This is a genomic window from Cryobacterium levicorallinum (assembly GCF_004402405.1).
Taxonomy (GTDB): Bacteria; Actinomycetota; Actinomycetes; order Actinomycetales; family Microbacteriaceae; genus Cryobacterium; species Cryobacterium levicorallinum.
In genome coordinates, this window is sequence record NZ_SOFE01000023.1 from 230,687 (window position 1) to 346,029 (window position 115,343).

Annotated in this window: 103 protein-coding genes, 1 tRNA gene, 1 other RNA gene and 8 pseudogenes (2 of these 113 running past the window's edge); 67 read left to right on the plus strand and 46 right to left on the minus strand. The window is 62.9% G+C overall.

Translation table 11 applies throughout. From position 1 onward, the window contains the following. The 10 genes and pseudogenes from E3O11_RS13130 to E3O11_RS18815 all read left to right on the plus strand — a co-directional run. On the plus strand, positions 1-169 hold the final stretch of the coding sequence (locus E3O11_RS13130; protein WP_134495572.1) for a hypothetical protein. Its footprint begins 458 nt before the window's first position; the window shows 169 of its 627 coding nt (coding positions 459-627); its start codon lies off the left edge, out of view; it ends in the stop codon at positions 167-169. Next, positions 169-465 carry a transcriptional regulator gene (locus E3O11_RS13135; RefSeq protein ID WP_092448998.1) on the plus strand — a complete coding sequence of 99 codons (297 nt, stop codon included), beginning with the start codon at positions 169-171 and terminating at the stop codon, positions 463-465. Before E3O11_RS13130 ends, E3O11_RS13135 begins: the two co-directional genes overlap by 1 nt. Before the next feature lie 311 nt (positions 466-776). Next, complete coding sequence (locus tag E3O11_RS13140) at positions 777-1,142, plus strand: SdpI family protein (RefSeq protein WP_092448997.1); 366 nt, start codon at positions 777-779, stop codon at positions 1,140-1,142. 905 nt (positions 1,143-2,047) lie between these two features. Beyond that, on the plus strand, positions 2,048-3,259 hold the full coding sequence (locus tag E3O11_RS13150; protein ID WP_092448995.1) for an FAD-binding domain-containing protein: 1,212 nt from the start codon (positions 2,048-2,050) through the stop codon (positions 3,257-3,259). A gap of 511 nt (positions 3,260-3,770) precedes the next feature. Further along, positions 3,771-3,983 carry a hypothetical protein gene (locus E3O11_RS18265; RefSeq protein ID WP_134469815.1) on the plus strand — a complete coding sequence of 71 codons (213 nt, stop codon included), beginning with the start codon at positions 3,771-3,773 and terminating at the stop codon, positions 3,981-3,983. 2 nt (positions 3,984-3,985) lie between these two features. Further along, positions 3,986-5,077 (plus strand): DDE-type integrase/transposase/recombinase, encoded by a 1,092-nt coding sequence (locus tag E3O11_RS13160; RefSeq protein ID WP_092448993.1) that lies wholly within the window; start codon positions 3,986-3,988, stop codon positions 5,075-5,077. Positions 5,078-5,190: 113 nt separating this feature from the next. After that, positions 5,191-5,394: pseudogene (locus E3O11_RS18270) on the plus strand (hypothetical protein); the annotation flags it as partial. Positions 5,395-5,648: 254 nt separating this feature from the next. After that, positions 5,649-6,715 (plus strand): annotated as a pseudogene (locus E3O11_RS13170) (IS110 family RNA-guided transposase); the annotation flags it as partial. 190 nt (positions 6,716-6,905) lie between these two features. Continuing rightward, positions 6,906-7,001: pseudogene (locus E3O11_RS18810) on the plus strand (IS3 family transposase); the annotation flags it as partial. Between the two features lie 42 nt (positions 7,002-7,043). Beyond that, positions 7,044-7,238: pseudogene (locus E3O11_RS18815) on the plus strand (DDE-type integrase/transposase/recombinase); the annotation flags it as partial. A gap of 99 nt (positions 7,239-7,337) precedes the next feature. Here the strand turns inward: E3O11_RS18815 and E3O11_RS13180 are convergent. From E3O11_RS13180 to E3O11_RS13200, 5 genes and pseudogenes are all read right to left on the minus strand, one after another. Further along, positions 7,338-8,086: pseudogene (locus tag E3O11_RS13180) on the minus strand (IS256 family transposase); the annotation flags it as partial. A gap of 10 nt (positions 8,087-8,096) precedes the next feature. Further along, positions 8,097-9,137, minus strand: coding sequence for an IS30 family transposase (locus E3O11_RS13185; RefSeq protein ID WP_198415599.1), 1,041 nt, complete (start codon positions 9,135-9,137; stop codon positions 8,097-8,099). A 109-nt stretch (positions 9,138-9,246) separates the two neighbouring features. Beyond that, positions 9,247-9,870 carry a transposase gene (locus E3O11_RS13190; RefSeq protein ID WP_277871282.1) on the minus strand — a complete coding sequence of 208 codons (624 nt, stop codon included), beginning with the start codon at positions 9,868-9,870 and terminating at the stop codon, positions 9,247-9,249. 166 nt (positions 9,871-10,036) lie between these two features. Beyond that, complete coding sequence (locus E3O11_RS13195) at positions 10,037-10,429, minus strand: DUF6262 family protein (protein WP_092453215.1); 393 nt, start codon at positions 10,427-10,429, stop codon at positions 10,037-10,039. Continuing rightward, positions 10,422-12,962, minus strand: a complete 2,541-nt coding sequence (locus E3O11_RS13200) for a tyrosine-type recombinase/integrase (RefSeq protein WP_092453218.1) — start codon at positions 12,960-12,962, stop codon at positions 10,422-10,424. Before E3O11_RS13200 ends, E3O11_RS13195 begins: the two co-directional genes overlap by 8 nt. Before the next feature lie 261 nt (positions 12,963-13,223). Here E3O11_RS13200 and E3O11_RS13205 point away from each other — a divergent pair. The 5 genes and pseudogenes from E3O11_RS13205 to E3O11_RS13225 all read left to right on the plus strand — a co-directional run. Next, positions 13,224-13,535: pseudogene (locus tag E3O11_RS13205) on the plus strand (integrase core domain-containing protein); the annotation flags it as partial. Positions 13,536-13,972: 437 nt separating this feature from the next. Beyond that, on the plus strand, positions 13,973-15,142 hold the full coding sequence (locus tag E3O11_RS13210; protein ID WP_166787586.1) for a hypothetical protein: 1,170 nt from the start codon (positions 13,973-13,975) through the stop codon (positions 15,140-15,142). An 823-nt stretch (positions 15,143-15,965) separates the two neighbouring features. After that, positions 15,966-17,354, plus strand: coding sequence for an SCO6745 family protein (locus E3O11_RS13215; RefSeq protein WP_139226628.1), 1,389 nt, complete (start codon positions 15,966-15,968; stop codon positions 17,352-17,354). A gap of 416 nt (positions 17,355-17,770) precedes the next feature. Further along, entirely contained in the window at positions 17,771-18,040 is a 270-nt protein-coding gene (locus tag E3O11_RS13220) for a helix-turn-helix domain-containing protein (RefSeq protein WP_092448714.1), read from the plus strand. Beyond that, positions 18,033-19,277 carry a type II toxin-antitoxin system HipA family toxin gene (locus E3O11_RS13225; RefSeq protein ID WP_092448713.1) on the plus strand — a complete coding sequence of 415 codons (1,245 nt, stop codon included), beginning with the start codon at positions 18,033-18,035 and terminating at the stop codon, positions 19,275-19,277. Before E3O11_RS13220 ends, E3O11_RS13225 begins: the two co-directional genes overlap by 8 nt. 685 nt (positions 19,278-19,962) lie before the next feature. Here the strand turns inward: E3O11_RS13225 and E3O11_RS13230 are convergent. After that, positions 19,963-20,367, minus strand: coding sequence for a nuclear transport factor 2 family protein (locus E3O11_RS13230; RefSeq protein WP_092448712.1), 405 nt, complete (start codon positions 20,365-20,367; stop codon positions 19,963-19,965). A 2-nt stretch (positions 20,368-20,369) separates the two neighbouring features. Continuing rightward, positions 20,370-21,944, minus strand: a complete 1,575-nt coding sequence (locus E3O11_RS13235) for a purine-cytosine permease family protein (RefSeq protein WP_092448711.1) — start codon at positions 21,942-21,944, stop codon at positions 20,370-20,372. Between the two features lie 95 nt (positions 21,945-22,039). Here E3O11_RS13235 and E3O11_RS13240 point away from each other — a divergent pair, with 95 nt between their 5' ends. The 5 genes from E3O11_RS13240 to E3O11_RS13255 all read left to right on the plus strand — a co-directional run bounded on the left by E3O11_RS13240 (position 22,040) and on the right by E3O11_RS13255 (position 25,398). Then, a complete protein-coding gene (locus E3O11_RS13240; RefSeq protein ID WP_092448710.1) occupies positions 22,040-22,708 on the plus strand; it encodes a cyclase family protein in 669 nt (222 codons plus the stop codon). A 70-nt stretch (positions 22,709-22,778) separates the two neighbouring features. After that, entirely contained in the window at positions 22,779-23,717 is a 939-nt protein-coding gene (speB, locus tag E3O11_RS13245) for an agmatinase (RefSeq protein WP_092448709.1), read from the plus strand. Between the two features lie 113 nt (positions 23,718-23,830). Further along, on the plus strand, positions 23,831-24,415 hold the full coding sequence (locus E3O11_RS13250; RefSeq protein ID WP_092448708.1) for a cupin domain-containing protein: 585 nt from the start codon (positions 23,831-23,833) through the stop codon (positions 24,413-24,415). Positions 24,416-24,620: 205 nt separating this feature from the next. After that, positions 24,621-24,764 (plus strand): hypothetical protein, encoded by a 144-nt coding sequence (locus E3O11_RS17700; RefSeq protein WP_158251635.1) that lies wholly within the window; start codon positions 24,621-24,623, stop codon positions 24,762-24,764. Between the two features lie 172 nt (positions 24,765-24,936). After that, positions 24,937-25,398, plus strand: a complete 462-nt coding sequence (locus tag E3O11_RS13255; RefSeq protein WP_241991034.1) for an SRPBCC domain-containing protein — start codon at positions 24,937-24,939, stop codon at positions 25,396-25,398. Between the two features lie 219 nt (positions 25,399-25,617). Here the strand turns inward: E3O11_RS13255 and E3O11_RS18275 are convergent. From E3O11_RS18275 to E3O11_RS13270, 4 genes and pseudogenes are all read right to left on the minus strand, one after another. Beyond that, positions 25,618-26,082: pseudogene (locus E3O11_RS18275) on the minus strand (aminotransferase class I/II-fold pyridoxal phosphate-dependent enzyme); the annotation flags it as partial. Positions 26,083-26,097: 15 nt separating this feature from the next. Then, positions 26,098-26,259, minus strand: a complete 162-nt coding sequence (locus E3O11_RS18280) for a hypothetical protein (RefSeq protein WP_166791268.1) — start codon at positions 26,257-26,259, stop codon at positions 26,098-26,100. A gap of 255 nt (positions 26,260-26,514) precedes the next feature. Then, complete coding sequence (locus tag E3O11_RS18580; RefSeq protein ID WP_307725664.1) at positions 26,515-26,919, minus strand: B3/B4 domain-containing protein; 405 nt, start codon at positions 26,917-26,919, stop codon at positions 26,515-26,517. A gap of 103 nt (positions 26,920-27,022) precedes the next feature. Beyond that, positions 27,023-27,631, minus strand: coding sequence for a helix-turn-helix domain-containing protein (locus E3O11_RS13270; RefSeq protein ID WP_233195269.1), 609 nt, complete (start codon positions 27,629-27,631; stop codon positions 27,023-27,025). Between the two features lie 66 nt (positions 27,632-27,697). Between E3O11_RS13270 and E3O11_RS13275 the strand changes: the two genes are divergently transcribed. The 10 genes from E3O11_RS13275 to E3O11_RS18820 all read left to right on the plus strand — a co-directional run bounded on the left by E3O11_RS13275 (position 27,698) and on the right by E3O11_RS18820 (position 36,039). Then, on the plus strand, positions 27,698-28,603 hold the full coding sequence (locus E3O11_RS13275; RefSeq protein ID WP_092448706.1) for a dihydrodipicolinate synthase family protein: 906 nt from the start codon (positions 27,698-27,700) through the stop codon (positions 28,601-28,603). A gap of 422 nt (positions 28,604-29,025) precedes the next feature. Beyond that, a complete protein-coding gene (locus tag E3O11_RS13280) occupies positions 29,026-29,562 on the plus strand; it encodes a phosphatase PAP2 family protein (protein WP_166787587.1) in 537 nt (178 codons plus the stop codon). Continuing rightward, positions 29,552-30,226, plus strand: a complete 675-nt coding sequence (locus E3O11_RS13285) for a response regulator transcription factor (RefSeq protein ID WP_092448704.1) — start codon at positions 29,552-29,554, stop codon at positions 30,224-30,226. Before E3O11_RS13280 ends, E3O11_RS13285 begins: the two co-directional genes overlap by 11 nt. Then, positions 30,223-31,236, plus strand: coding sequence for a sensor histidine kinase (locus E3O11_RS13290; RefSeq protein WP_092448703.1), 1,014 nt, complete (start codon positions 30,223-30,225; stop codon positions 31,234-31,236). The genes E3O11_RS13285 and E3O11_RS13290 overlap by 4 nt, the downstream gene beginning before the upstream one ends. A gap of 129 nt (positions 31,237-31,365) precedes the next feature. Then, positions 31,366-32,184 (plus strand): COG4705 family protein, encoded by an 819-nt coding sequence (locus E3O11_RS13295; protein ID WP_092448702.1) that lies wholly within the window; start codon positions 31,366-31,368, stop codon positions 32,182-32,184. 63 nt (positions 32,185-32,247) lie between these two features. Next, positions 32,248-32,910 (plus strand): DedA family protein, encoded by a 663-nt coding sequence (locus E3O11_RS13300; protein WP_092448701.1) that lies wholly within the window; start codon positions 32,248-32,250, stop codon positions 32,908-32,910. A 222-nt stretch (positions 32,911-33,132) separates the two neighbouring features. Further along, positions 33,133-33,738 (plus strand): response regulator transcription factor, encoded by a 606-nt coding sequence (locus tag E3O11_RS13305; protein WP_241994727.1) that lies wholly within the window; start codon positions 33,133-33,135, stop codon positions 33,736-33,738. 190 nt (positions 33,739-33,928) lie between these two features. Beyond that, a complete protein-coding gene (locus E3O11_RS13310) occupies positions 33,929-34,684 on the plus strand; it encodes a sensor histidine kinase (protein ID WP_092448700.1) in 756 nt (251 codons plus the stop codon). Between the two features lie 103 nt (positions 34,685-34,787). After that, the gene (locus E3O11_RS13315; RefSeq protein ID WP_092448699.1) at positions 34,788-35,102 is read left to right on the plus strand and encodes a hypothetical protein; all 315 of its coding nucleotides are present in this window, start codon (positions 34,788-34,790) and stop codon (positions 35,100-35,102) included. A 427-nt stretch (positions 35,103-35,529) separates the two neighbouring features. Next, positions 35,530-36,039 carry a type IV toxin-antitoxin system AbiEi family antitoxin domain-containing protein gene (locus E3O11_RS18820; protein WP_134477546.1) on the plus strand — a complete coding sequence of 170 codons (510 nt, stop codon included), beginning with the start codon at positions 35,530-35,532 and terminating at the stop codon, positions 36,037-36,039. Positions 36,040-36,185: 146 nt separating this feature from the next. On the opposite strand, the gene E3O11_RS13325 is transcribed toward E3O11_RS18820, so the two are convergent. Further along, positions 36,186-37,013: an SDR family NAD(P)-dependent oxidoreductase gene (locus tag E3O11_RS13325; RefSeq protein WP_198415602.1), complete on the minus strand. Its 828-nt coding sequence runs from the start codon at positions 37,011-37,013 to the stop codon at positions 36,186-36,188. 359 nt (positions 37,014-37,372) lie between these two features. On the opposite strand from E3O11_RS13325, the gene E3O11_RS13330 reads away from it, so the two are divergent. Then, positions 37,373-38,047 (plus strand): haloacid dehalogenase type II, encoded by a 675-nt coding sequence (locus tag E3O11_RS13330; protein WP_092448697.1) that lies wholly within the window; start codon positions 37,373-37,375, stop codon positions 38,045-38,047. Between the two features lie 45 nt (positions 38,048-38,092). Then, positions 38,093-38,506 (plus strand): HipA N-terminal domain-containing protein, encoded by a 414-nt coding sequence (locus E3O11_RS18285; RefSeq protein ID WP_241994745.1) that lies wholly within the window; start codon positions 38,093-38,095, stop codon positions 38,504-38,506. Here E3O11_RS18285 and fdhA read toward each other — a convergent pair. The 3 genes from fdhA to E3O11_RS13350 all read right to left on the minus strand — a co-directional run bounded on the left by fdhA (position 38,414) and on the right by E3O11_RS13350 (position 42,490). Then, a complete protein-coding gene (gene fdhA / locus E3O11_RS13340; RefSeq protein WP_092448695.1) occupies positions 38,414-39,634 on the minus strand; it encodes a formaldehyde dehydrogenase, glutathione-independent in 1,221 nt (406 codons plus the stop codon). The genes E3O11_RS18285 and fdhA overlap by 93 nt on opposite strands. 139 nt (positions 39,635-39,773) lie before the next feature. Then, a complete protein-coding gene (locus tag E3O11_RS13345) occupies positions 39,774-41,189 on the minus strand; it encodes a ferredoxin reductase (RefSeq protein WP_092448694.1) in 1,416 nt (471 codons plus the stop codon). After that, entirely contained in the window at positions 41,186-42,490 is a 1,305-nt protein-coding gene (locus E3O11_RS13350; protein ID WP_092448693.1) for an aromatic ring-hydroxylating oxygenase subunit alpha, read from the minus strand. The genes E3O11_RS13345 and E3O11_RS13350 overlap by 4 nt, the downstream gene beginning before the upstream one ends. Before the next feature lie 155 nt (positions 42,491-42,645). Here E3O11_RS13350 and E3O11_RS13355 point away from each other — a divergent pair, with 155 nt between their 5' ends. Further along, positions 42,646-43,578, plus strand: coding sequence for a LysR family transcriptional regulator (locus E3O11_RS13355; protein ID WP_092448692.1), 933 nt, complete (start codon positions 42,646-42,648; stop codon positions 43,576-43,578). A gap of 202 nt (positions 43,579-43,780) precedes the next feature. On the opposite strand, the gene E3O11_RS13360 is transcribed toward E3O11_RS13355, so the two are convergent. The 8 genes from E3O11_RS13360 to purU all read right to left on the minus strand — a co-directional run bounded on the left by E3O11_RS13360 (position 43,781) and on the right by purU (position 57,475). After that, positions 43,781-44,761, minus strand: coding sequence for an ABC transporter substrate-binding protein (locus E3O11_RS13360; protein WP_198415603.1), 981 nt, complete (start codon positions 44,759-44,761; stop codon positions 43,781-43,783). Between the two features lie 65 nt (positions 44,762-44,826). Continuing rightward, entirely contained in the window at positions 44,827-46,872 is a 2,046-nt protein-coding gene (locus tag E3O11_RS13365; protein WP_092448691.1) for an ABC transporter permease, read from the minus strand. Then, on the minus strand, positions 46,872-47,906 hold the full coding sequence (locus E3O11_RS13370) for a quaternary amine ABC transporter ATP-binding protein (protein WP_092448690.1): 1,035 nt from the start codon (positions 47,904-47,906) through the stop codon (positions 46,872-46,874). The genes E3O11_RS13365 and E3O11_RS13370 overlap by 1 nt, the downstream gene beginning before the upstream one ends. After that, the gene (locus E3O11_RS13375; protein WP_092448689.1) at positions 47,903-49,459 is read right to left on the minus strand and encodes an aldehyde dehydrogenase family protein; all 1,557 of its coding nucleotides are present in this window, start codon (positions 49,457-49,459) and stop codon (positions 47,903-47,905) included. Before E3O11_RS13375 ends, E3O11_RS13370 begins: the two co-directional genes overlap by 4 nt. Continuing rightward, a complete protein-coding gene (betA, locus tag E3O11_RS13380) occupies positions 49,456-51,153 on the minus strand; it encodes a choline dehydrogenase (protein ID WP_092448688.1) in 1,698 nt (565 codons plus the stop codon). The genes E3O11_RS13375 and betA overlap by 4 nt, the downstream gene beginning before the upstream one ends. Before the next feature lie 506 nt (positions 51,154-51,659). Continuing rightward, complete coding sequence (locus tag E3O11_RS13385; RefSeq protein ID WP_373866145.1) at positions 51,660-53,756, minus strand: BCCT family transporter; 2,097 nt, start codon at positions 53,754-53,756, stop codon at positions 51,660-51,662. A gap of 255 nt (positions 53,757-54,011) precedes the next feature. After that, entirely contained in the window at positions 54,012-56,504 is a 2,493-nt protein-coding gene (locus tag E3O11_RS13390; protein ID WP_092448685.1) for a GcvT family protein, read from the minus strand. 56 nt (positions 56,505-56,560) lie between these two features. Next, on the minus strand, positions 56,561-57,475 hold the full coding sequence (gene purU / locus E3O11_RS13395; RefSeq protein WP_092448684.1) for a formyltetrahydrofolate deformylase: 915 nt from the start codon (positions 57,473-57,475) through the stop codon (positions 56,561-56,563). A 120-nt stretch (positions 57,476-57,595) separates the two neighbouring features. On the opposite strand from purU, the gene E3O11_RS13400 reads away from it, so the two are divergent. After that, the gene (locus E3O11_RS13400) at positions 57,596-58,291 is read left to right on the plus strand and encodes a GntR family transcriptional regulator (protein WP_092448683.1); all 696 of its coding nucleotides are present in this window, start codon (positions 57,596-57,598) and stop codon (positions 58,289-58,291) included. 26 nt (positions 58,292-58,317) lie between these two features. Here the strand turns inward: E3O11_RS13400 and E3O11_RS13405 are convergent, their stop codons facing one another. Beyond that, positions 58,318-58,980 carry a GntR family transcriptional regulator gene (locus tag E3O11_RS13405; protein WP_092448682.1) on the minus strand — a complete coding sequence of 221 codons (663 nt, stop codon included), beginning with the start codon at positions 58,978-58,980 and terminating at the stop codon, positions 58,318-58,320. 133 nt (positions 58,981-59,113) lie between these two features. Between E3O11_RS13405 and glyA the strand changes: the two genes are divergently transcribed. From glyA to E3O11_RS13435, 6 genes are read left to right on the plus strand one after another with little or no spacing between them, the layout of a single operon-like run. After that, the gene (gene glyA / locus E3O11_RS13410) at positions 59,114-60,442 is read left to right on the plus strand and encodes a serine hydroxymethyltransferase (RefSeq protein WP_092448681.1); all 1,329 of its coding nucleotides are present in this window, start codon (positions 59,114-59,116) and stop codon (positions 60,440-60,442) included. Then, the gene (locus E3O11_RS13415; protein WP_092448680.1) at positions 60,439-61,659 is read left to right on the plus strand and encodes a sarcosine oxidase subunit beta family protein; all 1,221 of its coding nucleotides are present in this window, start codon (positions 60,439-60,441) and stop codon (positions 61,657-61,659) included. Before glyA ends, E3O11_RS13415 begins: the two co-directional genes overlap by 4 nt. Positions 61,660-61,691: 32 nt before the next feature. After that, the gene (locus tag E3O11_RS13420) at positions 61,692-62,039 is read left to right on the plus strand and encodes a sarcosine oxidase subunit delta (protein ID WP_092448679.1); all 348 of its coding nucleotides are present in this window, start codon (positions 61,692-61,694) and stop codon (positions 62,037-62,039) included. After that, positions 62,036-64,984, plus strand: coding sequence for a 2Fe-2S iron-sulfur cluster-binding protein (locus tag E3O11_RS13425; RefSeq protein ID WP_092448678.1), 2,949 nt, complete (start codon positions 62,036-62,038; stop codon positions 64,982-64,984). Before E3O11_RS13420 ends, E3O11_RS13425 begins: the two co-directional genes overlap by 4 nt. Further along, positions 64,977-65,639, plus strand: a complete 663-nt coding sequence (locus E3O11_RS13430; protein ID WP_092448677.1) for a sarcosine oxidase subunit gamma — start codon at positions 64,977-64,979, stop codon at positions 65,637-65,639. Before E3O11_RS13425 ends, E3O11_RS13430 begins: the two co-directional genes overlap by 8 nt. After that, the gene (locus E3O11_RS13435; protein ID WP_092448676.1) at positions 65,630-67,003 is read left to right on the plus strand and encodes an L-serine ammonia-lyase; all 1,374 of its coding nucleotides are present in this window, start codon (positions 65,630-65,632) and stop codon (positions 67,001-67,003) included. The genes E3O11_RS13430 and E3O11_RS13435 overlap by 10 nt, the downstream gene beginning before the upstream one ends. Before the next feature lie 952 nt (positions 67,004-67,955). Here the strand turns inward: E3O11_RS13435 and E3O11_RS13440 are convergent. The 3 genes from E3O11_RS13440 to E3O11_RS13450 are packed head-to-tail and all read right to left on the minus strand — an operon-like array spanning position 67,956 to position 69,114. Next, entirely contained in the window at positions 67,956-68,216 is a 261-nt protein-coding gene (locus E3O11_RS13440) for a Txe/YoeB family addiction module toxin (protein WP_092448674.1), read from the minus strand. Further along, positions 68,213-68,473, minus strand: a complete 261-nt coding sequence (locus E3O11_RS13445) for a type II toxin-antitoxin system Phd/YefM family antitoxin (RefSeq protein ID WP_092448673.1) — start codon at positions 68,471-68,473, stop codon at positions 68,213-68,215. Before E3O11_RS13445 ends, E3O11_RS13440 begins: the two co-directional genes overlap by 4 nt. A 17-nt stretch (positions 68,474-68,490) precedes the next feature. Continuing rightward, the gene (locus tag E3O11_RS13450; RefSeq protein ID WP_241991032.1) at positions 68,491-69,114 is read right to left on the minus strand and encodes a GNAT family N-acetyltransferase; all 624 of its coding nucleotides are present in this window, start codon (positions 69,112-69,114) and stop codon (positions 68,491-68,493) included. Positions 69,115-69,298: 184 nt separating this feature from the next. Between E3O11_RS13450 and E3O11_RS13455 the strand changes: the two genes are divergently transcribed. Beyond that, a complete protein-coding gene (locus E3O11_RS13455) occupies positions 69,299-69,664 on the plus strand; it encodes a hypothetical protein (protein WP_134477528.1) in 366 nt (121 codons plus the stop codon). Here E3O11_RS13455 and E3O11_RS17705 read toward each other — a convergent pair. Continuing rightward, entirely contained in the window at positions 69,661-70,002 is a 342-nt protein-coding gene (locus E3O11_RS17705) for a hypothetical protein (protein ID WP_092448671.1), read from the minus strand. The two genes, E3O11_RS13455 and E3O11_RS17705, sit on opposite strands and share 4 nt — an antisense overlap. A gap of 366 nt (positions 70,003-70,368) precedes the next feature. Further along, a complete protein-coding gene (locus E3O11_RS13460) occupies positions 70,369-70,773 on the minus strand; it encodes a heavy metal-responsive transcriptional regulator (protein ID WP_092448670.1) in 405 nt (134 codons plus the stop codon). Between the two features lie 54 nt (positions 70,774-70,827). Between E3O11_RS13460 and E3O11_RS13465 the strand changes: the two genes are divergently transcribed. Then, positions 70,828-71,127 carry a thioredoxin family protein gene (locus E3O11_RS13465; protein ID WP_092448669.1) on the plus strand — a complete coding sequence of 100 codons (300 nt, stop codon included), beginning with the start codon at positions 70,828-70,830 and terminating at the stop codon, positions 71,125-71,127. After that, positions 71,124-72,485, plus strand: coding sequence for a dihydrolipoyl dehydrogenase family protein (locus tag E3O11_RS13470; RefSeq protein WP_092448668.1), 1,362 nt, complete (start codon positions 71,124-71,126; stop codon positions 72,483-72,485). Before E3O11_RS13465 ends, E3O11_RS13470 begins: the two co-directional genes overlap by 4 nt. A gap of 212 nt (positions 72,486-72,697) precedes the next feature. On the opposite strand, the gene E3O11_RS18490 is transcribed toward E3O11_RS13470, so the two are convergent. Then, entirely contained in the window at positions 72,698-73,252 is a 555-nt protein-coding gene (locus tag E3O11_RS18490; RefSeq protein ID WP_092448667.1) for a TetR/AcrR family transcriptional regulator, read from the minus strand. Between the two features lie 71 nt (positions 73,253-73,323). Between E3O11_RS18490 and E3O11_RS13480 the strand changes: the two genes are divergently transcribed. The 8 genes and pseudogenes from E3O11_RS13480 to E3O11_RS13510 all read left to right on the plus strand — a co-directional run bounded on the left by E3O11_RS13480 (position 73,324) and on the right by E3O11_RS13510 (position 81,012). Continuing rightward, the gene (locus E3O11_RS13480; RefSeq protein ID WP_092448666.1) at positions 73,324-73,680 is read left to right on the plus strand and encodes a DsrE family protein; all 357 of its coding nucleotides are present in this window, start codon (positions 73,324-73,326) and stop codon (positions 73,678-73,680) included. Positions 73,681-73,713: 33 nt separating this feature from the next. After that, positions 73,714-74,007 carry a putative quinol monooxygenase gene (locus E3O11_RS13485; protein ID WP_092448665.1) on the plus strand — a complete coding sequence of 98 codons (294 nt, stop codon included), beginning with the start codon at positions 73,714-73,716 and terminating at the stop codon, positions 74,005-74,007. Between the two features lie 535 nt (positions 74,008-74,542). Next, a pseudogene (locus tag E3O11_RS13490) lies at positions 74,543-75,022 on the plus strand (recombinase family protein); the annotation flags it as partial. Positions 75,023-75,659: 637 nt separating this feature from the next. Beyond that, positions 75,660-76,232 carry an exonuclease/endonuclease/phosphatase family protein gene (locus tag E3O11_RS17845; RefSeq protein WP_174775750.1) on the plus strand — a complete coding sequence of 191 codons (573 nt, stop codon included), beginning with the start codon at positions 75,660-75,662 and terminating at the stop codon, positions 76,230-76,232. A 48-nt stretch (positions 76,233-76,280) separates the two neighbouring features. Next, positions 76,281-76,673, plus strand: coding sequence for an exonuclease/endonuclease/phosphatase family protein (locus E3O11_RS17850; protein WP_174775749.1), 393 nt, complete (start codon positions 76,281-76,283; stop codon positions 76,671-76,673). A gap of 725 nt (positions 76,674-77,398) precedes the next feature. Beyond that, complete coding sequence (locus E3O11_RS13500) at positions 77,399-77,896, plus strand: COG4315 family predicted lipoprotein (RefSeq protein ID WP_092448664.1); 498 nt, start codon at positions 77,399-77,401, stop codon at positions 77,894-77,896. 111 nt (positions 77,897-78,007) lie between these two features. Beyond that, complete coding sequence (locus E3O11_RS13505) at positions 78,008-79,873, plus strand: bifunctional 3'-5' exonuclease/DNA polymerase (protein WP_241994728.1); 1,866 nt, start codon at positions 78,008-78,010, stop codon at positions 79,871-79,873. Between the two features lie 617 nt (positions 79,874-80,490). Beyond that, on the plus strand, positions 80,491-81,012 hold the full coding sequence (locus E3O11_RS13510) for a DUF3145 domain-containing protein (RefSeq protein WP_092448663.1): 522 nt from the start codon (positions 80,491-80,493) through the stop codon (positions 81,010-81,012). Between the two features lie 151 nt (positions 81,013-81,163). Here E3O11_RS13510 and E3O11_RS13515 read toward each other — a convergent pair whose 3' ends face one another. The 6 genes from E3O11_RS13515 to aceE form a co-directional block, all read right to left on the minus strand. Next, positions 81,164-82,399: a beta-ketoacyl-[acyl-carrier-protein] synthase family protein gene (locus E3O11_RS13515; protein WP_092448662.1), complete on the minus strand. Its 1,236-nt coding sequence runs from the start codon at positions 82,397-82,399 to the stop codon at positions 81,164-81,166. 104 nt (positions 82,400-82,503) lie between these two features. Beyond that, positions 82,504-82,752, minus strand: a complete 249-nt coding sequence (locus E3O11_RS13520; protein WP_092108059.1) for an acyl carrier protein — start codon at positions 82,750-82,752, stop codon at positions 82,504-82,506. Positions 82,753-82,811: 59 nt separating this feature from the next. After that, positions 82,812-83,816, minus strand: coding sequence for a beta-ketoacyl-ACP synthase III (locus E3O11_RS13525; protein ID WP_092448661.1), 1,005 nt, complete (start codon positions 83,814-83,816; stop codon positions 82,812-82,814). A gap of 17 nt (positions 83,817-83,833) precedes the next feature. Then, positions 83,834-84,754 (minus strand): ACP S-malonyltransferase, encoded by a 921-nt coding sequence (locus E3O11_RS13530; protein ID WP_092448660.1) that lies wholly within the window; start codon positions 84,752-84,754, stop codon positions 83,834-83,836. Positions 84,755-84,862: 108 nt separating this feature from the next. After that, the gene (locus tag E3O11_RS13535) at positions 84,863-86,065 is read right to left on the minus strand and encodes a PucR family transcriptional regulator (protein ID WP_092448659.1); all 1,203 of its coding nucleotides are present in this window, start codon (positions 86,063-86,065) and stop codon (positions 84,863-84,865) included. Positions 86,066-86,070: 5 nt separating this feature from the next. Next, on the minus strand, positions 86,071-88,797 hold the full coding sequence (aceE, locus tag E3O11_RS13540) for a pyruvate dehydrogenase (acetyl-transferring), homodimeric type (RefSeq protein ID WP_092448658.1): 2,727 nt from the start codon (positions 88,795-88,797) through the stop codon (positions 86,071-86,073). A 265-nt stretch (positions 88,798-89,062) separates the two neighbouring features. Between aceE and E3O11_RS13545 the strand changes: the two genes are divergently transcribed. From E3O11_RS13545 to E3O11_RS13555, 3 genes are all read left to right on the plus strand, one after another. Further along, complete coding sequence (locus tag E3O11_RS13545) at positions 89,063-89,533, plus strand: peroxiredoxin (protein WP_092448732.1); 471 nt, start codon at positions 89,063-89,065, stop codon at positions 89,531-89,533. Between the two features lie 39 nt (positions 89,534-89,572). Further along, positions 89,573-89,645 (plus strand) — tRNA-Val (locus E3O11_RS13550). Positions 89,646-89,742: 97 nt separating this feature from the next. Continuing rightward, a complete protein-coding gene (locus tag E3O11_RS13555) occupies positions 89,743-89,967 on the plus strand; it encodes a hypothetical protein (protein WP_092448657.1) in 225 nt (74 codons plus the stop codon). 114 nt (positions 89,968-90,081) lie between these two features. Here E3O11_RS13555 and E3O11_RS13560 read toward each other — a convergent pair whose 3' ends face one another. Beyond that, positions 90,082-91,953, minus strand: coding sequence for a PA domain-containing protein (locus tag E3O11_RS13560; protein WP_092448656.1), 1,872 nt, complete (start codon positions 91,951-91,953; stop codon positions 90,082-90,084). Positions 91,954-92,703: 750 nt separating this feature from the next. On the opposite strand from E3O11_RS13560, the gene E3O11_RS18295 reads away from it, so the two are divergent. The 5 genes from E3O11_RS18295 (at position 92,704) to rnpB (ending at position 96,624) form a co-directional block, all read left to right on the plus strand. After that, positions 92,704-94,044: an ANTAR domain-containing protein gene (locus E3O11_RS18295; protein WP_241994729.1), complete on the plus strand. Its 1,341-nt coding sequence runs from the start codon at positions 92,704-92,706 to the stop codon at positions 94,042-94,044. 127 nt (positions 94,045-94,171) lie between these two features. Continuing rightward, a complete protein-coding gene (locus E3O11_RS13575) occupies positions 94,172-94,507 on the plus strand; it encodes a hypothetical protein (RefSeq protein WP_134477518.1) in 336 nt (111 codons plus the stop codon). 80 nt (positions 94,508-94,587) lie between these two features. After that, positions 94,588-95,406 carry a Nif3-like dinuclear metal center hexameric protein gene (locus E3O11_RS13580; protein WP_092448654.1) on the plus strand — a complete coding sequence of 273 codons (819 nt, stop codon included), beginning with the start codon at positions 94,588-94,590 and terminating at the stop codon, positions 95,404-95,406. 52 nt (positions 95,407-95,458) lie between these two features. Beyond that, positions 95,459-96,196, plus strand: a complete 738-nt coding sequence (locus tag E3O11_RS13585) for a zinc ribbon domain-containing protein (protein ID WP_092448653.1) — start codon at positions 95,459-95,461, stop codon at positions 96,194-96,196. Between the two features lie 48 nt (positions 96,197-96,244). Next, positions 96,245-96,624, plus strand: an RNA gene (gene rnpB / locus E3O11_RS13590) — RNase P RNA component class A. Positions 96,625-96,631: 7 nt separating this feature from the next. On the opposite strand, the gene E3O11_RS13595 is transcribed toward rnpB, so the two are convergent. Together E3O11_RS13595 and E3O11_RS13600 are read right to left on the minus strand one after the other, a co-directional pair. Continuing rightward, positions 96,632-97,384 (minus strand): response regulator, encoded by a 753-nt coding sequence (locus E3O11_RS13595; protein WP_092448652.1) that lies wholly within the window; start codon positions 97,382-97,384, stop codon positions 96,632-96,634. After that, a complete protein-coding gene (locus tag E3O11_RS13600; RefSeq protein ID WP_241994730.1) occupies positions 97,381-98,958 on the minus strand; it encodes an ATP-binding protein in 1,578 nt (525 codons plus the stop codon). Before E3O11_RS13600 ends, E3O11_RS13595 begins: the two co-directional genes overlap by 4 nt. 175 nt (positions 98,959-99,133) lie before the next feature. Here E3O11_RS13600 and E3O11_RS13605 point away from each other — a divergent pair, with 175 nt between their 5' ends. Genes E3O11_RS13605 through E3O11_RS13615 form a run of 3 tightly spaced genes read left to right on the plus strand, consistent with a single transcriptional unit; the run spans position 99,134 to position 102,240 of the window. Further along, complete coding sequence (locus E3O11_RS13605; protein WP_092448650.1) at positions 99,134-100,141, plus strand: Bug family tripartite tricarboxylate transporter substrate binding protein; 1,008 nt, start codon at positions 99,134-99,136, stop codon at positions 100,139-100,141. A gap of 4 nt (positions 100,142-100,145) precedes the next feature. Beyond that, positions 100,146-100,697: a tripartite tricarboxylate transporter TctB family protein gene (locus E3O11_RS13610; RefSeq protein ID WP_092448649.1), complete on the plus strand. Its 552-nt coding sequence runs from the start codon at positions 100,146-100,148 to the stop codon at positions 100,695-100,697. Next, entirely contained in the window at positions 100,690-102,240 is a 1,551-nt protein-coding gene (locus tag E3O11_RS13615) for a tripartite tricarboxylate transporter permease (protein WP_092448648.1), read from the plus strand. The genes E3O11_RS13610 and E3O11_RS13615 overlap by 8 nt, the downstream gene beginning before the upstream one ends. 91 nt (positions 102,241-102,331) lie before the next feature. On the opposite strand, the gene ppgK is transcribed toward E3O11_RS13615, so the two are convergent. Both ppgK and map read right to left on the minus strand, forming a co-directional pair. After that, complete coding sequence (gene ppgK / locus E3O11_RS13620) at positions 102,332-103,090, minus strand: polyphosphate--glucose phosphotransferase (RefSeq protein WP_092448647.1); 759 nt, start codon at positions 103,088-103,090, stop codon at positions 102,332-102,334. 29 nt (positions 103,091-103,119) lie between these two features. After that, positions 103,120-103,983 (minus strand): type I methionyl aminopeptidase, encoded by an 864-nt coding sequence (gene map / locus E3O11_RS13625; RefSeq protein WP_092448730.1) that lies wholly within the window; start codon positions 103,981-103,983, stop codon positions 103,120-103,122. Between the two features lie 12 nt (positions 103,984-103,995). Between map and E3O11_RS13630 the strand changes: the two genes are divergently transcribed. Then, positions 103,996-104,184, plus strand: coding sequence for an SPOR domain-containing protein (locus E3O11_RS13630; protein ID WP_092448646.1), 189 nt, complete (start codon positions 103,996-103,998; stop codon positions 104,182-104,184). A 15-nt stretch (positions 104,185-104,199) separates the two neighbouring features. Here E3O11_RS13630 and panB read toward each other — a convergent pair whose 3' ends face one another. Beyond that, positions 104,200-105,081 carry a 3-methyl-2-oxobutanoate hydroxymethyltransferase gene (panB, locus tag E3O11_RS13635; RefSeq protein WP_092448645.1) on the minus strand — a complete coding sequence of 294 codons (882 nt, stop codon included), beginning with the start codon at positions 105,079-105,081 and terminating at the stop codon, positions 104,200-104,202. A gap of 89 nt (positions 105,082-105,170) precedes the next feature. On the opposite strand from panB, the gene E3O11_RS13640 reads away from it, so the two are divergent. Further along, positions 105,171-106,508: a glutamine synthetase family protein gene (locus tag E3O11_RS13640; RefSeq protein WP_092108031.1), complete on the plus strand. Its 1,338-nt coding sequence runs from the start codon at positions 105,171-105,173 to the stop codon at positions 106,506-106,508. Positions 106,509-106,545: 37 nt separating this feature from the next. After that, positions 106,546-109,629 (plus strand): bifunctional [glutamine synthetase] adenylyltransferase/[glutamine synthetase]-adenylyl-L-tyrosine phosphorylase, encoded by a 3,084-nt coding sequence (locus E3O11_RS13645; RefSeq protein ID WP_092448644.1) that lies wholly within the window; start codon positions 106,546-106,548, stop codon positions 109,627-109,629. A gap of 72 nt (positions 109,630-109,701) precedes the next feature. Here the strand turns inward: E3O11_RS13645 and glnA are convergent, their stop codons facing one another. Then, positions 109,702-111,126, minus strand: coding sequence for a type I glutamate--ammonia ligase (gene glnA / locus E3O11_RS13650; protein WP_092448643.1), 1,425 nt, complete (start codon positions 111,124-111,126; stop codon positions 109,702-109,704). Between the two features lie 144 nt (positions 111,127-111,270). Here glnA and E3O11_RS13655 point away from each other — a divergent pair, with 144 nt between their 5' ends. Continuing rightward, positions 111,271-111,699, plus strand: a complete 429-nt coding sequence (locus tag E3O11_RS13655; protein WP_092448642.1) for an RDD family protein — start codon at positions 111,271-111,273, stop codon at positions 111,697-111,699. 103 nt (positions 111,700-111,802) lie between these two features. Here the strand turns inward: E3O11_RS13655 and E3O11_RS13660 are convergent, their stop codons facing one another. Genes E3O11_RS13660 through lipB form a run of 3 tightly spaced genes read right to left on the minus strand, consistent with a single transcriptional unit; the run spans position 111,803 to position 114,236 of the window. Continuing rightward, positions 111,803-112,510 carry a DUF4191 domain-containing protein gene (locus tag E3O11_RS13660; protein ID WP_092448641.1) on the minus strand — a complete coding sequence of 236 codons (708 nt, stop codon included), beginning with the start codon at positions 112,508-112,510 and terminating at the stop codon, positions 111,803-111,805. A 59-nt stretch (positions 112,511-112,569) separates the two neighbouring features. Next, positions 112,570-113,559, minus strand: coding sequence for a lipoyl synthase (gene lipA, locus E3O11_RS13665; protein ID WP_092448640.1), 990 nt, complete (start codon positions 113,557-113,559; stop codon positions 112,570-112,572). Next, positions 113,556-114,236 (minus strand): lipoyl(octanoyl) transferase LipB, encoded by a 681-nt coding sequence (gene lipB / locus E3O11_RS13670; protein ID WP_092448639.1) that lies wholly within the window; start codon positions 114,234-114,236, stop codon positions 113,556-113,558. The genes lipA and lipB overlap by 4 nt, the downstream gene beginning before the upstream one ends. Before the next feature lie 166 nt (positions 114,237-114,402). Between lipB and E3O11_RS13675 the strand changes: the two genes are divergently transcribed. Beyond that, positions 114,403-115,343 carry the 5' portion of a protein kinase domain-containing protein gene (locus E3O11_RS13675; protein ID WP_166787588.1) on the plus strand. 961 nt of this gene lie beyond the right edge of the window, so only the first 941 of its 1,902 coding nucleotides appear in the window; it begins with the start codon at positions 114,403-114,405; the stop codon falls past the right edge of the window.

A 115,343-nucleotide genomic window follows, 5' to 3' on the forward strand; every position in this document is an offset into this window, starting at 1 on the left:
CCTTGACCGGTCCATCTTCTTCCAAGGCATCGCTCTACTTGTGGCGAACGTGGGAACGCTGCTGATCGGCCCTGGCCCGTTTGTCCTCGTCGGGTGGCTCGCTGCCTGCGCTGTTCTCTTCATCGGAGCGGTCATCGCGGCCCGTCGAACCACAAACAGGCTGAACTGATGATGAAGACGTCTCTTGATCCCGTTATTCACGCGGACGCCCGCCTGCGCATTATGACTGTGCTGAACGCCATCGGCGAAGGAGATTCGGTAACTTTCCCAAAGCTTCGCTCGATTCTCGATATCACCGCCGGCAACCTGTCGGTGCATTTGCGCAAGCTTGAGGACGCTGGCTATATCACTCAAGAGAAGACCATCCAGGGGCGCACCACGGCCACCTATCTTGGAATCACCCCGCGAGGTCGAACCGCCTTCCTCGAGTATCGAGGAACTTTGCTTGCACTTCTCGATGAGTGAGTAAATGGACAATGGAAAAACCCTAGACACAGCGCGTAACACCACTCATTTTTGGCTTGCCGGATCATCGGGCAGCCCGTCGACTTCAACCGGCCTTCCATTTGGGTATCTCGTCTCTAGGAAATGGGCACTCGGATGGATACAAAAACTGCGCTACGGCTCGAAGCCTGGCCGCGCGTGGCGCTGATCCGACCCGTGAACAAATTCAGCACACCAGAAGTCGACGTTCACGAATAATCGCCCGCACAGCGTTCCGCTAACGGGTATGCACTCGCTTGGTCGGCGGATGACGCAGACCGTAGGGTGAAGGTATGGGCGAAGAGACAATAGCGAGGTTGGTGCTGTTCGTGGTCTCGGTGGGCTCTGGCGTGCTGGTGCTCTGGATGGCGCAGGCTGCAGCCAGCGGACGACTTAGACGCAATCCGGTTGCCGGCATTCGTCTTCCCGTGACCATGGCGAGCGATAGTGCGTGGCTCACCGCACATCAAGCAGCTAAACGGCCGACCCAGTGGGCCGGCTGGTGCGCGATTGCCTTTGCTTTTCCGTGTGTAGTTCCTCTTTCTTTGCCGTTCGCGCTCACATCCATTTTCATTGGGGCCGTTGGACTGCTCGTCTTCGTGCTTTATGGCGCCGCCGTGGGAAGCCGTGCTGCACGCGCCCTAGCCGACGGGGATTAGAACGCGTTCAACCACAGACGGTGATGAAGACTGCGAGCGCCACGACCAATGGCTCCGCTACCCTCAGTGGTAGGGAGCGAACGGGGGCGACATGGCCAATACAGGACTGGCCACGGCGGGAAAGCGTCTAGTCAGTCTTGGCGCTGCGTTCATCGCAAGCGCAGTACTGGTGGGATGCTCGGGTCCGATGATGAATGCGTGCCCGGCGATAGGGTGGGCCAACACGCTCACCGTGACGCTCAACGGCGAAACGGATGACGTCAGCCTCGTGCAGCTGTGCATAGACGGTGAGTGTTCCACCCCTGCTCCAAGCCAGTCGCATTCCGACGAGTCGGCTCCGGGCGAGGTGCTGGGACCGGAGGATCTTGCGACGTACACGCCCGATCCTCGTGCAGTGGAGCTCCCGTATTTTGCTTCCAAGATCAGTGACCACTCGTGGGAGATCGCCCTCAGCATGTCGTCCCCGAGAAATGTGACACTCCGTGCGTTCTCAGCGAGTGGGATTGTCCTCGCCGACGAGGACGTGACGCTCAATTGGGTCCGAGTCGGCGGTACCGAGCGTTGTGGAGGCCCTGAGGAATCTGCCCCGGTCATCCTCGTAATTTCATCCTGAAGCCTTCAAGCTTTCTCGAGATGGGGTGTGTCCCGCAAGAGGTTCCCGTGTGACACAGCGTCGGCGCACTCAGCCACCGGGTGCTTTGGCCCAAAAAACTGTGTCGCTCGACGTCCCCGAGTGACACGGCATCAGCAGGCGCGGCCGCCGGGCGGTTTGGCCCCAGATCTGTCGCGCAGTCTGGCGGCGAATTCAACAATTCGTTGCGACGACCGGTTGAGTTCGCCGTTCTGGGTTGCCCCAGGGGGCCGACCGGGACCTTCTCAAATTCACATGGTGCATGATGAGAGGGATGTTCACTCCTACCCGAGCTGTCGGCCTCGAAACCCTCGGCCTGTTCGTCCCTCATGCGGGGTTAGATTACACGCGAGACCGCAATCACGACACTGGACCCTCCCGTGAAAACGTCTCCGGTCTCTCTCCGTACCTCCGCCACAGACTCCTGACCGAGCGTGAAGTGGTTTCGGCTGTGCTTGAACGGCATCGGTTCGGTGCATGCGAGAAATTTGTGCAGGAAGTCTTCTGGCGGACGTATTGGAAGGGATGGCTCGAACAGAATCCCGAGGTGTGGCGACGGTATCGCCGCGATGTGGCCGAGCTCGGGCTCGCGAGTGACACACGCTCCGGAGGTTACCGCGAAGCCATCGCTGGGCACACCGGCATTGATGCGATGGATGCGTGGGTGCGTGAGCTTGTGGACACCGGATACCTGCACAACCACACCCGCATGTGGTTTGCGAGCATCTGGATCTTCACGCTCGGCCTGCCGTGGCAACTCGGTGCGGACTTCTTCTATCGACACCTTCTTGATGGCGATGCCGCCTCCAACACGCTCTCCTGGCGGTGGGTTGCCGGGCTCCAGACAGCCGGAAAGACCTACCTCGCGACGGCATCGAACATTTCTCGCTACACCGAGGGCCGGTTCTCGCCATCGGGACTCGCCACGTCGGCACGAGCGATCATCGAAGAGCCACTGCCAACGCGGGCACCGATTGCTCCCGCCGAGTCCACCCCATTAGGCGCCCGAGTGGGGCTGTTGCTGCACGAAGAGGATCTGGACGCGGCAAGCCTGCGCGCCGAGTTTTCCTGGTTGGATTCGAACAGCCGACTCGTGGCTATCGCCGGATCCACCGATCCCGACGAGCGCTCGCCCTCCGGCGCCTCGGATGCAGTGCGGCGATTCACGGCATCAGCCCTCGATGACGCTGCCAAGCGGGCCTTAGACGCCCTCGGGCGACCGGCGAGAGTGCTTCCCGACGCGCTCCCCTCCACGGTTCTGAAGTGGGCGGAGTCCGAACGCCTCGATACGGTGGTTATGCCGAACGCACCGGTAGGCCCGGTGCAGCAACGGATGCTGACGCTCGGCGCCGCTCTCGCCTCGGAGGGAATAACGGTCACGATCGTCAGGCGGCGCTGGGACACGCTCGCTTGGCCCTACGCCGCGCGCGGGTTCTTCCCTTTCCGCGAGCGTATTCCTGAACTGCTGCGCCAGCAGGGCTTGTAGACCCGGGACCCTGACACAGGGCGACACGATCAGCAGAGTCGAGCATCCGCCGGACACATCACGCGGCACAATGCCTAGAGCGTCGGTAACTGCTAACTAGTCGGTTTGGGAAATCGCAAAAGCTCAAAACCCCCACTTCGGAGGTCAACGGGACACCGGCGGTGTTCAGTCAATACTGCGATGTATTTCACAACGCCGTGCCCACATTGGAGGAGCACGCGGAGAGTATCGTTGTAACCTCACATCGTGGAGGAAATGCCCTGTCCCCTCTGCGTCAAGCTGGTTGTGAGTCAGTTCACGATCAGCTGGAAGCAGAGAAATGTCAATCAGCCCAGGGTTCACGACGGCAGAGATTCGCGAGTTTGTTTATGAGTACCACGCGATCGTGCACGGAGGAAAGACTGCCTGGCGCGTGGAGCGCGGGGTCTCGTCGCACACGTTGAGACGGTGGAGCGACGCGGTTTTCGCTGGCGATCTCGACCGCGGGCTCATTCCGCGAGAGGCTAGTCAGATGACTATTCCATCGGAGAAACGCACGGCGCTGGCGAAATTGCGTGCTGCGGAGCGCGAAGCGCAGGCGGCTGAGGTCGCACGTTTGAGTGGTCGTGTGCGCGAGTTGGAGGAGGCCAATACCGCGTTGGGAAAAGCTATCGGGCTCTTGCACGCGATGAGCGAGGAAGAGCCCGCAGCCACCCCGACGACACCCGATCCATCCAGTTCCTGACGTTGGAGAACGACCTCGTTGCGGAGCTGACGCGCGCGACGGGGTCGCAACGTCAAGCGTTGACGATCACGGGCGTGGCCCGCTCCACTTGGCAGTACCGGCAGGCGCCCCGCGCGCGGGTGCTCAAACCGATACCGCAGAAGGAACGCGCGTATCTATCGCGTATCGACTCGGCCGATCGGGCCGTGATCGAGACGAAGATCACGGCGGGTTGGAAAAAGGGAAACGCGGTCGATCACACGTTCGCGTCCACCTGGGACGCGGGCGTCATGCTGGCCGGACGGCGGTCGTGGTGGCGGATCGCGGCCGATATCGAGGACCAGAGCGCCCACCCCATCGTGCCCACCCGGCGGGGATCTAAAACACCCTGCGCCAAGCCGGTACTGATCGCGACGGGACCCATGCACGTGTGGTCGTGGGACATTACCGACCTGCACTCTCCGTGGCGGGGGAAGGCGTTCAAGGCGTACTCGATCATCGACATTTGGTCGCGCAAAATCGTCGGCTTCCGGGCCGAGGACCGCGAGAGCGACCATCTCGCGGTGGACATGTTCGAGACCGCTTTCCGTGAGCAAGGCACTCCGAAGTTCGTCCACGCCGACTCCGGCCCGTCGATGCGCTCGGATGCGCTGGCCGTTCTCCTCAGCGGGCTCGACGTTGCCAAGACCCACAATCGGCCCTATGTTTCCAATGACAATCCGTACTCAGAATCTGAGTTCCGCACGATGAAATACCGCCCCAATTACCCCGGAATATTCGACAGCCTTGAGTCCGCTCGCGACCACTTGAACGACTACGTGCCTTGGTATAACACCAGCCACAAACACTCCGGCATCGCGTTGTTCTCGCCGCTGGAAGTCCACGATGGCTCGTGGCGACGGGCCCATTTCAAGCGCGACCTCGCCCTGCAGAGATACCACCGCACAAGCATCCAGAACGGTTCCGTGCACGACCCACAACCCCAGCCCCAGCCGGCACCGTCGGGATCAATCATCGTCCCGACAAAATCGTCAAAAACTAAGCCAAGTGACTCCACACAGCTTGACGTTGATACTGGAAACAGCCGTTCAGGGCATGACCCTCAACTTGACTGACGGCCCCGCGAGGGGTCTGTCTTTGCTTTGATCTGTCTGGCCTGGGCGGTGTCACAGTGTCGGCCGGGCGGGCATGACCTCATAGGAGCTTGACCTCTTCGACCCGGTCTCNGAACACCCCAGCCGACGTCCACTACGGCCTCGCCGACGCGAAGGCCGTCGAACGGGCAGCGACGTTGGACGCGGCACGCGCACGCTTCCCAGAGCGATTCAGCACGACCAAGGCACCGCAGATCCTGTCCATTCCCGCGACGGCATGGATCAACAAACCAGCCGCCAAACCCACCGAGAACGACGGGCTCGAACTAGCCGCCTAAACTCCCACTGGTCTCATTCGACTTGACGTTGATACTGGAAACAGCCGTTCAGGGCATGACCCTCAACTTGACTGATGGCCCCGCGAGGGGTCTGTCTTTGCTTTGATCTGTCTGGCCTGGGCGGTGTCACAGTGTCGGCCGGGCGGGCATGACCTCATAGGAGCTTGACCTCTTCGACCCGGTCTCGTCAACGTCTTGTCTGCTCGCCCGGCCGCCACTTCCCATTCTGAAACACGAACGAAGGGAAGTGCACCATGAACGATCAGTCTCTGATCGTCGCGGGGGTGGACACGCACAAGGACACGCACTACGCGGCCGTGATCTCCGTCACCGGGGAACACCTCAGCGCCGCCCAGTTCCCCACCACCGACGCCGGCTACCGCGCGCTTGAGGGCTTCATCACCTGCCACGGGGCTCTGCTGCGCGCCGGTGTGGAGGGCACGAACTCGTACGGGGCGGGCTTGACCCGGCACTTGCATGAGGCGGGCATCGAGGTCGTCGAGGTGATCCGCCCGGCACGGCAGACACGGCGGATGCGCGGCAAATCCGACGAGATCGATGCCTACGCCGCCGCGCACATCGCGTTGGCGAACAACAACACCGTGGCCGCGAAGACCGGCACCGGCATCGTGGAAGCGATCCGGGTCACCAACGCGGCCCGGCGCAGCGCAGCGCGATGAAAGCACGAACCGAGGTGATCGTGCAACTCAAATCGCTGATCGTGACTGCTCCTGAGAGCATCCGAACCGAGTTCCGTGACCTGACCACGACCCGCTTGATCACACGTCTGACAGGCTCCCGTGCACGTGTCGGTGACGACGAGGTCGCGTCCAGGACCCGCACGGCACTCAAGCGCCTCGCCGCCCGCTATCAGCAGCTCGATGTTGAGATCGCCGGTCACGACACCGACCTCGCACAACTCGTCGACACAGTGAACCCGGCTCTCGTGCAAGCCCGAGGGATCGCGACTGTGACCGCCGCGCAGCTGCTGATCACCGCAGGCGACAACCCCGACCGGCTCCGCTCCGAGGCAGCTTTCGCGATGCTCTGCGGTGCCTCGCCCTTGCCTGCCTCCTCGGGGAAAACGACACGTCACCGACTCAACCGCGGCGGCGACCGGGCCGCGAACTCCGCACTCCACAAGATCGCGATCGTGCGCCTGGCCACAGACCCCGAAACCCGCGCCTACGCGACCCGCCGCACCGCCGAAGGCAAGACGAAGAAAGACATCCTCCGCTGCCTCAAGCGCGCCATCGCCCGCGAGGTATTCCACCTCATCACTACCCCGCAGCCAGCCGCGGACAGCAGCGATCTGCGCCCCGCACGCAAACGCCTCGGGCTCAGCCTCACCGAGGTCGCCGACGCCCTCGACTGCGCGATCAGCAAGATCTCACTCATCGAACGCGGCACCATTCGCGACACCCGATTCCTGCACCGCTACCGGGCCTGGCTCAACGAAAACCAACCCCACCAAATCGCAGCTTGACAACTATAGGAGCATCAAATTCCGGGTGCGGAAGGTCCACGCCCAACTCAAACGCGATGGCCACCCGGTCGCCCGCTGCACGGTTGAGCGCCTCATGCGCCGCGAGGGCTTGCGCGGCATTACCCGGACTCCGCGGACCACGATTCCGGGACCGCTCAGCGACCGCCCCGACGACCTGGTGCGGCGGGCGTTCACCGCACCAGCGCCGAACTGTCTCTGGGTGGCGGATATCACCTACATCCGCACGTTCTCGGGCTGGGTCTACGCGGCGTTCGTCACCGATGTGTTCTCCCGCCGCGTTGTCGGCTGGCAGTTGTCCACCAGCATGCACACGCGCCTCGCGCTCGACGCGCTCGATGGGGATCTGGACCCGGCAGCGTGAAGGCCGCGACCTCTCCCAGCTCGTCCATCACTCAGATTGGGTGTGTCTCGTTAACGGTGTTTCCGGCGTTTTTCATTAGTAGGATTCTGCGTTCGGCCAGCGGTCGTGGAAGGTGATGGCGAAGGCGTTGAGAGCTGGCTTCCAGCGCATCGTCCAACGAGCTCGGCCCTCACCGGTGGGATCGAGACTTCGCGTGACCAGATACAAGCATTTTAGAGCGGCCTGCTCCGTGGGGAAATGCCCTCGAGCACGCACCGCCCGCCGGTACCGGGCATTGAGTGACTCGATCGCATTCGTGGAGCAGATCACCTGGCGGATCTCGGGATCGTAGGACAGGAAAGGGGTGAACTCTTCCCACGCCGACTCCCACAACCGGATGATCGCACCGTATTTCTTCCCCCAGACCTCGGTCAGATCGTCCAATGCTGCCCGTGCGGCGTCAACGGTCGGAGCGGTGTAGATCGGTTTCACCGCTCGTTTCATCGCATCCCAATCCTTCTTCGAGGACAGCTTGAACGTGTTCCGAATGAGGTGAATGATGCACGTCTGCACCGTGTCAACGGCCACACGTTCCCGACAACTTCGGGCAGCCCCTTCAACCCGTCACAGACCAGGAAGAACGTGTCGGTCACACCACGGTTCTTGATGTCCGTCAGCACAGACATCCAGAACTTAGCGCCCTCACCGCCAGTGCCGGCCCACAACCCGAGAATGTCTTTCTCGCCGTCCAGGGTCACGCCGATGGCCGCGTAGATGGGCCGGTTGGCGACCTGCCCATCCCGAATCTTCACGACGATCGCATCAATGAAGATCGCCGCGTAGACGCGGCAGTTTCTAGGGGTCGTTGCGAATCGTGTGTGCCTTAGTTCTGTGTCCTAATCGTCTCATGGCCTGGTGGGGTGTGCGGTCTTTGAGGCAGGCTCTGGGTCGACCGTTAAGTTCGTCGGCCACAGCGTTGAGGTGATCGTGGTCCCACTGGCTGAGGTCAGTCCCCTTCGGGAAGTATTGGCGCAGGAGCCCATTGGTGTTTTCATTAGTCCCTCGCTGCCACGGCGAGTGCGGGTCGGCAAAGTAAATACGAAGCCCAGTCTTCGTCTCGATGCGCTTGTGATGGAACATTTCGTTGCCTTGATCCCATGTCAGCGTGCGCCGGAGCGACGACGGCAGGCTCGAGAACGCACCGATGAGTGCGTCACCGACGGTTTGTGCGCTGTGGTCGCTTTGGAGGAAGACGAGGATCGTCATGCGGGTCTTGCGTTCCACGAGCGTGGCAATTGCTGGGCCGTTACTGGTGCCCAAGATGAGGTCTCCTTCCCAATGCCCGGCTTGGAGCCGGGATTCGACGTGTGCTGGGCGTTCGTGGATGGAGCACATTTTGGTGGACTGCTTCAGTGAACCGTCTTTGGATCTGCCGCGCCCGCGACGGTGCCGGTACGTGCGTCCCGTGCGCAGGCTCGCCGGCGTCGCTACGCTGATCAGCCCGCGATACACACCGTCGTAGATAGTCTCAGGACAGACGTGCCAGGTTAGTTTGTTCGGATAGCGTCGTCTCAGCCATCTACTGATCTGACCCGGCGACCATCGTTTCGCAAGTTTCACCGCGACGATGCTTCGAAGAGCTGGGACCTCCTCGAAGACGCGGATCTTCGGCCGCTTGCGCTGCAAATGGGCTTGGTTATGGGCGAACCACGGCTGGTAGGTGCCGTCGGCCTTGCGGTTGCGTGCAATCTCTCGATAGACGCTCTGAAAACTTTTCCCAATCCGGACAGCGATCCCTTTCACGGCTTCGCCTGCGGCGAGGCCGTCTCCGATTTCGATTCGATCGTCCTGAGAGAAATAGCGAGAACTAATGGGGACGCGTTCGACGACAGTCATACTGCCAGCATCGATGAACCACAACGATCCGCAACTGAGCGACACTCCGACCTGTCGGGCCGCCTCAGACCCCGACAGGCCCTGTCGAATCAATACGAAGTAACGACGCTTAACCGCTGCCGGCATCTTGTTCGGTGCAAATCTGACCATTGGTTTCTCCCTGCTCGGGATTCGCAACGACCAGTAGAAACTGCCCGCCGTTCAAGGGGCGGGACTGCCACGTTTGCATCTCCTCGATCACCTTGTCCGTGATGCGAGAGATCGTCTCTTTGGAGACCTGCGCACCGTAGATCTGATTGAAGTGCGCGCTGATCTCCCCGGTCGTGAGGCCGCGGGCATACAACGACAGCACAATCTCATCGACCCCGGTCAAACGGCGTTGTCGTTTCGGCACGATCACCGGAGTGAACGTGGCGTCCCGGTCACGAGGCACCTGGATGGTCACCGGCCCCGTCGAGGGGCTGATCACCGTTTTGGGCCGGGTCCCGTTGCGCACGTTGGATTCGTCACGCTCGTCCGGGGCACGGTTCTTCTCATGACCAAGATGCTCAGTCATTTCCTCGTTCAGAGCCGTCTCCAGGAACGTTTTCGTGAACTGGCCCAGCAGCCCTTCAGGCCCGTCCAGAGCCAGGCACTGCTCCTTGGCCAGGCGCACCCATTCCCTCGCCGCCACCGCCTCACGGGTGGGCTCATTTTTCGTCTTCTTCGTCACAGCATCAAGTGTCGTCATCACGGCACCTTTCCCGCCAGACCCACGACCAGCGCGTCAGGCCGGAAACACCGTTTAAGAGACAGCCCCTCCTCGGCATAATCGGAGTTCTTTTGATCGGTTTCGTTGTCTTACTGGTGTTTGTGGGGTTGTGACGTCGTGGACATGTCCTCGATGGACGAGCTGGAGCTCATGATCGGCTGGTGATTGCGGCGGTCCGTTCGACACCGAGGCGGCGCGCGAGCTGCTCGCGCAGCTCGTGGTTCTCGGCGCGCAGCCGGGTGACCTCTTCGTGGTAAGTGTGGAGCTGTTGGCGCAGCGAGTCGGCGGTAGCCCGCTCGGCGGACGGCACTGCTGCTGACACCGTGGTCGCAGGCCGGCTGCGTAGTTCGTCGATCTGTTGGCGGAGCTTGTCTTGGCGGTAGAGCCAGGAGCGGGACACTCCTGCGGCCTCGGCGACGTGACGGTAGGTGACTGGCGCGCCGCGGCGAGTGAGACGTTCCACCACGTGCTCGGCCCTGTGCAAGGTCGCGTTGTGGCGGGCCTGCGCCGCATCGCGTAGCCGTTGCACACGGTCAGACATGGCCGTCGTTCTGCGGACGTAGGGCTTCCAGCGAGGCGATGATCTTGTCGAGGCTGAACAGGACCTTGCCGTGGTTGTCGGCTTGGCGCTGCCGGCCGGAGTCTTCGGCGACGGTGAGTAGTTCGCGAGTGCGGTCGGCCTGCTGCTGGTGGATGGGCAGGAACTCGACGGTGGTCTGGAAGTCAGGGCAGGTCAGGCATGCGTTGGGGTGCGGGCACTCCTGTTGCGGCGGCCGGCCGCAGTACCCGTTGGGCAGGGTGTCGGTCGCCCGGGCGAGGCGGTGTTTGACCCACTCGGCGTCTGCTGTCACCGCGCTCGGGTCGAAGCCGAGCCGTCGGCCCTCGACGTCGACGCGGGTCAGGCAGTAGCGTTCGAACTCGGCCCGAATGGTGCTGTCGTGCATGTGGGCATAAACGGCGGTCATTTCCGGGCTGGCGTGGGTGAGGAGGCGTTGGATGACGTGCTGCGGCACTCCGGCGTTAATCAGTCGGGTGCCGAGCGAGTGTCTGAGCTGGTGGATGGTGACGTGGACGGCGCGGCCGGCCTCGTCGTGCAGGCCGATGCGTTGCTGCCAGATGGTGAACGCCCGTCGTAGCGTGTCGTAGGGCACCGGCAGATCCGGGGCGAAGCGGGAGGGGAAGAGCCATTCCGATCCGTCCGGGTGGGTTTCGGTGACCGTGCGCTGCTGGGCGCGGATCGCTTCGGCGGCCCGTTTCGACAGCGGCAGCAGATGTTCGGCGCGCATCTTGGAGGCGGTGAAGCGCAGGCATGGCCAGCCCGCGCTGTCGACCAATAGCGGGTTGGATCCCAGGGTGCACGCATCGGTGGCGCGGAGCCCGGTTTCGGTGATCAGCACAACAAGGTTCTGGTAGCGCGCCTCCAGCTGGGCGAGGTTATCGGTGTTCTCCAGCTGACTCATCACGAACTCGGGAATGAAGCGAGGCAGGCTGTGCCGGCGGCTGGACAGCTCATCCGGATAGATCACCGCGGTGGTGGGGATGGCAGGCGCCCAGCCGTGGCGGCGGTTCTCTTCGAGGAAGCCCCGCAGGAACACCCGCGACAGCGCCTTGGTCGAGTCGGCCAGCGGCTGTGCGGCGAGCCAGGCCAGGTAACGTTCCAGCAGCGGCCGGTCGATCTGCTGCGGCTGCACGGCCGCCGGGGCGCAGCCGGCGATGAAGTCCGAGAAACGTTTGAGCGCGGCCGCGCCGGCACGGATCGTATTGAACGCGTGCCGGTCGAAAGTCGCTGCCGAGCCCAGCGTTTCGCGGCCTGTCGCAGCCATGCCTGCTCGATGCCGGCGAAAGCGACCGAGTCCCGGCCGCGGGCAGCGGGCACTCCCAGCGCTCCGGCATGCCAGACGTCGGCGGCGTAACGCTCGTCCAATTCCTGCCCCGCACCCGGCACCCGCTGCAGCGCGCTGGCGGGCATCATGTCGCTCACGAGGGGTCAGCTTTCGTCCACGCGTTGCAGCGTTGCAGCGTTCCAGCTCGGCGCGAAGATCCCCGACGTCCAGGTGAATGTAGGTCTGCGAGGTCGTCGTCGAGGAGCGGTGGGTCAGTAGCCGGGCCACGACCTCCACCCCGACCCCGTGACGCAGCAAGTCGGTTGACCGGGTGTGACGCAGCATGTGCAAGGTGAAGTCAATCCCGGTGCGCGCACGCAGCTTACGGACCAGTTGATACACCGCCTGGTACCGCAGCGGGCGGCCGCACGGTTCGGCGAAGAGGTTCACGAACACGTAGTCCGACTCGCACTCGCCATACTCCTCGAACATGTAGGCGGTGTAGAGGCGAGCCAACCCCGCAGACATCGGGAGCGTATGCACGTCCAGGGTTTTCGCCCGGGCACCATTGGCGTTGTCTGGGCGAGGAACGATGCGCACCTCGCGGCGATGCGAAACGAAATCGGCGTGTCGCAGACCGAGAGCCTGGCCCACCCTCATGCCCGTCTCTGCGAGAAGAACCAGCAAGAATCGGTCACGCAGATGCTCGCACGCCTCGATCAGAGTAAGGACCTGCTCGTCCGTCAGCGTGCGGGGCAACCGACGCTCCTGTCTCAACCGCAGCGGCCTGGTGGCCACCGGCTTCCCCGCGGTGACGTGATGAAGGAACGGGCGGTAGCCGCCGCGGTTCGAGGACCGCCACGCCACCAACACCTGAGCCAGCTCCACCCCGTTACGAGCCCGATAGTCGTAGAAAGCGAACAACGCCGCCAGATGCTTGTTCACCGTCGCCGGGCAGCAGCGGCCCATGCCACCGGCCAGCACCGTCACGTTCTCCGCCGGGGCACGCAACCAAGCCACGAAACGTGAGACGTGATCGATCGTGGCCGCATCAGCCACAACGCCGATCCGGCTCAAGAACACCAGCCACATCTTCAGGCTCGTCGCGTACGTGCGCACCGTCGTCGGTGACCGGTCCAACGCCTGCAAGTGCGCCAAAAACGCCTCCACCGTCGGCACCGGCTCACCATCGTCGTCGAGCACCGTCCACGACTGCGAACCATCCGGCATCACCACCAGCTGAACTCGCATCTCGACCTCCTCGTCCTGATAGCCCCACCGTAGGACGAGCCACCGACACTCCCGAACGCTCGCGCCACCGCGGTCGCCACAGCCCCGGTCGGGGGTGAAGAACGCCCCAACTGACCCCGCTCGGACACGCTCGGACACGCTCGGACACGCTCGGACACGCTCAAGAGAACATGTCCACCACGGTCGAACAAGGGCAGAAACGCTACGTCGTAGACACTGCCAGGCCGCTAAAGAGAATCGCTGTTAAGCCGAATTCGGCTTAACAGCGACAGAGGCTCGCAATACACCTCGGGCGACTTCCAAAAGTGGTGCGCCGCGAACGGCATCACCCAGTCGAGGGGCGCCGTCGGCGTGTGTTGGGACAACGCTGTTGCCGAGAGCTTTTTCTCACATATGAAGACGGAGATGTACTACCAGCAGGACTTCGACAACCACCTCGCCGCGAGGACCGCGGTGATGGAATACATCGAATCTTGGTACAACCGGCGTCGACCTCATTCGCACAACGGAGGGTTGCAACCCGCGGCCGCGCTGGCCGCACATCGCGACCGCCGCCAGATGGCTGCGGCGTAGAAGAAAAACACATCAGATTGTCTCAATAACTTGACGGGCGCAACCATTCCTGGAGGTCGGCCAAGGTGTATTGCGAGCCTCGGTCGCGGTTAAGCCGAGTTCGGCTTATTTCAGAGTGCGGCACCCAAGACGCCTCGGCCTAGATCACCGAGCTCGCGGGGATCTACACCACTCGAGGGGACGCAACCCTCCTGTATGGTTTCCCTGAGGGTCTTTTAGCTGCAGCAGGTTGCAGACGTCCGGAATCCTAAGAGTTGCTAATCCAGAAATTATAGAACCAAATGGCACACACATTAGTAGAGCTCGGCATTTTCGGGCTTTCTCTCCTTGTGATTGTTCGTCTTGTTCCCGAGATCGTGGGATTTTTACGAAATAGATCCACTCGTTGGACCGCGTTTGGGCTGCTAATTTTTTGCATAGGTGCATTCCTTGGGGACATGGAATTCCTAGCCGATGTGACCGTATATAAGCTGGTTTACACACTCCCACTGATCCTTGGCTTTCTCTCCCCACTCGTGAGCAAGTGCGTCGCCCCGGTACATGCCATCTCAGTGTCATCAGTGGTCTTCGTATTGATGTTGTGGTTATGGCTAGTCGGGGTCAACATTGTGCAGAACACCACTGCTGTGGATGAAGGTGCGCTCTTGATTCGGCTCGCGCCCGGATTGATCTGGATTGCGTTGCTCCTTACTCAGGGGCGTTCACCGCTCAATAGGCGGATGCTTTCTGTGATGATCACCTTCGCCCTTGCTGTTCCTGGACTAATGGTTCCTTTCGCAGACGAGGTGTGGCGAGCTTGCGACCTAACGAAGTGTGGTGTTTTTGACGGCATGCTTACGGGGCTCTATTCCTCAGAGAACTTCATGGGGCTGCAAGTAGCGTTCGTCACAGTTCTGCACCTTGTCACATTTGGCCTTAGACGATCCTTATACCTACTTCCACTCTCAATTCTTTGGCTACTTGCGACTGAGTCACGCACTGCGCAATATGCCTTGCTGGCAGCCTTAACTGCCGCGATGGTCCTGTGGCTTGGTAAGAGAGTGGTGAAAACTGGTTCGGGACGCGTTGACAGCCTGGTTAAACGCATGTTTCTCACCGTATTCCCCATTGTCTTTGTCTTCATCGCGGCATGCTTTGCATTTACAAGCAAACCTAGCGATTTCACTGGACGAGCATGGGTTTGGGGGAGAGCGCTTGAAGTCCTCACTGGTAACGAAGTAGTTGGCCTTGGGGTGGACGGCTGGGTGATCAACCAGCAGACCGGACTCCTGCCGTCTAACCTAGGCGCACACAGCCTCTATATATTTCTGTTTTTCTCCGGTGGCGCCATCGCTCTGGTCGTCTTTGTGCTTTTCATCAGGCAAGCGATGATCTCGTCACTGCGCCATGACGGTGACCTCGCTCCGGGAGTTGTCCTTGGCTCAGTCTTTCTCGTGTTGGGACTGCTTGAGGTGGTTTGGAACCCTGCAGCTATCGATGGATTGTCATGGATTCCGCTGTCACTTGTCATCATGAATGGCCACAAGGCCCCTAGTCCCGGGCGGGTGGGGGACTCGGCTGAGAAGCGAGATAAACTGCAGGGTCAAAAGGAGAGAAGCGCACCATGACGCCGAGTTACCCGGGAGTTTCCGTTATTGTCCCAACGGTCGGGAGGCAGGAGTTGTACCTTGCCATCGCCTCGGTCTGGGCACAGGACTACCCTTGGTCCGATTGAACTCATTGTCGTTGGTGACCTACCGGATGGAGTCCTTGACAAAACTTTGATCGCGGGTGTGGATGTGACGCTCTACACAGGGGTGGCAAGCGCGGTGGGCCGCTCGAAACCGCGGAGGTGCCACATGCGCATGGGAATGCGTAGCTCTTCTCGATGATGATGAATGGCTGCCTTGGAAACTCTCAAATCAAATCCCGGCTTTCAAAGACCAAGATTCCGATGTTGTCGGCACTCAAGTTGTCTACCGAAACCCTCTCTGTCAACCTTGGATAAGGCACCGGGATCGTCCCGAATAGTGTCGTAGAGGGCGGGGAAGGAGTTCCCCTTGACGAACGCAGGAATGACAGGACTCAGCTCGACNTCGCGCGCTCTAGACCGAAGAGCTCCTCGTCAGGTCGAGACTACTCGAGGTTTTGGCGCGTGCCTTGAAGACTCAATAAGGAGCAGGGCGCAAACCGTCGGTCCCGGGTTCAAGTCCCGGCCGCTCTACTGTAAATTTCATCTGATCAGGGCTTCTTGTCTGTACCGAAAGGGCAAGACTTGACTCACCCATAGTTTATCCATTGCTGATTCCAAAATTTCCGTCCTTCTGGGGTTCCCATAGAGAAGGTGCACGACCCGGTTCGAGTCATCTGGGATGACCTCGATCCATTCGGCCGCGGCGTCGTGGGCGCTGGGGATGTTTCAGTCTGCCATCGCTGTTTCACCACCCTGGCGTGAGCCACTTCCGTCTCGTGCACGATTGCAGTCTGCGTCGACGCAGCATCCTGTTCGCTGCCCGGAAGCGCGCGATGGGCTCGGTCGACCTGATAGTTGGTACGCGCGAGGTCGTGGCCGACCTTCTTGGCGACGAACTCTTCGCATTGGATGGCTGCGCCGTCGCGGTCGACCTGGAAGATGTGCGCTTAGCCTTCGGCGACGACGATGTGGCCTTTGGTAAAACGGGATGCCCGGTCCGCGGTGGCGCGGTAGGCGACGAGATTGTAAAGCGTCTGCTCGATGGCGGTAGTGCGATACACGCTGCGGAATCTGTCGGGCCTGTTTCGTCTTCGATTCGAATGAAAATCAACTGTTTGCGCGCACGCGCCTTTCCCGCCTGTCCTGGACGGCTACGTCCGCGACGGGCCAGCGGTGGGCGGCGCTTCGAGGCCGGTGTTGCCGCGCGCAATAGACTTGGGAAGATGCGGCGACAAGGGAGACGAATGAGCGAGCTGGAGCATCACGTTCGGGCACTGTGGACGTTGTTTGAGCCGATCCACGCGGTGACGTATTTCTCCCCGGAGGCGAGGGAGGCGTTCGCGGGTATCGGACTCACCCGTTATTGGGACGGATACTTCGCCGGTCGCGCAGCCCCGCTCGGGGCGGTGACGGCTGCTCCGGTGGTGGCGATTTTCAGTGGGTTCGCTCCGTTCTTGGTCGAGCGGGTGCTGCCGGCTGTGTGGTCGACGGTGACCGTCGACCGGGTCCTCGACGCGCGGTCGCGGGGTGCAGCAGCGACGTTGCGAAACCTCGTGCCCGACGAACGATCTGTCGCCGAAGCGGCTGACGTACTTGCCAAGATAGCGGCTCGTGTCGACACCATTGGTCGACCTCTCGCGGCGGCGAACAGCGCGCTGGCGGTGGAGGCGGATCCGTATCGCCGGCTCTGGCAGGCCGCTGCCACGCTTCGCGAGCATCGCGGTGACGGTCATGTTATGGCACTGGTGGAGGGCGGGATCGCGGGCATCAGTACTATCGTGTTGCGCAGCGCGGTGGATATCGACGCGACGAGTGTGCGGAAGGCGCGTGGCTGGACAGAGGAAGAGTGGGCTGTCGAAGTCGAAGAGCTCATGGCTCGTGGGCTGCTGACCGGCCAGGGCGAGATCAGCGAGAATGGCAGGGTGGCAGTGGAGCGCGCCGAGAACATGACCAACCAGCTGGCGGTCGGTCCGTGGCGCGGATTGAACGACGCTGAGATCGCACGTATCGCCCGCACGCTCGCGCCCATCGCGAGAGTGTGCCAAACGGTTTTTCCGTTTCCAAACCCGATCGGGATGCCCCGGCCCTGGGATCCGAATCTCGACCCGAACGCATCCGCCGTCCCGGTGTCGCCGCGGGCGAGTTGACTGATTCCCCTGTGATATCGAGCAAGCCAACTGCGGCTCAGTAATTTGCCTGAAAGTGCGACGTCGGAGGTCCCGCTTGCGGGCCTGGATTGTGCTCGTTGACAACGGAATACATCTGACGTATGACTACACCAGCCGGCGGGACGTGACCTCGCTGATTGGATAGGTGGTTGTCCGAGCCGCGGTACGTCACGCCATCATACCGACGCCGATGCATCCCCACTCATCCGGTCGGCAGGCCACTCCCTCGCAAATTTTCAGAGATCATGCAGTCACCAACCGCCAGGTCGTGCGCTCCGCAAGTGGGGCCAGTTCAGTATTCGTCCCTACGACGGTAATAAAGCCTTCGCCCCAATTGACGGCGATATTGCCATCAGCTAGTCTGAAGGGAATAAGACCTTCGCGAGGAGAATGTCATGGCAGCACGTGGAGAAGTGAAGGGTCCTGAGGGTCTCGGTCGAATGCTGCAGCAGGGCCGTCTCGTGCGCGGCTTGACGCAGCGTGATCTCGCGGACAGGTTGGAGACCGACCAGAAGTACATCTGGGGTTTGGAATCCGGAAAGAACACCATCGTGCTCGAGCGCATCTTTGCGATCATGCGGGAGACCGGTATCCGCATGTATATGGAGGTCGATCCAGGCACCGACGGGCCCCAAGACGACGTTGTGGATGAGCCCCGTGGGTGACTTACGCGTCGAGCTATACGGCGAACTGGTTGGGCATCTGGTCGGTGCGGACCGTCGCACGTTTGATTTCGTAACCGCGAAGAACGCCATCGAGACCTTTGGGCTCGGTAGCACAATTCTCTCCGCATCGGTGCCGTTCGACCTGGTCAGCAACCGCAGCCGGGCAGCGCGAAGACGCAACTTCTTCGCCGAACTCTTACCCGAGGGCACCGCTCTGGACAACCTCGCCGCGGGGATCAGAGTCTCCACCGACGACACCATTGCGCTGTTGGCACGGTTTGGCCGCGACGTCGCCGGCGCTATTCAGATTTACGATCCAGAGGGGCCGGGGGAGCCGCGCACGCCGGCCGTCGCGCTGGTTGACGGGGTCGAAGTGGGCCGGATGCTCACCAATACTCAAACCGCTCCTCTCGGAAACCGGCCGCAGTCTGGGCGCACGTCCTTGGCCGGCGTCCAAGACAAGATCGTGCTCGCACGACAGGATGACCACTGGTTTCAAGTCCTCGAGGGGTACCCGTCGACCCATATCATCAAGCCATCGTCCGTGCGCTACCCGACCATCACCTTCGACGAAGAATACGGCTTCCGAGCCGCCAAAGCGGCCGGCCTCACCATGCTCCACACCTGGATCGAAGACTTCGGCGGAGTCCCCGGTCTGGTCATCGAGCGCTATGACCGATCACCGCACGCACCCCAGGGACGCCTTCACCAAGAAGACATGAACCAAGCTCTCGGCGCATCAAAGAACGAGAAATATCAAGAGTACGGCGGCAAGGTCTCCCTCAAGCGCATAGCGGATGTCCTCGGTCGCGACGGCGACCGAGCGTCCGTCGAGCAGCTCCTCCGGCTCCTGACCGTCTCGCAGGCCGTGGGTAACCTTGATATGCACGCCAAGAACGTCAGCATGCTCCACCTCCCGGACGGCGGCACGAGAATCACCCCGGCCTACGATGTCGTTCCGCAAACGCACCTCGACAGCGACGGCAAGATGGCTCTGGCCGTCAACCGAAAATACAGTCATGCCGCCATCATGATCGATGACCTTGTGGCCGAAGGCGAGGCGTGGAAAGTGCGCACTCCCCGGTTGATCATCACGTCCGTGCTGGAGACCGTGGAATCCTTTGCCCGTTCAGAGACTCCGGCCACGCAGGCTTATGCCGAGCTCCAGGACGACATTATGCGGTTCACCAAGAACCTCCTCAGCGGACGTCCCACGGGTAGCAACGTCGGCGCGTGAGAACTTGACGCACACATGTTTATTCAACGTTTATCGCTCCGAAACCCGCCGAGACGGCCCGAGGTGTTGAGATAATGACGACGACATCTCACGCAAGAAGCTCCAGATCAGATCGAGAAAAAGCGAGACTAACCGAGGTTTGAATGCGAGCCGAGTATCAGCCTAAATGGCCTCGGTGCAAACCGTCGGTCCCGGGTTCAAGTCCCGGCCGCCCTCCTGTAATTTGCATCTGATCTGGGATTTTATCCGGCAAAAATCGTCGAGATTTGACTATAAGAACATCTGTCTCGGGTTCAATTCCGAGAGCGTCGTCAAAACGACACCTGATCAGGTCTTCTCTTCACTGGCGAACGTGTCACATTCGGAATATTTCCATTAGTTCTGGGTTCAAGTCTCACCACCGCGATTGGAATTCGCTTTGATCAAGAGTTTTCAGTCCGCACAGATGCAACGACACCCGATGTGATTGACGTATATTCCTCAAAGCTGCCTATTGTTGGCGCTGGCGCAGAAGACGCTCAAATCATCTTAGAGTTACTAAGAGCGACCGCGATCGCCGATGGGTGAGGGGTGCCGAATGCCTCCTGAGTTTCAGCCTTGATTCACATTTAACCACGAGGGACCTGGCCAAGTATTTCGACGTGTCCGCTCCATTGAAACGAAGCCCGCTATCGGCGCCGGGGAGTTAGTCCGCGGCGTTGTTGGTGCGCATAGACAGGTGCTCGTGGATACCGAGCCAGGTTCCGCCTGTGAGTGAAAGCACGATGGTCTCAGATTCTTGACTTGTCGACCGTTCGCCCGCAACTTCGGAGACTGTCTCGACATCGTGGGTGAACACGGCGACGGAGCCAACCAGCTGAATGCGGCGGTTCGTAGACGTGCATGAGATGACCGTGAATCCGTCTGATTCCCATTCCAGCCAGAGCTGCTCATACTCTTCCCGCGACTCCAGGCGCCGCCCGACGTTGTGGAACATGAAGGTTGCCTGCGGGCTGAACCGGGCGAAATAGGCGTCGCGGTGGTGATGGCCGAAGTCCTCGATGATCTGGTCGGCTGCGGCCAACGCATCCGCTGTCACTGCTTCGGACATGCTCACGTTGCGGCTCCGACTCGGCGTGCTGCGACCTTGGCGGCGGTGGACGAATGGTCGGTTTCGATGGCAGGGATAGTCGATTCTCTGGTTGGTACGCCGCGTGCGCCTTGATCACCAAACACGAATCGGGGCTCGGGAAAGATCCAAAGCGCTCCAAGATAGAGTACGGCCGCCGAGATCACGGCGATCGCGAGGCTGAGATCGACGCCGCCGCCCAGATTGATGAAGGGTCCAACGATGATGGGCGGGTAGTTCGCAAAGAGCAGTCCGAGGGTAGCGGCTCCGATCCAGGCGACCATTCCGCGCCAGTTGACTCCGTTGTTGAACCAGTAAGCGCCGCCGATTTCACCGCGGTTGAAAACCTGGAGATCGCGCGGGCGAAAGTTGCCTCGGCGCACGATGTAGCCAATGGCCATGATGACCATCCATGGGGTGGTCGTGACGATGATGGCGCCGACGAAAGCGTTCACGGCGCCGAGCAGGTCGAAGAAGATGCGGCCGGTCAGGATGAAGAGGAAGGCGACGATGCCGATACCGATGGTGGCCTGGGCGCGGGTGAACCGAGGAAAGACCGAAGAGAAGTCGAGGCCCGTGCCGTAGAGGGAGGTCGTGCCCGTCGACAGTCCGCCGATGAAGGCCACTCCCATGAGGAGTACCGCGTACCAGATGGGCGATGCCTGGATGAGGGCGACGACGTAGTCGCTCTCGCCAGCGACGATCGTTGCGGTCGCCACACCGAAGAGGAAGGGAATGAGGGTGAGGGACTGGCCGATCAGTGTTGCGCCGAGGATCTTGCGAGTCGGGGTGGTGCGGGGGATGTAGCGGGACCAATCTCCGAGGAACGCCCCGAACGAGATGGGGTTGGAGGCCACGATGAGCGCGGCGGCGACGAATGTCGGCCAGAAGGAGCCGAGCGCGAAGGCCGCGGGTCCGGGATTGTAGGAGCTGTCAAACACACCGTTGAACGCGACTATAGCCAGAAGGATGAGGATCGTGTTGGCGATGACCGCGGTCTTGTTCACCAGCAGCATGAACTGATAGCCGTACACCACCACGACGATGACGATCACTCCGATCACTCCGTAGACCAGGGTGCGAAGTCCGATTGAGTCCGTTATGCCTCCAAGCCGGGTGAGCGCGCCCACGAGTGCGTCGCCACTGACCCACACCGAGATGGAGTAGAAGGCGATGGCGGTGAGAAGGGAGAGGAACGAGCCGACCACTCGCCCGCGCACGCCGAAGAATGCAGCGGATGACACCGCGTTGTTGGTGCCTGTTTTCGGGCCGAATAGTCCCATCGGCATCAGGAAGAACGTGCCGACGAGCACTCCGCAGATCGTTGCGAGGGCGGCTTGCCAGAAGGAAAGGCCAAGGACGATCGGGAAGGTACCGAGCAGCACGGTGGCAAACGTGTTCGCGCCGCCAAACTGGATGCGGAGGAGGTCGAGCCAGGTCGAGGTACGGTCGGCGTCGGGAATGGTGTCGACGCCGAGGGTTTCAACCTCGGTGATTTTTGGCCGCGCGTTTAGCTCGACGGCGGGCGCGGTGTGATGAACGCCATTGTTGTCACTCATGGGTTTGCCTTTGACTCGTGGAGGGGGGCCGGCGGAGGCGGCAGGTTTTGATCGACACTAGCGGGATGTTGTCTCCTGTGCAATAGTTTTTGACTATGAAGACAAACAAGGTCGTGGATCTCTCCCTCCTGGTGAACGCAGACACCCAGGTCTATCCGGGAGATCCTGTGCCACGGTTTGACCCGCACAGCACGATCGATCGCGACGGCTTTAACCTTCTCTCGGTGTCCATAGGGTCACAAACGGGCACCCACGTTGACGCTCCGTACCACTTTGATGATGCGGCCAAGAAACTCGATGAGTTGCCGCTGGACCGGTTCGTCGGCACAGGTGTACTCGTCGACGCCCGTGCCGCGGGCGCGCGCGGTCGCATCACGTGGTCGTACTTCAAGCCCGTCGAGGCGCAACTTCTGCCGGGAGCTATCGTGCTTCTCCACACGGGATGGAGCGCGCACTGCGGCTCACCGACGTACTTCGACAATCCATTCCTCGACGCCGATGCCTGCGCCAAACTCATTTCCCTGGGCATTCGCACCTTCGGGATCGACGCGATCAACATCGATGAGACACCGGACTCCACCCATCACGGTGAGGGCTTTCCCGTGCATCACCTTATTGCAGACGTTGACGGAGTGATCTGCGAGAACCTCACGAATCTTGCGTCGGTCGACTTCGATGAGCCCTTCATCTCTCTGCTGCCCATCGCCTTCGAGGCGGCGGATGGAGCGCCCGTGCGGGCTGTCGCGCTGCAACTTACGCCATAGGCAGGCCGCACTCCCTGTCACCACCGGCTCGCAGATCACTCTTCCACCGACTCCCTCCAAGAAAGCTCCCATGAACAATCCGATCGGTCCATCCGACGCCAGCATTTCACCCCGTTATGCCGGCATCGCCACCTTCGCCCGACTTCCCCGCATCGAAGACGTGCCCAACGCAGACATAGCCGTTGTGGGTGTGCCGTTTGACAGCGGGGTCAGCTACCGTCCCGGAGCCCGCTTCGGCCCGGCCCACGTGCGCGAGGCCTCCCGGCTGCTGCGGCCCTACAACCCCGTGCAGGATGTAGAGCCGTTCGCCACTCAGCAGGTCGTCGACGCAGGAGACATTGCGGCGAACCCCTTCAATATCGACGAGGCAGTCGCTCAGATTGAGGCAGAGGCAACCCGTCTCGGCGCTGGCGGAACACGACTGCTGACGATTGGGGGGGACCACACCATCGCCCTTCCCCTGCTGCGGGCGGTCACCAAGGTGACGGGCCCGGTCGCGGTGCTGCACTTCGACGCTCACCTCGACACGTGGGACACCTACTTCGGCGCACCTGTGACCCACGGCACGCCCTTTCGCCGCGCATCCGAGGAGGGTTTAATTGACCTCGAAGCCAGCCTGCACATCGGTATTCGTGGCCCGCTCTACGGCCGCAAGGACCTCACCGATGACGCCCGCCTGGGCTTCGCCGTCATTGCCGCCCACGAAGTCGAGACCGAGGGCGTTGCCGGAGTCGTAAAGCGGATGCTGGCCCGCCTCGGCAACCGCCCGGTATACGTGTCCGTCGATATCGATGTTCTCGACCCCGCTCACGCTCCCGGAACCGGCACCCCGGAAGCGGGCGGGCTGACGAGCAGGGAATTGCTGGCCATCATCCGTGCGCTGAGCGCCGTGCGGATCGTCGGAGCCGACGTCGTCGAAGTCGCCCCCGCCTACGACCATGCGCAGATTACGGCCGTTGCCGCCTCCCATGTCGCCTACGAAATCCTTTCGGCCATGACACCGCGCTAAGCCCGGCCCGCGGCGACACCGGCCGTGCGCATGGCGGGGAGCGGCGAGAGATCGCGAGATACTGGGAAACAGTCCCATGTCAGGTCGAAACGCGTTAAGAAAGGCAAGGCACTGTGCGAGCTCTCAACCCGGCACCATCGGGCGCACCGCTCGCGATCGGAGCGAAACTCCGGGCAACGCGGCTAGCCCAGGCCTTGACGATCGCGGACGTAGCCGCGGCAAGTAACCTCAGCACCGGCTTCATCAGCAGAGTGGAGCGAGACGAGACCTCGCCCAGCGTGTCTTCGCTCGTGGCACTGTGCCAGGTGCTTTCCCTTCAGCTCGGCTCGCTCTTCGAGGCGCCCGATAACGAGGTCATAGCCCTCGCCGATGCGGCACTCATCAACATGGGTGGGAAGGGCGCGATCGAAAAGCTGCTCACCCCACGGGGCGAGTCACGGGTGCAAGTACTCCGCTCGACCCTCGCCCCCGGAGCCTCAGGGGGAGACGAGCTCTACACGATCAACTGCGATGTCGAGGTGTTGCACGTGTTATCCGGGAGCCTCGTCCTTCGGCTGGTAGGAGGCGAAGTTGAGCTATCGGAGGGGGACACGATGACCGTCGCGGGGCGCCAACCCCACTCTTGGGACAACCGCAGTGGGGGACAGACCGAGCTTCTCTGGACCATCGTTCCGGCCGCATGGAGCGGCTCGTCCTGACGGTTCCCACAGTTCGGGGCAACGGTTTGAGCGCGATCCGGTGCAGGAAGATTCCTCTGGGAAATGCTACGCGCGATACTTTCGCCTGCCGACATCCGGTTCTAAAATAATCTTAGGCAGCCTCTTTTATGCGCCGTCGCGCGTTGCGATGGCATGACTCTCCGTCTTTCAGGTTCTTGTTGCCGAGCATCTGAAAGGCCGCGCCATGTTCGAACTTATTCTGGCCGCCACCGCCAGCACCTATTCTTTCTTGCGCCGGTTCATGCCGACCGCCATCGTGATCGACGCGATTAACACGCGGCGCGGGCTGAAGTGGGGCGTGCTGGCGATGCTGTTCGCCGTTCCGTAGGCGCTTGCAGCTATCTATTGCCGAGCACACATCCGCGTTCACCGCGCTCACCCGGCCGTGAGCAGATAGGCAATCATGGGTAGGCTCGATGAGGTGCGTTTGCTGAACTTGTTGACGTGCCGCTCGGCGGGCAATGTCCCGTCGCGCTCGGCTTGAACGTGAAGGAAACACCGTGTCTGATCACGCAAGAATCAAGGGGCACACAGTAACCCGCACCGTGCACATCGAGGCCTCGCGCGCGCGCGTCTGGAAGGCGCTGACCGACCCCGAGGTGATGGTCAAGTGGTTTGGCGACGGTGCGGGGTTCGCCGCGCTCGAACCCGGTGCTACTGGCAGCATCGACTGGGATGACTACGGCAGCTTCCCGATCGAAATCACCGAGGTCGTGCCCGACGGCTCGTTCGGCTTCCGTTGGTCGGGCATCCCCGCCGAACAGCTCGACGAGTACTCGACGCACGTGCGCTTCACCATCGCCGATGCTGGTACCGGGACGGATGTCACGGTGATCGAATCGGGCTTCGATACACTTCCCGGCGGCACCCGCTACCGTCGCGAACGTCTTGAGCAGAACCGGGAGGGCTGGGACGTCGAACTCGACGAGCTCGCGCTCCTCTTCGAGGGTGTCTCGGAGTAGCTCACGATGTCGGGAGTTGCTCGACGAGTTAGCCACGTTGCGCGGCCGGTAGAGGACTATGTGGCGGAGCGCAGAGGATGTGCGTGAAAGCTCCCAAAATCTGCCCAGAGCGCGGTTCGTAACCCCGCCGACGTCGACCAAGGCGTCATGGCGGATTCGGTCGATCAGGGCGGCGTTGCCGGTGACGACGCCGTCCATCGCGTCACCGTGACCGTTGATGTACTTCGTTAGGGAGTGCACGGCGAGATCGGCGCCGTGTTCGAGAGTGCGGAAGAACGGTGGGTGTGTGAAGGTTGCGTCCACGCTCAACAGGAGCCCCTTGTAGTGGGTGATAGCCGCGAGGGAGCTGATGTCGGCGACCTTGGTGGTGGGGTTCGCGATTGTCGCGACGTGGATCAGCTTCGTGCTGGGCCGGATTGCTTCCCGGACCGCGTCGTCGTCGGCGACGAAGGACGCTTCGATCCCGTACCGTTCCGGCGGCAGCTCAGAGAACAGTCGCCAGACAGCCTCGTAGGTGACGTCGGAGACGATCACGTGATCGCCAGTGCGCAGCAGGGTGAAGAATACCCCGTGTAGGGCCGCGACACCGGTCGCGAACGCTACCGTCACCTCCCCGCCTTCGAGCGCTGCGATCTTTCTTTCAAGGGCTTCCTGGTTGGCGGAACCATTCCGCCCGTAGACCAGCTGCTCGGTCGCTGATCAGTTCATCGATGCCGGGTCCTCGGGCAGCAAATAGGAGTTCGCCATCACCAACGGGCTCCGGATCGCGCCCGTACCGGCATCGATGCGGTTACCACCATGGACGGCCCAGGTGAGGTCGCCAACGGTCGAGGCGTCGTGCTTGTCCGGTGAAGGCGTCATGGTAGTCCTGTTCCGGGAGGTAGAACGCGAGTGGCGAGGTCAGTTGGGGGTGGGGCGCGCGAGGATTCGCGATTCGACGCCGACGTGGGGGCCGAGCCGGGCGAGGTGGGTGGCGAGGTCTTCGTGCAGCTGCTCGTCGGTCATCGCGGCAAGCGCATCCAAGATGAACAGGGCACGTGTGGTGCTGTCGCTCAGCCGCGTGCGGCGGCCTTGACGCCAGTTCCACCGCCGGCAGGTGACGCCGGCGTCATCGCACTAGACGACCTCACCGGAGTCGGGGTGCTCGGTGACGTCGGCGCCGCCGGCACTGGTATCGAAAGTGTCGTCGCCAGTGGCACGGATGAGGCGGGGTGCGCCGACGTAACGGTCAAGGTCCTCGCCGCCGAGAGGCACCTGATGCAGGACGGAGATCGCGTTATAGAGGTCCGTCAGCCGGTTCACCCGTGGCAGTCCGTCCCCGGCCCGGCGAAGGAGCGCCTCGAGGCTGTTCCTCGTGCGTTGCGGTTTCGCACCGAAGCCACGGTTGGCATCCCGCCACGCCGCAACGTGTGGCACCTCCTCGACCGGTGCTGCTGCCAGGAGGTGCCGGGCTGTTGTCTCCGCCTCGTGGAGCAGAGCGTCACCGGCGTCGTCGCTTTCCCCCAGGGTGAGGCCGGACACGGTGAGGAGGCAGGCGCGGTAGTCCGGTCGAAGCGCGAAGATCTCATCGTCGACGCAGGCCCCGCTGAGGAGGTCGTGTTAGGTCGTCATGGTGTTCCTGCCGTCAGGTGGTCTGGTGGGAGGGGCGTGGGCTGGACGTACCGACGCCGGGCTCGAAGACGGCAAGCGTGAACTCCGCAGTGGATTTCGACGTGTTCGCGTAGGCGTGCGCTTGGTCGCCATCGAACGCGAAGGTATCGCCGGGGCTGAGGCTCACCTCATCGGGGCCGACGGTGAGGTTCACCACGCCTCTGCCGACGTGCAGGATCTCTCGTGTGCCAGCAACATGGGGCGTGTTTTCGTGGGTATCTCCGGGGGCAAGGGTCCACTGCCACAGTTCCAAGACGTCGGGCGACGGGGTACCCGCAAGCAAAATTCCACTACCGCCGCTCGGGCTTGACCAAAGTTCCGCGCCGTCGCCGCGACGCGTCAGTGCCGCTGGAACACCGTCCCGGGCTGCGACCAGCGTCGGAAGGTCGATTCCGAGCGCATCACTGAGAAGGAGCAGGGTCGCCACGCTCGGGTTGGCCTCGCCTTTTTCGACCTTGACGATCATCCGACGGCTGACCCCGGACTGCGCCGCCACCTCATCGAGCGTCCACTTCAGGGCATGCCGGCACGCTCGAATGCGCGCGCCGATGACCGCCGCCAAGTCATCCGGTTCAACACCCACACGGTGCATTATAGTGCACTAGGGTGGAAGGACTGCCGCAGCTACTGCCATCCGAATGGAGTGCCCATGTTCACCGGTCTGAGCGCCTTCCCCTTGACGCCGCTCCGCAACGACGCATTCGACGAGACCGCCTACGCGGGGCTGATCGGGAAGTTGGTCACTGCGGGTGTCGACTCGATCACCGCTCTCGGCTCGACCGGGTCGTACATGTATCTGGACCGCGAGGAGCGACGCCGGGTGGCACTGTGCGCCGTCCAGCACGCCGAGACGGTGCCAGTGATCGTCGGCATTGGTGCGCTCCGCACCTCGCACGTCCTCGCCCTGGCGGAAGACGCGCAGGAAGCTGGCGCACGCGCCGTGCTGCTGGCACCGGTCAGCTACCAGCCGCTCACGGACGATGACGTCTTCGGGTTGTTCGAGGACGTGACCTCGAACCTGTCTGTGCCGTTGGTCGTCTACGACAACCCCGGCACCACCCACGTCACCTTCACCGACGACTTGTACGCCAGCATCGCCCGACTCCCGCAGGTGGCCGCGATCAAGATCCCGGGAGTCCCCGGAGTGCCAGCCCGTGCCGCCGCCCGGGTGCAAACAATCCGGGATGCGGTGCCCGCACACGTGACCGTGGGGGTCTCTGGTGATGCCTCGGCAGCGACCGGGTTGAACGCCGGATGCGACGCCTGGTACTCCGTGATCGGCGGAACACTCCCCGAACTCGCCCTCGCGATCACACGGGCCGCACAAGACGGCGATAGCAGCGAAGCCGAGCAACAGTCCGCGCGGCTCGAGCCGCTGTGGGCCCTCTTCGCCGAGCTCGGCGGGAGCTACCGGGTGGTTGCCGCGATCGCAGAACAACTGGGCTTGGTGGCCCCGGACTGTCTGCCGCGCCCCATCCGAGGGTTGAACGCTCCGGCACGCGCCCGCGTCGAAGCTGTGATGACCAGGCTGCAGCTCGGAGCCGAGACCGCGTGAGCTATTCGACAACCGCGGCCGCCACGGCCTGCAGGCCGCTGCGAATGCGGCTGTCCACCCGGTTTCCCACGGCCAGTTTACCGGGAGGTGCACTGCTTGTGTTCATCGCGTCGTTCGGTGAACTGCTCCGGGTAGGTGTTGAAGGAACCAACTCCTGCGGAGCGGGACTGAATGGTCAGTGAGAGCCCGTCCCGGCAGGCACAATTCTTAGACTGTTCTGTGACGTGACGGGTAAGTCTGGGGGGATGAGCTCAGAAACCCGACCACTGCACAGGTTCGTTCGGACCGCTCTTCCCGCGGCTGGAGTCATTCTCACCGTCATAGCCACTGGGTTCGTGGTCACCGGGTCGGCGGGGTGGACGGACGGGGAGATGAATGTTCTCCGGCAGGTAAACGCTGACCACAGCGCGCCTCTGGACGCGGTGGCCCTCGGCATTGACTGGCTGTTCAGCCCCGCAGTGGGCGTGGTACTGGTCTTGTTGGCAGCCGGATCGGTGCTGCTGTTGACCCGGCGACCCGGCGCGGCGATCCGCTTCGTGCTGGTGGTGATGATTCCCACGCTGGGCGCCGACGTGATCAAACTCCTGGTGCAGCGGGCGCGACCTGACATACCGTCGCTGCCGCACATCCTGCTGTTTGAACCGGGTGGTCTCAGCTTTCCGAGCGGACACACCAGCTTCGCCGCCTGCTTCCTGCTCGGGGTCGTCCTCGTCACGGCCGGTCACCGATGGCATCCGTTTGTGATTGGAACGGCCGCGGTGGTGGTGCTCGCCACGGCTACGGCCCGGGTCTATTTGGGGGTGCATTACCCGTCGGATGTGGTGGCGTCGATCGTTTACTCGCTTGCTGCCGTGGCGCTGGTGAACGCCGCCTCGGTGCTACTACTGGCACACTGGAGCGAACGTCGATCCGGCCTCCACGCTGGACCCGTGCACGGAGGAGTCTGGAATGCCCGCTGAGAGCACAGCTCGCCCCCGGCTGTTGTTAATCGAAGATGATGCCAAGCTCGGCCCGATGATCCGCGACGTGCTCACGGAAAACTACGATGTCACCCTGGTCGCCGACGGCGCGGAGGGACTCGCGGCCGGTCTCGCCGGCGAGTTCGAGGTGATGGTGATCGACCGGCGCCTGCCGACGCTGGACGGCCTCGGAGTGGTTGAAGCGCTCCGCCGCAAACTGGTGACCACTCCCATCCTGCTCCTCACTGCGCTGGGAACGACGGGGGACAAGGTGGCCGGGCTGGACATCGGCGCCAACGATTACCTGGTCAAACCGTTCGAATTCGATGAGCTCTTCGCCCGGCTCCGGGCCATCCGTCGGGTCTTCACCGGGGAGGGCCGCACGGTGCTGGTGGGCGCCTGGGAGTACTACCCCGACAGTCGAACGATCTATTCCCCGTATGACGGGCGCATCCTGCTGACGGTGAAGGAGAACGAACTGCTCAAATTGTTAGCGGATGCCCCACAACGCACGTTCTCCCGCCAGCAGATCCTGCAGACCGTGTTCAGCGCCGCGGACACCGCCGGGACGGTGGACACCTACGTGCATTATCTGCGGCGCAAGACCGAAACCGACATCGTCCTCACCGTGCGCGGTGCGGGTTACCGCCTGGGACAGCCATGATCCGAAGCAGAACCCGCATCGTTGACAGCGACACCCTCGCCATCCGTCGGGCCTCCCGACTCGTCGGGACCCGCATCGCGATCGCGTGCGCTGCGGTTGTCGCGGTGGTCATCGTGGCCGTCTTCGTTTACATCCTGTCCGAGATCTCGCCCGGTGAGCTGTTCGAACCGGTGCCCGACACCGACAACCTGCAGGTCAGCGCGGTCAACCTGCTGCGGGCCGCGGGAGTGTTGGGCGTGGCATTGATCATTCTGGCCGGTGTGTTGAGCTTTCTGGTCACCCGTCGGGCCGTGCAACCGCTCGGTGATGTGCTGCGCATCCAACGGGCGTTTGTCGCTGACGCCAGCCATGAACTCCGAACCCCGCTTGCGGTGCTTGATGCCCGCCTGCAAATTCTGCAGCGCACCCTCCCCGCCGATGATCCGTCGTCCTCGGTCGTTGCAGAGCTCCGCAGCGATGCGAAGGACCTCATCCACATCGTCAACGACTTGCTCGAATCTGCTGAAGTCGGCGGCGCGGCCGTGCACGATACCGTCGTCGTCGACCTGGTCGCTGCCGTCGAAGCCGCGGTGCAATCGATGGCACTGATCGCCGTCGACAAAAACATCACCATTGAAATGGATGCGGCCCAGCCCGCGCCGGTGCGTGTGCCCGCCTCCAGCATCACCCGATGCGCGGTCGCGCTGCTGGATAACGCTGTGCGCTTCGCCCCCAGCGGGTCGATCGTCGCGGTGGGCGTGGCCGTGACCAAGAAGACGGTGGTGGTCACCGTGCGCGATCGCGGCCCCGGCATTCAAGGCATCGACCCCGCCCGCATCTTTGATCGGTTCGCGCACTCCGGCGTGGCCGTTGACGGTGGCGGGGCCGCCCGAACGGGGTTTGGTATCGGCCTGTCCTTGGTGCGGGAAATTGCGGTGCGCTACGGAGGAGCCGTGCACGTCGTCGACAGCGGCGCCGCAGGCACAGCGATCAGCCTCACCCTCCCGCGCGCGAAGCCAGCCGCATCCTGATCCTGCTCCGTCGAGCAGGTCGCCGCTCACCTGGTAAAAAAATCCATTGCGATGATTGCCTTCTTCTGTGAGAAGTCTTAGACACCACCGTGTTCGCTGGTGTTACCGACCCCATCCCAGGAGGAACACATGTCCACGACCTCGACCCGCTCCACGACCGTTTCGCCCGTCCGGAACATCCTCACCAAGGTGCCCGAGGTCACCCTCATCTTCTGGGTGATCAAGGTACTCGCGACCACAGTGGGGGAGACCGCCGCGGACTTCCTCAACGTCGACCTCAACCTGGGACTGACGATCACGTCGATCATTATGGCGGTCCTGCTGGTCGCCGCGCTGATCGTGCAATTCAGATTGCAGAAATACACCCCGGCGGTGTACTGGCTGGCCGTGGTGCTCATCAGCGTTGTGGGAACTCTGATCACCGATAACCTCACCGACAGCCTCGGCGTTCCCCTGTGGGTGACGACGGTCGTCTTCGCCATCGCACTGGCCGCGACCTTCACCGTCTGGGCCATCTCGGAGAAGACCCTGTCCATCCACTCCATCTTCACGACTCGGCGGGAGTCGTTCTACTGGCTGGCCGTGTTGTTCACGTTCGCCCTCGGGACTGCGGCGGGCGACCTCGTCGCCGAAGGACTCAACCTGGGCTTCTTCGTCGCGCTGCTCGTCTTCGCCGCCGCCATCGCGCTGGTCGCTGTGGCGTACTTCGTCTTCCACTTGAACGCTGTGCTGGCCTTCTGGATCGCCTACATCCTGACCCGCCCGCTGGGCGCATCCACCGGCGATCTGCTGTCTCAGCCTGTCGCTGATGGCGGCCTGGGGCTGGGGACCACGGGAACGAGTGTGCTGTTCCTGGCCGTGATCCTCATCCTCGTGATCGTGCTCACCCGCCGCGCCCGCACCGCAGACGCCCAGCCGGAAGACGCCCAACTCACGGCCACCGCCTAAACACCTCGCGCAGCAGCGGATGCCCGGATCGCCTTCAGAAAACTCAGAGAAAGTCCCTGCAGCATGAACACCATGATCGCCACCGCACTACCCACGTCCGGTTTTCTGGATCCGCAATCTGTGATCGCCGGCGCCGGCGTCTGGGGCCTCGTGGTCGTCTGCGCGATCGTGTTCGTGGAGACGGGCCTGCTCGTCGGGTTCTTCTTGCCCGGGGATACCCTGCTGTTCTTCACCGGCGTGCTCGTCCTCAGCGGGGTGATCAGCCAGCCGCTCTGGATCGTCATCCCGGCCATCGCCCTATCGGCGGTGCTGGGCGACCAACTCGGGTACATTATCGGGCGCACGACGGGCCGACGCATTTTCGACCGGCGCGACTCTGGCCTGTTCAGCCGAAAGAGCGTCATCCGAACGCAGGGGTTCTTTGATCGGTTCGGCCCGGCGGCCGTCACCATCGCCCGCTTCGTACCGGTCGTACGCACCTCTGCCCCCGTCGCGGCCGGCGTCGGCAAAATGCGCCGGCGGGTGTTCACACTGTTCAACATCATCGGCGCCGTGCTCTGGACGACCGCGGTGGTGCTCCTGGGCTTCGGGCTGGCACACATCCCGGGCGTCGCCGACTTCGCCGCACGCTACATCGATCTCGTGCTGATCGGCATCGTTATGCTCTCCGTGGTTCCCGTCGTCATCCGAGCCCTCGTCTCACGCCGCCAGAATGATCGGGTGTGAGGATCAGCGGAACGCGGCAGTGCCTGCCGCAGTGATCGCCGTGAGGTTTCGGGCTTCTCATCCTGGTCTCCTCGGCCACGGTCTAGGGTCGAGGCTATGACCATCACCCGCTACCCGCCACGTCCGCAATCGGTCGGGCCGGGCAGCGTATGAAGGTGCTCGTTATCGAGGATGACGTCCGCATCGCGGACGTCATCCGTCGTACCCTCACCGAATCCGGCTATGCCGTCGATGTCGCCCACACCGCCCGACGGCGTGCAGGCCTTCGAAATTGACACCTACGATCTGGTCGTACTGGATTTGATGCTCCCGGGACTGCCGGGTGGAGGGATGGACGTGTGCCGATGCATCCGCTTGATCAATAGCGACGTGCCCGTGCTGATGCTGACCGCGCTGGATTCGATGCGTACCAAGGTTGAAGGGCTCGACGCCGGCGCCGACGACTACATCGTCAAACCGTTCCACCTGGTCGAGCTGTTGGCCCGCGTGCGGGCGCTCCTTCGGCGTTCTCCGCGGGCGTACGCACCCGTGCTGCAGGCGCAAGGGGTCTCCCTCGACCCCGCCACCCGCACCGCGATGCGGGCCGGGCGCACCATTGTGTTGACGGCGAAGGAATTCGCTGTGCTGGAATACCTGATGCGCAACGCCGGCACCATCATTAGTGCCACCGAGCTGATTGATCATGCGTGGGACAGCAACTATGAGGGATTCAGCAACGTCGTGCAAACCTACATCCGCTACCTGCGGCAAAAACTCACCCTGCCCGGCGAAACGGTCATCATCGAGACCCGGCGCGGCGCCGGCTACCTGATCCAAGCGGACAGCTGATGTTTCGCCGCGCGTTGGTTCGACTCACCGTCACCTACACGATTGTGCAGCTGGTGCTGTTCGCCGCGTTCGCGGTTGGCATCTACATCTTCGTCACCGGAACCTTCGATTTGACGCCGCTGAATCGGACGGTGCCGGCGCCATTAACGCGGCCGAGCAGGGCTTCGCTAACCTCCGCACCGGCCTGCTCGTGCTCTACGCCGTCTTGTTGGTGCTGATCCCGATCGCGAGTTTTCTCATGGCCCGCGCAGCCCTGGCACCGTTGCAGAAAAGCTACGAGCTGCAGCAACGCTTCGTGGATGGCGCCTCTCACGAGATGCGCAGCCCGCTCAGTGTCATTGAGGGCGAACTCGAACTCGCCCTGCTCAGCATCCGCACCCCGGCCGAGTATGAGCGGGCGATGCAGACCGCGCTCGACGCCGTCGGCGGCCTCACCCAGCTCACCAATGACCTCCTGCTGCTATCGCGCGGCGCGGGAGCCGAGCTGAAGAAAACGTACGAACTCGTCGACCTGAATGACCTTGTCCGCCTCGACATCGACGCGCGAGCCAGTAGCCCAGTGGATGCCGCCCGGCTGGACGTTCACCGGGGGCGGGCCGCGGCCGTTCTGGGCTCCCCGGCCCTGCTCGCTCGAGCGATCGCGAACGTCATCGACAACGCGTTGAAATTCACCCCGCCGACGGGCGTCATCACCGTCAGCACTGCCGTCCACGACAGGACCTGCACCGTCACCGTGCGGGACACCGGCATCGGCATGGACAACAACGACCTGAAACACGCCTTCGACCGGTTCTGGCGATCGGACCGGGCGCGATCACAGCCCGGGCACGGCATCGGCCTCAGCCTGGTGCAGCAGATCGTCCACGCGCACGACGGCCGCATCACGCTCACCTCACAAGTCGGCATCGGCACCACCGTGGCAGTGAATCTTCCCCTCCGCCCCTAAAGTGACTCTGTAGCTCTGGCTCTCACGCTTATCTCACGTGCCCCTCTTTAGCTTGGAAGTATGGCCCCGCAGTCGCGGAGCTCACTCACGAAAGGCACACACCATGCAGAAGAAGACGAAAATCGCCGGTGGCGCAGCAGTCGCTTTGGCTCTGGCCCTCGTCGGCGGCATCACCCTCACCGCCGGCGCCCAGTCCACTCCCGCCAGTCCCTCATCGTCCACCTCGCACGTCGAACGAGGCGTCACGTCGGCCGACACGGATAACGTTCAGGACGAGGTCGAAGACGGCACCAACGACGGCGAAACCGCCGACGAGTCCGGCACCGAGTCTGGTACCGAAACCGAAACCGAAACCGACACCGAGAACACGAGCGACGACATCAACGGTGTCGCCGTCGAAGACGGCACACAGGACTAACCCCTGATTAGGGATGGCCGGGGCACACATGCGCCTCGGCCATCCCTTCGTCAGCATCGGGTTTCTCCCAATGCTTCGGGCGTCCACAGAGTCGTCCACTGTTCCGTGCTGTGCGTGGCAATATTTTGGCAGCACTTGAATGAAATCGCATCGGTGTCCCGGGTGTTCAAAAGATTGAAAAACCCGGTAATCCTGCTGATCTGGGCGCGGTCCGCCGTCTGATTAGGGACGGTCTAGTTTTCAAATCCCACCGGTACGGTGGAGACCACGTCTCACAAGCTGGCGGCTGACGCCACGATGGGACGGGTCGACGTTGCGCGATAGTGACGAGCGCCACGGTCTACATCCTTCTCGGTGATCGGGTTGTGGGCATCGCAGTCTGAAGGCAATGTAAGAAGCGGCGTGTCTCGCATCGTTTGTCAACAATATGCAGGCAGGCAAGGACCGTTGCGAGACATCGAAAGGCGTCAATGACGAAGCTTATTGGGTCTGCGCGGGTATCGACCAAGAGCGTGACAACGGTTCAGCAAGTCAGCGATCCGCTCGCTGCTGGCGATCGCCGCCCCAGGCCCGTGGTCTGGGAGTTACGCCAGCGCAGCTGGCTCGGCTTGCCGAGCATGGTGCTCTGGCACGGCTGCAGCATGGCGTGTATGTGGTTGTCGGGGTGCCGTTCGATCGGCATCGCGGGCTGCAGGTAGCGCGGCTTGCCCTTGACCCCCGGCCGAGAGCGTCCGAGCGCCTCGTGTCACCCGAGCTGGCGGTTGTTTCTCACGAATCATCCGCTGCGCTGCACGGCATCGGAAACCTGGATGCCGACGTCTACGAGCTCACCTTAGAGGACCACAGAACAGTTCACCAAGGACCGAGCCCTGGACCTTCTGCGCCAGCTAACGCGCAGCGCGACTTGACCGTGAACGCGCCAGGGATGATTCGATAAGAGGATGCGTGAGCCCCGGTACGCCACGCCCGCCGCGTTCCAGCGCGCAGAATGCCACTTCGGGTCTGGACGTCGGTCTTTGAGGCAAAATCGGATCCGCTTGAGGTTGCGGTGTTCTTCACGTGGTGGTCTCGTAGTTTGGGCCGCTAGATGCTGCGGTGGTCGCGCACCGCGAGTTCGAGGGCTTCGAGGCCGGGAGCCAGTGCGGCATCCACGGCCAATGGGTCGGTGAGGTTGAGTTCCTGCATTGCCCGGCGGCCCTCGGGTGCGGTGTTGATTTCATGCTCACCTGCCTGCAATGCAGCGATCAGATCGGTGATGACGTCGGCCAGGCTGCGGCGGCCCCAGCCGAGTTCGGCACCGGCGTTCTGCGAGGTCATCATGGCGGTATCGGTGGCCCCCGGGTAGACGGTCGCAACGTGCACGCCCGTTCCGATCAATTCCCGGCGCAGCGATTCGCCGAACTGGGCTAAGCCTGATTTCGTGGCCGCGTAAATCGAATAGAACGGCATCCCGACGAGGGCTATCCCGCTGGAAACGTTCAGGAGGATGCTTCCACGGCCCTCGCCACTCAGACGAAGCGCCGGCAGGAGGGCTTTGGTGAGCAGGATCGGAGCGGTGAGGTTCAGATCGATCATTGAATGGACATCCGCATCGCTGATGAGCTCAAGCCGACCCGCGCGTACATTGCCGGCATTGTTGACGAGCAGGTCAACCGTGCTCCACGGTGCAACGGTGTCGGCGACCCGTTCAACAGCGCCAGGCTGAGTCAGGTCTTCGACGAGGATTTCGGTTGTTCCGCCCGCGGCGGCGACGAGGCGGGCGGTTTCGGTGAGTGTGGCCAATTGGCGGCCGACCAGCAGGAGGTGACCACCGCGTCGACCAAACTCGAGGGCGATGGCCTGGCCGATGCCTTGTCCTGCGCCCGTGATGATTCCGCGGCGATTGGCGAGATCCAATTTGTTGAGGTCCATGGCGATCTTCTTTCCGTTGAGTTGAGCGACGGTCCGTCGGGCGGCATTACACCCGCCGATTCCGATACGTCTAGAAGACAACCATGAGGCAGGGGAGGAATTCCCGGCGGTGCATCCCACGCCTCACAGGATCAGTTTTAGGGCGCGGGCGAGGTTTTCGTAGACTGGAGGTCCGTGGGTCCGTGGGTCCGTGGGTCCGTGGATCGCATCGTGTTCGCTGCCGTGACTCTGCCTATTGGGTGGAAGGGGTCGACCACATCGTTTGTCCGACTTCGTGTTTGAGTCGAGGCACGACCGGCGTGAACAGACGCCGTCGGTTTCCGATCTCGGGCACGTTGATCAATCTTAAGGAGCCCATCATGAATGCAGCCGCGTCAGTAATCGTTTTCGATGTCAATGAGACCCTCTCGGACATGTCACCAATGGAGAATCGTTTCGTGGAGGTCGGTGCCCCGGGTTATCTGGCCCGGATCTGGTTCGCATCATTGCTTCGAGACGGATTCGCCCTCGCCGCGTCTGGCGACAGTGCGAGATTCTCCGTGATCGGCACCGCGATCCTGCATGATCTGTTCCGCGGCATCGCCCTGACGCGCACTGCCGATGAGGCCGTATCCCATGTCTTGGAGGGCCTCGGGACGCTGAACCTGCACCCGGATGTCGCAGACGGGGTCAGGGCGTTGAAGGTCTCGGGGTACCGCCTCGCGACCTTGTCCAACGGGTCGGCACGGTTGGCACAAGCCATGCTGTCCGAGGCGGGGATTCGAGATAACTTTGACGCCCTTCTCACCGTCGAGGACGCACCGGCGTGGAAACCTGTCGGTTCCGCCTATCACTACGCCGCGAATGCTCTGGGGGTTCAGCCGGCCGACATGCTCCTGGTCGCCGTGCACCCCTGGGACATCCACGGGGCAGCCCAAGCGGGCCTCAGCACCGCTTGGATCAACCGAGGCGATGCCCCTTATCCGAGCTACTTCGCGCAACCGGACTACACCGTTCCCACCCTCCACGAGTTGGCTGCACGCCTAAACGCCTAGGCAGCTGTGTGTTTGGGGCTCGGCAGCACGATCCTCTCCGCCTCGGTGCCGTTCGACCTCGTCAGCAACCGCAGCCGGGCGGGGCGAAGACGCAACTTCTTCTCAGAACTTTTGCCGGAAGGCACCGCCCTGGACAACCTCGCTGCCGAGATCAGAGTCTCCAGCGACGACACTATTGCGTTGCTGGCCCAGTTCGGCTGCGACGTAGCCGGTGCCATTCAGACCCACGTCATCAAGCCACCGTGCCGACATCGGCATAACATTCATCTGATCCGCAACACGTTCAAGCGCCTCGAAGACGGATTGGGCGGTGCACCGCCCACACGATATGGGTGGTGCACCGACTGCTCTAACCTGCCTGGCGGACTATTTGCTGAGGTAGCCGTTCGGGTCCAGGACATACTTCGTGGCGGCGCCCGCATCGAATTCCGCGTACCCCCGCGGGGCATCCTGGAGTGAAATGGCTGTGGCGTTGACCGCCTTGGCGATCTGGATCCTGTCATGCAGGATCGCCATCATCAGGTGCCGGTTGTACTTCATGACCGGACACTGGCCGGTAGCAAAGGAGAGGGACTTCGCCCAGCCGGTGCCCAGGGACAGTGACAGGCTGCCCTTCTGGGCCGCCTCGTCCGCGGCGCCCGGATCCCCGGTGACATACAGGCCGGGAATGCCCAGGGACCCGCCGGCGGCGGTGAGATCCATCAGTGAATTGAGTACGGTGGCCGGCGCTTCCTGGGCCCCGGCACCATGTCCGTGTCCGCGGGCCTCGAAACCGACCGCGTCGATACCGGCATCGACCTCCCGGACCCCGAGAAGCTGCTCGATCTGGTCAGCCGGGTCCCCGTTGGCCACATTAACGGTTTCGCAGCCAAAGGATCGGGCCTGGGTCAGGCGATCCTCATTCAGATCCCCCACGATGACCACCGCAGCCCCCAGCAGTTGGGCGCTGGCTGCCGCGGCCAGCCCCACGGGACCGGCCCCGGCAACATAGACGGTGGACCCGACGCCAACACCTGCAGTAACGGCCCCGTGGAAACCGGTCGGGAGGATGTCCGAGAGCATGGTCAGGTCCATGATCTTTTCCAGGGCCTGGTCCCGATCGGGGAACCGCAGCAGGTTCCAGTCCGCGTAGGGGACCAGGACGAACTCCGCCTGCCCGCCGACCCATCCGCCCATGTCGACATAGCCGTAGGCGGAACCGGGACGGTCTGGGTTCACGTTCAGGCAGATTCCGGTCTTGCCTTCCTTGCAATTCCGGCAACGTCCGCAGGAGATGTTGAAGGGGACCGAGACGATGTCCCCGACCTTGATGAACTCGACGTCGGGCCCGGTCTCGATGACTTCCCCGGTGATCTCGTGCCCCAGGACGAGACCGGCCGGGGCGGTCGTGCGGCCACGAACCATGTGCTGGTCCGAGCCGCAGATGTTGGTGCTTACGGTGCGCAGGATGACCCCGTGCGGGATCTTCCGGCCGACATTGAGGGGATTGACGCCTGGGCCGGCTTGCAGTTCGAAGGTGGGATACGGGGTATCGATGATTTCCACGATCCCCGGCGCCTTGTATGCAACGGCTTTGTTACCTGACATTAAATGGCTCCTATGGGTTGGCGATCGAACCCTCACGGTGATGCTGGTCGCATCAGACTGCCTGTGAGGACGTTGTTGTCACTTTCGTGAAGCAAATTGGGTCTATTGAGACGCTCCCGGGGGGAGAAGCTGGAGGCGGCTAGGCATCGATCACTAAATCAGTGAGCGCGGTCGAGCAGCACGGCAGGAACTTGCCTGCATCGATTTCCCGAGCCCGGATCCCGCCCTGGTGGTTCATGTCGACTTCCCCGGAAAGCTTGACGACCTTGCAGGAGCCGCACATGCCTTCCCTGCAGTTCGCGCCAATCCTGACGCCCGCACGCTGGGCCACCCCGAGGATATGTTCGGTGGGGTCGATGCGCACGTTGATGCCGGTGCGCAGGAAGGAAAGGGTGAGACTTCCCGTGCCGACCGTGTCGAAGTTCGAGACATCGGTGGACCCGGCCTCCGGCCCCACATCCGGACTGGCGTCGGGGGCTTCGGGACAGGACGAGTCCGAGTCGACGGTTTCCAGCGGCAGCCCCGTGGCCTCCAGGGTTCCCTCGGCATCGTAGCCGGGCTCGTAGAGCCCGAATGCTGCGGGCTGGCTTTCGTAGTAGTCCTCGGCGGAATCGGCGATTTCCTCGGCGATTTCCTCTGCAATGTCCACTGCAAGCGCGACCTCCGCCTGGTATTCAAGAATGGTCTGGCGGTCTCCCGAGAAGAATTCCACGTGGATGGAGGTGTCGTCGACGCCGACTTTCTCAAGGAGCTTGGTGGCTGCGTTCAGGTAACCCTCGGGGCCGCAGGCATAAACCTGGCGCCCGTTGGCATCCGGGGCTACCTGGTCGAGCATGGCCGCCGTTAGCCTTCCGGTGAGCCCTTGCCACCCCTCGGGTTCGCTGCGGTTGCCCAGGGAGTAGAAGACCTTGACGCGTGAGTCCACGGAGGCGATGTAGTTCAATTCCTGGTGGAAGGCAAACCCTCCAGCCTCCGCTCCGTGGAAGAGCAGCACGACATCGGCCTGTCCGGGCAGGGAGTGGATGGTCCGCACCATCGACATGATGGGGGTGATGCCGGAGCCGGCCGCCAGTAAGAGGTACCGTGCCCGCCGGTCGACGTCGGGCAGGTGGAAGGCCCCGACCGGCCCGAGCATCTCCAGGACGGTGCCGGGTTTGACGTTCGCGTGCACCCACGGCGAGACCTGCCCCGTGGGGTCGCATTTGACTGTTATCTCAAAGGTCCACGGCTTGGTGGGCGAACTGGACAGCGAGTAGCTGCGGTCCACGGCGTCCTGGTCCTCGCCGTTCACGGGAAAGGCGACATTCACGTACTGGCCCGGACGGAACGCCAGGGGCGCCCCGTCGGAGCGGCGGAACACGAAGGTCATCATGCCGCCCGCCTCCGGAATGGTCTCGACACATTCGGCCATAAGCTCCTGCGGATTCCAGGGTCCCAATGCGCGGGCCGCACCGGCGGGTCCATCGGTGCTGCCCAGCACCCTGTTCCACGGCATCTCCAAGCCGCGAATGCGCTGTGGCTCCTGGATGGCCGTGACGGTGCCGAGTTCAATCATGCCAAGTGCTCCTGCACGCGCTGTACATACCAGTTGATGAATGCCTCGACTTGGTATTCACTCTTCATGTACGGGCCGGGCTCGTAGGCGGGGCTGCTGGCGCCCTTCTGGCACAACTCCACGAACGCCTTGTCCTGCAGATTGGTCTGCTTCCAGGTGTGGGTGAGCTTCTCCAGGTCGTAATCGACGCCTTCCACGGCGTCGTCAGCCACCAGCCAGGTGGTGCGTACCAGCGTCTGGTGCTCATTGACGGGGAAGACGGCGAACGTGATGATGTGGTCCGCGACGAAATGGAACCAGCTGTTGGGCTGCAGGTGCATCGAGCAGCGGCCAAGGCGGAAGTCGCGCAAGTCGCCGAGCAGCTTCTTGGAGAGTCTGCGCCCGTCGGGCGAGAACGATTCGCCGTCGCCGTCGAGAGCGTCTCGTGAGATGCGGATTCCCCCTACGCGGGTGTCGAGTTCCTCGACGGCCTCATAGGGAAGGCCATAACGGCGGCAACGGTCCTCGAGCGAGGACTGTGCTTCCTTGTTTCGGCCCCACACCTCCTCAAGATGGAGTGGGATCAGGCCCTCCGTCAGGCCCCAGGTGGGAAAGAGGGAGCAGGCGAGTTCCGGGTGGCCGTCGCAGTGGTAGCACTCACGGTTGTTCTCCATGACGAGCTTCCAGTTGCCCTCCTCGACGATGTTCTGCTGGTAAGCGATTTTCGTCTTCGATAGGTCGTGGGGCGCGAGGTAGGGTTCGAAGATCTTTCCGGTTTCGTCGAAGTCCGTTGGCAGTTCATCCGCAATGCAGACGAAGATGAGTCCTGCGAACACGCGGCTGTGGGCGCGCTTGAGACCGAAACAGCCCTTGTCGAACTGCGTTTCCCCCGGTGCCGAGGCATGGACCAAATCGCCGCGGGGGGAGTAGGTCCACGAGTGATAGCCGCAGACCAGGTTGCCCGTGGTCCCCGAAGCTTCGGTCAGGACGCGGGCGCCCCGGTGGCGGCACACGTTGTGCAGCACGTTCACGCCGCCGTCGTCGTCGCGCAGCACGATCAGGGAATACGGGCCGTAATCGACAGTGACGTAGTCTCCTGGTTCCGGGAGCTCGGCGATGCTGGCGGCAAAGATCCAATGCTGGCCAAAAATGGCCTTCATGTCAATGTTGAAAATCGTCGGATCGGTGTAGAAGGGGGAATTGAGGGAATATCCCACCCGCCGAAAATCAAACAACTCGGTAATTTCCGCCATCTGCTCGGCTGGCAAGTATGAAGCGAGTCTTCCACGTGAATTGAGGGGCATGTGTACTGGAGCAGCCATGGGTTTCCTCCCGAGAGGGTTGGATGAGTGTGCGATGAGTGAGACCCGGAGTGGGGGGCAACCGGCGTTGTCGAAAACGGCTAATCCTGAGATTAGGGAGCATAGATCTGCAACAAAAGCGCAAGATTTAGCAAATAACAGTGCAGAATAAGTGCATGATCGATCCACGGCTTATAACACTTCGGGTACTTGGCCGGTGCGGCACCGTTGGGGCTACGGCGGCGCTCACGGGTTATTCTCCCTCCGCGGTCTCCGCGCAATTGCGTGAGCTCCAGCGTGTGCTCGGAATGCAGCTGCTGACGAAGGACGGTCGAGGGGTACGGCTAACCGCCACGGGCCGCTATCTCGTGGCGGGCTCGGACGCGCTCATTGCGGAATGGGAGAGCCTGCGCGCCGCGGCCATGGAGGCCGGCGACCAGGTGCCGTCCCGTTTGGGGCTCGGTGGATTCTCCACGGCGGCTGCCCAGCTGCTCGCGCCGCTGGCCGCCACGCTGCGCTCGACACGCCCCCTGCTAGAGGTGCAGGTACTCGAGGCCAACCCGGCTCGCTGCTTCGACTTGTTGGTTGCCGAGCGAATCGACCTCGCGGTCATCGTCGCCATGCAGTCCGACACCCCGGTTGAGGATGATGCGCGCTTCGAACAGACTGTTCTGCTCGACGATCCCCTGGACGTGATCATTCCCGCCGACCATCCGTTGGCATCACGGCAAACGGTGACGCTCGAGGAGCTGGCCACGGAACCCTGGATCACCGAGGCCGCCGGTTCCACCTACCATGCCCTATTTACGGCGGCGTTCACGGCAGTCGGGGTGACACCGCGAATTGCCCATGAGGCCGTGGAATGGGAAACCCAGATCGCCTTCGTTGGTGCGGGGCTGGGCTTGGGACTGCTGCCGCGGCTGGCGCCGCTGCACGGTGCCGAAAACGTGGTTCGACTGCGCATTGCCGGCAAGGGCAAACCCTCGCGCCGCATTGTCGCTGCGGTGCGCAAGGGCAGCATCACATCGCCCCTGATCCAGGAGTCGCTCGGCATTTTGCAGGTCAGCGCCAATCGGATCCTCACCGCCCGACCCGAAGACGATCTCTGAGAGCGGATGCCCACGATTCGTCGCAGACAGGGCCAGCAGATCCGCATGGTGGCGACACGTTCGCGCTGCCCGAACAAGGAGCTGAAAACAAGTCACTCACCCACCCACGGATTTCCGGTGGGTGGGTGAGTCTACCGACCCGGCTGAGATCAGTGAGACAGCCCAGGGAGGACTCGCCGCCGCATAATCTGAACGTTCTGGACTAGTTGAGCCAGGCGTTCACAGCATCCTCGTTAGCATCCACCCATTTCTTTGCCGCCTCCTCGGGCATCATGCCGCCCTGGATATCCGTAGCAACCGCATTCTGGTCCTCATTGGTCCAGTTGAATGATTTCGCAAGCTTGGCTGCGGGCGATCCACTGTCCGCAAACTTCTTCGAAATAATCTTGTTGAGCTTGTATTCCGGGTAGTCACAGGCTACTTCTTCCGCGTTCGCGTCGCAGCCCTCGGTCCACGCCGGCAAGTTGACCTTTTTAAGCGGCACCTGGGCCAGGAACCACTGCGGCTCGTAGAAATAGCCCAGAATCGGCGTCTTATTCTGCTCCGCTGTACGGAATGACTGGATCAGGGCGGCCTCCGAACCGGAGAACACCACCTTGTAGTCCAGATTGAGGTTCTTCACCAGCGCCTCGTCATTGGTGACGAAGGCGGGATCGCCGTCGAGTAGCTGCCCTTTGCCTCCGGATTCGGACGTGGCGAGCATCGAGGCATACTTGTTCAGGTTCTCCCATTCCGTGATGTCCGGATACTTCTCGGCCATCCAGGGCGCCACGTACCAGCCGATGTAGCCCACGTTTCCGGTGGCGCCAGCGTCGACGGCCACTTTCTGATCGGTGATGTACTGCTTGGCGAGATCATCGTGGCCCCAGTTCTCGATCACGATGTCCACCTCGCCGGAGGCAAAGCCCTGCCACGAAATCTGCTCATTCAGGTCCTTCTGCACCACGGTGCAGCCCAACTCGTTCTTCGCCACATAGCTGTACACGGCGGCATTGGCCGTGTACCCCACCCAGGCGTTCATTGCGACGTTGACCGTTCCGCAGGCCGCCGCGCCGTCGGCAGCCGGGTCGGCAGCCGACTGATTGACGGAGGCACCGCCGCAGCCTGCGAACAGCATGATCGCGGCAGCAGCTCCAGCCACTGCCGGGACAGTTCGATTCAACAGCAATCTAGCTTTGTTCATTATCTGATCTCCTTATTGGGGGGACTGCGGGGGTGCACCGCGCCGGGCGCAGGGCGATCATGCGGTCAGGTTGTCGACGTTTTGGGCGAAGGGATTTTTCGCGCCGGTGTGGCTGCGGCGGCCTGGGTCATCCTGTCCAGCAGGATGCCGAGGAAGACGATGGCAAGGCCTGCAGCGAGGCCCTTGCCGAAGAGCGAGCTTTGCACGAAGCCAGCAACGACGTCGTACCCGAGGCCGCCTGCGCCCACGAGCGCACCCACCACCACCATGGCCAGGACATAGATCAGGCCCTGGTTCGCGGCGAGGGCCAGGGTCTGCCTGGCCATCGGAAGCTGGACCTTGGTGATGACCTGCCAGGGGGTGGAGCCGCTGGATACGGCGGCTTCGACAACGGTGGGGGAGATCGCCGCGATGCCGTCGGCCGTGATCTTGATGGCCACGGGGGCGGCGTAGATGATTCCGGCGATGATCGCTGTAAAACGGGTGGCGCCGAAGAGGCCCAGGAACGGGACCAGGTAGACAAAGGCGGGCATGGTCTGGCCCGCGTCCAGCATGGGCCGCATAATCTGGTCCACCCGAGCGGACCGTCCCATGGCGACGCCGAAGACTATACCCAGGACCATGACCACCGTGGTTGCTACCAGCGTTGCGGCCAGGGTGACCATGGAGTCGCTCCAGAGGCCGAGGTAGATAATAACGCCCAGGCAGGCAGTGGTCAGGGCCGAGAGCTTCCAGCCGCCCAGGGCGTAGGCGGCTAGGGCAATAGCGGCCACCAGGATGTAGAAGGGTGTCTCGGTGAGCAGCGACTGGAACGGGTTGAGGATCCCGGTGGTGACGGCTTCCCGGAAGGAGACGGTGAAGAGGGATAGGTTGGCCTGCGTCCATTCGCTGGCCGAGCTCACGGCTTGGACGATCACCCGGCCGATGTCAAGGTTGGCCGGGAATGCGGCGGCCCACAGCATGGTCCGGGAGAACTGCACCATGACCAGGGCCAGCACCAGGGTCATGCCCAGGAGGATGTATCTGGTCCTGCGGGAGACCCTGCGGTTGCGGGCTGCTCCTGGTTCCGCGCGGCGGCTTGCGGCGGTGGTCACCCGGTCCAGCATGATCGCCAGCAGGACTATGGACAGTCCAGCGTTGACGGCGGTGCCGACGTCCAGCGACTGCAGCGCCCGGACCACCACCTGGCCGAGCCCGGGGGCTGCGATCAGGGCGGCGATGGTGACCATGGACAGGGCAGCCATGGTGCTCTGGTTGATCCCCATGACGATGGTGCGGCGGGCCATGGGAAGCTGCAGGGTAAGGAGCCGCTGCACACCAGTTGTGCCCAGTGAATCGGATGCTTCGCGGGTGTTCTCGGGGATGCCGCGGATGCCGTGCGCCGTCAGGCGGATCACGGGCGGAGCCGCGTAGATCACTGTGGCGATAACGGCCGATGCCGGGCCGATGAGGAAGATCAAAGCCAGGGGGGCCAGGTACACGAACGTTGGCAGCGTCTGCATGAAGTCCAGTACCGGCGTGATCAACTTGGCGACGCGGCCGTACACGCCGGCCAGGACACCGAGTGGGATTCCAACCAGAAGGGTCAGCAGCACAGCGGTGACGACCAAGGCGAACGTGTAGGTGGCCTCGAGGAACAGGCCCTGGAAGCCAAAGAATATAAGGATGGTCACCGTCAACAGTGCGACCCGGGCATTTCCGATCGCCAACGCGATCCACCCCAGCAAGCCCACCGTTCCGAGCCAGCCGATTTCCGGCAGACGAAGGCCCGTGGAACTCGCCGCAAAGGTGGTGATGAACAGGTTGGCCACGGCGTCGACGCCGGCACGCAAGGGCGTTAAGACGTACAGGAAGACGGGGTTGTCCGCGCGGTTTGCCGCTACCCAAACGTTGAACTGGTTGAGGGAGCGGTGCAGGTCCGTCAGCTCAGAGGCCGGCAGCGTCAGGGTGGAGGTTCCATGCAGGAAAACGAATCCCAGGATCCAGACGACGACTGCGCTGGCCAACAGGATGGTGCGTCTGCTGGGCCTGCGGCGCGGTTCGAGGGTACGGGAGGGGGAGGGGAACGGTGCGGGCTGCGCCGTGGCCCGATCCCGGACGAGGACGGACACTAGGCCGCTGCTTCCGTGCGCTGTAGTACCGACAGGATGCTGTCACGGTCGATCTGCCCGGTGATCCGGCCGGAATCCTCCACCAGGACGGGGCAGGGGGACTGCATGACCGCCGCGATGGCATCGCGGATGATCATCCGTGAACTGAGAACGGGCGCGTCAGCCGGTGTTGCGGCCTCAACGGGCCGGGTGATCCACTTCAGGGTCAGGACATCCGCGCGGAGGACTTCGGACACGAAGTCCTCAATGTATTTGTCCGCCGGGGACCCCACCAGCTCATCTCCCGTGCCGCACTGGACCGTCTCTCCGTTTCGCATGATCAGGATGCGGTCGCCGAGCTTGAGCGCCTCGGAGAGGTCGTGGGTCACGAAAACCATGGTCTTGCCCATTTCCTTGTGCAGCCGGATGACTTCGGCCTGCATATCACGGCGAATGAGCGGATCCAGGGCGGAGAAGGGCTCGTCGAAGAGGATGGTGTCCGGATCCCCGGCAAGGGCCCGGCCCAGGCCCACGCGCTGCTGCATCCCGCCGGACAGCTGGTCCGGGTAGTGCTGTTCGTAGCCCTTGAGGCCCACGAGTTCGATGATCTCCCGGGCCCGGGTGAAGCGTTCTTTTTTGGCCGCCCCGCGGATCTGCAGCCCGTACGAGACGTTGTCGAGCACGGTGCGGTGCGGGAGGAGGCCGAAATGCTGGAACACCATGGACATCTTCCGCCGGCGCAGTTCGCGGAGCTCGGCCATGCCTGCCTGGAGAACATCCTTGCCGTCCACCAGGACCTGCCCGGAGGTGGGTTCGATCAGCCGGGTCAGGCACCGGATCAGGGTGGACTTGCCGGATCCGGAAAGTCCCATGACCACGAAGACCTCGCCTTTGGCGACGTCGAAACTCAGGTCACGGACGGCAGCGTTGCAGCCGGTACGTTCCAGCAGTTCCGCTGAGTTGAGGCCCGAGAGTTCGGGGTTTCCGGGAATCTGGTCGCCCCCCGGTCCGAAGACCTTCCAAAGGTTGCGCACGGAGATGTCGGGACTATTCATTGCTGTACTCCTGCCGGTGGAGACTCGAACCAGTGGCTGGGCTGGGGGTTGATGTTTTGCCAGATGTGTTTGGTTTCTCGGTACTCCGCGAGACCCTGAAGCCCAAGTTCGCGGCCGTTTCCCGACTTGCCGAACCCGCCCCACTCAGCTTGGGGAAGGTAGGGGTGGTAGTCGTTGATCCACACCGTTCCGTGCCGGAGGGATCCGGCAACGCGCTGGGCGCGGGAACCGTCATTCGTCCAGACGGCGCCAGCCAGCCCGTAGGCGGTGTCGTTCGCCAGCATGATGGCTTCCTGCTCAGTGCTGAAGGTCTCCACGGTCAGGACCGGTCCAAACGACTCTTCCTGGACGGCGTTCATGGACGTGTGGCAGTCATCCAGGATGGTGGGAGGGTAGTAGCTGCCGATTGCCAGCGCGCCGGTGTCGGGGATATATCCGCCGCACAGCAGCGTGGCTCCTTCCGCGATGCCGGCCTGGACATAGGCGTGGACCCTGTCACGGTGCGCGGCCGAAATCAGCGGGCCGGTTTCCGCGCGCTCGTCGAAGGGACCGCCAAGCCGGATGGACTGGGCGCGCCGCACCAGTTCGGCCATGAACTCGTCGTGGATCGATTCCTCAATAATGAGCCTCGTGCCGGCCGAGCACACCTGCCCGGAATGCAGGAACACCGCAGTGAGGGCATTATCCAAAGCAGACTCGCGGTCGGCGTCAGCGAAGACAATGTTCGGATTCTTCCCGCCCAGTTCCAGGGCGACCCGCTTCACGGTGTCGGCCGCGGCCTTCATGATGCTGATCCCGGTGGCCAGGCCGCCGGTGAAGGAGACCAGGTCAACGTCCGGGCTTTCGCTCAGGACGGCGCCGACCTCGGGGCCCGTGCCGGTGACGAGGTTTGCGACGCCGGGCGGCAACCCGGCTTCCAGGAGCGTTTCCATCAGCAGGATGGCCGTGGAGGGAGTCAATTCGCTGGGTTTCAGGACGAAGGTATTACCGGCCAGCAGGGCCGGGGCCACCTTCCAGGAGGCCTGCAGAAGGGGGTAGTTCCACGGCGTGATGAGTCCGCAAACCCCGACCGGTGCGTGGACAACGCGGCTGATGCTGCCGGGATTTCCGGTGTCGATCACACGGCCTGCGTCCGTCCCGGCGATGCCGCCGTAGTACCTGAAGCAGGCGGCGATATCGTCGATGTCGTATTCCGCTTCGACGTAGCGCTTGCCCGTGTCGAGGGCCTCGGCCCGGGCATACAGGGCCTTGTCGCGCTCCAGCAATTCGGCGGTGCGGAGCAGGACCTGGCCACGCGCCTTCTCGCTGGTTCCCGGCCACGCTCCGCTGTCGAACGCGCGACGGGCGCTGGCGACGGCTTCCCCGGCGTCGGCGGCCGTGCATTCGGCAACCTCGGCGACCTGTTCACCGTCCGCCGGGCAGCGGATGACCCGGGTGTACCCGGTGGCCGTTTCAGTCCACCGGCCGTTCGCAAACAGCCCAGGCACCGGTGCGTCATCGGGGACCGTGACGGTTCCAAGGCCGGTCAGCTGAACACCCTGAACGCGGTTCATGCGAGACCCACACTGGGCGCGGCCTCGGTAGTAGCTGCAGGTGCGTGCCGGTAGAAGTCGGCGTGCTGGGGTGCCAGTGGCGTACGGTCCAGGATGAGGTCCGCAGCCTTTTCGGCGAGCATCATGACCGGTGCGTAGATGTTGCCGTTGGTCACATAGGGCATCGCGGAGGCGTCAGCCACGCGGAGCCCCGAGGTCCCGTGGACCTTCATGGTGAGCGGATCCACCACCGCCAGGGGGTCAGAGGCAGGGCCCATCTTGGCGGTACAGGAGGGATGGAGCGCCGTTTCGGCGTCCCGAGCCACCCAGTCCAGGATTTCCTCGTCCGTCTGCACGGACGGGCCGGGTGAGAGTTCGCCGCCGCTGTAGGGAGCCAGGGCCGGCCGGCCGAGAATGTCGCGGGTAACCCGGATGGCTTCGACCCATTCGCGCCGGTCCTGGTCCGTGGACAGATAGTTGAATTGCAGGGACGGGTGCGTGGCCGGGTTCGTGGAGATGATCTTCAGACTGCCCCTGGTGTCGGAGTACATGGGGCCGACGTGGACCTGATACCCGTGTTTGGCATCGGCCTTCTGGCCGTCGTAGCGCACAGCCACCGGCAGGAAGTGAAACATCAAGTTGGGGTAGGCGACGTCATCGTTGGAGCGAACGAATCCGCCTCCTTCGAAATGGTTGGTGGCAGCCGGGCCCTTGCGGCTCAGCAGCCACTGGAGTCCGATCAATGGGTAGCGCCAGAGGCTGAGGCTAGGCTGCATGGACACGGGCTGCGTGCAGGAGTGCTGGACATAGACCTCCAGGTGGTCTTGCAGGTTTTCGCCGACACCGGGCAGAGCCACGACAGTCGTGATGCCCAGCGACGAGAGGTGGGCCGAATCACCAATGCCGGACAGTTGCAGCAACTGGGGCGTGTTGATGGCCCCGCCGCACAGCACCACCTCCTTGGCGCTGACGGTGTGCAGCCTCCCGTTCCGGCGGTAGCTGACCCCCGTGGCCGTTGTGCCGTCGAAGTTGACTCTGGCCACCAGCGCCCGGGTGCGGACTGTCAGGTTCCGACGGCCCTTGTTGGGGCGAAGGTAAGCCCGGGAAGCCGACAGCCGCTGGCCCTTGTGGATGTTACGGTCGAACGGGCCGAAGCCTTCCTGCCTGTACCCGTTGACGTCATCGGTGCGTTTGTGACCCGCTTCCTCGGCGGCGCGGAAGAAGGCCTGGAACAGGGGATTGCGGGCGGGCCCGCGCTCCAGGACCAGAGGTCCGTCATGGCCGCGCAAGTCATCGTCCAGAGCTGCGGCCAGCGTGGTTTCCATGCGTTTGAAGTAGGGCAGACAGTGCGCGAAGTCCCAGGTCTCCATGCCGGCGTCCGCTCCCCAGCGTTCGTAGTCCAGGGGGTTACCGCGCTGGAAGATCATCCCGTTGATGGAGCTGGAGCCGCCGAGCACTTTGCCGCGGGCGTGGGCGATCTTCCGACCGTGCATGCGGGGTTCGGGGTCGGATTCGTATTGCCAGTCGTAGAACCTGTTGCCGCTGGGGAAGGTGAGGGCCGCCGGCATCTGGATGAAAAGGTCCCACGGGTAGTCGCTGCGGCCCGCTTCAAGGACCAGCACCGTGTGCTGTCCGTCGGCGCTCAGCCTGTCTGCGAGGACCGATCCGGCGCTTCCGCCGCCGACTATCACGTAATCGAAGCTCTCGTTCGTCATAAGGTGAATCTCCTTGGGCGTGATCTGGGAGTCATTTTGGAGGGCCAGCAATGGTAAAGACGAACGGACAGGATCTGCCGTTTGCTGAGCCGTTTGCTGAGCCGTGTATGGATGCGGTATTCGCGAATGTGGTCCATTGCGCGTCGCTGTCGAAACAGTTCCGAAAATGCGGCCGGGCGCCAAGGACTATTAATCAGGGCGCGGGACGCCGCTGCCGTCAGCGAGGACCGAGGTCACTGTCAACATACGAGCCCGGGCGGTTCCCTTGGTCGTGTTGGCAATTGCAGCCGCCATCCAGTTGCAGCTGAACAGTGACTGGATTTGAGCACTCCAACTGGATATCCACGAAATCTTTCCCTTCGCTGCTAATCCGTAGCGTCTGTTGTTGGTCGCGGAGCTGGGACATGTACATACCTTTGCTATTCGTTGGGGGTGGGTGAGGCTCGGCGGCACGGGCCTGAAGAAGCCGCGTGCCGCCGAGGTGGGCTGCTACCTAAGGTGCGCCGCTATTTACCGTCCGGGCCCGGCTGCTGGGGCTCGAAGGTTGGGATGCTCCCCGTGCGAGTGCCCCCCGGGCAGTCCGAGTCGGAGCATTTCTCGGCGCAGTCGTGCTTTGTCACGAGGTCGAACTGCACGCCGCCGTGTTGTTCCACGCCGGTGCGCATTGCTCGCTCTACGACGGATGTGGCCAGGCGACGCCGCAGGAAGAGAGGATCGCGACGCAGGTCCTTGGTGAGAGCGAAGCAGAGCAACACCATGACGATGACGAACGGTAGCGCTGCCACGATGGTTATTCGTTGCAGGCCAGCCAAGGCTTCCGATGGTGCATCGCCGCCGGCCAGCAACATGACCGCCGCCACGGCACCGGTGAGGCAGCCCCAGAAGATGATCACTCCGCGGCGGGGGTGCTCGGCGCCATTGGAGCTGAGCGATCCCATCACGATTGAGGCAGCGTCGGCACCAGTGATAAAGAAGATAGCGACCAAAACCATGGCCAGCACGATAACGGCAGTAGTGGCCCAGTCAGGCATGCTCAGGTTCTTGATCAGGTCGAAGAGTGCTCCGTCGAAGTTGACGGTCGGTGTCCCGTCGACCACGGTGACCAGGCCCGGGGTGTTGGTTCTGTCGGCTTCCTGCTGAATTTGGAAGGCTGCGCCTCCGAAGACGGCAAACCAGATCACGCTGACGACGCTGGGCACCAGAAGCACTCCGGTGACGAGCTGGCGGATGGTGCGACCGCGGCTAATGCGGGCGATGAAGAGACCGACGAACGGGGTCCATGAGATCCACCAGGCCCAGTAGAAGATTGTCCAGCTGCTCATCCAGCTGCGCAGCGACTCATCGCCGACCGCTTCAGTCCGGGACGACATTTCGGCCAGGTCGCGGGCGTACTCGCCAACTGCAGAGGGGATCAAGTTAAGGATGAAGAGAGTGGGGCCCGCGACGAAGACGATCAATGCCAGGACGACGGCCAGGACCATGTTGATGTTGGAAAGCCACTTGATACCGCGGCTGATTCCAGAGACGGCTGAAGCGACGAAGCACAAGGTCAGGACAGCGACAATCGCCACGAGCACGGGGGTGCCGATCTCGCCGAACCACCCGTTGGACGTCATGCCGCTGCCAATCTGCAGGGCACCAAGGCCCAACGATGCAGCGGTTCCAAACAAGGTGGCGAAAATGGCCAGGATGTTGATGAACTTCCCGACTGGCCCTTCGACCGTCCTGACTCCGAAGAGTGACGTGAATGCGACGGAGATCAATTGCCTGCGACCCAGGCGGTACGTCCCGTAGGCAATTGGGATGCCGACAATGGCATACATGGCCCAGGGGTGCAGCGTCCAGTGGAAGATCGAGGTGGCCATGGCAGTCTGGATGGCTTCGGGGGTTCGTCCGTCCACGGTGCCGGGCGGGGGAGAGATATAGTGATAAAGGGGTTCGGCCACGCCGTAGAACATCAGCCCGATGCCCATGCCGGCGGCGAACATCATTGCGATCCAGGAGACAGTGCGGAATTCGGGCCTTTCGCCGTCCTTACCCAGCGGGATGTTGCCGAACTTACCCAGGGCCAGCCACAGGACAAAGATCACGAAGAGCGATGCCACGAGCATGAAGAGCCAGCCGGTGTACTCCATGACCCAATTGAGGGCACCCGTGGAAGTGCTGGACAAACTATCGCGTCCCACAAAGCCCCAGACAACAAAGGCAATGGCGATGGCGCCGGTGATCCCGAAGATGATTTTGTCGAGACTGAGCTTATGGTTGCGGCGATCCGCAACTGCCTGCTCGGTCTGGGCATGACGCAATTCTTCGAGGATTTGCCCGTACTCGGCGTCCGGCACGGCGCGTGCGGGGATTGTGTCTACTTCGCCGGAGACACCAATGATTGCATTACTCTTCTCCCCCCTTCGGGACTCGTCATTACGCGGAGTCTCTGCCACATCATTGTTGGCAGGTAACTCCTCGGGTGTATGGGATTTTAGGTCACTATTAAAAGGCATAAGCGTGTCCTTTGTTCGATGCGGCATAGGCCTGTGGTTACACATGGCCCTTGGGGTCAGATCGGGCAGAAGGTTGAGAGCCTCCTCCAAATCGAAAATCATAATTCGGCCTTTGACGGCTGATATTCCTAAATCACCAGTAAAGATATATCTGAGGCATCGTATTGCAGGCCTGGATGTGTGTCCAGAGATTTCTTCGCGGTCGTGCATCACGGCTGAGTGCTTCAGTCCGGACCGCCAGCAGAGCTTGCTCCCGGCTTACGGCTAAACGGGAAGTCGTGGCCCGGGTTTGCGCACACCGCGCATCGACCCTCAGAGGTGCTGGCACTCCATTTTCATAACGGCCCCGGCGGGGCGTTAGCCGCGCAACCTGGACATCGTGGGGTCGTAGAGCGGATCTGCGGTGACCGTGGCCTGAATGCGCCGGCCGAAGTACTCGATCTCAACAGAGTCCCCGACAGTGACAGCCGTCGGAAGGTACGCGTAGGCGATCGGTTTTGCGACGGTGTAGCCGTAGGCGGCGCTGGTGACGTAGCCGACCGCCTGGTCCTTGTAAAACACCGGTTCCTTGCCCAGGACGATACTCCGGCCGTCGTCGACCGTCAGGCAGCACAGGTTCCGTTCGGAGTTTTCCTCGCTACGGCCTTCCAGCGCTTTTTTTCCGACGAAGGATGCCTTGGCCATCTTCACGGCGAATCCCAGTCCGGCTTCCAGGGGGTCGTGCTCGGTCGTCATGTCCGTGCCCCAGGATCGGTAACCCTTTTCAAGACGCAGCGCACCAAAAGCTGCACGGCCTGCCGCTATGACACCGTGAGGCTGGCCGGCCTTCCAGAGCGCATCCCAGAGGCGCTGACCGTTGTCGGCACTTGTGTAGAGTTCCCAGCCCAGTTCGCCGACGTAGGACAAGCGCATGGCCGTTACGTTGACGCCGCCGATGACTACTTTCTTGGCGCGGAAGTATTTGAGACCGTCATTGCTGAAATCGTCGCTGCTGACGGTGCTGATCAGGTCCCGAGCGAGGGGCCCCCAGAGGCCAATGCAGCACGTGCCGCCCGTCGTGTCGCGCACCTGTACCCAGTCGCTGGCGCTCCCGCTTTCAGTCTGATGGCGGGCTGCCCTCTCAAAGTAGGCAGTGTCGATGTTTCCGTTGGCTCCGAGCTGGAAGGTGTCTTCGCTCAACCGGGCCACGGTGATGTCGCTTCGGATGCCGCCGGCGTCGTCCAGCAGGAGGGTGTACGTGACTGCACCGGGCTTCTTGGCCAGGTCCGCAGTGGTGAGTTCCTGCAGCAGCTTCAGAGCGCCCGGGCCGGAGACCTCGAGGCGCTTGAGCGGAGTCATGTCGTACATGGCAACTGCCGTGCGGGTCTTCCACGCTTCCGCGGCAGCAATGGGCGAGCTGAACATCCCCGACCACGCGTCGCGAGCTGGCGGCAGCCAGCTGTCCGGCATCTCCTTCAACAGCTCCGCGTTTGCTTCGAACCAGTAGGGGCGTTCCCATCCGCCGCTCTCCAGGAAGAACCCGCCCAACTGCTTGTGGCGCGCGTGGAACGGACTCACGCGGAGGTTGCGGGGGGACAGCTTGGACTGGAGTGGGTGGAGGACGTCGTAGATTTCGACGAAATTCTGCTGTGATGTTTCGCTGACGTATTCCGGGGTTAACTGGACCTCTTCAAAGCGGTGAATATCACAATCACCCAGATCGATCTCCGACCTTCCGGTGGTCAGCAGTTGGGCAACGGCGCGGGCGATACCGGCAGAGTGGGTCACCCACACGGCTTCGGCAACGAAGAAGCCGTCCAACTCCTTGGACTCGCCCACCAGGGATCCGCCGTCGGGGGTGAAGGAGAAAATGCCATTGAAGCCATCCTCTATATTGCTTTCCGAAAGCGCGGGCAGGATCCGCTTGGTGGCCTCCCAGGCCGGAAGGAAGTCATCCACGGTGAAGTCCAGCCGGGAGGGCATGTTGTGTTCGCTGATCGTGGCGGGCTCAAAGGTGCCGAGTTCGTCGAGGTCCACGGGCATTGGGCGGTGGGCGTAGGAACCGATGCCGTAGCGCTCGCCGTGCTCGCGGTAGTACAGGTCCTGGTCCTGGTGTCGCAGGATGGGTAAGGAGGCCCCGTTGGGCAGGCTGTTCTTGCCCTTCAATGCTGGTACCGGAGTGGTCGTGACGTACTGGTGGGCCAAGGGTAGAAGAGGAACGGACATGCCGATCATTTCGCCGATCTTGGCCCCCCAAAAGCCTGCGCAGGAAACCACGATGTCCGCGGGGATAACACCGTCGGACGTCTGGACACCTGTGACGCGCCGGCAGGACTGTTCAATACCCGTGACAGTGGTGTTGCCCAGGTACTGGACGCCCGCGGCTTCCGTGCGCTTGATCAGCAACTGAACGGCGCGGGCGGCGTTGGCCAGGCCGTCGCTGGGAACATGTAGTCCACCGAGGATATCTTCCTCGTTCAGGAGCGGGTAGAGCTCCATGCACTCTTCACGTGAAAGAATTTTTCCGGTAATTCCATACGATGCTGCGTATCCGAGCTTTCGCTTCAGGTCAGCGAGACGGGTCTCGGTGGTGGCGACTTCGAGGCCGCCGACCTGGTTGAAGCAGTTGACGCCGTCTTCGGTCAAGGAGAGTAGCTTCTCCACCGTGTATTTGGCGAAGAGTGCCATGGATTTCGAGGCGTTTGTCTGGAAGACGAGACCGGGGGCGTGGGACGTTGAGCCCCCGGGCATGTGCAGCGGCCCTTGGTCCAGCACAGTGATGTTGTTCCAACCTCGGGTGACGAGTTCATCGGCCAGGTTCGTTCCGACTATTCCAGCTCCGATAATGACAATGCTTGGCGTCGATGCCATGTGGTTTCTCCTCCTGATTTTTGTGTGTCAATACCTGCTGGTTGGGTGGCTTCTACTTACCGGAACACGACGGTGCTGTTCCGATCCAGAAGTACACGGTGTTCGCAGTGCCAGCGCACGGCCCGGGAGAGTGCCAGTGCTTCGGCGTCCCGTCCGACTGTTGAAAGAGCGGTCGGTCCATAGCTGTGGTCGACCCTGATGACTTCCTGTTCGATGATTGGCCCCTCATCGAGTTCCGCAGTGACGTAGTGGGCCGTGGCGCCCACCAGCTTTACGCCACGGTCGTAGGCCTGGTGGTAAGGGCGTGCGCCCTTGAATCCCGGGAGAAAGGAATGGTGGATGTTGATAGCGCGGCCTTCCAGCGAGCGGCAGAGGTCATCGGACAGAACCTGCATGTACCGGGCAAGCACGACGAGGTCGATTTTCTGCTCCTCCACCAGTTCCAGTAAGCGCCGCTCGGCGTCCAATTTGGTCGCGGGAGTCACCGGGAGGTAGATGAAGGGGACGCCGGCGGCCTCAACCATTGCCCGGTGGGTTTCATGATTGGAAACCACAAGGGCAATGTCGCCGTGGAGGCTTCCGCCCCGCCAGCGAAAGAGTAAGTCGTTCAGGCAGTGCCCGAACTTGGACACCATGACCAGGATGCGTTGCTTCGTCTCGTCATGAAAGCTAAATTTCATGTCGAAGCGGGCAGCAATCGATCGGAATTCTTCCTCGAGACCGTCCGGGGTGTAAGTAGAAGGGCCCGAGAATGCGGTGCGGAGATGCAGAGTCTCTCGGAGGCCGTCATCGAACTGCTGGTGTTCTTCAATGTTGAAGCCACGCTCGAACAGGAACGTTGTGACCGCGTGGACGATGCCTGCGCGTTCGACGCACGACAATGTGAGAACGAACTTCTTCGTCTGCTCTTGCCCAAGAACCTCCGATTGAGGCAGTGTGCTGGTAGATGAGTCTGTCGAAATTAGCGTCATGTCTCCGCCCCTATATATATTGGCAGTATTACTACTGATATATCTGATTTTGTGATCAGCGTATACTGGCGACTGAGATAGGTCAATAGCCTTCTTGCTCGATTTGAAAGGGGTCAACGAATGGCGGTTGAAGCTTGGGTGAGTGCTGGTGCTGGTGCTGGTGCTGATGCCGCACGGAGGTCGTTGGCGGATATAGCCTACGAACGCGTTCGCGATCGGCTGCTGACTCTGGACATCAAGCCTGGCGATCTACTCAGTGATGGCGAGCTCGCCAAAGACTTGGGCGTCGGGCGCACGCCGGTGCGCGAAGCCTTGAAACGGCTGGAGCTCGATCGCCTCGTTGTGTCCTACCCGCGGAGAGGAACTTTCGCGACCCGCGTGGACGTTACTGACCTTGCGTTCATTTCCGAAATCCGCACGCAGCTGGAACCCCTTGCCGCTTCCCGGGCTGCCCGCGTGGCCACGGTGTCTGCCAGGGAACAGTTGCGGGAGGTCATGCGCGCCGTCGAGGGATTCGACGCGAGCGCAGCGTCCGTCGTCGAAACGCTGCGGTTGGACGCCAGCGTGCACCGCGGCATTTATGCGGCGGCCGCCAATCCCCACCTCGAAGATGTCCTGATCCGCTACGACAATCTTGCGACACGAATCTGGTGCATGGTCCTGGATCGCCTGCCTGACCTGTCCCGGCACGTCCATGAGCATGTGGACCTGCTCCGTGCCGTTATCGACGGAGATGAGGCAGGTGCCGCCGAACTCGCGCGGATCCACGTGAGTGGCTTCGAGCAGGCGGTACGCGAAGCTCTTTTCGCCGCCTGAGGCAGGCGCCGCCCACCAGGAACCGTCTAAAGGGCGGTGCGGATGGTCTTCTCGAAGTTGGTCACGTGCTCGAGGGCCAGCCCAGCGGAAAGTTCGCCGTCACCGTCGGCGATGGCCTGGAGCAGCTTGACATGCTCGGTGATGTGCCCGACCACGGATGGGATTTTGTCGAGCACCAGACACCAGATGCGCGTTGCCAGGTTGTCGTAGCGGATCAGCACGTCTTCCAGATGCGCATTGCCGGCTGCGGCATAGATCTGCCGGTGTACTTTGATGTCAAAGCGCATCAGGTCATGCTGGTCCGAGTTGCCAGGTTCTGAACCTGCAATACTAGCGGCTAAATCTCGGAATTTTGCGCGCATTGGCGCGGTGGCGTTCTGCGCCGCACGTCGGGCCGCGAGTGGCTCCAGTAATTGGCGGATCTCCGAAATGTCTGCCAACTCGGTGAAGTCGACGCGGGTGGCAAAAGTTCCGCGGCGCGGGTACGAGACGACGAGGTGATCGCTCTCGAGTCGCTTGAGCGCCTCGCGCACGGGGGTGCGCCCAATACCGAGGCTCGCCGCCAGGGCTGAATCGTTGATGGCATCGCCCGGGCGTATCTCCAGCATGATCAGCTGGTCGCGCAGACTGCGGTAGGCATGCTCTGACAACGACAGATCTGGCTCAGCCGCTGCTGTAGCGTTCGTCATGGTTTCTCCTCGGGTCGCTTGCCCCAGAGGAAGTCCTTGACGTCGAACTGGCCGCACTATATTGTTGCACTTAATCTAATATATCAATTGGCTAATAGTTACGTATTAGCGGCGATTTGCAAGGAGCTAACCCATGGCCGATGTGCTCACCGGTACTCTGTCCAGCGTAGATGCCGAGGTCGGCGAGGCCATCACTCGAGAGCTGGCTCGTCAGCAATCGACACTGGAAATGATCGCCTCTGAAAATTTCGCCCCCGCAGCCGTCATGGAAGCACAGGGCTCGGTACTGACCAACAAGTACGCGGAGGGTTACCCGGGCAAGCGCTATTACGGTGGCTGCGAGCACATTGACGTGATTGAACAGCTGGCGATCGACCGAGTGAAGGCACTCTTTGGTGCCGAGGCCGCCAACGTGCAGCCACACTCGGGCGCGCAAGCGAACGCCGCCGCCATGGCGGCGCTCCTAAACCCCGGCGACACCATCCTGGGATTGGACCTGTCCCACGGCGGGCACCTGACGCACGGCATGCGGCTGAATTTCTCCGGCAAGTTGTACAACGCCATTGCGTACCACGTGCGCGAATCAGACATGACCGTGGATATGGTCGAACTGGAAGCGCTGACATTGGAACACCAACCCAAACTGATCGTGGCCGGGTGGTCCGCATACACCCGACAGCTCGATTTTGCGGAGTTCCGCCGCATCGCAGACCTCGCCGGCGCATATCTGATGGTGGATATGGCGCACTTCGCCGGGCTGGTAGCTGCTGGTCTGCACTCGAACCCGGTTCCGTACGCCGACGTCGTCACCACGACGACACACAAGACCCTGGGTGGCCCTCGGGGCGGGGTGATCCTCAGCCGTGAGTCCCTGGCACGAAAGATCAACAGCGCGGTGTTTCCCGGTCAGCAGGGCGGCCCGTTGGAACACGTCATCGCCGCGAAGGCGGTCGCCTTCAAAATTGCCGCCACGCAAGCTTTCCGCGAGCGCCAAGAACGCACCCTCGAGGGTGCCAAAATCCTCGCCGAACGTCTGCTCGCCTCGGATGTCGCGGAATACGGAATCTCCGTGGTGGGCGGCGGCACGGACGTGCACCTCGTGTTGGTCGACCTGCGCAACTCCGCCCTTGACGGCCAGCAAGGCGAGGATCGGCTGCACCGCATCGGCATTACCGTGAACCGTAACGCCGTTCCGTTCGACCCGAGGCCGCCCATGATTTCCTCCGGGCTGCGGATCGGCACACCGGCACTGGCCACCCGCGGATTTGGCCGTGCCGAATTCACCGAGGTCGCTGACATTATCGCGGCCGCCATTTCGGGTGACCTGAGTGAGGATTCCGCGATCCTGTTGCGCGAGCGGGTTCGGAAGCTGACAGAGAAATTTCCGCTGTATCCGCAGCTGTCCGCGCCGGTATCGTCCGAAGAACCAATCGTGGCCGTGCTGAGCGGAGTCGCTCAGTGAGTACCCAACAGCTGAAGGAGCACCCGGAGTTCCTGTGGCACAACCCCGATCCCAAGAAGTCGTACGACGCCGTGATCATCGGTGGCGGCGGTCACGGGTTGGCGACGGCGTATTACCTGGCGAAGAATCACGGGATGACGAACATCGCGATCCTGGAGAAGGGCTGGCTGGCTGGCGGGAATATGGCCCGCAATACCACCATCATCCGCTCTAACTACCTGTGGGATGAGAGCGCGGCGATCTACGAGCAATCGCTCAAACTCTGGGAGATCCTGCCGGAAGAGCTCGAATACGACTTTCTCTTCAGCCAGCGTGGCGTCATGAACCTCGCCCATACTCTTGGGGACGTTCGTGAAAGCATCCGTCGGGTCGGCGCCAACCAACTCAACGGGGTCGACGCCGAATGGCTCGACCCGAAGCAGGTGAAGGAACTCTGCCCGATCCTGAACATCAGCGACAACATCCGTTACCCGGTCATGGGTGCCACCTACCAACCCCGGGCCGGCATCGCCAAGCATGATCACGTGGCGTGGGCGTTTGCCCGCAAATGCGACGAGCTGGGGGTCGACATCATCCAGAACTGTGAGGTCACCGGCTTCATCAAAGACGGCGAGCGGGTCACCGGCGTGGAAACCAGCCGTGGCACCATCAGCACCGGCAAAGTGGGACTGTGCGCGGCCGGACACAGTTCGTTGCTCGCCGAAATGGCCGGGTTTCGGCTGCCGATCCAGTCCCACCCGCTGCAGGCGTTGGTGTCCGAGCTGCACGAACCCGTTCACCCGACGGTGGTGATGTCGAATCAGGTACACGTGTATGTCTCCCAGGCCCACAAGGGCGAACTGGTGATGGGGGCCGGAGTCGACTCGTACAACGGCTATGGCCAGCGTGGATCCTTCCACGTCATCGAAGAGCAGATGGCCGCCGCCGTCGAGCTGTTTCCGATCTTCGCCCGGGCCCATGTGCTGCGCACCTGGGGCGGCATCGTCGACACCACAATGGATGCCTCGCCCATCATCGGGACCACACCGGTTGAGAATATGTACGTTAATTGCGGGTGGGGAACCGGCGGCTTCAAGGGAACGCCGGCAGCGGGCCTGACCTTCGCCCACACCATCGCCACCGGGGCCCCGCACGCCCTGAACAAGCCGTTCTCTCTGGAACGTTTCGAAACCGGCGCCCTGATCGACGAGCACGGCGCCGCCGCCGTGGCTCACTAGAAATCGACCTCTCAGAACGTAAGGAGCACGCCATGCTGCTGTTTCCATGCCCCAACTGCGGGCCGCGCAACGAAACCGAATTTCACTATGGGGGACAAGCCCACGTGGCCTACCCCGAGCATCCGGCAGAACTCACCGACCGGGAGTGGGCGGAGTACCTCTTCTACCGCCAGAACACGAAAGGGCTCTTTGCGGAGCGATGGGTGCACAGTGCGGGATGCCGAAAGTGGTTCAATATGCTCCGGGACACCGTGAGCTATGACATCACGGCCGTCTATCGCATTGGCCAGGAGCCGCCAGCCCTGCGGACGTCGCAACCCACGACCGGTATGGGCATGAGTACTACCCGCCAAGGAACACCGGAAGGAGTCCAGCTATGACCGGTCAGCACACTCAATCCAATCGGCTCAGCCATGGCGGACGCATTGACCGCGGTACGGTTTTCAACTTCATCGTGGACGGCGTCGGGTACGCCGGCCATCCTGGCGATACTCTGGCCTCCGCGCTGCTCGCCGCAGGCCGCGTGTCGGTTGGCAATTCTCTGTATGGGAACCGACCGCGCGGCATCATGTCTGCTGGCGTGGAGGAGCCCAATGCGCTGGTCAAGGTGGCGGGACGATTCCCCGGCCACGTCGCCGAATCTATGCTCCCAGCCACGACCGTGGAGCTGGTTGACGGTCTTGAGGCTGAATTCCTGTCCGGCTTGGGTCAGCTTGACCCGAGCGATGACGAAGCGGTTTACGACAAGAAGTATGTTCACACCGACGTTCTTGTGGTCGGCGGCGGTCCAGCCGGGCTGGCAGCGGCACGGGAGGCGGCCCGCACTGGCGCCCGCATAATCCTCATCGACGACCAGCCCGAGCTGGGCGGAACACTGCTTTCTGGCCGTGATGAGCAGGTAGCCGGCGTCGATGCCCTCGAGTGGGTCGCCGACATCAGAGCCGAACTTGCCAGCATCCCCGAGTGCACGATCCTGTGCCGCACGACGGTGTTCGGCTCCTACGACAGCAACTTCCTCATCGCCGTCGAGAACCGTACCGACCATCTGCAGACGGCCCCGGCCGACGGCGTCTCGCACCTCCGCATCTGGCACATCCGTGCGAACCAGGTGGTGCTGGCGACCGGCGCGCACGAACGACCGATCGTCTTCGAAAACAACGACCGCCCCGGCATCATGCTGGCGTCTGCTGCCCGCACGTACCTCAACCGGTACGGTGTGGCAGCGGGCTCCCGCGTCGTGATCGGGACCACAAACGACAGCGCATACCTGCTCGCGTCCGACCTGTGTGCGGTGGGTATAGAGGTGGCAGCGGTAGTCGACGCTCGGCCAGCGCCGTCGGCGCTCGCAGCGCTCGTGGCGGCCAAAACGGGCGTACGCGTTCTCTACGGCAGTGCTGTGGTTGACACCGTGGGTGAGCAGCGCCTGGCGCGGGTCTCGGTCGCCCGGATCGACGACGACGGTGCGCCGGTGGGTGGCATTGAGGAATTCAAGGCTGACCTCCTGGCAGTCTCCGGCGGTTGGAGCCCCGTGGTACACCTGCACAGTCAGGCCCAGGGCAAGGTGCGTTGGGACCAGGATCTCGTCGGATTCGTACCGTCGACGGTGGTTCGCGACCAGCAGGTCGTCGGTGCAGCGCGGGGGAGCTATGCACTGGCCGACTGTATCGCCGAGGGTGTATCCGCGGGAGCGATTGCCGCTGTCAACGCCGGATTCTCCACGGGAGCGGCCGTAGCTGCTGCCATCGCCACGTTGGCCCGTCCCGCTCGTCCGGCGCAGCCCGTCGCGCCGACCCGTGCCCTCTGGCTGGTCGGCGGAACCAAAGGGACGACGTCAGACTGGAACCATCACTTCGTCGATTTTCAACGCGACCAAAGCGTGGCCGATGTCTGGCGGTCTACGGGGGCGGGGCTCCGCAGCGTGGAGCACATCAAGCGCTATACCTCTATCAGCACCGCCAATGACCAGGGAAAGACCTCTGGTGTGAACGCGATCGGCGTCATTGCTGCTGCTTTTCGCCGACAGGGCACCGCCGTTGACGCCGACATCGGCTCGATCGGCACCACGACGTACCGTGCTCCGTTCACGCCGGTGTCGTTCGTGGCCTTGGCCGGTCGAAAGCGCGGGGACCTGTTTGACGCCGCTCGCCGGACGTCCATCCACACCTGGCATGAACAGCGCGGTGCGCTGTTCGAGGACGTCGGCCAGTGGAAACGTCCGTGGTACTACCCGCTTGCGGGCGAGGACATGGACGCTGCCGTGCTGCGCGAATGCGCGGCTGTGCGCGACTCTGTGGGCTACATGGATGCCACGACTCTGGGCAAGATTGAAATCCGCGGCACCGGAGCCGGGGAGTTTCTCAACCGCATTTACACCAATGCCTTCAAGAAGCTCGCGCCCGGCTCGGCCCGTTACGGCGTCATGTGCACCCCCGACGGCATGATCTTCGACGACGGCGTGACGCTTCGACTGGATGACGACCGCTACTTCATGACCACCACAACCGGCGGTGCAGCGAAGGTGCTGGACTGGCTCGAGGAATGGCTGCAGACCGAGTGGCCGGAGCTGGACGTGAGCTGCACGTCAGTGACGGAGCAATGGACCACGATCGCCGTCGTCGGGCCGAAGTCCCGTGCGGTGCTCGGCAAGCTGGCGCCGGGGCTTGATCTGTCTACCGAGGCCTTCCCTTTTATGACGTTCCGCGAAACGGTGCTCGCCTCCGGCGTTGCTGCTCGAATCTGCCGAATCTCCTTCTCCGGTGAGCTGGCTTACGAGATCAACGTTCCGGCCTGGTACGGGCTGCAGACTTGGGAAGACGTGACCGAGGCCGGCGCAGAGTTCAAGATCACCCCATACGGTACGGAAACCATGCACGTGTTGCGCGCAGAAAAGGGATACCCGATCGTCGGCCAGGACACCGACGGTACCGTCACCCCGCAGGATGCGGGCATGGAGTGGGTGGTGTCCAAGGTCAAGGACTTCATCGGCAAACGCTCATACGAGCGTGCCGGTGTGCGCTCGGAGGGCCGGAAACACCTGGTGAGCGTAATGCCCACGGATGGGACGATCCGGTTGCCGGAAGGTACCCAACTCATCGACCACGGTGTGCCCATCACCCCCGCAGTCGGACCCGTTCCGATGCAGGGTTTTGTGACGTCGAGTTATCATAGTGCTGCCCTGGGCCGGTCCTTCGGGCTCGCGCTGATCACGAACGGTCGAGACCGGATCGGGGAACACCTGGTGGCCGTCTTCGGAACAGAGCGCGTGGACGTCGTCGTTGGGGAAACAGTACTTTTTGATGCCGAAGGGAAGCGCCGAGATGGTTAACACGACTGAAAGCACGGATGCTCAAATAACGGATGTCCAACAAACGCACCTGACGGCGCGTCGCCACAGTCCCGCGGAACATCTTTGGGCGGAATTCGCGAAAACCGCGTCGGCCGAGGCTCGGGTCTCCCTCCGGGAGATCCCGTTCCAAGTCATGGTGGGCATCCGTGTCGACCCGCTCTCCGAGGGGGGTCGCCGCATCGGCGCCGTCACCGGAGGGCTGCCGACCGCGTGTGGGCAGGTGACCACAGGGGTCGCCGGAATGGCCGTGCTGTGGCTGGGGCCGGACGAGTTTCTGCTGGTTGCCGAGGAGGAGGCACTTGACGGCACACTCGCTGCCGAGCTAGTGGCGGCCCTCGGCGATGGAGCCGGACAAACCGTCGATCTCTCCAGCAACCGCACGACGTTCGAACTGGCCGGACCCTCCGCCCGGGCAGTGTTGGAGAAGAGCTGCGCGGCCGACTTGCATCCCCGCGCCTTCTCGACCGGCGTGGCAATCGCCACCGTGATCGGCAACGTTCCGGTCGTCCTGTGGAAAACTGACAACGAAACGTTCCGCGTATTCCCTCGGGCATCATTTGCCGATTACCTGGGCCGCTGGCTCCTGGACGGTATGCGCGAGTTCACGGTAGCGGAGAGCACGACATGGCATTGAGCGTGTTGGACCTTTTCTCCGTGGGCATCGGGCCCTCGTCCTCCCACACGGTGGGTCCGATGCGCGCGGCGAAACGCTTCGCCGAGGGTCTGGCTCGGGACGGTCTGCTCGACGGAATCGTGCGGGTTCAGGCGGAGCTGTTCGGCTCGCTGGGCGCGACCGGCCGTGGCCATGGCTCGGACAAGGCTGTGGTTCTCGGGCTCCAGGGCCTGGACCCGGAAACCGTGGACACGGCAACGGCCGACGACCAGGTGGCGGCGGCCGCACTCGACGCACGGTTGATGCTGGCCGGTCGGCACGGCATTGACTTCAACTTCACCGAGGACGTGCTCCTACATCGGCGCAAATCATTGCCCGCACACCCGAACGGCATGATCTTTCGGGTCATGAGCCACGATGGTGGCGTGGTGCGGGAGCGCACCTACTACTCCGTCGGTGGAGGCTTCGTCGTGGATGAGGATGCCGTGGGTGCGGATCGTGTGGTTGTGGATGAAACTGTCCTGCCGCATCCGTTTACGACGGCCGATGAACTGCTGGCAATCTGCGCCCGGGAGGGACTCGGCATCTCCGACGTGATGCTGGCCAACGAGCGCACCTGGCACACGGAGATCGAGCTACGCACGAAGCTGCTGAACATTTGGTCCGTCATGCAGACGTGCGTGGCCAACGGATGTGCTGCCGACGGTATTCTGCCTGGTGGCCTGCAGGTCACGCGCCGGGCACCGGGGCTGTTCCGCGCGCTGCAGGCGCCGGAGGACACCACCGACCCCCTGCGGGCGATGGAATGGGTGAATCTCTTTGCGCTGGCCGTCAACGAGGAAAATGCGGCCGGTGGGCGGATCGTCACGGCGCCCACCAACGGGGCGGCCGGGATCATCCCAGCCGTGCTGCACTACTACGTGAAGTTCGTCCCGGGGGCCGACGACGACGGTGTCGTGCGTTTCCTGCTGACGGCCGCGGCGATTGGAATCCTGTTCAAGCTGAATGCGTCCATCTCAGGCGCGGAAGTCGGGTGCCAGGGCGAAGTCGGCGCGGCCTGTTCCATGGCCGCCGGCGCCCTTTGCGAAGCGCTGGGAGGAACTCCCATCCAGGCGGAGAACGCTGCGGAAATCGGAATCGAACACAATTTGGGCCTGACCTGCGATCCCGTGGGCGGGCTCGTGCAGATCCCGTGCATCGAGCGCAACGCTATTGCCAGCGTGAAAGCCATCAACGCTGCCCGCCTCGCCCTCCACGGAGACGGCAGCCACAAGGTGTCACTCGACAAAGCGATCAAGACCATGCGGGACACCGGTGCCGACATGATGACCAAGTACAAGGAGACGTCTCGAGGTGGCCTCGCGGTGAACGTGATCGAATGCTGAAGGAGCATCCTCTCCGCCCGGTGCCGATCCCGACGATGACGGGCACCGTGCCGGTATGTTGCACAGTGATTTGAGCGACGCGATGGCGCTCGTCTCGATCGAGGTGCATGTACCAGTGCGGTGATCGAGTCGGCTCCGGCGAGGATGCGGTCAGGGCTGGCCCTGATTAGCTGTCGGCTGTCGGCTGTCGGCTGTCGGCTGTCGGCTGTCCGCTGTCGGCTGTCGGCTGTCGGCTGTCGGCTGTCCGCTGCCGACTGTCGGCCAGGAGGCGAAGGCCATCCCTGTCTGTTTCATACTCGGATGGGCCGTCTCGCGTCATGCCGTCGAGGATAGCGTTCGGTCAACCGTCGAGGCCACGGCGGTGACACTCGACGGCGCCCGGGCGAATAGTGCGCTCGCCACGGATGAGCGCGAGCCTGTGTCGGGAGCGCGGGCCAGCATCCGCTCTGAAATTGCACGCGCGAAATTTCGCGCCATTGACCACGCACGCCGTCGAAGCGATAGTGGGTCATGGCCACCGCGCTGAGATCGCCCTCGTCCAAAGACTTCCGCGCGTGCCTGGCGGAAATCCCGCGAACCGTTTCAACGGGATCGGGACCGGTTGAGTTCGCCGAGCGGGGCAGGGGCGAGCCGATTCTCGCCATCTACGGCACCCTCGGCGGGTGGGATCAAGGGCTCGTGGCGGTCGAGTACCTGCTCGTGAACGGGTTCCGAATCATCGCTCCAAGCATGCCTGGGTACCTAGGAACACCGCTTGCGACGGGGCAGACCTTTGCGCTGCCGGGCGGCGGCATGGCAGCGCTACTCGATGCGCTCGAGATCGACCGCATCATCGTGTTGTCGGGCCAGGCAACTCAGCAACGGGAGAACCGAACCCAGAGACCGCCAGCAGTCATTCCGATGGTCGAGCCGTGTCACAGGGAGACCTCTTGCAGGACACGTAGACCTCGGGTCAGTAGCGGTCGCGAGCTTGCAGGATGATGATGTGGTCATCCGTGACGTAGTAGACCAGCCGATTCGTGTCGTCGATGCGGCGGGACCACTCGCCGGCAAGGAGGTGCTTGAGGGGCTCAGGTTTGCCTCTCCCCGCGAACGGATCGCTCAACGCGTCGCTGACTAGCTGGTTGATGCGCCTCAGAGTCTTGCGGTCCTGGGTTTGCCAGTAGATGTAGTCGTCCCACCCATTCGGGTCGAAGGCGACAGTCCGACTCACTCGGTTGTCAGGTCGTGCTGCTTGAACTCTCCGCGTCGCACCCGCTCGATCGCCGTGAGCAGCCGCTCGGCCTTCGCAGGGTTCCGAAGCAGGTAGGCAGTTTCGGTTATCGCGTCGTAGTCGTCTTTCGACATGATCACCGAGTTTCCGTGCCGGGAGGCGACCTCGACAACGGTGTGGTCATCGTTGACCTGCTGGATGAGCCTTGAAAAAAGCTGCGTGCTCGAAGCACTCCTCGACCTGCCACACCAGCGGATCGCTCGTCGGGGTGACGTTAAACGAACAGCATCCCGGTTCGGCGCGGGTCAGGGCAAGGTGCCGTGGGTAGGTGATCCCGGACAGTGTTCGCCTCTTCCTGAGTGTGGCAGACAAGCTGCCCGCTCAGGCACACCGCGCTGTCGAGGAGCTTCTTTTTCATCTTGTAATTGGTCAGCGACACGCCGCCCATCACCGAGTGCTGTTCTACCTCGACGGTGAAGCCGTGGCGCTCGAAGAAGGGGCGGGCTGTGATGCTGACGTCGGCTATCAGTTCTGTCAGCTGCGCCTGACGCGCGTGGACCTCAACGCGTCCGATCAGTTGTCGTGCTACCCCTTGTCGCTGGTATCGAGGGGCAACGAACAGCATGTCGATATACCCAGCAGGGTTCACATCGGAGAAGCCTGCTGGTGCACCATCCACGGTGGCCACGTAACTGTTCCGCTCCTGCATCGACGCATGCCAGGTGGGCAGATCTCGCGCTTCTGGCCGAGCCCACGCCTGAATCTGCTCCGGCGAGTAGTCGGTGGCAGCGGTCTCGGTCACCGCAGCAAGGATTATTGCCAATGTGTTTGCGGCATCCGCTTGACCGTAGGGGCGGATGAAAACGGCTTGCGCATCGGTGCCCTGGTTCAATTCCACAGAACTAGCATCTCATCGTGACTGGCCCGACCGCGCGGCACACACTGTGTCCCGGTAGCCGAACCTGGACCGGGACACAAGTAGTGGCTGTTGCTCAACCGATACTCTGAGGCTCATGCTTCAAGGAGTCTTTGTCGACGCCAATGTCTTGCTGAGTTGAACGACGCGTAACTGGCTCTTCCTCATGCTCAACAAGACGCAGCAGTTGTTCCAGCTCCACGCAACGATTGACGTCGTCATCAAAATAGTTCGTGCTCGACGGGGCGTGAAGCCTGAACTCGACGGAAACATCACCCGTCGTCTCGACGATGACGTCGTCGAGAACCTTGACGAGATTATCGCCGACTTTGACGGGTCCATCGCATTCCACGGCTCTGATGCCCACGACCGACACGTCCATGCCGCCGCAACTGCAGCGGCCTCCAATTTCTTGCTCACCAGTAACGGCAGCGACCGGCCGAATTGTGTGCTTTCTTTGCCCGGTACAAGACTTACTGCCTCACACGGGCTTCTGACGTTCGCGTGCGGTGTGACACTGATCAAGCTCTAGTCCCAGGGGATGAACTTGCCTTTAGCTAGTCTGTAGCCTCGCGAACCTGGGTCCGACAGGTCCCACGCTGCTTCCTGGAGCAAGACCGAAAACAGACGGAAGGCCCTTACTCGAAGTGAGACCGGAGCCGGATCGTCTACCGCGGATGAAAGGAGCTCACTGTAGAGCGATGAGAACTCACTAGCGGAAATCAAGACCGGCGATTGTTCACTGGCGTCCGGCGCTGAAACCGACACGACAGTGAGCGAACGATTGGCGCTAAAGATGGGCGGAGTGAACTCGTCGAGGTAATAGAAAAGTTCATCAAGGAGTTTAGCGCTCGAGACCGAAGTAGGCATGATCTCTAATTCTAAGCTCAAGAAATGTATGGGGTCACGACGACCCGGTCGCTTGTGCGTACTGACACTCGGTTCTGATAAGCCTTCTGAAGGGTCCCGTTGCTCCAAATCTGAACCGGCGCTTGGAACAGGTAAGTGGCGTTGGACTTTTAATACGTCGCACTCGACGGAGAACCAAGAGTTTGCCCGATGCACCACTTCGCGAAAGTGTCCCAGCTCTTGCCCGAGGGAGCACCAATTTTGCTGTAGTCCCCCTTGTGTCCCTCGGCAATGTGCCGAAGACAGTCCGCATGGTTCCACGTCTGAATTGCAGCGGTAAATGGCGGTGAATTCGCACCGATTAATGGCGTGAATGAACGTTGTGCGCTAATGGTGAGCTTGGGTGAAGAGGTGACAGACACTGCCCGCTTCGCAATCGCCCGGATCGAGATGCTGGGTCCCGTCAATGAGGTGTTGCAGCTCTGTTTCAAGAAGTACAAGTTCTTGTTGGCGGCGGTGCACATTCGAAAGTTTCCCCGCGAGAAGGTCTAAAACGTGCCCGCACGGCACCTCGCCTGCTTCTCTCACCGTGATGATGCTGCCAATTTCGGACAAGGTTAAACCAGCCGTCTTGGCAGACCGAATGAATTGCAGGCGCGAGAGGGCCGCTTCGTTGTATCGGCGGTAACCGTTCCCCGCACGTTCTGCGGGATCCAACAGACCGCGCCGCTCATAAAACCGTATGGTCTGTGCGGTTGCGCCGCTCGCGATGGCCAGGTCTCTAATTTGCATAGTCCCATTCCACCACTTGACCTTGCACCATAGTGCAACGTCTACGGTAAGGGCATGGATATTGCGTTGCAGTACTTCGATGGGTGCCCGAACTGGAAAATTGCCGCTGAGCGGCTAGCGGTGATCGCAGTCGAACGCCCCGGCACCGTCGTGACCCGGCGGTTGGTCGAGAATCTGGAAGACGCAGAGGCAATCAATTTTCGGGGATCCCCGAGCATTCTGGTGGGGGGAACAGACCTTTTTCCTGACCCGGCAGCGCCGGTGGGAATGGCCTGCCGCATCTACACGACCCCGACAGGATTGGCCGGCGCCCCGACTCTGGAGCAACTGCGCGATGCGATCACCACAGCATGAGCGACACGTTTGAGGAATACGACCTGTTTGTGATCGGCGCCGGAATGGCCGGCACCACAGCAGCCAATAGGTGCGCTGCACAGGGATGGCGCGTGGGGATCGTTGATGCCCTGCCGTACGGGGGCACGTGTGCGCTGCGCGGGTGTGACCCGAAAAAGATTCTCCGTCGGGGAGCGGAAGTGATCGACTCCGCCCATCTGATGCAGGGCAAAGGCATCAGCGAGAATGAGCTCACGCTGGACTGGGCGGCGTTGATGCGTCACAAGCGCGGTTTCACCGACGGTGTTCCTCAGAGCTTGGAAGACGAACTTCTGCGCAACGGTGTGAGCACTTTTCACGGTGCCGCTCACTTCACCGGGCCCCATCACCTCGAAATCAACGGCGTACGGCACCAGGCGAAGCGGTTTCTCATAGCGACTGGTGCCCGACCGCGCCCCCTCGACTTCCCCGGACACGAGCACCTCATCGATAGCACCGACTTTCTCAACCTCGAGGAGCTTCCCGGCCGGATCGTATTCGTCGGGGGCGGGTTCGTCTCCTTCGAGTTCGCCCACATCGCAGCCCGCGCTGGTGTGGACTGCGTGGTCATCGATCACGGGGCGCGGCCGTTACGCGCGTTCGACCCCGATCTCGTCGATCTGCTCGTGCAGCGCAGTGAGCAAGCCGGCATCCGCGTCAAGCACAGCACCTCAGTTAGTGCAGTGGCGCGCACCGCTACGGGGCTTCAAGTGAGCGTCGAGCAGCACGGCGTCACGACCGTCGTCGAGACAGATCTGGTGGTGCACGGCGCAGGCCGGGTGCCCAACATCGACGGCCTGGATCTGGCGGCGGCAAACATTGCCTGGGGCCCGAAGGGGATCGATGTGTTCGGACACCTGCAAAGCCGCAGTAATCCGTCGGTCTTCGCCGCCGGCGACGCCGCCGACACTCCCGGAGAACGCCTCACGCCCGTCGCCGTTTTTGAGGGCAAGGTGGCAGCATCCAACATGCTCAAGGGCACGATGACCGTGCCGGACTATGCCGGCGTCCCCACCACAGTGTTCACGATCCCGGAACTGAACCGCGTCGGCATGCTCGAGCACGAAGCTGTGCGTGATGGCCGTGATATCGCTGTGCGCTACAACGACACCAGCAGTTGGTACGCCAATTACCGAGTCGGTGAGACCGTCGCGGCGACGAAGGTCATCATTGATACAGCAACCGATCAGATTCTCGGCGCACATTTGCTCGGCCCCGGCTACTCGGAAGTGATCAACATCTTCGGCCTCGCAATCAAGCTGGGCCTAACCACCCGACAACTAAAATCGGCGACCGCGACATATCCGTCCGTCGGTTCCGACCTTGGCTCCATGCTCTGACCCAGGTCTCCGCAGACGACCGTCCATGGAGCTTCCACGCTCATCAATGCGTGTATGTGGTCTTTGGCGCTACTTGGTGGCGTTCTGAGGTCGCTTCCTCCCAGCGTTGGTCGGGCGCCACCCGGGAGGGCGGGTGCACCGGTCGGGTGTTGAGCTCGAATGCCCGCAACGCAGCTGATGTCTTCATTGATCGCTTCCCTGGAAGCTGAGTTTTAGACGAGTTCTTGTGCCATGGTGCTGGCCTGGCGCACGAGGCCTGCGTCGCGGCCCACTTTAGCGGCCGTGATGGCCGCGTCGTAGAGCAGAAAGAGTCGAGACACCAAGGTGGAGGTTGGGTCCTCGCCGGCGATGGAAGCGAGGTGGGCGCGAACGACTTCACGGTAGTGTTCGGCTACCCGGCGCACGCTGACGCACTCGGGCAGCTCGATCACCGCGTTGGTGAACGGGCAGCCGTGAAAGGTGTGGGATTCGACTGAGACCGCTAGCGCTTCGAACAGGGCAGCCACGCGCTCCGGGCGCGCGCCGAACGGGTCGTCCAGGGAGCGCGAGTGCTGAACCCAGCCGTCCAACTCTTGTTCCAGATAGGCCACGACGAGCGCTTCCTTGCTCGCGAAGTTGTTGTACAGGCTGGCCTTTGCTACTCCTGCGTTGCGAACGACGAGGTCGATTCCGGTCGCGTTGATGCCGCGTTCCTGAAACAGCTGAGCCGCGGATGCCAGCAGGCGTTCCCGGGCGCTCCGTGTCGCAGCGGTAGTCGTGGATCCCATGATTGGACAATACCAGACAGATCGGTATAGTTAGCAGTGGCCAGATCGGTCTACCTAGGAGGTACATGTTTATGTCTGAACTCAAGATCGCCGTTGTCATCTACGAGCCCATCGGCTCCGACACCTCACGCGTTTACCGCGGCCTCAAGACCGCCCTCGAATTCAAGGAGGCCGGCGATGAGGTCGTGGTGGTCTTTGACGGCTCCGGCGTTGAGTCTCTCGCCGCCATCTCCGACCCCAAGCACAAGATGAACCCGCTCGCCGTCGCGCTTCAGGACAACATCCTGGGTGCCTGCGGTTTCTGCGTCAACTCCCACGGAGTCTCCGACCCGATCGAGACCGGCGGATGGCCATTACTCACCGACTACAAGGGCGAAGCGAGCACACGCAACCTGGTCGTTCAGGGCTACCAGATCCTCAGCTTCTAGACGCTGCACCAACCCCACCTGATCGGAGCATCCATGGCACTCACCGTTTTACTCGACCTTCGTCTGAAAGCAGAGGCTGTCGCCAATGCACCGGCCATGCTGAGAGATATCCTCACCGGCACCCGGGCATTTGACGGCTGCCTCGGTGTCGACGTCCTGGTCGATGCCGAAGATTCCTCCCACCTGATCCTGCTGGAGCGATGGGCCTCCGCCGAAGCCGACTCGGCCTACCGTGCCTGGCGCGCCGGCGCGGGTGCGACCGAGCTCGGCTCACTCCTCGTCAGCGCCCCGCAGGTCTCGCAGTTCGAGATCGCCACCGACATCTAAATCACGCCATGCGGCGCAGACCTGAGGTAGACCTCGGTTCTGCGCCGTTGTGTGTCGCGTGTCACGGACGTGGAGCCTGCACGGCGCCGACGCCTGATGCAGGCGCGGGTCCAAGGGCGGAGACCCCGAGCAGGCTCACGACTTGTTGGCCTAGTGGCCGTTGCGGCGAGCCTGTAACGGGCAGCGTGCAGGCGGTCAAGGTTTTGTGATGGCCGGCCCTGCTGGCTGGACCAACGCGATCACGTTCCTCGTATGCACTGCCGGTGCATCCGTTGATGGAGTCCTTACCGCCATCGGAAATACGCGTACGCGCCCCTGAGCCGCACCGGGACGCCAGGGCATTCCCGGCTAAGCGTCCCGCAAGACGTTCCCCATCCGGGATGGCAGCGACGGTCGATGCCGGCAGAATGGCCAGTGCAAACGAGTGCTGAAATTTGTGCAGCCAAGTACGGCAAATGACACCCACGCGCATGGTTCCGCGTACGCCCGATTCCCGTGAGCCCCGCCCGAGAAAATGCCCGGTCAAAAGGGGTAAATGGTACCTGCTAGAAGCAGGTCCGGCATGCTAATAGGCTACGCGCGCGTATCCACCAACGACCAGGACCTCACCGCCCTGCGAAACGCCCGGGCCGCTCATGGCGTGACGCCAGAGAAGACGTTCACCGTCCAAGGCCTGACCGGCGCCAACCGGGCACGACCCGGACTCAGGGAAGCACTAGCCGCCTGCCGGGACGGTGACACCCTGGTCGTGACCAAACAGGACCGACTGGCCCGTACCCTGCGCGACGCAAAGGACGTTGTCGACGAACTCACCCGCCGCGAAGTCAAGCTCAGCATCGGAGGCTCCATTCACGACCCCACCGATACCGTCGGCCGGCTCCTCTTTAACGTCCTGGCCATGGTCGCGGAACTCGAAGCCGACCTGATCCGCGCACAAACCCGGGAAGGGATGGCCGTAGCCAAAGCCAAGGGCCGCCTACGAGGCAAACGGTCCAAGCTTTTCAAAGCACAGGAGAAGCCCGAATTCGCAGAGGGCAGCGCGCCTCGCAGCCCGGGACACCCTCACCATTGCGCCGATCTGGTGCTGACCCACGCGACCAGTCCGACGCTCACTGCACTGTTCCGCGTATTGGGCAGCCAGACCAAGGTGGTCGCGTCCGATCGCGCTGCGCTGCTCGCGGCGATCCCCGGCCACACAGCGCAGCTGGAGGCGACGCTTCGCGCGTCGCTCGGTGCGAAGCGACGTCGGCGGGGCTTGGAGAACGACTTCCGTCCGTTCACTCCGGCATCGCTGGATCGCGTCACGTGCCCGACGCTGATCGTGCACGCGCGCTCGGATAACACGGTGCCGGCGTCCAGCGACGAGCATGCCCATGCGCATATTGTCGGCTCCGAGCTGTATGGATGGATGGATCGGTCCTCGCGTTCGCTCTCGAGGCCGCCGACACGGCTCCGGGGTAGGTCCTGAACTGGTTGCGCAAAGCCGGCGAGTGGTGCGCAGATGCGGTCGCCACCAGTTCGATAAAGGACCGTTCCCGGCGGCGGCCGCCACCTTACGTACGTGAGTGTGCGGAGATCTGATCTTTTCAGATTTCCATTTCTGAGTGCCGTACGGCCCATCCGTGTGGGCAGGGCAGTTTGGTTCACAAATCATGACGACAACAATGCCGCCCGACGTGGCGGAAAACCTGATCGCTTTCAGAGCAGCGCTGGCCGCAGTGGTGCCGCCGAAGCACCCCGCCGATCTACTGATCGCGACCTGGAACCTTCGGGCATTGGGGGATTTCACAGCCAAGTGGCACGCCGAACCGGGGGATACTCCCAAGCGGGACTGGTACTCCCTCGCGTGCATCGCTGCGGTCGTGACCTGCTTTGATGTGATGGCAGTTCAAGAAGTGCGTCGCAACACAACCGCCCTGCAATTTCTGCTCGAATTGCTCGGAGATGACTGGAGAGTGGTCGTCTCCGACGTCACCGAGGGCGGCCTAGGAAACGGAGAACGGTTGACGTTTCTGTATGACTCGACTCGGGTGCAGCCTTCGGGACTGGTGGGTGAGATCGTGCTGCCAGCAAAGGTCGACGGGCCGGCCGAACAGTTCGCCCGAACGCCGTACGCCGCCACTTTTGTGCGCGGCTCAGCTGAATTCACATTGACCACCGTGCACGTCATCTGGGGGGCTGACCCGACTGCGCGGCTGCCGGAGATCACGGCGTTCGCGGAGTAGATGCGTGCCTGGGCGGATCGGACCGACCGATGGAACCAAAACCTTCTCGTGCTGGGCGATTTCAACCTCGACCGCATTGGTGACCCGCTGTTTGATGCATTTGTATCGACCGGGCTGTGGCCTCCGACCGAGCTGAATGACATCCCACGAACGGTGTTCGACAACGACACCTCAAGGCACTTCTATGACCAGATCGCATGGTTCTCGGACTCAGACGGAAAATCCCTGCTGACCTCCCTGACCTACACCCTGGGGGCGGGTTCGTTCAACTTTCTGCCACACCTGCTCGGCAGCCTGACACCCACCGAGGTCTCCTGGCGGATCTCTGACCACTTTCCGTTGTGGGTTGAATTCCAGCTGGCTCCAAAAGCCACCTTCTCTCAGCGTGGGCAAAACCGGGGAGCGAGCTCAGGTATTCCGCGATCAGAATCCTCTCTTTGACGCATCGGCGATCTGCTCCGGTCGGCGCGCCAGGCAACGAGAACGCCGAGGCCTGGCGCCGTATTTGATCGAAGAAGTTGACTAGCCCGGATGTAGCGCCTACATCCGCTTGCACCCGCCTAAATTGGGGGCATGGATCTGCTGGCGAAAGGAAGACCATGAGCATCACCAGCAGCAAAGTAAAAAAGCTGCCCAGCAAAAGCAGCAAAGGCCGGCGACGATCTGGAGGCCGCGCGCCACGCAGCGATCGCGCAGCCGACCGGCACGGCCCGACTCACCTCGCGCCGCTTTCATGCGCGACATTTGGCAAAACTTGTCCCTGTTTATTCTGGTGGAAACATCAGAAACGATTCGCGGCACGTTCCTGCGATGGCTGAAAGCGCCGCTGTCACATCAAGCGAATGCTTCTGCCGGACGCACATCTCGACGGGGTCGACTTCTGGCCGATCTCCTCTGCCGTGACCAATCTGACCGCTGCCGAACAGGACCAACTTGTGGCACTTCGGGAAAGGGCCGTCAGGCTATCGGCACACCCGCGTTCCTATGTCGGCGCAGACTTCAAGATTGCAGCCTGATATCGATTCAGTGGATATGCTCTGCCGGGCTGAACCAATCGGCATGGTATCTCGTTCTAATTCACGTAGCCCCTCGTTACGCACCACGTGATCACGCACCGCTCAATCACGCACCATTTCAAAGCAGTGCACCGAGAAAAGGAAGCAATCATGAACAGCAAAATATGGCTCAAGGTCGGGCCTGTCGTCGGGGCGCTGGCGATCAGCGTCCTCGCACTGACCGGATGCTCGCAGGGCGCGACGCCGCCGGCAGACGAGTCGAGCTCGTCAAGCGAAGTAGCCGAACCGGCCGCCGACGCGACACTCGCGACGGCCGACAGCGACCTCGGCACGATCGTCGTCGATAGCGCCGGAATGACCCTGTACGTGTTCGACAAGGACGTCGCCGACTCCGGTGAGAGTACCTGCGAGGGTGACTGTCTCGTTAAGTGGCCGCCGGTCGTCGCGGAATCGGACACCCCGACGGTCGACGGAGTCACCGGTACCGTTGGCGTGATCACCCGAACGGATGGCACCAAGCAGGTCACCCTGAACGGTCTCCCTCTTTACTACTGGGCTGGCGATGCGGCGGCCGGTGACACCACCGGTCAGGCTGTCGGCGACGTCTGGTGGGTGGTGGCACCCAGCGGCGACAAGATCGCCGGCTAGACGGAACGCACAACCACCGTACCCATCGGCACCTCGAAGCCGATGGGTACGGTGCCGTTCTGCCCGGCGCCGCGAACAGGTCAGCCACGCTGAATCGGGCAGAATAGACGGGTGTATGTACTGGTGCGGCAGGCGGGCGGTGGCGACCTGGTCGTCGAACCCCGCGATGAGGCCGGAGCTTCGCTGCAACCGCCGCGCCGACTGAGTCTGGACGAATTTCGAACGTTTGTGGCCGCCAGGGAATCCTGGGCCCTTGAAGGCCGCCCGCGCTGGGTCTGGGACGACACCGGCCACACCTATCCGCTGCTGCTCAGTGCCGGAATCCGGGTGGAGCGCTGCCACGATCTGCGCCTGTGCCACGTGATCCTCAAGAATTCAGCCCTGACCCAGTTGAGCGAACTGGCCCTCGCCGCGCCGGATCGCTGGGATGCAGCGAGCGCGGTGACAGCCGACCAGATCGAGCTCCGGGCGACCCTGTTCGAGTTTGATGTCGACGATGACCATGGCGGTGACGATCTAGCCGACCACGCCGCTGACGGCACCGGCGACTCTGGTGCCACCGAACCTGGCCCCGATTCTCGCGCCCCCGAATCGACGTCCGGGCGTGAGTTCCGCCGTCAACTCGACGCCGTGGCATCCGCTGCCGAACCGGGCCGGTTGCGCCTGCTGCTCGCTGCGGAATCGGCGGGCGCGCTCGTGGCCGCCGAAATGCGCTTCGCTGGGCTTCCGTGGCGCACCGACGTGCACAATCATCTGCTGACGCGGGAGCTGGGACCCCGCGCCCTGCCGGGTGTGCGACCGGACCGTCTTGAACTGCTCGCCCAGCGGATCCGGCTGGAACTGGATGATGATGCCCTCAACCCGGACTCGCCGCAGGAACTGTTCAAGGCCCTGCAACGCGCGGGACTGGCCGTGACCTCGACCAGGGGCTGGGAGTTGAAGAAGCTCGAGCATCCGGTGATTGAGCCCCTGTTGCAGTACAAGAAGCTTTCCCGGTTGCTCAGCGCCAACGGCTGGACCTGGATGGAGTCCTGGGTCGTCAACGGTCGATTCCACCCCGACTACGTGCCGGGAGGCGTGGTGACCGGCCGCTGGGCGACGCGCGGCGGGGGAGCGTTGCAGCTGCCCAGACAGATTCGCGGCGCGGTGGTCGCCGATGACGGCTGGAAACTCGTCGTCGCCGATGCCGCCCAGTTGGAGCCGCGCATTCTCGCCGCGTTGGCCCAGGACGAGCGAATGGCTACGGCCGGGCGTGGAACCGACCTCTATGCCGGAATCGTTGCGAGCGGCGTCGTGGAGACGCGCGATCATGCCAAGGTCGCCATGCTCGGAGCTATGTATGGCGCCACGACCGGGGAGAGTGGTCGGCTGTTGCCGCGCCTGGCGCGTGCCTACCCTCGGGCGATCGCCCTGACAGAGTTGGCTGCCCGGGCCGGCGAGCGAGGCGAAGTCGTCACCACCCGGCTGGGGCGGTCGTCGCCGGTACCCGGGCAGGGTTGGCATGAGGTGCAAGCTCAGGCGTACGATCTGGCGGCCACAGCGACCGATGAGCGCCGGGCCCGCAGCCAGGCGAGGGACTGGGGCCGCTTCACCCGAAACTTCATCGTTCAGGGCAGCGCCGCGGAATGGGCGCTGTGCTGGATGGCCGAGATTCGCCGAGAACTTGCCGCCCTCCCGGCCTCCGGTGCCGGTGCGACCAGCGCACTCAGACGAGCGGATGCTGGGCCCGGCCTGGCTGCGTCGGCCGCGCGTCCCGCGGCACCAGGGCGGGCACGCGCGCCCTTCGATTACGCGCCGCACCTGGTGTTCTTTCTGCACGACGAGGTCATCGTGCACACGTTGGCAGCCCAGGCGGAGGTCGTGGCGAAGATCATCGTCACGGCCGCCGAAACCGCCGGTCGGCTTCTCTTCGGCGACTTTCCGGTCGATTTCATGCTCACGGTTGCGACCGTCGACAACTACGCCCAGGCCAAATAGGGCGAGACCACCAGCGCACCGACGTGACCAGGCCCACGGGACGCGCCCATCCCGTCGGTCGAAATCTCAACAGGCTGGGTCCAAGCCCGGCATACGAGGCTAAGTCGATCAACGCAACCGATCTGCAGGGGAGGCACGCAAAAGGGCGGGCCCCGCGGGCTGTGTGCACGTGGGGTCCGCCTGGTTTCCTGCGAGGAAATTCTTGGTGGGAGCTAGCCGGGAGGTGAGTCCTGCGGCCTAGGCGCCCTTGCGGATGGTGACGGCGGCGCCGTCGGTGAAGAAATTGCGGAAGTGATGGAGACGGCAAAAGGAGTCGTACGAACATTCTTGAAGGACATGGTTCACATTTCGTGTCGTGCACAGGTTCGGCCCGAGTTCGGGCACGCGGCCCAAGGCGGATCTGCCACTCGCGATCATCAGGTCGTAATGCCCGCACACGCTTGTCAATCCATAGCTCCCTGGGGCATAATGGCGCTATCGACTGCACGGGATCTCCATAGGGGTGAACGCGACTGCCGCACAATTTCACATCCACCATCGTGCTCACAGCTTCAGGTTGGGAGTCCGGTCGTTCCGAGGTCGTTGGGGAAGACGCACCTACAGAACGGAGAAACGCGATGGACGCAAAACAGAACCGTCGGGCGCCGATCGCGCGGGGGGTGCTTTTTGTGCACTCTTCTCCGCGCGCCTTGTGTCCGCACGTCGAGTGGGCCGCTGGGCGTGCGCTCGGCGAGGCGGTGAACTTCGAATGGTCTGAGCAGCCCGCGCTGCCCGGATCCCAGCGGGCTGAATATTACTGGCAGGGCGCCCCAGGCACCGGCGCTGTTCTCGCTTCTAGCCTGAGAGGCTGGGAGCACCTGCGCTTCGAAGTGACCGAAGATGCCGGGCGGGGAACGGATGGCGGCCGTTGGCTGCACACACCGGGTCTGGGCATTTTTCATGCCCAGACGGACAGCGTGGGCAACATTGTCGTGCCGGAGGACCGCATCCGCTCTGCTATGGACAACGCCGGCGCCAATGCAATCGACCTGCACCGCGAGTTGCGGCTCGCCCTCGGGCAATCCTGGGACGACGAGTTGGAACCATTCCGGCAGGCGAGCGACCTGAACGCGGTGGTCTGGCTGCACCAGGTGGGTTGAACCGCCAGGCCGCGCAACGTGTGGTTCGCCGGTAGTGGCGCGGCCTGTCGACCGGTGACTTTACCCGGCGGCAAGATAACGAAGTCACCTGAACCGCCCGACAGAAATGACCCCGTCCAGCTGGACGGGGTCATTCTCTATTCGCGCAAAACTAGACCGAGCGGAACGCGACGACGGCGTTGTGACCGCCGAAGCCGAAGGAATTGCTCAGGGCGAGCAGGTCTCCGGCCGGCAGTGCGCGCGGCGTCGTCACTACGTCGAGGGGAATTTCCGGGTCCTGCGACGTGAGGTTGATCGTTGGTGGCGCGGTGCGCTCAGCGAGGGCCTTGACCGTGAAGAACGCCTCGAGGGCGCCGGCACCACCAAGCAGATGACCGGTCGACGCCTTGGTGGCCGACACCGGGATGCCGTCGAGCAGATCTCCGAAGACGCGCTTGAGGGCGTTGTATTCGGCAATGTCGCCGACCGGGGTACTGGTGGCGTGGGCGTTGATGTGCGAGACGTCGGCGAGCGAGGCGCCGGCGTTCTGAACGGTCGACACCATCGCACGGGCGGCTGCGGTCCCCTCGGGGTCCGGCGCCGTCACGTGGTAAGCATCGCTGTTGACTACGCCACCGACCAGTTCGGCGTAGATGTGTGCGCCACGTGCCTTGGCGTGCTCTTCGGTTTCGATGACGAGTGCGGCAGCGCCCTCACCGAGCACGAATCCGTCGCGGGTGACGTCGTAGGGGCGGCTCGCGGTTGCCGGGTCGTCATTGCGCGTCGACAGGGCGTGCATCGCCGCGAAGGATGCGATGGGCAGCGGGTGGATCGCGGCCTCAGAGCCGCCGGCGATGACGATGTCGGCCAATCCAGCCTGCAGACGGTTGTAGGCGTTGACCAAAGCCTCGGTACTGGAGGCACAGGCGGAGACCACGGTGGTGATGCCGGCCCGGGCGTGCAGGTCCATTCCGATGGCCGCTCCCGGGCCGTTCGGCATGAGCATCGGCACGGTCATCGGCAGCACGCGACGGGGGCCGCGTTCGCGCAGGGTGTCCCAGGCGTCGAGCAGAGTCCAGACTCCACCGATTCCGGTGGCCCAGTCCACGGCCAGGCGTTCCGGCTCCACCTCGGGGGCGCCGGCATCCGCCCAGGCTTCGCGCCCGGCGATGAGGGCGAACTGGCTGGACGGGTCAAGGCGTTTGACCTCAAAGCGCTGCAGCACATCCGCGGTCTTCACGCGGGCCTGTGCGGCAAAAGTTACGGGGATCGCCGTTTCGGCGACCCAGGCTTGTTCGAGGGTGGTAGCGCCCGATTCGCCGGCCAGAAGGGCCGTCCAGGTGTCGACCGCCGTGCCGCCCAGCGGCGTAGTGGCACCGATTCCGGTGATAACGATTTTCTTGGTCATAAGTCAACTCTCCATGGAACGACAAACGTGTGGGCCGGCGCGATCTGCCACCAGCCCAATGAACAGGTCGGCCGATTTCCGGCCGACCTGGTTCAGGATCGGGCCTAGTCCTGTGCCTTCACGATGAACTCAACGGCGTCGCCGACGGTCTTGAGGTTCTTGACCTCTTCATCGGGGATCTTCACGTCGAACTTCTCTTCTGCGTTGACGACAATGGTCATCATCGAGATGGAGTCGATGTCGAGGTCATCGGTGAACGACTTGCCGAGCTCAACCGTGTCGGTTGCAATTCCGGTCTCGTCGTTGATGAGCTCGGCCAGGCCGGTCAGAACTTCTTCGGTGGACAGTGCCATGTTTTTTCTCCTTGAGGGGTGTCTCGGTTGACCGAGACCTAGTTTAGGGGGTGGGTTGGTTAGGGCAGCACAACGACTTGCGCACCGAACACGAGTCCGGCACCAAAGCCGATCTGCAGAGCGAGGCCGCCGCTGAGCTCGGGGTGTTCCTCGAGCAGACGGTGCGTGGCGAGCGGAATCGAAGCGGATGACGTGTTGCCCGTGTTAGCGACATCACGCGCGATGACCACGGACTCAGGCAGCTTGAGCTGCTTGGCGAACTCGTCGATGATGCGCATGTTGGCCTGGTGGGGAATGAACGCGGCAAGGTCGGCGCTCTCGATTCCGGCTACTTCGAGGGCTTTCTTGGCCACCTTGGCCATGTCCCAGACGGCCCAACGAAAGACGGTTTGCCCTTGCTGACGCAGGGTTGGCCAGTCGGCCTCGCCGCGACGGTACTCCTGAAGGGTGTGATTCATGTGAATCGCGTCTGCTTTGGATCCGTCGGAGCCCCACACCGTGGTGGAGATACCCGGGTAGTCGCTCGGGCCGATCACGATAGCGCCGGCACCGTCGCCGAGCAGGAACGAAATGCTGCGGTCGGTCGGGTCAACGAGTTCGGAGAGCTTCTCGGCACCGATAACGAGTGCATAGTGCGCGGCCCCGGTGCGAATCAGCGCATCGGCCTGGGCGACGGCGTAGGCATAACCGGCGCAGGCCGCGTTGATGTCGTAAGCGGCGGCCGGGTTGGTGCCGACCCGATCGGCGACGACGGCAGCGATCGACGGGGTCTGGCGGCTGTTGCTGATGGTCGCGACGATCACGGCGTCGATGAGGGCTGGGTCGATGCCGCTTCTCTCGATGGCCTCGCGGGCGGCATCCGTTGCCAGATCGACGGCATCGATGTCCTGGCCGGCCCGAGCACGCGTGATGATGCCGGTGCGCTGCTGAATCCACTCGTCAGACGAATCGATCGCTTCGACCAGGTCGTCGTTGGGCACGAGGTGTTCGCCGCGGGCGGCGCCGACGGACAGAATGCGGGTGTACTGCGGTCCGTGGGACTGCTGGAGTGTGGGCTTTGGCATTGTCTCTCTCATAACATTCAGGACTGCTGGTCGATCATGGCCCAGGCCGCGGGCAGGTCGTCCGGGGTCTTGATGGCGACACTCGGGACGCCTTTCAGGCCGCGTTTGGCGAGACCGACGAGGGCGCCGGCGGGTGCGAGCTCGATGATTCCGGTGACTCCCGCCGCAGCGAAAGTCTCCATGCACTTGTCCCACCGTACCGGCGAGGACACTTGACCGACGAGTAGCTTCACAAAACGGATGCCCTCACTCACCCGGTCGCCGTCGCGGTTGGTCCAGATCGGGAGGGTCGGATTGGCGGGGCTGAGCGAGTCGGCGACTACGGTCATCCGCTCGACGGCCGGTTGCATATAGCGAGTGTGGAATGCACCGGCGACCTGAAGCGGGATGACCCTGGCGCGGTGCGGGGGAGTCTCGGCGAGGGCGTCGAGGGCGTCGAGGGCACCGGCGACGACGATTTGGCCGCTGCCGTTGAAGTTGGCCGGTTCCAGACCGAGCTCGGCGACCCGGGCCAGCAGCTCGGTTTCGTCGGCCCCGATGACGGCGCTCATGCCCGTGGGTACCAGCGAGGAAGCCGCCTGCATGGCCAGGCCGCGTTCCCGGACAAAGTGCACCGCCTCGGCGTTGCTGAGGATGCCGGCGCCGGCAGCCGCGGTGAGTTCGCCGACCGAGTGTCCGGCGATACCGGCAATGCGGTCGCGGCGTCCATCCGTGAGCAGGGCCTCGAGGGTAAGGATGCCGGCGGCGACGATTAGGGGCTGGGCGATCGCAGTGTCGCGGATCGTGTCGGCGTCGCTGAGGGTGCCGTGGGCGACGAGGTCGAGTCCAGCGTCTTCGGAAATTTGGCGGAGGCCGGCACTGAAGGCCGGCATAGCTAGCCAGGGTTCGAGGAATCCGGGGGTTTGGGAGCCCTGACCCGGGCAGACGACAACGATCACTTAATTAGTCTTCCAATCTGGCAGCGCGAATGAGTGTGCAGATCACACTAAGTATTCATGAAACCTTTGTTTACAGCAGCACAATTGGCCGGTGAGCTCGGGTGGCGGTCAGCGGCGGCGGGTGGAACCGTCGTGGTCGCTGATCGAGCCGATAATCAGGGCGGACTGCAGAATGAGCGCCTCGCGGGCTCCGGTGGCGTCGTAGCCGATGACTTCGGAGACCCGCTTAAGGCGATAGCGCACGGTGTTGGGGTGCACGAAAAGTTCCCGGGCGGTCGCCTCGAGTGAGCGCCCATTGTCGAGGTAACACCACAGCGTGGTGAGCAACTCGGTGGAATGCGCCTGCAACGGCCGGTAAATCCGGTGGATGAGCGTGGCTCGGGCGAGCGGATCGCCAGCAAGGGCGCGCTCGGGCAGCAGGTCGTCGGCTTGCACCGGGCGCGGCGCATTCCGCCACGACCGAGCAACGGCAAAACCGGCCAGCGCCGCTTTGGCACTCTTGGACGCGTCGACCAGGTTGGGCACCTCGTGCCCGAGCACCAAATGTCCCGGCCCGAAGATGGGCTCGAGCGCCATGGCGATCTCCATGAAGGTCAGCGCTGCGGCTGTGCCGACGTCCTCACTGTCGACCGGCGCCGGGCGGGCACGCCCGATCACGAGCACCAGCCGATTTCCCTGCACACCGATGAGCACATCGGCCGCCATGTGGCGTGCGGCGCGGCGCAACTGGTCGACATCGAGCATCTGCGGTGTGGTGCCGACGAGCACACAGACCTCGCCGTGGCCGTGCCAGCCGAGGGCCGCGATGCGACTGGGCAGCTCATCGTCGTATTCCCCGCTGAGAATGGAATCGACGACGAGGGCCTCGAGGCGGGCGTCCCAGAGCCCGCGCGCCTCGGCGGCGCGCGCGTAGACATCCGCTGCCCCGAAGGCAATCTCGCGTGAGTAGAGCAGGATCGCTTCCCGGAGAGACTCTCCACCGTCCTTGACGCGTTCCTCGACGACCTCGACGGTCACTCGAATGAGCTGCAGCGTTTGCTGCAGGCTCACCGAGCGCAGCAGCTCGCGCGGAGCGGCGCCGAAGACGTCTGCGGCGATCCACGGGGTTGACCGCGGGTCGTCGAACCACGAAATGAAGCTCGTAATTCCGGCCTGGGCGACCAGGCCGACAGCGGACCGCCGCCCTGGTGGCATATCGCCATACCAGGTGAGCGTGTCTTCGAGTCGTTTCAGCGTCTGCGTGGACAACTCACCGGAGATGGTGCGCAACCAGTTGAGAGTCTGCTCTTTCGTCTTGGGCGCCGGTGCCACTGCTTTTAGCTCTCGCCCCCGGCGGAGCCGGTGGTGCCCGCGCTCACGTCGTGCAGGCGATACTTTGCGATGGCCTGGCCGGCCAGGCTTCGGTCGACCTCGCCGCGGCGGGCGAGCAGCTCGAGAGTGCGCACCACCATCGACGGGCCGTCGATCTTGAAGAATCGACGCGCTGCCGGGCGGGTGTCCGAGAAGCCGAAGCTGTCGGCGCCGAGGGTGGCGAAGTCGCTCGGCACGAACTGGCGAATCTGGTCGGGAACGGCGTGCATGAAGTCCGACACGGCCACGAACGGGCCGGCAGCTCCCTCGAGCTTCGAGGTGACATACGGAATGCGTGGCTCGTCGTCGGGATTGAGAAAGTTGTGTTCCTCGGCGGCCAAGCCATCGCGACGCAGCTCCGTCCACGACGTGACCGACCAGACATCGGCCGAAACGCCCCAGTCGTCGGCGAGAAGCTTCGCAGCTTCCAGTGCCCACGGAACGGCAACACCCGAGGCCAGCAACTGGGCCTTCGGTCCGCTGACCGTCGACGTGCTCACCCGGTGGATACCGCGCAAAATGCCGTCAACGTCGACATTTTCGGGCTCGACCGGCTGCACGGCCGGCTCGTTGTAGACGGTGATGTAGTACATGACGTTCGGGTCGGTGTGGGCGCCGCCGTACATGCGCTCGAGGCCGGCGCGCACGATGTGGCCGATCTCGTACCCGTAGGCGGGGTCATACGAGACGACGGCCGGGTTGGTCGACGCTAATAGCGGCGAGTGGCCGTCGGCGTGCTGCAGGCCTTCTCCGGTCAACGTCGTGCGCCCGGCCGTAGCGCCAATGATGAACCCGCGGGTCATCATGTCGCCCGCTGCCCACAGGGCGTCGCCCGTGCGCTGGAATCCGAACATGGAGTAGAAAACGTACACCGGAATGAGCGGTTCACCCTGGGTGGAATACGACGTACCGACGTTGGTGAATGCTGCGGCGGCGCCGGCCTCGTTGATGCCCACGTGCAGGATCTGGCCCTGCGGGCTCTCCTTGTAAGACAGCAGCTGGGCGTGGTCAACGGACGTGTAGTGCTGGCCGTTGGGGTTGTAGATCTTGGCGGTCGGGAAGAACGCATCGATACCAAAGGTGCGTGCTTCGTCGGGGATGATCGGCACGATGCGATTGCCAAAGTCCTTGGCCCGCACGAGCTCCTTGAGGAGCCGCACGAACGACATCGTCGTAGCGATCTCCTGGGTGCCTGAACCCTTCTTGGCGACCTTGTAGGTGTCGTCGCCGGGAAGGTTAAGCTTGGCGTGCTTGGTGCGACGTTCGGGCAGGTAACCACCGAGCGCACGACGACGCTCGTGCATGTACTCGATCGCCTCGTCCTTGTTGCCGGGGGTGTAGTACGGCGGAAGGTACGGGTTTTCCTCGAGCTGGGCATCCGTGATCGGCACGTGCATGCTGTCTCGGAACGACTTGAGGTTGTCGAGGGTCATCTTCTTCATCTGGTGGGTCGCGTTGCGGCCCTCGAAGCTCGGACCGAGGCCGTAGCCCTTAATCGTCTTCGCCAGGATGACGGTGGGCTGGCCCTGGTGCTCGGACGCTGCCTTGAACGCGGCGTACACCTTGCGGTAATCGTGGCCGCCGCGTTTGAGGTTCCAGACCTCGTCGTCGCTCAAGTGTTCGACGAGCTTGAGCGCACGCGGATCGCGACCGAAGAAGTTCTCACGCACGTAGGCGCCGCTCTCGGCCTTGTAGGTCTGGTAGTCGCCGTCGGGCGTGACGTTCATCAGGTTGATCAGGGCGCCGTCGACGTCATTCTTGAGCAGGTTGTCCCACTCGCGACCCCAAACGACCTTGATGACGTTCCAGCCGGCACCGCGGAAAAAGCTTTCCAACTCCTGGATGATCTTGCCGTTACCGCGCACGGGGCCATCGAGTCGCTGCAGATTGCAGTTGATCACGAAATTGAGGTTGTCGAGGCCCTCGTTGGCGGCGACCTGCAGCTGGCCGCGGCTTTCGACCTCGTCCATTTCGCCGTCGCCGAGGAACGCCCAGACCTGCTGGTCGCTCGCGTCCTTGATGCCGCGGTTGGTCAGGTAGCGGTTCAGCTGCGCCTGGTAGATCGCGTTGATCGGGCCGAGGCCCATCGACACGGTGGGGAACTGCCAGAATTCCGGCATCAGACGCGGGTGAGGGTACGAAGAGATGCCGTCGGGGGCATGCGACTTTTCCTGGCGGAAACCGTCGAGTTGGTTCTCGGTCAGGCGGCCCTCGAGGAAGGCGCGCGCGTAAGTGCCGGGGGAGGCGTGGCCCTGGATGAAAATCTGGTCGCCGCCGCCCGGGTGGTCCTGGCCGCGGAAGAAGTGGTTGAAACCGACCTCGTAGAGGGCAGCGGATGACGCGTACGTCGCGATGTGCCCGCCGACGGCGATGCCGGGGCGCTGGGCCCGGTGCACCAGAACGGCAGCGTTCCAGCGGATCCAGGCACGGTAGCGGCGCTCGATGTCTTCGTCGCCGGGAAAATCGGGTTCGTTCTCCGTAGCAATGGTGTTGATGTAGTCCGTCGTCGGAACCATCGGCACTCCGAGGTGCAACTCCTTCGAGCGCTTCAACAGGCTCAGCATGATCTCGCGCCCGCGTTCGTGGCCGTGTTCGGCAACGAGCGAATCGAGGGATTGCGACCACTCAGCAGTCTCCTCCGGATCTGAGTCGGCGTTGTTCGTCGAATACGGGTCCTGGTCGTTGACCGTCATAGTCGACCTCTCCTCTGTGGTTGATGCAGCCTGGGGTATATGCAGCGATGATGCCCCGCGGCTTGAACACAACGGTGGCAGGTGCCGTAACAGAGCAGGTTGGATTGCAACCGGCGGCACCACGTAAGCCTACAGATTTCGCAACTTGTCCGTGCGCGGGGGTGGCTAAACCAAAATGCGTGTTCGCTGTGACACCGGACATATTGCAGAGCTAGAGTGTGTCACCGGCCAATCCATGCGCCCGGCACCGAGGAAAGAAGCTCTCATCGCTCTCGAAAATGACACCCAGGCCCCCGATTTCAAGCTCATCAATCAGTTTGGTGAAACGGTTCAGTTGAGCCAGTATCGGGGGATCAAATCCGTCGCTCTGGTATTCTTCCCGCTGGCGTTCTCCGGCATCTGCAGTGGCGAACTGTGTGAACTGCGTGACAACCTGGCCCTGTTTGAAGACGGCGGAGTCGAGCTCATCGGAATTTCGGTGGATTCCCGTCATGCACTGCGGGCCTTCGGTGAGCAGGAAAAATACACCTTCGACCTCGTGGCCGATTTCTGGCCGCACGGCGCCGTTGCGAAAGAATACGGCGTCTTTCTTGAGGACAAGGGCTTCGCTAACCGCGCCACGTTCCTGATCGATCCGAGCGGCATCATTCGGGCCAGTTTCATCACAGCACCGGGCGAAGCTCGTCCGATCGACGCCTACCGGGCAGCCCTTGGACAGCTCGTACCCGCCCTCTGACCTATACTGAACAGACCCGGTGACCTTGAGTCGTCGTCGGGGCCTTTAGCTCAGTTGGTAGAGCGCCACGTTTACACCGTGGATGTCATCGGTTCGAGCCCGGTAGGGCCCACAGTATAAATACCTGATCAGAGTAAGCATCTGAGTAATACGCAGTCTCCGCGACACTCAGCTTGCCGTGGTTCGACTTGGCATTCGTATTGTGGCCCTTGGCGATTATTCGCGTTTTGTGGGACGGCGGCGCCTCGCTGACCGCCACCGAGCACCACAGCAGCAACGAGCCCGATCTCGTGCGTCAGATCAGCGACGCGGTCGCACCGACCGTGGGTCGTCTGGTCTTCAACGGCTTCTCGACGGGGGTTCGGGTGTCATGGGCTCAGCATCACGACACGATTCCCCGTCACATCGACGGTGCCACGGTGCTGCCCCGCTGACCCGGCGGGTCGAGATGGCCCGGCGCCTCCTACTGCGCACCGGGACGGACGAAAACGCTCCTGAGGGGTTCTCAGGAGCGATTGCGTGTGGGTAATTCAGATCAGGCTGTCGGCTCAGTTTCCCGTGTATCGGAAGATGTAGAGCCCAAAGTCACGGTCGCTGGCGGCAACGTATTCGACGCCGTTGTTCTCGAACACGTCCACACCCCAGAAGTTGTTGCCGCCCTGGTCAATGAAGCGACCCGTCTCGACGAGTTTGTCGTCGATGATTTTGGTCACTCGAAAACCTCCCGCGTAATACGAGAAGTACGCCAGGTCGGCCCGCTGCTTGGACGTGGCCACCTCGTGAACCGAAAGGTCGCCGAAGCCCGCAGCGTAGGCCGGGTCCATGGCTTCGGGAATTGCATAGGTGTCCAGCTCGGACATCTTTCCCGTCGAGTTGTCGAAGAGGTGCACATAACCCCAACCGTCAAAGAACGCGCGCACGGAAACGAGGTCTCCGACGGCGCCTAGGCTCAGGCCGGGAATCACGCTGGCAGCACCAGCGAGGCAGGCCGCGTTATCGTACGAGGCCTCGAGGTCGAAGAAACCGAATCCGGTTTGACGGTCGACCGAAGAGGTCGGGATGGTGCCGGCAACGCTCATCCCGAACGCGCCGCATCCGTCGGAACCCTCGCGGTTGATAATGACGATTCCGTCATAGCCGCCGGCCGCTTCAACGTTCGCCACCTTCTCGGTGAACGCGCAGAGGCCACGGGTGACGATCGCGATCTGGCTGCCGCTTGCGGTGACCGGTGCTGGTAGCACAATCGGATCACCGGAACATGCCTGTCCCGCGTAGACGGCATCACCGGTCAGCGACTCGCCGCCTTGCAGCTGCGGGGTGTCGCTGCCCTGCGAGATCTGAAACGGCGTCGCGGAATCATCCGTGGTGCCCTCCGCGCCGTTGGGCGCGAAGTCCTCGTCGGCACCGATTATGAACCTGTTGTCGAGGGTGAACTCGCCCTGGTGGCCGTTACCTTCGGGCTTCTCGATCAGGCCTGCCGACTCCTGAAGCTGCGGGTCGGGGTTGGTGAAGTCCGTATCGCCGATATAGATCGGGGTGTGCACGTCGGTCATGTCGACCGTGACGTATCCGGCGTCCCAGTACGACAACAGCATCACCTGTTTTCCGTCGATCTGCTTGACGACAAGGTCATGCAGAAACACGTCGGTCAGGTTCGCCGGTGCGTTTTGGAGGATCTGCGGAAAGGTCTTGTCCAGATCGTATTCGGCGGTCAGGAACGGCTTCTTCGGGTTGGTGATGTCCATAATGTCGACATCGGTGCCCTCGTCGTTGTCAACGATGACCGCGTACGCCTTCTCGCCGGCATCCCAGGCGAAGACGCTGTGGGTCTGGTTGGCGGTCTTCTTGCCCTGACCATCGGCTGTTGAATCGCCAATGCCCACGGCCAGTGGTGTGGGGTGCTCGGGATTCGTCACGTCATAGAGATTCATGCCGCCGAAACCTGCTTTGTCCTTGCACTTCTCATTGTTGGTGACGAGCACGTCGCCGGTAAAGGCTGGCGTATCGAGTTGAAGGGTCTGGACACCCTCGCCCGGGTAGCTGCCCTCCTTGGACTGGATAAACGCGACCTCCTTCGGCTTCGCGGGGTCCTTGATATCCACGACGTGCACCCCGTTGTAGGTGCACGATACGACGCCCCACGCAGCAAGGTAGGCGTAATTCTTAAAGACGCCTACGTCGGCGATCTTTTCAGGCACCGCGTTCTTCATCTTCAGTTTGGAGACTACGTTGACATTGGACTGTGTTGCCGGCAGATGACCGGCGGTTCCGCCGTGCTGGTGGGCGTCGCGAGCGCCGTCGGCGGTCGATATCGAGCCGTCGTCCCCGGGTCGGGCCGATGCAACGGATGTTGTGGCGAGGATCAACGCTGCGACGGACACCAGCGTCAGTCCAGCGCGAATGGCAGGTGATTTGACCATGACACTCCTTCGGTGCGGAATTTTGAATCGAACGTTCGAACCGTAGTCCGCCCTTACACACTTTGGCAAGGAAGTACAAATCGACCAGGGTGGGGCCGCCATGGCGATACGGTGCGCATGCGTCGCCATGGCCTACCCCTCGCGGTGGATTTCGATCCGAATTCCTGCCGGACGCTTGTTCATCGCAAGCGTGGTTCAACGGACAGCAGAACGGCCGAGAGCGCGACCAGAACCCGTGGGGAGAAGGTCCTCTGGACGCGTGCATCCCGTGGCCTCATGAAGGTCTGATGCCCTCGGTCCGCGGGAGTCCCGGGTCACGAACAGCGGCACCGCCGGTGTTCGGTGCCGCCAAGCTCGTTATGCTCGGCTAGTGTTGCGTACAGGCAGAACAAATGTGCTGGGTGTTTTGAGTTGGCGAGGCGTTGGTGTTCCAGCAGCAGGATTCGCCACAATCCCGGATTTCGGGCAAGTTACCGCAAATGCGCAGTCTCTCGAAAGTTCGTGTTCTTGCGGATTCTCATTGAATTTGATTGCGACCGGACCTTTTACACCGTGGATATTATCGGTTCGAGCCCGGTAGGGCCCACAGAGAATTCTTCCAGGACTTGTGATCGTGAGGTCGAATGACACGCACGATGCAGGGCTTCTGGGTTGGGCTGGTGCGTTGTGCCTGATCGGCTGGCATTCGGGGCCGCGGTCGAACAACTGTCGCTCGCTCACGAAAGCCGCACCAGTATCTGTGCCCCTTTCATGCAGGTGCTGCCGGTCAATGCAGCAGCGGTGTGCACGCTCGGGGCCCCGTTTGGGTCCGAGACCGTGAGCGCGAGCAATGCCATGGCCGCCCACTTCGACGAGCTGCAATTCGACCTGGGTGAGGGGCCTGCCTGGGCGGCGCTGGCCACCAGACGGCCCGTACTCGTCGACAACTTTGCGACGTCGTCGGGTGCGACCTGGCCGGCGCTGATGAAAGCCGCACGGAACACCGAAGTGCACGCTGTCTACACCTTTCCACTCATCATGGGGTCGGTCGATATCGGAGCTGTCTCGCTGTTTTCGACCCGCTCGGGCGGCTTCACACCCGCGCAGATTCTGGACGCGGAAGTGCTCGCACAGATAGCCGCGCTCCAGGTCTTGCGTCGATCCCTCACCGCGCAAACATTGAAAACAAATCTGGAAGATAATGAAGGATATTCGCGGCGTGTCGTTCATCAAGCGACCGGAATGGTTCTGGCCCAGCTCAATCTTTCCGCGGCCGACGCGCTTCTGATAATTCATGGACATGCTTTTGCTCATGGACGAACTGTTCGGGAAGTCGCCGCAGATGTAGTGACACGACGATTGGATTTCTCGTCGATTCCCGAGTCTGAGAATGGAAATATGGTGACAAAAACCCGGGAGGGTCATTTCCTTGAGACCTTCGTTACCCTGGCCGACACACTCGTCGCCGTCTACGATGTCGTCGACCTCTTGCACACCCTGGTTGAAAAATGCGCCGCCCTGCTGGAGGCTTCGGCGGCGGGCATCATCCTGTCGGCCGGTGACGGCGAGCTGGAAGTGGTGGCGTCGACCAACGAACGCAGCCGCCTGGTCGAAATTCTGCAGCTGCGAGCCGGGAGCGGCCCGTGCGTTGAGAGTTTCACCTCCGGGCTGGCCGTCGCCGTTCCCGACATCGACAGCACTGGCGATAAATGGCCCAAGTTTCGCCAGGGGGCACTCGCCCAGGGCTTCGCCTCGATGCACGCCGTACCGCTGCGCCTGCGGGCAACGACCATCGGCTCACTCAATCTGTTCTGGGATCGCACCGGCGGCTTGAGTACGGCCGACACCAACACGGTGCAGGCACTCGCGGATGTCGCGACCATAGGCATCCTGCAGGAGCGGGCTATTCGCGAAAGCGACATCGTGCGCCAGCAACTTCAGCACGCGCTGAGCAGTCGAGTGTTGATCGAACAGGCCAAGGGCGTCGTGGCGTACACCCACGGGGTGCACATGGGCGATGCCTTCGACAAGATTCGCGAGTATGCCCGTCATAACGGTCTTCCACTGGCCGATGTGGCCGAGAGTATCGTCAATCGCGTACTGATCCTGTAGCGTTGCAGCGACTAGTTGCGAACTAGCCGAGACTGACCTCCCGTTTATGCTGGGCGGGCGTATGGTGGCATTGGCCGCCCCGGACCCTGGCAGCACACGCACTAAACGTGAGCTTGCGAGGGAGATCATGAAACGTATATTTCACCCCGGTGGGTCAGTGATTACCGGCAGCGATCTGGCTGATGCGGTCTTGCTGTATGCCGAGGCACTGTGTAACCGTCGACAAGTCGACGTCGTTGATATACCGGTCATGGGCGACGGCGGTACTCTCCTTCGTGCTCAGTTTTTGATCGGTTCCGCGAGTCAGCTGGTCAGCGTCACCGCGGACAGTCTGTCGCCAGAACTGGTCGAACCGGAAACCACGGACTTTCTGCACCGCAAGGCCCAAACCGGAGCCATGATTCCGGCGGCGTGGACCCGAGAGGAATCGGCTGCCGCGCAGTTCGACGAGTTCGACTACTGACCTATCTTTTCGCGGACCCGACGCATCGGTTGCGTCCTGTCCGCGAAACCTTGGCACCGGTCGCCCGGTAGGCTGAATGGGTGCCATTCTCGCTCGCCGACGTTACCCTCGTCGCTCATACCCTCTGGCCCCCGGGCGGTGCCGAAGCGTGGGATGCACCGGGGCTGGTCAGTGGCGATCCGGCCCGGCCGATTCGCAGCATCCACTTGGCCGTCGATACCGTCGCCGACACGGTCGACGAGGCTATTGCGGCCGGCGCCGACCTGTTGCTGACGCATCATCCGTTACTGCTGCGCGGTGTCACGAGTATCGCCGAGGACACCTACAAGGGCGCACTGCTCAGCCGGCTGATTCGCGCCGACTGTGCCCTGCTGGCCGCCCACACCAACGCAGACGTGGTTGCTGACGGCGTGTCCGACGTGATCGCCAGTCGGCTGGGGCTGATCGACGCACTGCCCATCACGAGTGGCGCTGTGCCGGGCACCGGCATCGGACGGGTTGGTCGTCTGCCGAAACCGACCACGCTCGGACACCTGGCACACACCGTGCTGGCCCTGTTGCCGGCCACGGCTTCAGGGGTTCGCGTCGCCGGTGACTATGCAGCCCCGATCACGACGGTTGCTCTCTGTGGCGGTGCCGGTGATTCCCTGCTTCGCAATCCGCAGGTGCTGGCAGCAGATGTCTACATTACCTCCGATCTGCGCCATCACCCTGCGCAGGAGGCACGCGAGCAGGCGCTCTGCGTCGGCGGACCCGCCCTCATCGACGTCGCACACTGGGCCAGCGAATGGCTCTGGCTGGAGCCGGCGGCCGTGCAGTTGCGGGCGAACCTGCCGGGGGTGTCGGTCACGGTGAGTGAGTTGAACACCGACCCGTGGGATTTTTCCGTCGTGCACTAATTCTTTTTTCTTTCGTCAGTACAACTCAATTCCAGCGTTAGGTCAGGACATCGTGAAGGCATCACCACTCCAGCAGAAAGAACTTCTGCGGCTTCAGGCCCTCGACATCAAGGTTCTTCAGCTCAGCCACCAGTCAAAATCACTCGCGGCGCACACCGAGCTTGCCGCGCTCAACCGGGAGGCTGAGGCCAGCCGTATGAAGCTGCTCGGCCGGTCCGGCGAGCTCGACGACGTGCGCACCGAATTGGGACGCATCGAGAGCGACGTTGAGGTCGTCGAGAAGCGCATTGCCCGCGATACCGACCGCCTGCAGAACACCTCATCGATCAAGGACATCCAGGCCCTGGACTCCGAGGTGGCCTCACTCAAGAAGCGCCTGTTCGATCTCGAGGAGATTGAGATTGCCGTGCTTGAGCGCCAGGAAGAGCACGAGGCGGCCGTCGCTGTGGTGGAGCAGGAACGCGACGCCATCGCCGAGCGGGTCGCCGCGACGGAAGCCGTTCGGGATGAGTCGCTGGTCGACCTCAACCGTCAGCTCGGCGAGTTGACCCGTGATCGCGCGACGATCGCGGCCACCATCCCCGATGACCTCGCTGCCCTGTACGAGCGCCTGCGCATCAGCGGCCACGGCAACGCCGCGGCGCTGCTGCGTGCCCGCACCTGCAGCGGATGCACGATGACTCTGACCGGGAGCGACCTCGCTGATGCCCGTCAGGCTCCGGCGGACGAGGTCATCTTCTGCCCCGACTGTGGCGCCGTGCTGGTGCGCACCGAAGAGTCCGGAATCTAGCGCCGGTTCGCACGTCGCCTGCTCGCCCGGTAGGCTTTGTACTCGGAATGGGTCGGCAAGACGGTCGCGTCATTCGGGAGATCTTCGGGTCTAGCGGATGCCGAGGAACGTCCGGGCTCCATAGAGCAGGATGGTGGGTAACACCCACCCGGGGTAACCCGCGAGACAGTGCCACAGAAAGTAGACCGCCACCAGCGCGAGCTGGGGGTAAGGGTGAAACGGTGGTGTAAGAGACCACCAGAGGCCAGGGTGACCTGGTCGGCTCGGTAAACCTCGTCCGGAGCAAGGTCAGACAGAAAGCGTTGAGGCGGCTCGCCGAGCTTTCGGGTAGACCGCTAGAGGGCTGCGGCAACGTAGTCACGAGATAGATGGCCGTCGACGGTGCGCAAGCACCTGGACAGAACCCGGCGTACTAGCCGGCCCATTCCACTTCATTCACCCCGCGGTCCAGTGATACAGCTTCTCCGGACGCCCGGCGTGACCATATTTTTGGGTGATGCCGGCACGTTCGGCTGCGACCAGGAATTCAAGATATCTGCGGGCGCTCACCCGAGCCAGACCCAGGTTTTGGGCCACGTCGCTGGCCGAGATGCCCACGGTGGCGCGCTTGAGCGTGGCCACGACGGCGTCGAGCGTCACCTCGGACAGCCCCTTGGACAGCGCCAACCCGGTGGGCTCAGGGGCACTGGCTGGCTGCGCGACCGTGCCGGGTTGCAGCATCCGGTCTATTCGGGCCTGGTCGAGCATCGATGCTGTTACGGCGGCGTGTTCGTGCAGGTCCAGCCGATGTTGAACGTACTGGTCCAGTCGCTCGAGCAGCACGGTCGAGGTGAACGGTTTGACCAGGTAATGCATGACCCCACCGGCCATCGCCGCCCGCACGGTATCGAGCTCCCTGGCAGCGGTGATGGCAATGATATCGACCGGGTCGCCGGGAAGATTACGCGCAGCCCGCAGCACCTCGATGCCGGATATACCGGGCAGATGGATGTCCAACAGCACCAGGTCTGGCTTCAGCCTCGTGATCAGATCGAGGCCGTCGGTGCCGGTATAGGCGACGCCGACGATCTCGAACCCACCGTGTGCGAGCAGAAAACCGGTGTGAATTCCCGCGACTGCACGGTCATCGTCGATGACGACCGTGCGGATGAGAGCCGTGCAAACGGGAGCCGTGCGAATGAGTGTCATGAGGCGGTTCCAATGGGGTCGGGCGAAGATGGTACGGCAGCGAGGAGCACAGTGAAGGTTGCTCCGCCGTGCTGCGACGGCTTGGAGGTGACGAATCCGGTGCGGCGCACGGCTACGCGCTGCACGAGTGCCAAGCCGAAACCGCGTGCTCCGGGGCGGCTGGCGTCCCGGGTGGACTGGCCGGCTTCAAATATTCGCACGCGGTCCTTCTCCTTGATTCCGGGGCCGTCATCGGAAACGACGATGGTGGCACCGGTCCCTTCTTCACTGAGGCGAACGTGGATGGTGCCGTCGGAGCCGATCGCCTCCATAGCATTGTCGATGAGATTGCCGAGTACAGTGACCGGATCCGTCGTTCCATCGGGTGCCAGAGTAGAATTTTCGTCGATTACCAGATTGATGCCCTTCTCCGCTGCGATGGTGCTCTTGGCCATGAGCAGACTCGCCACGTCGGGGTCGGTGATGCCGGGGGAGAGCGCACGGGAGAGCACGGAACCACCGTGCCCGGCGCGAGTGATGAAATCCACCACCTGTTCGGTGCGCCCCAGTTCGATTAACCCCGAAATGACATGCATCTTGTTGGCGAATTCGTGGGCCTGGGCGCGCAAAGCCTGCGTCACATCCCTGGCGCCATCCAGGTCTTGCAGAAGCTGGTGCAGCTCGGTCCGGTCCCGCAGAATCAATACCCGGCCGACCAGTCGACCATCGACGGCGGCATCGTTGGACCGCGCCAGCAGAACGCGTTCACCGACGAGCACGGTCTCATCGCTTTCCCCGCTCTCGGCCAGCATCCTGGCCAGTTCCGCACCGACCACGTCCGTCGCCGGACGCCCCACCGAGTCATCGTCCGCGCCGAGAAGTCTGCGAGCCTCGTCGTTGACCAGCGCGACGGAACCGGCGGCATCCACCGCGACGAGGCCCTCGCCGATACCGTGCAGCATCGCCTCGCGGGTCTCCAGCAGGGAGGCGATCTCTTCGGGCTCCAGCCGGTGGATCCGGCGCCACACCATCCGAGAGATCATCGTGGCCCCGGCTGTTCCCACCAGGGCAGCCCCGAGGAGCCAGATCACCAGTTCGGGCAGCACCTTGTATAGGTCGGCGCGCAGCGTCTGCTCCAGAATTCCCACCGAGGCCATGCCGATGATGACTCTGGACTCGTCGTAGATGGGTAGTTTGACCCGCCAGGTTTCCCCGAGCGTGCCGGTCTGCGTGCCGACATAGGTCGCACCAGACAGCGCAATCGACGGATCGGTCGAGGTTACGTGGCCGATCATGGCCGGGTTTGGATGCGAATAGCGCACGCCGGTGTCGTCGGTAACGACGACGTAGGTCACATTGGCGGCCTCGGAGATCAGCTCGGCAATGGGCTGAATGGTGGCGCTGGGATCACTATCGTCAAAGGCATCCACGATCGCGGGCAGCTCGGCCACCGACTGCGCGACTCCCACCATGCGGGCTTGATAGGCATCACGAATCTGCTGCTCCTGCAAGCGGATGGCGACCGACCCGGCAACGAGGACGACGATGAGAACAATAAAGAGTTGCAGAAAGAACAACTGTGTTCTCAGCGACATCGACTGAATCATTTTCCCATTCTCCCATCTGGCCAGGCGTGCAGTCCGACGGGCGCTGTCCGTAATGACCAATATGCGCACTATGACCGAATTCTTCCGCGGGCCGATGGGGCTCCATACGCTGGGGCACAGCGTAGCTATACGCATCACAGTGAAGTGAATAGAGGAAGACAGCATGAAACAAGGCTCAGGGACGCGTCGAACCGGTTTGATCGTGACGGCGGCAGCATCCGTTCTGCTACTCGCCGGGTGCAGTACCCCGGCAGCGACCAGCGGCGGCAGCGATGAGGCAGCAGCCGGCATCGACAAGCTCAACATCATCGTTCCAGCCGACCCGGGCGGTGGCTGGGACCAGACCGGTCGGGCCATCGAAAAGGACCTGCAGGCCAACGACCTCGTGACGAGCGCCTCCGTCGTCAACGTCGGCGGCGCCGGCGGCACCAACGGGCTCGCCGCCATGAAGACCGAGAAGGACATCAACACCCTCATGGTCATGGGCTACGTCATGGTCGGTGCTGTCGAAACGAACAGCGCGGCCAACCGCATCGAAGACACCACCCCGATCGCCCGCCTCACCGACGAACCGCTCGTCGTGGTCGTTCCGGCGGATTCCCCGTACGACACCATTGGCGATCTGCTCGACGACATCGGCGAGACCGGCCAGGCCGTCTCGATCACCGGCGGATCGGCCGGCGGTGCTGACCATATTCTGGCCGGCATGATGCTCAAGGAACAGGGCATCGGCGCTGACAAGCTCAACTACATCCCCTACTCGGGCGGCGGAGAGTCCCTGGCCGCGCTGCTTGGCAACAAGGTCAACGCCGGCATCTCCGGCGTCGGCGAGTATGCCGAGCAGGTCAAGGCTGGCAAGCTACGGGCCCTGGCCGTGTCGGGATCGGATGCTGCCCCGCAGCTTCCCGACACCGAAACACTGACCGAGCAGGGGATCGACGTTGTGCTGACGAACTGGCGCGGAGTGGTCGCCCCCGGATCCATCGATGCCGCACAGGCGAAAATCCTCACCACGCTGATGGAAGACCTGCACGCCACCGACACCTGGCAGACCACCCTCACCGATAACAACTGGGCGGATGCCTTCATGATCGGCGACGAGTTCGCCGATTTCCTCACCGAAGACATCGCGACGGTGAAGGTCACGCTGAAAGACATCGGTCTACTGTAACCCGATGACCGCTCCCACAGCCGAGTCGCTGGGCGGGGGTGGCCCGCACTGGGCTGCTCCCGCCCGGCCCGTCGGAGAAATAGTTTTCGCGTGTGTCATCCTCAGCCTGGGAGTCGTCGGCTTCGTGGCCGGCGCCGATATCCGCACGCCGCCATCAGCCAGTGACATCGGTCCCCGCGCGTTCCCCTTTGTGGTCTCCGGACTGCTCGTCCTGATCGGCGTCGGCCTGATTTTCCAGCTGCTGCGCGGCCACGTCGGCGTCGCTGAAGAGGGCGAAGACGTTGACCCGAGCATCAAAACCGACTGGCTCACGGTCTTGAAACTGGTTGGCTTCGTCATAGTTCATATCGTGCTGATCGTGCCGCTTGGCTGGCCCGTCGCGGCCGCCGTGTTGTTCTTCGGCGCGGCCTGGTCACTCGGCGCCAAGCCCTGGTGGCGCAACGCCCTGACCGGCATCGTGCTGGCGTTGATTCTGCAATTCGTGTTCGCGGGCCTCCTCGGCGTGTCCCTGCCGGCCGGTTTCCTCCTGGAAGGGGTGACCATCTTCAATGGATAACTTCATCAACCTGATGAATGGCTTCAGCGTCGCGATGCAGCCGATGTATCTGCTCTACGCCCTCGGCGGGGTCTTCATCGGCACTGCCATCGGCGTGCTGCCGGGCATCGGCCCGGCCATGACCATTGCCCTGCTGATGCCGATCACCTACAGCCTCGAACCGACAGCGGCCATCATCGTCTTCGCTGGCATCTACTACGGCGGCATGTATGGCGGGTCAACGACATCGATCCTGCTCAACACCCCGGGGGAGTCGGCGTCGATCGTGACGGCCCTCGAGGGCAACAAGATGGCCAAGGCCGGGCGGGGCGCTGCGGCTCTCGCCACGGCAGCTCTCGGGTCGTTCGTCGCGGGAACCCTCGCGACGGTGCTGCTGAGCTTCCTGGCACCGTTTGTGGCTGAGTTCGCCATCCAAATCGGACCGGTTGAGTACGTGGCTCTGATGCTTGTCGCCTTCCTCACGGTAGGAGCCTTGCTCGGGGCATCCGTTCTGCGTGGGCTGGCCTCACTGGCCCTCGGTCTGTTCATCGCGCTGATCGGCGTCGACGCCCTCACCGGTCAGCAGCGCTACACCTTCGGTAATCCGTTTCTGGCCGACGGTATCGACGTTGTGCTCGTCGCCGTTGGCCTGTTCGCCGTCGGCGAGGCCATGTACGTGGCGTCCCGGCTGCGGCACGGTCCGGTCAAGGTGATTCCGGTCACCGGCGGCTGGACGACCTGGATGAAGAAGGACGACTGGAAGCGGTCTTGGAAGCCGTGGCTGCGCGGCACCTTCATCGGCTTTCCGATCGGTACGATTCCCGCTGGGGGAGCGGATGTCGCCACCTTCCTCTCGTATGCGGCCGAACGTCGACTGGCCAAGGGCAAGAACAAGAAGCAGTTCGGCAAGGGCGCCATCGAGGGCGTCGCCGGCCCGGAATCGGCCAACAATGCGGCGGCGGCCGGAGTTCTGGTGCCGTTGCTGACCCTGGGAATTCCGACGACGGCCACGGCCGCGATGATGCTCGTCGCGTTCCAGCGCTATCAGATTCAACCGGGGCCGTTGCTCTTTGAAACCCAGGGCGCACTGGTTTGGACGCTCATCGCCAGCCTGTACGTCGGCAACCTGATGCTGCTGATTCTCAACCTGCCGTTGGTGGGCATCTGGGTCAAGATTCTGCAGATCCCGCGCCCGTACTTGTATGCCGGAATTCTGGTGTTCGCCGGGCTGGGTGCCTTCTCGCTCAATTTCACGCCGGTTGACGTGGGTATTCTGCTCGTCGTTGGCGTGCTGGGCTTCTTCATGCGGCGTTACGGCTACCCGATCGCGCCGATGGTGGTCGGGCTCATTCTTGGCCCGATCTTTGAGAACCAGCTGCGTCGGTCGCTCGCGATCTCGCAGGGGGATCCAACGGCGCTCATCGCGTCACCGATCGCGGCAACCATCTACGTTTCGCTGATCGTGATCTTCGCTCTGTCCTATTGGATGAAGCGTCGCCAGCGTGCGATGGAGTCTGAGCGAGTTTCCGAGGACGACCCCGTCGACGAACGGATGGCACGGTAGCGTTCGTCTAGTTCAAACGTCAGCAGGACCGACACCACAAAAGTGATGTCGGTCCTGATGACGTTGAGCGGTGCGACTCAGCTGGTGCGAATCAGCCGGGGAACCTGGCGGCGAGGGCGGCCGCACCGAGGATGCCGGCGTTGTTGCGGTGCACGGCCGGGATAATCCTGGTTTTCAGGCGCAGAAGCGGCAGAAAGTCCTCGTGATGTTTGGAGACGCCGCCGCCGACGATGAACAGGTCGGGAGTGAACAACAGTTCCAGGGTTGTGTAGTACTTCTGCAGGCGTGACGCCCACTTGTCCCAGCTGAGGTTCTCGCGTTCCTTGGCCGAGTACGCCGCCCGGGTCTCATAGTCGTGACCGTCGATTTGCAGGTGGCCGAGTTCCGTGTTCGGAACCAGCACACCGTCATTGAGCAGCGCCGAACCGATTCCGGTGCCGAGCGTGGTTAGCAGCACGACGCCGGCAACGTCCCTCGCCGCCCCGAACTGCGCTTCGGCGTATCCCGCGGCATCCGCGTCGTTGATGAAGTGGATGGGGAGCCCCAGGCTCTTTTCGAACAATGCCTCAGCGGCCAGGCCGATCCACTTCGACGACACGTTCGCCGCCGACATGGTGTGCCCGTTCTTGACAACCGCGGGAAAACAGATGCCGACCGGCAGGTCGCCGACTCCCTGGGACACCGTCCCGAGCAGCGTGCGCGTGGTTTCAATGATGTCCTGCGGTCGGCCGCCCTTGGGTGTCGGCAGCTTCACCCGCTCCGAGAGCAGGTCACCGGTCGACAGATCGACGACGGCTCCCTTGATTCCGGTGCCACCGATGTCGATGCCGATTGCCGTCGTTGCAGTCATGAAGTGAACCTATCTGGTCGAAAGAGCGGTCAGGGCAGGGTCAGAATTTCGGCGCCCCGTTCGGTCACCACGATGGTGTGTTCGAACTGCGCCGTGATGCTGCGGTCGCGGGTGAGGACCGTCCAGTCGTCATCCCAGATGTCCCAGTCGCTCGTGCCGAGGGTGAGCATCGGCTCAATGGTGAAGACCATGCCGACCTCCATCACGGTGTCGTACTGCGGGGCGTCATAGTGCGGAATGATCAGGCCGGAGTGGAAGGCTTCGCCGACGCCGTGCCCGGTGTAGTCGCGCACCACGCCGTAGTTGAACCGTTTCGCATAGGACTCGATCGTGCGGCCGATCACATTGACCTGCCGGCCGGGGGCGACGGCCTTGATGCCGCGGGCCAGTGCCTCGCGAGTGCGCTCGACCAACAGGGTGACCTCTTCGCAGGCTTCGCCGACGATGAAGGTGACGTTGGTATCGCCGTGCACGCCATTCTTGAAGGCGGTGATGTCGATGTTCACGATGTCACCGTTTTCGAGCACGGTGTTATCGGGGATTCCGTGGCAGATGACCTCGTTCACCGAACTGCACAGCGACTTCGGGTAGCCGCGGTAGCCGAGCGTCGAGGGGTAGGCGTCGTTGGCGACCATGTAGTCGTGACCGATTTGGTCGAGTTCCTCGGTCGTCACGCCGGGAACGATTGCCCGGCCGACAGCGGCAATGGCCTCGGCGGCGATGCGGCCCGACTCACGAATGAGCTCGATCTTCTCGGCCGAGTAAACGTCGGAGCCGGTGAACGGGCTCGGGCCGGTCTTGCCGACGTACTCCGGGCGAACGATCTGGGAGGGAACGGAACGGGTCGATGACACCGTTCCCGGGATGAGGTGACCGATTGAATCCTTAGGCATAGGATCAAGCTTATGGCCGAGGACAAAGAACACGCATTCTGGTACAACATGCGCACCGGCGAGGTCGAGCACGGCCTGCAGTCGACGTCGCTGGATCGGGTCGGTCCGTTCAATACCCGCGAGGACGCCTCCCACGCCCTGGAGAAGCTGCGGGCGAACAGCGCCAAGTGGTCTGAGGACGACGCGCGAGACGCTCGCTAACGGCCCGAAGGCGCGTTACTCATAGCTGTGCTCTGGAGCCGGGTAGGCGCCGGAGGCGACATCGGCGGTGAACCGTTGCACGGCATCCGTTAGCACCGCTCGCACGTCAGCATACTGGCGCACAAATTTTGGTACCCGGCCGCTGGTCATGCCGGCGAAATCGGTCCAGACCAGCAATTGACCGTCAACGGATGGTCCGGCACCGACCCCGATAGTCGGGATCGACAGGCGTTCGGTCACCTGGGCAGCGACCGAGGCCGGGACCATTTCGAGGACCACGGCAAAGGCACCGGCCTCCTGAACGGCGAGGGCGTCGATAATGAGTGCTTCGGCCGCTTCGCCGCGGCCCTGGATAATGTGACCGCCAAGCCCGTGCTCGCTCTGCGGGGTGAAGCCGATATGCCCCATCACCGGGATGCCGGCCGACACGATGCGCCGAATCTGTTTGTGGCTGCGCTCCCCACCCTCCAGCTTCACCGCGTGCGCCTGGGATTCCTTCATGAACCGCACAGCCGTGGCCAGGGCCTGATCCGGACCGCTCTCGTAGGACCCGAACGGCAGGTCCGCGACGACGAGCGCGCGGCTGACCGCGCGCGCCACGGCGCGGGTCAGCGGAATGAGCTCGTCAACGGTGACCGGCAGGGTGGTCTCGTAACCGAAGACGTTGTTGCCGGCCGAATCACCGACCAGGAGAAAGTCGATACCGGCCTCATCAAAAATCTGTGCGGTGAGCATGTCGTAGCTGGTCAGGCCGGTAATCGGGATGCCTTGCAGCTTCGCGGTCTGGAAATGTCTGGTGCGTACCCGCTTGGGGCCCTCGGGAGCGTGTCCATACGGCTGCTGAACCGGGACATCGGCGGGAGGGACTATGGGCTCTGGCACTGTCAACTCTGGCATGCGACAAGTTTAGTCAGGCAAGCAATCGTCCTTGGAGCCAGTAGCCTAGGCAGTAGTTATTAAAGTTGGAGCAATCAGAAAGAGCGTGAATGGACAAGCAGCGCGACTTCGTTCTTCGGACCATCGAGGAGCGAGGAATCAAGTTCGTTCGACTCTGGTTCACCGATGTCGTCGGCACCCTGAAATCGGTCGCCATCGCGCCCGCCGAGGTTGAAGGTGCCTTCAACGAAGGCCTCGGTTTCGATGGCTCGGCCATCGAAGGTCTCACCCGTTCTTTCGAAGCGGATGTCTTGGCTCACCCGGATCCCACCACGTTCCAGATTCTGCCGTGGCGCGGCGAGGTCGACCCGACCGCCCGCATGTTCTGCGACATCACCACGCCCGACGGGCAGCCCGCCGTGGCCGACCCGCGCAACGTGCTCAAGCGCACCCTGGCCAAGGCAGCCGACCGCGGCTTCACGTTTTACACCCACCCCGAGGTGGAGTTCTACCTGCTCAAGTCCTCGAAGTACGGCAAGAACGGGCCGATCCCGGTCGACTCGGCGGGCTACTTCGACAACGTTCCCGGCGGCACCGCGCACGACTTCCGTCGCCGGTCCGTGCGCATGCTCGAAGACCTGGGTATCTCGGTGGAGTTCAGCCACCACGAAGCGGGACCCGGCCAGAATGAGATCGACCTGCGGTACGCCGATGCGCTGACCACCGCCGATAACATCATGACCTTCCGCACCGTGGTCAAGGAAGTCGCCATTGAGCAGGGCGTTTACGCGACATTCATGCCCAAGCCCATGTCTGAGCACCCCGGATCCGGCATGCACACCCACATGTCGTTGTTTGAGGGCGACGCGAATGCGTTCTACGAGGCTGGTGCCAAGTACCAGCTGTCCAAGATCGGCCGCCAATTCATCGCCGGACTGCTGAAGCACGCGCCGGAGATCACCGCGGTGACCAACCAGTTCGTCAACTCCTACAAGCGGCTGTGGGGCGGCGACGAGGCCCCGAGCTTTGTCTGCTGGGGCCACAACAACCGTTCGGCCCTCGTGCGAGTACCGCTGTACAAGCCGAACAAGGGCCAGAGCGCTCGCGTCGAGTACCGCGCGATCGACTCAGCGGCCAACCCCTACCTTGCCTACTCGCTCATGCTGGCTGCCGGCCTCAAGGGCATCGAGGAGGGCTACGAGTTGCCGCCCGAAGCCGAGGACAACGTCTGGAGCCTGAGCGACACGGAGCGCCGTGCCCTCGGCTACACTCAGCTGCCGGCGAGCCTGGACCATGCCATTCAGTTCATGGAGGAGTCCGAACTCGTCGCGGAGACGCTCGGGGAACAGGTCTTCAACTACGTCCTGCTGAACAAGCGCCAGGAATGGCGCGACTACCGGTCGCAGGTCACTCCGTTCGAGCTGCAGAAAAATCTGGAGATGCTCTAACTCGCAACCCTGTCGATGATCGAAGGAATCACCCGCGATGGAGCGTTCGTATTTAACACTGACCGAGCTTGTTCGGGTCGGGTTCGTGGACCTCACAGAGGTGCGCGGTCGGCTCGACGAGGTCGAGCGCCTCGGTGCGAGCAGCCCACACAGCGCGTCCGAGGCGACCGACCGGTTGACCGACACGCACCAGCTGCTTCCGCTCCTGACGAAAACGGCCAGTCCGGATGCTGCGCTGGTCGCGCTGGTCGCGCTGCTCCGGCAGGGATCCGCTGAACTGTTCCACCTGCTGCAGTCGTGCGCTGCGGCCGGGCGTCTGCTCCGGGTTCTCGGGGCGTCGAGTGGCCTCGCCGAATTCTTCCTGCGACACCCGAACGAATTGTCCGTCCTCAAGGTACCGCTGGCCGTGCTGCCCAGCGTCGATGACCTGGTGCGCGACCTGTTGGACTCGGTGGGCGCGAGCGACGGATTCTCCCGCCTGGTGGACGAGGAGGCCTGGATCGCCCTTCGGGTGCGATACCGCCGCCGGCTAGCACAACTTGCGGCCTTCGACCTCGAACAAGATGACCCCGTGGCCGGGCTCGACGGCGTGGCCCGCACCCTGTCCGACCTCGCGACGGCGGCTCTCGAGGCCGCCCTCGCTGTCGCGCGCACCATGTGCAGCGGCGAGTCGGCCGGCCGCGGCGTGTTCCCCACCGAACAGGTGCGCGCGACCCGGCTGGCGATTATCGGTATGGGCAAGGCCGGCGCGAGTGAACTCAACTACGTCAGTGATGTCGATGTCATCTTCGTCGCCGACGGTGATCACACGGTCGGGCTGGAAAGCTCCCGCGCCGTCGAAATAGCGACCCGGCTGGCCGTACTCATCATGCGTGCACTCAACGAGTCCGCTGTCGAACCGGAACTCTGGGAGGTCGATCCCAACCTGCGCCCGGAGGGCAAGAGCGGTGCGCTCGTGCGTTCGATCGAATCCCACCTCGCCTACTACGATCGCTGGGCCAAGAGTTGGGAGTTCCAGGCCCTGCTCAAGGCGCGCACGCTCGCGGGGGACCGCGAGCTCGGGGGACGCTACATCGACGCCGTCACACCCAAGGTCTGGAACAGCGCCAGCCGCGAGAATTTCGTCGAGTCCGTGCAGCGGATGCGGGAACGCGTCACCGACAATATCCCCGACGATGAGGTCGATGTGCAGCTCAAGCTCGGGCCGGGAGGCCTGCGCGATATCGAATTCACGGTGCAGCTGCTGCAGCTCGTGCACGGCCAGACTGATCCGGAGGTGCGCCAAGCCGGCACCCTCCCCGCCCTGACCGCACTGGCCACGGCCGGCTACGTCGGGCGGGCCGAAGCGACCGAATTCGCCCAGGACTACCGCGTGCTGCGCCTGATGGAGCACCGGCTGCAGCTGCAGAAGCTGCGCCGCACCCACCTGGTCCCCCGGGACGAGGCGAACCTGCGGGTGCTGGCCCGGTCGACCGGTCTGGCGACGAGCGCTGCGGGGCTGACCATCCGCTGGTCAGAGACCAAGCAACGCGTGCGCGGCCTGCACGAGCGGTTGTTTTACCGTCCGCTGCTCTCGGCGGTTGCCTCACTGCCGGCCGAGGGTCTGAATCTGACCAGTGCGCAGGCCGAGGCTCGGCTGGCCGCGATTGGTTTCCTTAACACCAAGGGCGCCCTCGCCCACATCGCGGCGCTCTCGGGTGGGGTCTCACGACGCGCGGCAATTCAGCGTCATCTGCTGCCCGTCCTGCTGCAGTGGCTGTCCCAGGGGGCTGACCCCGACTATGGCTTTCTCGCGTTTCGGCGGCTCAGCGACAACCTTGGCTCGACCTACTGGTTCCTGCGCATGTTGCGCGACTCGTCCGGCGCTGCGGAGCGACTCACCCGCGTGCTGTCCGGCAGCCGCTACATCGGGGAACTGCTCGAGAAGATCCCCGAAGCGGTGGCCTGGTTGGAAGACGAGGACGACCTGCAGCCTCGTCCACTCAGGGCCCTGCGGGACGAAACACGCGCGGTACTCGGCCGACACGAAAGTGCGGATGCCGCTAGCACCATCCTTCGGGCGGCGCGCCGGCGCGAGATGCTCCGCCTGGCCTTCGCCTCGCTCCTCGGCCAGATCAACCTCGACCAACTGGGTCAGGGCCTCACCGATGTCAATGCGACCTATATCCAAGGAGTGATCGCGGCCATTCGCGGCGGCGAACTCAGCGATTCGGCTGAGAGCCCAGCATCAGCTTCTCCCGATGGCATTGAATTTGCGGTTGTCGGAATGGGCCGCTTCGGTGGTGCTGAACTCGGTTTCGGCTCCGACGCCGATGTCATGTATGTCTTTCGTGCCGGCACCCTTGAGGGTGAAGCCGCCAACGAGCGTGCCAGGTTTATCGTTCGTGAACTCAACCGGCTGAGCGATGACGCCCGCCTGCCGTTGGATCTGGACATCGGCCTGCGCCCGGAGGGCAGCAATGGGCCGGTGGTGCGGTCGCTTGAGTCGTACCAGGCCTACTACCGGCGCTGGTCGCTCACCTGGGAAGCCCAGGCGCTGCTGCGCGGCCGCGGAGTCGCCGGGGATGCCGCTCTGCTGCGCGACTTCGAGGCCGTGGCCGCCGAGGTGCGGTATCCGAGCAATATCAGCGAGCAGGCCGTGCGTGAGGTCCGCCGCATCAAAGCGCGGGTCGAGAACGAGCGTCTGCCGCAGGGAGCCGACTCGAACCGGCACCTCAAGCTGGGGCGCGGGTCGCTCAGCGACGTCGAATGGCTCGTGCAATTGCTGCAACTGCAGCACGCCGCGGCCATTCCCGCGCTCCGCACGACGTCGACTCTGCACGCCCTGACCGAGGCAGTGACTGCGGGTTTGATTCCGGCAGCGGATGCCGCGGTCTTGCGCAGCGCCTGGGTCTTCGCGTCCCGCGCGCGCTCGGCCATCACCCTGTGGACCAATCACACCTCGAACGTGCTCCCGACGGATCGCGCAGCCCTCGAAGGCATCGCCCGCGTGATGGAATACCCACCGGGGTCGGGCAATCAGCTGGAAGACGACTACCTCGCCGTCACGCGGCGCGCCCGCGCCGTGTTTGAGCGTTTGTTCTATGGCCCGGTGGAGCGCCCGGGCCCGACGGCCGGCTGAGCCTGCGCGGGGACGTCAGCTACGAGGAAAGGACCGCATCCGAGGATGCGGTCCTTTCCTCACACGTTGGGCTTAGACGCCGTAGTAGAGCTCGAACTCGAATGGGTGCGGGCGCTGAGCGAGCGGCTTGATCTCGTTTTCGCGCTTGTACTCGATCCAGGTCTCGATCAACTCAGGGGTGAAGACGTTTCCTGCCAGCAGAAAGTCGTGGTCCGCTTCGAGGGCCTGCAGGGCTTCTTCGAGCGAAGCCGGAACCTGGGGGATGTTCTTGGCTTCTTCGGGCGGCAGCTCGTAGAGGTCCTTGTCGACGGGCTCGTGCGGTTCGGTGCGGTTCTTGATCCCGTCGAGGCCGGCCATGAGCTGCGCGGCGAACGCGAGGTACGGGTTGCCGGAGGCATCGGGTGCACGGAACTCGAGGCGCTTGGCCTTCGGGTTGGTGCCGGTGATCGGGATGCGGATGGACGCTGACCGGTTGCCGGCCGAGTAGACCAGGTTGACCGGTGCTTCGAAGCCGGGAACGAGGCGGTGGTAGGAGTTCACCGTCGGGTTCGTGAACGCGAGCACTGCCGGAGCGTGCTTTAGCAGGCCTCCGATGTACCAGCGGGCCACATCGGAGAGTCCGCCATAGCCGGCCTCATCGTAGAACAGCGGCTTGCCGTCGGCCCAGAGAGACTGGTGGGTGTGCATGCCAGAGCCATTGTCGCCGAACAACGGCTTGGGCATGAAGGTCGCCGTCTTGCCCCAGTCGTGCGCGGTGTTCTTGACGATGTACTTGAACTTGAGCAGGTCATCGGCCGCGTGCACCATGGTGTCGAACTTGTAGTTGATCTCGCCCTGGCCGCCGGTGCCGACCTCGTGGTGGCTGCGTTCGAGGATGAGGCCGGCTTCGATCAGCTTGAGGCAGATGTCGTCGCGCATGTCGACGTGCTGGTCGACCGGGCTGACCGGAAAGTAGCCGCCCTTGAATGGCGTCTTGTTGGCGAGGTTTCCGCCTTCTTCTTTCTTGCCCGAGTTCCAGGCGCCTTCGCTGGAGTCGACGGAGTAGAAGCTGGTGTGCTGGTTAACTTCGTAACGCACGTCGTCGAAAATGTAGAACTCGGCTTCGGAGCCGAAGAATGCGGTGTCGCCGATGCCGGTGGAGGCGAGGTACTTCTCAGCCTTCTTAGCTACCTGGCGCGGGTCTTTGGAGTAGATCTCGCCGTTGCGCGGGTTGTAGATGTCAAACAGCATGATGAGCGTGCGCTCGGTGCGGAAGGCGTCGATGTATGCGGTCGACACGTCGGGGATGAGCTGCATGTCGGATTCGTGGATCGACGCGAAACCGCGGATCGACGAGCCATCGAACATCTGGCCAACGGTGAAGAATTCTTCATCAACGGTGGATGCCGGGATGTTGAAGTGCTGCTGCACACCGGGAAGATCGGTGAAACGGATGTCAAGGAACTTGACGTCCGTGTCTTTGATGAATTTGAGCACTTCTGACGAATCGCGGAACATGCGGGTAAACTCCAGACGACGTGGGCGTGTAAATTGCCGAATCGGACACATCGGCTTTATTGAGATTAGTAGCGCTGCGTTACTTGTCCGTGACGCTTATGTTTCACACATGTTACAGGGGAGCCTGCTCGGTAGACTTATCGGGTGCCAGACTCCAGCTCCCGCCCGAACACTTTTGGTCCAGTGCCACCGAGCAAATGGCCGGGGGAGCGCCTCGGGCTACCCCAGCACGGGCCGAGTTCGATCGGTCGGCCTGGACGGCGAATTCTGGGCTTCGCCATCGACTGGGCCATCGCGATCGCGGTGTCGGCGATCTTCTTCAACTACGATCCGGCCGCGAACCTAATCATCTTCGTCATCCTGCAGATCGTGTTTATTCCGACCATCGGGGCCAGTATCGGCCACCGGCTCGTTGGCCTGCGGCTCATCTCCCTTCACGGCGGTTGGATCGGGCTGTGGCGGCCGGTGGTGCGCTCGCTGCTGCTCGGGATCGCGCTTCCCGCCTTGGTCTGGGATTCCGATCAGCGCGGCTTCCACGACAAGATCGCCGGAACGGCCCTCATTCGTCAGTAGCGGTCCGGTCTGTGCCGCACAGTCCGAACAACCAAAAGAAGGGCCGCACGCGAAGCATGGGCCCTTCTTTTGGTTCCCCGGAATCGGGTGAATCTGTCTGGAGTCAACCGCGCTGCGGGCGCGCCTTCATCGGGTCGACGCCCTTGGGAATGGGAAGCTTGGTGCCCATGGAATTCAGGCGGTTGTTGACCGCAAGAACTTCGGCCTTGGTCAGGGTGGGCTTGATCCGGGTTAGACGGCGGGCCAGCTTGTGCAGCGGCACGGCGTCGTCGTCGGGTCCAACCGAGATCACGGTCACGCCGACGTTGCCGCCGATGCGCACGATCTTGCGCTTCTCTTCTTCGAGCATGCGTGTGGTGCGCGTTTTCGGGCCCTCGCTGATCAGCACGACTCCACCGCGACCGACAGCCCGATAGACAGCATCCTGAGTCTTGCCGTTTACGGCGACCGGCATTTCACTGCCGACCCACCCCCGCTTGAGCGAGCTGCGCAGCACGGCACCGACAGCACCGGGCTGGCCCTCGATCTGCGAATAGGCGGCTTTCTCGGCCCGCCGCCCCAGAATGATGAGCATCGCCAGGATTCCGGCGAGCACGCCGGCGACGATCCACAGCACCATCGTGAAGACGTTGCTGCCGGGAATCAGCAGGGCCAGGGCCAGGCTGATCAGAACGGGGATTAGGAAGGCCAGAACCAGAATCCAGACGATATTCGAGTCATATCGTCTCGTCATCTGGAAAACCTGCCACATTTGCTTCAAGCGGCCGGGTTTCTTCGGTTTTTTGGGGGTCTTTTCCTTGCTGCGTGCCATGGGTATAAGACTACCCAGTCACTCGAATGCCGAGTGACCGAATTCACCCCATCCTCGCATTAGGAGACGGCCTGGGCGAACCCAAGTTGGGCATCCGCCAGCTGGCGCAGGTCGGCCGGAATCTCCCGGCCGGTCGCGACCATGGACTGGGCCCACAGCCGACCAGCCCGATAGGACGACCGCACCAGCGGACCGGAAAGCACGCCGAGAAAGCCGATTTCTTTGGCCTCCTCATTGAGTTCGACGAATTCCTCCGGGCGCACCCAGCGGGCGACCGGCAGGTGTCGGGCACTCGGCCGCAGGTACTGCGTGATGGTGATGATGTCGGTGCCGGCTTCGTACAGGTCGTGCAGGGCCTGGGTGATTTCCGCGCGTTCTTCACCCATTCCCAGGATGAGGTTGGACTTGGTAATCAGACCGGCGTTACGGCCCTGGGTGAGCACGTCGAGCGACCGGTCGTAGCGAAAGGCGGGGCGGATGCGCTTGAAGATGCGCGGCACGGTTTCGACGTTGTGCGCGAAAACTTCCGGTTGGGCTGAGAACACCTGCGCGAGATGATCCGGGTTGCCGGAGAAGTCCGGCACCAGAATCTCGACGCCGGTTCCGGGGCTCTGCTGGTGGATCTGGCGAATGGTCTCGGCGTAGAGCCAGGCCCCCTCGTCGGGCAGGTCGTCCCTGGCCACACCGGTCACGGTGGCATAGCGAAGGTTCATGGTGACAACCGATTCACCGACGCGGCGGGGCTCGTCGGTGTCGTAGTCGGCCGGCTTCCCGGTGTCGATCTGGCAGAAGTCACAGCGTCGTGTGCACTGGGAGCCGCCGATCAAAAAGGTTGCTTCGCGGTCTTCCCAGCACTCGAAGATGTTGGGGCAGCCGGCTTCCTGGCAGACCGTGTGCAGGTTCTCGCTTTTCACGAGACTCTGCAGCTTCTGATATTCGGGGCCCATTTTGGCGACGGTCTTGATCCAGGCCGGCTTACGTTCGATCGGAGTTTCGGCGTTGCGAATTTCCAGGCGTAGGAGTTTGCGGCCTTCGGGTACTGCGTTCATGCGTTCGTCCTGACGTTGTCGAGGCTGACGGGGTTAAGGCTGTCGGTGTCGGCTCCCAGCGTGCGCTGAAAGCCAGCGGTGATGGGGTCGATCAGGTCACTCGGGTCTACGGTGCGGCCGAGGACGCGGGACATTGTGGTGACTCCGGCATCGCGAATTCCGCAGGCGATGATGCGGTCATACGGCTCGAGGGAGTTGCTGCAGTTGAGCGCGAAGCCGTGCATGGTGACACCCTGTGCCACTCGAATTCCAATGGCGGCGATCTTGTCTTCGTGGCCGGCCGGTCCGACCCAGACTCCCGAACGTCCGGCTACCCGGACGGCGTCGATGCCGAAGCCGATCAGCACCTCGATCAGCATGCCCTCGAGAGATCGAACATAGCCGACGACGTCGACCGGTTCTGCGAGGTGCAGGATGGGGTAGCCGACCAGCTGCCCAGGTCCGTGCCAGGTGATTTTACCGCCGCGGTCGACGTCGATCACCGGGGTGTCGTCGACGGGGCGTTCTTCCGGCAGGGTGCGTTTACCCGCTGTGTACACGGCGGGATGCTCCAAAAGGAGGACGGTGTCCGGTCGCTCACGGGCGACGACGGAACGGTGGACTGCGCGTTGGAGCTCTAGGCCCTCAACATACGGCACGGAGTTGGCGCTTAGCCCCGCGACGACAAAGTCGAGCATTGGCCCAGTCTAGGGGGCTCCGGGGGAGTTGGGGCGAGCTGCAGACGTTTGTCAGTCTGGCTGCCGTCAGGTTTCTGCGCTCCTCCCCGCTTTCCTGGTTCGCCCGTTGTGCACCGGTGCGTGCCGGCCAGGTCTGTGCACCGGATTCCCGCGAGAACATGGTCTCGTGAAACGACGCAGCGCAGCGCCCTCGGCTCCGGTCGATGACCCGATCCAATTCAGAGACCCGATCCAATTCAGAAACCCGATCCGACTTGGTGACCCGATTCGCTTCGGTCCTCGGCCGCAGCTGGAGGTCGACGGAAATCGCGCGCCGGGGTCGGCAGCGCTGCAGAGCGAATGCGTCGTTGCCGGCTACCGACTGATTCGGCTGCTTGGCACGGGGGACCGCGCTGCAATCTATCTCGGACATTCCGGCAGCGGCGCCATGGTCGCCCTCAAGATATTCCGTGCCGACACCGAGTCGGCGAGCATCGAGAGCGACATCGCCGTCCTCACCTCGGCAGCAGCGCCGGGGCTGGTCCGGCTGCTCGATGTCGCGCAGCTCGGTGATGGTCGAATCTGCCTGATCTTGGAACGGCTCGCCGGCGGGTCGTTGGCCCGCTATTTGATCGAACATCCCGTGCTGTCGCCGGGCGAAGCGGTGACCCTCCTCGCCCCCGTCGTGGTGGCCCTCAACGCGCTGCATTCGGCCGAGTTCGCACACGGCAGCCTCAGCCAGGCCACCGTACTGCTCGACGCGACCGGCCGCTCCGTGCTGACCGGATTCGGTGCGATCCGCCAATTCAGCGACGCCCTACGAGAGCGGATGCCGCTCCTCCGCGCCGATTACACCCGGCTGGCGACCATCGGGCGGTGCGTCTGTGCTGGGCTCGCCGAGACTGACGCGCGCAGCCACGGCGGGGCAGAATTGATCCGGCGGTTCCACGAGGCGGTGGATCCGAGCGACGGTGCGGGTCGGTACGGTGCTGGTCAAACCAGTGTTGGGCCGTACGATGTTGGCCGGTACGGCGCAGAACCTGGAGCGTTCCTCGCACTGAAACCGACGGAATCGATCCTGGTGGATCTGGAACGCGCCCTGTTCGACTGGGCCGACGCGGAACCGCT

Coding starts and splice junctions, on each gene's coding strand:
- E3O11_RS13605 (WP_092448650.1), top strand. CDS start 99,134: ATGAAACAAGGCTCAGGGACGCGTCGAACCGGTTTGATCGTGACGGCG.
- purU (WP_092448684.1), bottom strand. CDS start 57,475: ATGACGCTAATTTCGACAGACTCATCTACCAGCACACTGCCTCAATCG.
- E3O11_RS18820 (WP_134477546.1), top strand. CDS start 35,530: ATGCAGGCAGGCAAGGACCGTTGCGAGACATCGAAAGGCGTCAATGAC.
- E3O11_RS13240 (WP_092448710.1), top strand. CDS start 22,040: ATGAAGACAAACAAGGTCGTGGATCTCTCCCTCCTGGTGAACGCAGAC.
- E3O11_RS13455 (WP_134477528.1), top strand. CDS start 69,299: ATGCTCAACAAGACGCAGCAGTTGTTCCAGCTCCACGCAACGATTGAC.
- E3O11_RS13315 (WP_092448699.1), top strand. CDS start 34,788: ATGCAGAAGAAGACGAAAATCGCCGGTGGCGCAGCAGTCGCTTTGGCT.
- lipB (WP_092448639.1), bottom strand. CDS start 114,236: ATGCTCGACTTTGTCGTCGCGGGGCTAAGCGCCAACTCCGTGCCGTAT.
- E3O11_RS13230 (WP_092448712.1), bottom strand. CDS start 20,367: ATGTCCGAAGCAGTGACAGCGGATGCGTTGGCCGCAGCCGACCAGATC.
- E3O11_RS13600 (WP_241994730.1), bottom strand. CDS start 98,958: ATGTCGCTGAGAACACAGTTGTTCTTTCTGCAACTCTTTATTGTTCTC.
- E3O11_RS13420 (WP_092448679.1), top strand. CDS start 61,692: ATGCTGCTGTTTCCATGCCCCAACTGCGGGCCGCGCAACGAAACCGAA.
- E3O11_RS13305 (WP_241994727.1), top strand. CDS start 33,133: ATGCCGTCGATGTCGCCCACACCGCCCGACGGCGTGCAGGCCTTCGAA.
- E3O11_RS18490 (WP_092448667.1), bottom strand. CDS start 73,252: ATGGGATCCACGACTACCGCTGCGACACGGAGCGCCCGGGAACGCCTG.
- E3O11_RS13465 (WP_092448669.1), top strand. CDS start 70,828: ATGGATATTGCGTTGCAGTACTTCGATGGGTGCCCGAACTGGAAAATT.
- E3O11_RS17705 (WP_092448671.1), bottom strand. CDS start 70,002: ATGCCTACTTCGGTCTCGAGCGCTAAACTCCTTGATGAACTTTTCTAT.
- E3O11_RS13400 (WP_092448683.1), top strand. CDS start 57,596: ATGGCGGTTGAAGCTTGGGTGAGTGCTGGTGCTGGTGCTGGTGCTGAT.
- E3O11_RS13405 (WP_092448682.1), bottom strand. CDS start 58,980: ATGACGAACGCTACAGCAGCGGCTGAGCCAGATCTGTCGTTGTCAGAG.
- betA (WP_092448688.1), bottom strand. CDS start 51,153: ATGACGAACGAGAGCTTCGATTACGTGATAGTCGGCGGCGGAAGCGCC.
- E3O11_RS13325 (WP_198415602.1), bottom strand. CDS start 37,013: ATGGACCTCAACAAATTGGATCTCGCCAATCGCCGCGGAATCATCACG.
- glyA (WP_092448681.1), top strand. CDS start 59,114: ATGGCCGATGTGCTCACCGGTACTCTGTCCAGCGTAGATGCCGAGGTC.
- E3O11_RS13290 (WP_092448703.1), top strand. CDS start 30,223: ATGATCCGAAGCAGAACCCGCATCGTTGACAGCGACACCCTCGCCATC.
- E3O11_RS13200 (WP_092453218.1), bottom strand. CDS start 12,962: ATGCGAGTTCAGCTGGTGGTGATGCCGGATGGTTCGCAGTCGTGGACG.
- aceE (WP_092448658.1), bottom strand. CDS start 88,797: ATGACGGTCAACGACCAGGACCCGTATTCGACGAACAACGCCGACTCA.
- E3O11_RS13390 (WP_092448685.1), bottom strand. CDS start 56,504: ATGGCATCGACGCCAAGCATTGTCATTATCGGAGCTGGAATAGTCGGA.
- E3O11_RS13645 (WP_092448644.1), top strand. CDS start 106,546: ATGGAGCGTTCGTATTTAACACTGACCGAGCTTGTTCGGGTCGGGTTC.
- glnA (WP_092448643.1), bottom strand. CDS start 111,126: ATGTTCCGCGATTCGTCAGAAGTGCTCAAATTCATCAAAGACACGGAC.
- E3O11_RS13150 (WP_092448995.1), top strand. CDS start 2,048: ATGTTCACTCCTACCCGAGCTGTCGGCCTCGAAACCCTCGGCCTGTTC.
- E3O11_RS13370 (WP_092448690.1), bottom strand. CDS start 47,906: ATGAATAGTCCCGACATCTCCGTGCGCAACCTTTGGAAGGTCTTCGGA.
- map (WP_092448730.1), bottom strand. CDS start 103,983: ATGCCTAAGGATTCAATCGGTCACCTCATCCCGGGAACGGTGTCATCG.
- E3O11_RS13355 (WP_092448692.1), top strand. CDS start 42,646: ATGATCGATCCACGGCTTATAACACTTCGGGTACTTGGCCGGTGCGGC.
- E3O11_RS13140 (WP_092448997.1), top strand. CDS start 777: ATGGGCGAAGAGACAATAGCGAGGTTGGTGCTGTTCGTGGTCTCGGTG.
- E3O11_RS13560 (WP_092448656.1), bottom strand. CDS start 91,953: ATGGTCAAATCACCTGCCATTCGCGCTGGACTGACGCTGGTGTCCGTC.
- E3O11_RS18295 (WP_241994729.1), top strand. CDS start 92,704: ATGCAGGTGCTGCCGGTCAATGCAGCAGCGGTGTGCACGCTCGGGGCC.
- E3O11_RS13275 (WP_092448706.1), top strand. CDS start 27,698: ATGTTCACCGGTCTGAGCGCCTTCCCCTTGACGCCGCTCCGCAACGAC.
- E3O11_RS13615 (WP_092448648.1), top strand. CDS start 100,690: ATGGATAACTTCATCAACCTGATGAATGGCTTCAGCGTCGCGATGCAG.
- E3O11_RS13385 (WP_373866145.1), bottom strand. CDS start 53,756: ATGATTTTCGATTTGGAGGAGGCTCTCAACCTTCTGCCCGATCTGACC.
- E3O11_RS18265 (WP_134469815.1), top strand. CDS start 3,771: ATGACTATTCCATCGGAGAAACGCACGGCGCTGGCGAAATTGCGTGCT.
- E3O11_RS13660 (WP_092448641.1), bottom strand. CDS start 112,510: ATGGCACGCAGCAAGGAAAAGACCCCCAAAAAACCGAAGAAACCCGGC.
- E3O11_RS17700 (WP_158251635.1), top strand. CDS start 24,621: ATGTTCGAACTTATTCTGGCCGCCACCGCCAGCACCTATTCTTTCTTG.
- E3O11_RS13350 (WP_092448693.1), bottom strand. CDS start 42,490: ATGGCTGCTCCAGTACACATGCCCCTCAATTCACGTGGAAGACTCGCT.
- E3O11_RS13375 (WP_092448689.1), bottom strand. CDS start 49,459: ATGAACCGCGTTCAGGGTGTTCAGCTGACCGGCCTTGGAACCGTCACG.
- E3O11_RS13520 (WP_092108059.1), bottom strand. CDS start 82,752: ATGGCACTGTCCACCGAAGAAGTTCTGACCGGCCTGGCCGAGCTCATC.
- E3O11_RS13480 (WP_092448666.1), top strand. CDS start 73,324: ATGTCTGAACTCAAGATCGCCGTTGTCATCTACGAGCCCATCGGCTCC.
- E3O11_RS13135 (WP_092448998.1), top strand. CDS start 169: ATGATGAAGACGTCTCTTGATCCCGTTATTCACGCGGACGCCCGCCTG.
- E3O11_RS13630 (WP_092448646.1), top strand. CDS start 103,996: ATGGCCGAGGACAAAGAACACGCATTCTGGTACAACATGCGCACCGGC.
- E3O11_RS13610 (WP_092448649.1), top strand. CDS start 100,146: ATGACCGCTCCCACAGCCGAGTCGCTGGGCGGGGGTGGCCCGCACTGG.
- E3O11_RS13515 (WP_092448662.1), bottom strand. CDS start 82,399: ATGACCAAGAAAATCGTTATCACCGGAATCGGTGCCACTACGCCGCTG.
- E3O11_RS13285 (WP_092448704.1), top strand. CDS start 29,552: ATGCCCGCTGAGAGCACAGCTCGCCCCCGGCTGTTGTTAATCGAAGAT.
- E3O11_RS13640 (WP_092108031.1), top strand. CDS start 105,171: ATGGACAAGCAGCGCGACTTCGTTCTTCGGACCATCGAGGAGCGAGGA.
- E3O11_RS13235 (WP_092448711.1), bottom strand. CDS start 21,944: ATGAGTGACAACAATGGCGTTCATCACACCGCGCCCGCCGTCGAGCTA.
- E3O11_RS13500 (WP_092448664.1), top strand. CDS start 77,399: ATGAACAGCAAAATATGGCTCAAGGTCGGGCCTGTCGTCGGGGCGCTG.
- E3O11_RS13460 (WP_092448670.1), bottom strand. CDS start 70,773: ATGCAAATTAGAGACCTGGCCATCGCGAGCGGCGCAACCGCACAGACC.
- E3O11_RS13220 (WP_092448714.1), top strand. CDS start 17,771: ATGGCAGCACGTGGAGAAGTGAAGGGTCCTGAGGGTCTCGGTCGAATG.
- E3O11_RS13425 (WP_092448678.1), top strand. CDS start 62,036: ATGACCGGTCAGCACACTCAATCCAATCGGCTCAGCCATGGCGGACGC.
- E3O11_RS13510 (WP_092448663.1), top strand. CDS start 80,491: ATGGACGCAAAACAGAACCGTCGGGCGCCGATCGCGCGGGGGGTGCTT.
- E3O11_RS13330 (WP_092448697.1), top strand. CDS start 37,373: ATGAATGCAGCCGCGTCAGTAATCGTTTTCGATGTCAATGAGACCCTC.
- E3O11_RS13300 (WP_092448701.1), top strand. CDS start 32,248: ATGAACACCATGATCGCCACCGCACTACCCACGTCCGGTTTTCTGGAT.
- fdhA (WP_092448695.1), bottom strand. CDS start 39,634: ATGTCAGGTAACAAAGCCGTTGCATACAAGGCGCCGGGGATCGTGGAA.
- E3O11_RS17845 (WP_174775750.1), top strand. CDS start 75,660: ATGACGACAACAATGCCGCCCGACGTGGCGGAAAACCTGATCGCTTTC.
- lipA (WP_092448640.1), bottom strand. CDS start 113,559: ATGAACGCAGTACCCGAAGGCCGCAAACTCCTACGCCTGGAAATTCGC.
- E3O11_RS13595 (WP_092448652.1), bottom strand. CDS start 97,384: ATGACACTCATTCGCACGGCTCCCGTTTGCACGGCTCTCATCCGCACG.
- speB (WP_092448709.1), top strand. CDS start 22,779: ATGAACAATCCGATCGGTCCATCCGACGCCAGCATTTCACCCCGTTAT.
- E3O11_RS13575 (WP_134477518.1), top strand. CDS start 94,172: ATGAAACGTATATTTCACCCCGGTGGGTCAGTGATTACCGGCAGCGAT.
- E3O11_RS13470 (WP_092448668.1), top strand. CDS start 71,124: ATGAGCGACACGTTTGAGGAATACGACCTGTTTGTGATCGGCGCCGGA.
- E3O11_RS13430 (WP_092448677.1), top strand. CDS start 64,977: ATGGTTAACACGACTGAAAGCACGGATGCTCAAATAACGGATGTCCAA.
- ppgK (WP_092448647.1), bottom strand. CDS start 103,090: ATGACTGCAACGACGGCAATCGGCATCGACATCGGTGGCACCGGAATC.
- E3O11_RS13435 (WP_092448676.1), top strand. CDS start 65,630: ATGGCATTGAGCGTGTTGGACCTTTTCTCCGTGGGCATCGGGCCCTCG.
- E3O11_RS13185 (WP_198415599.1), bottom strand. CDS start 9,137: ATGACTGTCGTCGAACGCGTCCCCATTAGTTCTCGCTATTTCTCTCAG.
- E3O11_RS13210 (WP_166787586.1), top strand. CDS start 13,973: ATGGAATTCCTAGCCGATGTGACCGTATATAAGCTGGTTTACACACTC.
- E3O11_RS13345 (WP_092448694.1), bottom strand. CDS start 41,189: ATGATTGAACTCGGCACCGTCACGGCCATCCAGGAGCCACAGCGCATT.
- E3O11_RS18280 (WP_166791268.1), bottom strand. CDS start 26,259: ATGACGCCTTCACCGGACAAGCACGACGCCTCGACCGTTGGCGACCTC.
- E3O11_RS13525 (WP_092448661.1), bottom strand. CDS start 83,816: ATGCCAAAGCCCACACTCCAGCAGTCCCACGGACCGCAGTACACCCGC.
- panB (WP_092448645.1), bottom strand. CDS start 105,081: ATGCCAGAGTTGACAGTGCCAGAGCCCATAGTCCCTCCCGCCGATGTC.
- E3O11_RS13360 (WP_198415603.1), bottom strand. CDS start 44,761: ATGAACAAAGCTAGATTGCTGTTGAATCGAACTGTCCCGGCAGTGGCT.
- E3O11_RS13195 (WP_092453215.1), bottom strand. CDS start 10,429: ATGTCTGACCGTGTGCAACGGCTACGCGATGCGGCGCAGGCCCGCCAC.
- E3O11_RS13295 (WP_092448702.1), top strand. CDS start 31,366: ATGTCCACGACCTCGACCCGCTCCACGACCGTTTCGCCCGTCCGGAAC.
- E3O11_RS13485 (WP_092448665.1), top strand. CDS start 73,714: ATGGCACTCACCGTTTTACTCGACCTTCGTCTGAAAGCAGAGGCTGTC.